The 110,836-nt window shown below is 72.3% G+C and carries 109 protein-coding genes, 1 rRNA gene, 4 pseudogenes and 2 riboswitches (1 of these 116 cut by a window edge); of the genes and pseudogenes, 51 read left to right on the top strand and 63 right to left on the bottom strand.

What is annotated here, in order from left to right; translation table 11 throughout:
* The 8 genes from ACFZDE_RS00570 to mug form a co-directional block, all read left to right on the top strand.
* On the top strand, positions 1-65 hold the end of the coding sequence (locus tag ACFZDE_RS00570; RefSeq protein ID WP_390991939.1) for an ATP-binding cassette domain-containing protein. It extends 751 nt beyond the left edge of the window; the window shows 65 of its 816 coding nt (coding positions 752-816); the start codon falls outside the window, past its left edge; the stop codon is at positions 63-65.
* A 4-nt stretch (positions 66-69) separates the two neighbouring features.
* The gene (locus tag ACFZDE_RS00565; RefSeq protein WP_391196086.1) at positions 70-2,637 is read left to right on the top strand and encodes an FtsX-like permease family protein; all 2,568 of its coding nucleotides are present in this window, start codon (positions 70-72) and stop codon (positions 2,635-2,637) included.
* Between the two features lie 55 nt (positions 2,638-2,692).
* Complete coding sequence (locus ACFZDE_RS00560; protein WP_391196085.1) at positions 2,693-3,118, top strand: GNAT family N-acetyltransferase; 426 nt, start codon at positions 2,693-2,695, stop codon at positions 3,116-3,118.
* A 175-nt stretch (positions 3,119-3,293) separates the two neighbouring features.
* Positions 3,294-4,634: a CNNM domain-containing protein gene (locus ACFZDE_RS00555; protein WP_391196083.1), complete on the top strand. Its 1,341-nt coding sequence runs from the start codon at positions 3,294-3,296 to the stop codon at positions 4,632-4,634.
* Positions 4,631-5,644, top strand: coding sequence for a CNNM domain-containing protein (locus ACFZDE_RS00550; protein ID WP_391196081.1), 1,014 nt, complete (start codon positions 4,631-4,633; stop codon positions 5,642-5,644). Before ACFZDE_RS00555 ends, ACFZDE_RS00550 begins: the two co-directional genes overlap by 4 nt.
* Positions 5,645-5,724: 80 nt before the next feature.
* The gene (locus ACFZDE_RS00545; protein ID WP_390991953.1) at positions 5,725-6,504 is read left to right on the top strand and encodes an SGNH/GDSL hydrolase family protein; all 780 of its coding nucleotides are present in this window, start codon (positions 5,725-5,727) and stop codon (positions 6,502-6,504) included.
* 91 nt (positions 6,505-6,595) lie between these two features.
* The gene (purB, locus tag ACFZDE_RS00540) at positions 6,596-8,038 is read left to right on the top strand and encodes an adenylosuccinate lyase (protein ID WP_391196079.1); all 1,443 of its coding nucleotides are present in this window, start codon (positions 6,596-6,598) and stop codon (positions 8,036-8,038) included.
* 13 nt (positions 8,039-8,051) lie between these two features.
* Positions 8,052-8,597 (top strand): G/U mismatch-specific DNA glycosylase, encoded by a 546-nt coding sequence (mug, locus tag ACFZDE_RS00535; protein WP_390991959.1) that lies wholly within the window; start codon positions 8,052-8,054, stop codon positions 8,595-8,597.
* Between the two features lie 4 nt (positions 8,598-8,601).
* Here the strand turns inward: mug and ACFZDE_RS00530 are convergent, their stop codons facing one another.
* From ACFZDE_RS00530 to ACFZDE_RS00520, 3 genes are read right to left on the bottom strand one after another with little or no spacing between them, the layout of a single operon-like run.
* Positions 8,602-9,033, bottom strand: coding sequence for a hypothetical protein (locus ACFZDE_RS00530; RefSeq protein ID WP_391196076.1), 432 nt, complete (start codon positions 9,031-9,033; stop codon positions 8,602-8,604).
* 55 nt (positions 9,034-9,088) lie between these two features.
* Entirely contained in the window at positions 9,089-9,814 is a 726-nt protein-coding gene (locus ACFZDE_RS00525; RefSeq protein WP_391196074.1) for an ABC transporter permease, read from the bottom strand.
* Positions 9,815-9,816: 2 nt separating this feature from the next.
* Positions 9,817-10,737, bottom strand: coding sequence for an ATP-binding cassette domain-containing protein (locus ACFZDE_RS00520; RefSeq protein ID WP_391196071.1), 921 nt, complete (start codon positions 10,735-10,737; stop codon positions 9,817-9,819).
* 108 nt (positions 10,738-10,845) lie between these two features.
* On the opposite strand from ACFZDE_RS00520, the gene ACFZDE_RS00515 reads away from it, so the two are divergent.
* From ACFZDE_RS00515 to ACFZDE_RS00505, 3 genes are all read left to right on the top strand, one after another.
* Positions 10,846-12,015 (top strand): histidine kinase, encoded by a 1,170-nt coding sequence (locus tag ACFZDE_RS00515; protein WP_391196069.1) that lies wholly within the window; start codon positions 10,846-10,848, stop codon positions 12,013-12,015.
* Between the two features lie 14 nt (positions 12,016-12,029).
* Entirely contained in the window at positions 12,030-12,692 is a 663-nt protein-coding gene (locus tag ACFZDE_RS00510; RefSeq protein ID WP_390991973.1) for a response regulator, read from the top strand.
* Between the two features lie 89 nt (positions 12,693-12,781).
* Positions 12,782-13,930, top strand: a complete 1,149-nt coding sequence (locus ACFZDE_RS00505; protein ID WP_390991976.1) for an ROK family protein — start codon at positions 12,782-12,784, stop codon at positions 13,928-13,930.
* 185 nt (positions 13,931-14,115) lie between these two features.
* On the opposite strand, the gene ACFZDE_RS00500 is transcribed toward ACFZDE_RS00505, so the two are convergent.
* Positions 14,116-14,871: a GntR family transcriptional regulator gene (locus ACFZDE_RS00500; protein WP_390991979.1), complete on the bottom strand. Its 756-nt coding sequence runs from the start codon at positions 14,869-14,871 to the stop codon at positions 14,116-14,118.
* 168 nt (positions 14,872-15,039) lie between these two features.
* On the bottom strand, positions 15,040-15,924 hold the full coding sequence (locus ACFZDE_RS00495) for an RNA polymerase sigma-70 factor (protein WP_390991982.1): 885 nt from the start codon (positions 15,922-15,924) through the stop codon (positions 15,040-15,042).
* 109 nt (positions 15,925-16,033) lie between these two features.
* Here ACFZDE_RS00495 and ACFZDE_RS00490 point away from each other — a divergent pair, with 109 nt between their 5' ends.
* From ACFZDE_RS00490 to ACFZDE_RS00470, 5 genes are all read left to right on the top strand, one after another.
* Complete coding sequence (locus ACFZDE_RS00490) at positions 16,034-16,687, top strand: NAD(P)-binding domain-containing protein (protein WP_391197401.1); 654 nt, start codon at positions 16,034-16,036, stop codon at positions 16,685-16,687.
* Positions 16,688-16,793: 106 nt separating this feature from the next.
* Positions 16,794-17,624, top strand: a complete 831-nt coding sequence (locus ACFZDE_RS00485) for an alpha/beta fold hydrolase (RefSeq protein WP_391196067.1) — start codon at positions 16,794-16,796, stop codon at positions 17,622-17,624.
* A 67-nt stretch (positions 17,625-17,691) separates the two neighbouring features.
* Entirely contained in the window at positions 17,692-19,131 is a 1,440-nt protein-coding gene (locus ACFZDE_RS00480; protein WP_391196065.1) for an aminotransferase class I/II-fold pyridoxal phosphate-dependent enzyme, read from the top strand.
* 127 nt (positions 19,132-19,258) lie between these two features.
* Positions 19,259-20,821, top strand: a complete 1,563-nt coding sequence (locus ACFZDE_RS00475) for an alkaline phosphatase D family protein (RefSeq protein ID WP_391196062.1) — start codon at positions 19,259-19,261, stop codon at positions 20,819-20,821.
* A 109-nt stretch (positions 20,822-20,930) separates the two neighbouring features.
* Positions 20,931-22,190: a GNAT family N-acetyltransferase gene (locus ACFZDE_RS00470; protein ID WP_391196059.1), complete on the top strand. Its 1,260-nt coding sequence runs from the start codon at positions 20,931-20,933 to the stop codon at positions 22,188-22,190.
* Positions 22,191-22,199: 9 nt separating this feature from the next.
* Here the strand turns inward: ACFZDE_RS00470 and ACFZDE_RS00465 are convergent, their stop codons facing one another.
* Positions 22,200-23,420 carry a PLP-dependent transferase gene (locus ACFZDE_RS00465; RefSeq protein ID WP_391197399.1) on the bottom strand — a complete coding sequence of 407 codons (1,221 nt, stop codon included), beginning with the start codon at positions 23,418-23,420 and terminating at the stop codon, positions 22,200-22,202.
* A 67-nt stretch (positions 23,421-23,487) separates the two neighbouring features.
* On the opposite strand from ACFZDE_RS00465, the gene ACFZDE_RS00460 reads away from it, so the two are divergent.
* Both ACFZDE_RS00460 and ACFZDE_RS00455 read left to right on the top strand, forming a co-directional pair.
* A complete protein-coding gene (locus tag ACFZDE_RS00460) occupies positions 23,488-23,979 on the top strand; it encodes an Lrp/AsnC family transcriptional regulator (RefSeq protein ID WP_030835643.1) in 492 nt (163 codons plus the stop codon).
* A gap of 31 nt (positions 23,980-24,010) precedes the next feature.
* The gene (locus ACFZDE_RS00455; RefSeq protein WP_391196057.1) at positions 24,011-25,702 is read left to right on the top strand and encodes a DUF885 family protein; all 1,692 of its coding nucleotides are present in this window, start codon (positions 24,011-24,013) and stop codon (positions 25,700-25,702) included.
* Positions 25,703-25,708: 6 nt separating this feature from the next.
* Here the strand turns inward: ACFZDE_RS00455 and ACFZDE_RS00450 are convergent, their stop codons facing one another.
* The gene (locus ACFZDE_RS00450) at positions 25,709-26,227 is read right to left on the bottom strand and encodes an Imm21 family immunity protein (protein WP_390992003.1); all 519 of its coding nucleotides are present in this window, start codon (positions 26,225-26,227) and stop codon (positions 25,709-25,711) included.
* Between the two features lie 45 nt (positions 26,228-26,272).
* Entirely contained in the window at positions 26,273-26,686 is a 414-nt protein-coding gene (locus tag ACFZDE_RS00445; RefSeq protein ID WP_391196054.1) for a rhodanese-like domain-containing protein, read from the bottom strand.
* Between ACFZDE_RS00445 and ACFZDE_RS00440 the strand changes: the two are divergent.
* Positions 26,655-27,071: pseudogene (locus tag ACFZDE_RS00440) on the top strand (Lrp/AsnC family transcriptional regulator); the annotation flags it as partial. The gene ACFZDE_RS00445 and the pseudogene ACFZDE_RS00440 overlap by 32 nt on opposite strands.
* A gap of 2 nt (positions 27,072-27,073) precedes the next feature.
* Here the strand turns inward: ACFZDE_RS00440 and ACFZDE_RS00435 are convergent.
* The 8 genes from ACFZDE_RS00435 to ACFZDE_RS00400 all read right to left on the bottom strand — a co-directional run bounded on the left by ACFZDE_RS00435 (position 27,074) and on the right by ACFZDE_RS00400 (position 36,332).
* Entirely contained in the window at positions 27,074-30,070 is a 2,997-nt protein-coding gene (locus ACFZDE_RS00435; RefSeq protein ID WP_391196052.1) for an AAA family ATPase, read from the bottom strand.
* On the bottom strand, positions 30,067-31,230 hold the full coding sequence (locus ACFZDE_RS00430) for an exonuclease SbcCD subunit D C-terminal domain-containing protein (RefSeq protein WP_391196049.1): 1,164 nt from the start codon (positions 31,228-31,230) through the stop codon (positions 30,067-30,069). The genes ACFZDE_RS00435 and ACFZDE_RS00430 overlap by 4 nt, the downstream gene beginning before the upstream one ends.
* A gap of 201 nt (positions 31,231-31,431) precedes the next feature.
* Positions 31,432-32,058 (bottom strand): YigZ family protein, encoded by a 627-nt coding sequence (locus ACFZDE_RS00425; RefSeq protein ID WP_391196047.1) that lies wholly within the window; start codon positions 32,056-32,058, stop codon positions 31,432-31,434.
* Between the two features lie 27 nt (positions 32,059-32,085).
* Positions 32,086-32,628, bottom strand: a complete 543-nt coding sequence (locus tag ACFZDE_RS00420; protein WP_391196045.1) for a histidine phosphatase family protein — start codon at positions 32,626-32,628, stop codon at positions 32,086-32,088.
* Positions 32,625-33,341: a hypothetical protein gene (locus tag ACFZDE_RS00415; RefSeq protein ID WP_391196043.1), complete on the bottom strand. Its 717-nt coding sequence runs from the start codon at positions 33,339-33,341 to the stop codon at positions 32,625-32,627. Before ACFZDE_RS00415 ends, ACFZDE_RS00420 begins: the two co-directional genes overlap by 4 nt.
* A gap of 92 nt (positions 33,342-33,433) precedes the next feature.
* Entirely contained in the window at positions 33,434-34,270 is an 837-nt protein-coding gene (locus ACFZDE_RS00410; protein WP_391196041.1) for an ATP-binding cassette domain-containing protein, read from the bottom strand.
* The gene (locus ACFZDE_RS00405; protein ID WP_391196038.1) at positions 34,267-35,292 is read right to left on the bottom strand and encodes an iron chelate uptake ABC transporter family permease subunit; all 1,026 of its coding nucleotides are present in this window, start codon (positions 35,290-35,292) and stop codon (positions 34,267-34,269) included. The genes ACFZDE_RS00410 and ACFZDE_RS00405 overlap by 4 nt, the downstream gene beginning before the upstream one ends.
* A gap of 23 nt (positions 35,293-35,315) precedes the next feature.
* Positions 35,316-36,332, bottom strand: a complete 1,017-nt coding sequence (locus ACFZDE_RS00400; RefSeq protein ID WP_391196036.1) for an ABC transporter substrate-binding protein — start codon at positions 36,330-36,332, stop codon at positions 35,316-35,318.
* A 68-nt stretch (positions 36,333-36,400) separates the two neighbouring features.
* Positions 36,401-36,591: riboswitch (cobalamin riboswitch) on the bottom strand.
* Between the two features lie 83 nt (positions 36,592-36,674).
* Between ACFZDE_RS00400 and ACFZDE_RS00395 the strand changes: the two genes are divergently transcribed.
* Together ACFZDE_RS00395 and ACFZDE_RS00390 are read left to right on the top strand one after the other, a co-directional pair.
* A complete protein-coding gene (locus ACFZDE_RS00395) occupies positions 36,675-37,103 on the top strand; it encodes a CoA-binding protein (protein WP_390992036.1) in 429 nt (142 codons plus the stop codon).
* 47 nt (positions 37,104-37,150) lie between these two features.
* Positions 37,151-38,361 (top strand): annotated as a pseudogene (locus ACFZDE_RS00390) (4-hydroxybenzoate 3-monooxygenase).
* Positions 38,362-38,373: 12 nt separating this feature from the next.
* Here ACFZDE_RS00390 and ACFZDE_RS00385 read toward each other — a convergent pair.
* Positions 38,374-38,733, bottom strand: coding sequence for a metalloregulator ArsR/SmtB family transcription factor (locus ACFZDE_RS00385; protein ID WP_390992042.1), 360 nt, complete (start codon positions 38,731-38,733; stop codon positions 38,374-38,376).
* Positions 38,734-38,796: 63 nt separating this feature from the next.
* Here ACFZDE_RS00385 and ACFZDE_RS00380 point away from each other — a divergent pair, with 63 nt between their 5' ends.
* Positions 38,797-39,936: a cation diffusion facilitator family transporter gene (locus ACFZDE_RS00380; RefSeq protein WP_391196034.1), complete on the top strand. Its 1,140-nt coding sequence runs from the start codon at positions 38,797-38,799 to the stop codon at positions 39,934-39,936.
* A 48-nt stretch (positions 39,937-39,984) separates the two neighbouring features.
* On the opposite strand, the gene ACFZDE_RS00375 is transcribed toward ACFZDE_RS00380, so the two are convergent.
* Both ACFZDE_RS00375 and ACFZDE_RS00370 read right to left on the bottom strand, forming a co-directional pair.
* A complete protein-coding gene (locus tag ACFZDE_RS00375) occupies positions 39,985-40,542 on the bottom strand; it encodes a YbaK/EbsC family protein (protein WP_391196033.1) in 558 nt (185 codons plus the stop codon).
* 42 nt (positions 40,543-40,584) lie between these two features.
* Positions 40,585-41,157 (bottom strand): XRE family transcriptional regulator, encoded by a 573-nt coding sequence (locus ACFZDE_RS00370; RefSeq protein WP_189593772.1) that lies wholly within the window; start codon positions 41,155-41,157, stop codon positions 40,585-40,587.
* 97 nt (positions 41,158-41,254) lie between these two features.
* Here ACFZDE_RS00370 and ACFZDE_RS00365 point away from each other — a divergent pair, with 97 nt between their 5' ends.
* Positions 41,255-42,112 carry an EamA family transporter gene (locus ACFZDE_RS00365; RefSeq protein ID WP_391196030.1) on the top strand — a complete coding sequence of 286 codons (858 nt, stop codon included), beginning with the start codon at positions 41,255-41,257 and terminating at the stop codon, positions 42,110-42,112.
* A 538-nt stretch (positions 42,113-42,650) separates the two neighbouring features.
* Here ACFZDE_RS00365 and ACFZDE_RS00360 read toward each other — a convergent pair.
* Entirely contained in the window at positions 42,651-43,445 is a 795-nt protein-coding gene (locus ACFZDE_RS00360) for a DapH/DapD/GlmU-related protein (protein WP_391196028.1), read from the bottom strand.
* 112 nt (positions 43,446-43,557) lie between these two features.
* Here ACFZDE_RS00360 and ACFZDE_RS00355 point away from each other — a divergent pair, with 112 nt between their 5' ends.
* Positions 43,558-44,085 carry a DapH/DapD/GlmU-related protein gene (locus tag ACFZDE_RS00355; RefSeq protein ID WP_390992355.1) on the top strand — a complete coding sequence of 176 codons (528 nt, stop codon included), beginning with the start codon at positions 43,558-43,560 and terminating at the stop codon, positions 44,083-44,085.
* 12 nt (positions 44,086-44,097) lie between these two features.
* Here ACFZDE_RS00355 and ACFZDE_RS00350 read toward each other — a convergent pair whose 3' ends face one another.
* The 3 genes from ACFZDE_RS00350 to ACFZDE_RS00340 all read right to left on the bottom strand — a co-directional run bounded on the left by ACFZDE_RS00350 (position 44,098) and on the right by ACFZDE_RS00340 (position 49,695).
* A complete protein-coding gene (locus tag ACFZDE_RS00350; protein WP_391196025.1) occupies positions 44,098-44,739 on the bottom strand; it encodes a VTT domain-containing protein in 642 nt (213 codons plus the stop codon).
* An 82-nt stretch (positions 44,740-44,821) separates the two neighbouring features.
* Positions 44,822-47,206, bottom strand: coding sequence for a phosphoketolase (locus ACFZDE_RS00345; protein ID WP_390992057.1), 2,385 nt, complete (start codon positions 47,204-47,206; stop codon positions 44,822-44,824).
* Positions 47,207-47,856: 650 nt separating this feature from the next.
* Positions 47,857-49,695: a ricin-type beta-trefoil lectin domain protein gene (locus ACFZDE_RS00340; RefSeq protein WP_391196024.1), complete on the bottom strand. Its 1,839-nt coding sequence runs from the start codon at positions 49,693-49,695 to the stop codon at positions 47,857-47,859.
* A 350-nt stretch (positions 49,696-50,045) separates the two neighbouring features.
* Here ACFZDE_RS00340 and ACFZDE_RS00335 point away from each other — a divergent pair, with 350 nt between their 5' ends.
* Entirely contained in the window at positions 50,046-50,231 is a 186-nt protein-coding gene (locus ACFZDE_RS00335) for a hypothetical protein (RefSeq protein ID WP_391196022.1), read from the top strand.
* A 1-nt stretch (position 50,232) separates the two neighbouring features.
* Positions 50,233-50,571, top strand: a pseudogene (locus tag ACFZDE_RS00330) (UTP--glucose-1-phosphate uridylyltransferase); the annotation flags it as partial.
* 25 nt (positions 50,572-50,596) lie between these two features.
* Here the strand turns inward: ACFZDE_RS00330 and ACFZDE_RS00325 are convergent.
* Positions 50,597-51,034, bottom strand: coding sequence for a DUF4442 domain-containing protein (locus tag ACFZDE_RS00325; protein ID WP_031107979.1), 438 nt, complete (start codon positions 51,032-51,034; stop codon positions 50,597-50,599).
* Positions 51,035-51,209: 175 nt separating this feature from the next.
* Between ACFZDE_RS00325 and ACFZDE_RS00320 the strand changes: the two genes are divergently transcribed.
* Positions 51,210-52,229, top strand: coding sequence for a hypothetical protein (locus tag ACFZDE_RS00320; RefSeq protein ID WP_391196021.1), 1,020 nt, complete (start codon positions 51,210-51,212; stop codon positions 52,227-52,229).
* 147 nt (positions 52,230-52,376) lie between these two features.
* Positions 52,377-52,617: pseudogene (locus ACFZDE_RS00315) on the top strand (MFS transporter); the annotation flags it as partial.
* Here ACFZDE_RS00315 and ACFZDE_RS00310 read toward each other — a convergent pair.
* Together ACFZDE_RS00310 and tuf are read right to left on the bottom strand one after the other, a co-directional pair.
* The gene (locus tag ACFZDE_RS00310; protein ID WP_391196018.1) at positions 52,579-53,424 is read right to left on the bottom strand and encodes a fused MFS/spermidine synthase; all 846 of its coding nucleotides are present in this window, start codon (positions 53,422-53,424) and stop codon (positions 52,579-52,581) included. The pseudogene ACFZDE_RS00315 and the gene ACFZDE_RS00310 sit on opposite strands and share 39 nt — an antisense overlap.
* Positions 53,425-53,503: 79 nt before the next feature.
* Positions 53,504-54,673, bottom strand: coding sequence for an elongation factor Tu (gene tuf / locus ACFZDE_RS00305; RefSeq protein WP_391196017.1), 1,170 nt, complete (start codon positions 54,671-54,673; stop codon positions 53,504-53,506).
* Between the two features lie 342 nt (positions 54,674-55,015).
* Between tuf and ACFZDE_RS00300 the strand changes: the two genes are divergently transcribed.
* Positions 55,016-55,807, top strand: a complete 792-nt coding sequence (locus tag ACFZDE_RS00300; protein WP_391196016.1) for a VTT domain-containing protein — start codon at positions 55,016-55,018, stop codon at positions 55,805-55,807.
* Positions 55,808-55,828: 21 nt separating this feature from the next.
* Here ACFZDE_RS00300 and ACFZDE_RS00295 read toward each other — a convergent pair whose 3' ends face one another.
* Complete coding sequence (locus ACFZDE_RS00295; RefSeq protein ID WP_391196014.1) at positions 55,829-56,998, bottom strand: acetyl-CoA C-acyltransferase; 1,170 nt, start codon at positions 56,996-56,998, stop codon at positions 55,829-55,831.
* 93 nt (positions 56,999-57,091) lie between these two features.
* Between ACFZDE_RS00295 and ACFZDE_RS00290 the strand changes: the two genes are divergently transcribed.
* The 3 genes from ACFZDE_RS00290 (at position 57,092) to ACFZDE_RS00280 (ending at position 58,954) form a co-directional block, all read left to right on the top strand.
* On the top strand, positions 57,092-57,562 hold the full coding sequence (locus ACFZDE_RS00290) for a winged helix-turn-helix transcriptional regulator (RefSeq protein WP_391196012.1): 471 nt from the start codon (positions 57,092-57,094) through the stop codon (positions 57,560-57,562).
* Between the two features lie 159 nt (positions 57,563-57,721).
* Positions 57,722-58,597 (top strand): undecaprenyl-diphosphate phosphatase, encoded by an 876-nt coding sequence (locus ACFZDE_RS00285; protein WP_391196010.1) that lies wholly within the window; start codon positions 57,722-57,724, stop codon positions 58,595-58,597.
* 177 nt (positions 58,598-58,774) lie between these two features.
* On the top strand, positions 58,775-58,954 hold the full coding sequence (locus ACFZDE_RS00280) for a hypothetical protein (protein WP_097215398.1): 180 nt from the start codon (positions 58,775-58,777) through the stop codon (positions 58,952-58,954).
* Between the two features lie 28 nt (positions 58,955-58,982).
* Here ACFZDE_RS00280 and ACFZDE_RS00275 read toward each other — a convergent pair whose 3' ends face one another.
* Complete coding sequence (locus ACFZDE_RS00275; RefSeq protein WP_391196008.1) at positions 58,983-59,600, bottom strand: DUF4291 family protein; 618 nt, start codon at positions 59,598-59,600, stop codon at positions 58,983-58,985.
* Positions 59,601-59,696: 96 nt separating this feature from the next.
* On the opposite strand from ACFZDE_RS00275, the gene ACFZDE_RS00270 reads away from it, so the two are divergent.
* Together ACFZDE_RS00270 and lnt are read left to right on the top strand one after the other, a co-directional pair.
* Positions 59,697-60,164, top strand: coding sequence for a nuclear transport factor 2 family protein (locus tag ACFZDE_RS00270; RefSeq protein ID WP_391196007.1), 468 nt, complete (start codon positions 59,697-59,699; stop codon positions 60,162-60,164).
* 203 nt (positions 60,165-60,367) lie between these two features.
* Positions 60,368-61,933, top strand: coding sequence for an apolipoprotein N-acyltransferase (gene lnt, locus ACFZDE_RS00265; protein WP_391196004.1), 1,566 nt, complete (start codon positions 60,368-60,370; stop codon positions 61,931-61,933).
* Here lnt and ACFZDE_RS00260 read toward each other — a convergent pair.
* A complete protein-coding gene (locus tag ACFZDE_RS00260; RefSeq protein WP_391196002.1) occupies positions 61,857-62,762 on the bottom strand; it encodes a Gfo/Idh/MocA family oxidoreductase in 906 nt (301 codons plus the stop codon). The two genes, lnt and ACFZDE_RS00260, sit on opposite strands and share 77 nt — an antisense overlap.
* Positions 62,734-63,960, bottom strand: a complete 1,227-nt coding sequence (locus tag ACFZDE_RS00255; RefSeq protein WP_391196000.1) for an FAD-dependent monooxygenase — start codon at positions 63,958-63,960, stop codon at positions 62,734-62,736. Before ACFZDE_RS00255 ends, ACFZDE_RS00260 begins: the two co-directional genes overlap by 29 nt.
* Before the next feature lie 164 nt (positions 63,961-64,124).
* On the opposite strand from ACFZDE_RS00255, the gene ACFZDE_RS00250 reads away from it, so the two are divergent.
* The 3 genes from ACFZDE_RS00250 (at position 64,125) to ACFZDE_RS00240 (ending at position 65,916) form a co-directional block, all read left to right on the top strand.
* The gene (locus ACFZDE_RS00250; RefSeq protein WP_391195997.1) at positions 64,125-64,715 is read left to right on the top strand and encodes a TetR/AcrR family transcriptional regulator; all 591 of its coding nucleotides are present in this window, start codon (positions 64,125-64,127) and stop codon (positions 64,713-64,715) included.
* A 42-nt stretch (positions 64,716-64,757) separates the two neighbouring features.
* On the top strand, positions 64,758-65,270 hold the full coding sequence (locus tag ACFZDE_RS00245; RefSeq protein ID WP_390992103.1) for a DUF664 domain-containing protein: 513 nt from the start codon (positions 64,758-64,760) through the stop codon (positions 65,268-65,270).
* 124 nt (positions 65,271-65,394) lie between these two features.
* Positions 65,395-65,916, top strand: coding sequence for a hypothetical protein (locus tag ACFZDE_RS00240; protein WP_391195995.1), 522 nt, complete (start codon positions 65,395-65,397; stop codon positions 65,914-65,916).
* Positions 65,917-65,932: 16 nt separating this feature from the next.
* Here the strand turns inward: ACFZDE_RS00240 and ACFZDE_RS00235 are convergent, their stop codons facing one another.
* From ACFZDE_RS00235 to fabG, 5 genes are all read right to left on the bottom strand, one after another.
* Positions 65,933-66,433 carry a hypothetical protein gene (locus ACFZDE_RS00235; protein ID WP_391195992.1) on the bottom strand — a complete coding sequence of 167 codons (501 nt, stop codon included), beginning with the start codon at positions 66,431-66,433 and terminating at the stop codon, positions 65,933-65,935.
* A 121-nt stretch (positions 66,434-66,554) separates the two neighbouring features.
* Complete coding sequence (gene ung, locus ACFZDE_RS00230; RefSeq protein WP_390992112.1) at positions 66,555-67,238, bottom strand: uracil-DNA glycosylase; 684 nt, start codon at positions 67,236-67,238, stop codon at positions 66,555-66,557.
* Between the two features lie 101 nt (positions 67,239-67,339).
* Entirely contained in the window at positions 67,340-68,926 is a 1,587-nt protein-coding gene (locus ACFZDE_RS00225) for an ABC transporter substrate-binding protein (RefSeq protein ID WP_391195989.1), read from the bottom strand.
* Between the two features lie 235 nt (positions 68,927-69,161).
* A complete protein-coding gene (locus ACFZDE_RS00220; RefSeq protein WP_391195987.1) occupies positions 69,162-69,920 on the bottom strand; it encodes a glucose 1-dehydrogenase in 759 nt (252 codons plus the stop codon).
* A gap of 12 nt (positions 69,921-69,932) precedes the next feature.
* A complete protein-coding gene (gene fabG, locus ACFZDE_RS00215; RefSeq protein ID WP_390992118.1) occupies positions 69,933-70,694 on the bottom strand; it encodes a 3-oxoacyl-ACP reductase FabG in 762 nt (253 codons plus the stop codon).
* Between the two features lie 232 nt (positions 70,695-70,926).
* Here fabG and ACFZDE_RS00210 point away from each other — a divergent pair, with 232 nt between their 5' ends.
* Complete coding sequence (locus ACFZDE_RS00210; protein ID WP_391195984.1) at positions 70,927-71,385, top strand: excalibur calcium-binding protein; 459 nt, start codon at positions 70,927-70,929, stop codon at positions 71,383-71,385.
* Between the two features lie 23 nt (positions 71,386-71,408).
* On the opposite strand, the gene ACFZDE_RS00205 is transcribed toward ACFZDE_RS00210, so the two are convergent.
* Positions 71,409-71,822 carry a DUF3037 domain-containing protein gene (locus ACFZDE_RS00205; RefSeq protein ID WP_391195981.1) on the bottom strand — a complete coding sequence of 138 codons (414 nt, stop codon included), beginning with the start codon at positions 71,820-71,822 and terminating at the stop codon, positions 71,409-71,411.
* The gene (locus ACFZDE_RS00200; RefSeq protein WP_391195979.1) at positions 71,819-72,574 is read right to left on the bottom strand and encodes a HipA family kinase; all 756 of its coding nucleotides are present in this window, start codon (positions 72,572-72,574) and stop codon (positions 71,819-71,821) included. Before ACFZDE_RS00200 ends, ACFZDE_RS00205 begins: the two co-directional genes overlap by 4 nt.
* A 199-nt stretch (positions 72,575-72,773) precedes the next feature.
* Here ACFZDE_RS00200 and ACFZDE_RS00195 point away from each other — a divergent pair, with 199 nt between their 5' ends.
* Positions 72,774-73,256 carry a Rieske 2Fe-2S domain-containing protein gene (locus ACFZDE_RS00195; RefSeq protein WP_391195977.1) on the top strand — a complete coding sequence of 161 codons (483 nt, stop codon included), beginning with the start codon at positions 72,774-72,776 and terminating at the stop codon, positions 73,254-73,256.
* Here ACFZDE_RS00195 and ACFZDE_RS00190 read toward each other — a convergent pair.
* Positions 73,243-73,893, bottom strand: coding sequence for an isochorismatase family protein (locus ACFZDE_RS00190; RefSeq protein WP_390992133.1), 651 nt, complete (start codon positions 73,891-73,893; stop codon positions 73,243-73,245). The two genes, ACFZDE_RS00195 and ACFZDE_RS00190, sit on opposite strands and share 14 nt — an antisense overlap.
* Positions 73,894-74,027: 134 nt before the next feature.
* Between ACFZDE_RS00190 and ACFZDE_RS00185 the strand changes: the two genes are divergently transcribed.
* Entirely contained in the window at positions 74,028-74,498 is a 471-nt protein-coding gene (locus ACFZDE_RS00185) for a pyridoxamine 5'-phosphate oxidase family protein (protein WP_358279841.1), read from the top strand.
* Positions 74,499-74,594: 96 nt separating this feature from the next.
* Here the strand turns inward: ACFZDE_RS00185 and ACFZDE_RS00180 are convergent, their stop codons facing one another.
* Complete coding sequence (locus ACFZDE_RS00180; protein WP_391195975.1) at positions 74,595-75,497, bottom strand: LysR substrate-binding domain-containing protein; 903 nt, start codon at positions 75,495-75,497, stop codon at positions 74,595-74,597.
* Positions 75,498-75,572: 75 nt separating this feature from the next.
* Between ACFZDE_RS00180 and ACFZDE_RS00175 the strand changes: the two genes are divergently transcribed.
* Positions 75,573-76,526 (top strand): EamA family transporter, encoded by a 954-nt coding sequence (locus tag ACFZDE_RS00175; RefSeq protein ID WP_391195972.1) that lies wholly within the window; start codon positions 75,573-75,575, stop codon positions 76,524-76,526.
* Between the two features lie 31 nt (positions 76,527-76,557).
* Here ACFZDE_RS00175 and ACFZDE_RS00170 read toward each other — a convergent pair whose 3' ends face one another.
* The gene (locus tag ACFZDE_RS00170) at positions 76,558-77,889 is read right to left on the bottom strand and encodes an aminotransferase class I/II-fold pyridoxal phosphate-dependent enzyme (RefSeq protein WP_391195970.1); all 1,332 of its coding nucleotides are present in this window, start codon (positions 77,887-77,889) and stop codon (positions 76,558-76,560) included.
* Between the two features lie 35 nt (positions 77,890-77,924).
* Between ACFZDE_RS00170 and ACFZDE_RS00165 the strand changes: the two genes are divergently transcribed.
* Positions 77,925-78,611 (top strand): pyridoxamine 5'-phosphate oxidase family protein, encoded by a 687-nt coding sequence (locus ACFZDE_RS00165; protein ID WP_391195968.1) that lies wholly within the window; start codon positions 77,925-77,927, stop codon positions 78,609-78,611.
* Positions 78,611-79,243: an FMN-binding negative transcriptional regulator gene (locus ACFZDE_RS00160; protein WP_391195965.1), complete on the top strand. Its 633-nt coding sequence runs from the start codon at positions 78,611-78,613 to the stop codon at positions 79,241-79,243. The genes ACFZDE_RS00165 and ACFZDE_RS00160 overlap by 1 nt, the downstream gene beginning before the upstream one ends.
* Before the next feature lie 16 nt (positions 79,244-79,259).
* Here the strand turns inward: ACFZDE_RS00160 and ACFZDE_RS00155 are convergent, their stop codons facing one another.
* The 3 genes from ACFZDE_RS00155 to ACFZDE_RS00145 form a co-directional block, all read right to left on the bottom strand.
* Positions 79,260-80,210, bottom strand: coding sequence for an EamA family transporter (locus tag ACFZDE_RS00155; protein ID WP_391195963.1), 951 nt, complete (start codon positions 80,208-80,210; stop codon positions 79,260-79,262).
* Between the two features lie 222 nt (positions 80,211-80,432).
* Positions 80,433-81,437, bottom strand: a complete 1,005-nt coding sequence (locus ACFZDE_RS00150; RefSeq protein ID WP_391195962.1) for an EamA family transporter — start codon at positions 81,435-81,437, stop codon at positions 80,433-80,435.
* 84 nt (positions 81,438-81,521) lie between these two features.
* Positions 81,522-82,070 (bottom strand): Clp protease N-terminal domain-containing protein, encoded by a 549-nt coding sequence (locus ACFZDE_RS00145; RefSeq protein WP_391195959.1) that lies wholly within the window; start codon positions 82,068-82,070, stop codon positions 81,522-81,524.
* A gap of 221 nt (positions 82,071-82,291) precedes the next feature.
* On the opposite strand from ACFZDE_RS00145, the gene ACFZDE_RS00140 reads away from it, so the two are divergent.
* The gene (locus ACFZDE_RS00140) at positions 82,292-82,720 is read left to right on the top strand and encodes an SRPBCC family protein (protein ID WP_391195957.1); all 429 of its coding nucleotides are present in this window, start codon (positions 82,292-82,294) and stop codon (positions 82,718-82,720) included.
* Positions 82,721-82,797: 77 nt separating this feature from the next.
* Here ACFZDE_RS00140 and ACFZDE_RS00135 read toward each other — a convergent pair whose 3' ends face one another.
* Positions 82,798-83,442 carry a helix-turn-helix transcriptional regulator gene (locus tag ACFZDE_RS00135; RefSeq protein WP_391195956.1) on the bottom strand — a complete coding sequence of 215 codons (645 nt, stop codon included), beginning with the start codon at positions 83,440-83,442 and terminating at the stop codon, positions 82,798-82,800.
* A 164-nt stretch (positions 83,443-83,606) separates the two neighbouring features.
* Between ACFZDE_RS00135 and ACFZDE_RS00130 the strand changes: the two genes are divergently transcribed.
* Positions 83,607-84,425 carry a PhzF family phenazine biosynthesis isomerase gene (locus ACFZDE_RS00130; protein WP_391195954.1) on the top strand — a complete coding sequence of 273 codons (819 nt, stop codon included), beginning with the start codon at positions 83,607-83,609 and terminating at the stop codon, positions 84,423-84,425.
* Positions 84,426-84,476: 51 nt separating this feature from the next.
* Here the strand turns inward: ACFZDE_RS00130 and ACFZDE_RS00125 are convergent, their stop codons facing one another.
* Complete coding sequence (locus tag ACFZDE_RS00125; protein ID WP_391197396.1) at positions 84,477-85,277, bottom strand: type II CAAX prenyl endopeptidase Rce1 family protein; 801 nt, start codon at positions 85,275-85,277, stop codon at positions 84,477-84,479.
* A gap of 68 nt (positions 85,278-85,345) precedes the next feature.
* Positions 85,346-86,863 (bottom strand): glutamate--cysteine ligase, encoded by a 1,518-nt coding sequence (locus ACFZDE_RS00120; RefSeq protein WP_390992172.1) that lies wholly within the window; start codon positions 86,861-86,863, stop codon positions 85,346-85,348.
* Between the two features lie 542 nt (positions 86,864-87,405).
* Here ACFZDE_RS00120 and ACFZDE_RS00115 point away from each other — a divergent pair.
* From ACFZDE_RS00115 to ACFZDE_RS00105, 3 genes are all read left to right on the top strand, one after another.
* Positions 87,406-87,990: a hypothetical protein gene (locus ACFZDE_RS00115; protein ID WP_390992175.1), complete on the top strand. Its 585-nt coding sequence runs from the start codon at positions 87,406-87,408 to the stop codon at positions 87,988-87,990.
* A 480-nt stretch (positions 87,991-88,470) separates the two neighbouring features.
* Positions 88,471-88,674: a DUF5999 family protein gene (locus ACFZDE_RS00110; protein ID WP_030835828.1), complete on the top strand. Its 204-nt coding sequence runs from the start codon at positions 88,471-88,473 to the stop codon at positions 88,672-88,674.
* A 211-nt stretch (positions 88,675-88,885) separates the two neighbouring features.
* Positions 88,886-89,911, top strand: a complete 1,026-nt coding sequence (locus tag ACFZDE_RS00105; RefSeq protein ID WP_390992180.1) for a substrate-binding domain-containing protein — start codon at positions 88,886-88,888, stop codon at positions 89,909-89,911.
* A gap of 74 nt (positions 89,912-89,985) precedes the next feature.
* Here the strand turns inward: ACFZDE_RS00105 and ACFZDE_RS00100 are convergent, their stop codons facing one another.
* The 5 genes from ACFZDE_RS00100 to ACFZDE_RS00080 all read right to left on the bottom strand — a co-directional run bounded on the left by ACFZDE_RS00100 (position 89,986) and on the right by ACFZDE_RS00080 (position 95,470).
* Positions 89,986-91,035: an endo-1,4-beta-xylanase gene (locus ACFZDE_RS00100; RefSeq protein ID WP_391195952.1), complete on the bottom strand. Its 1,050-nt coding sequence runs from the start codon at positions 91,033-91,035 to the stop codon at positions 89,986-89,988.
* Between the two features lie 54 nt (positions 91,036-91,089).
* Positions 91,090-91,932, bottom strand: a complete 843-nt coding sequence (locus ACFZDE_RS00095; RefSeq protein WP_390992185.1) for an ABC transporter permease subunit — start codon at positions 91,930-91,932, stop codon at positions 91,090-91,092.
* A complete protein-coding gene (locus tag ACFZDE_RS00090) occupies positions 91,929-92,927 on the bottom strand; it encodes an ABC transporter permease subunit (protein ID WP_391195950.1) in 999 nt (332 codons plus the stop codon). Before ACFZDE_RS00090 ends, ACFZDE_RS00095 begins: the two co-directional genes overlap by 4 nt.
* 6 nt (positions 92,928-92,933) lie before the next feature.
* Positions 92,934-94,226: an extracellular solute-binding protein gene (locus ACFZDE_RS00085; protein ID WP_391195947.1), complete on the bottom strand. Its 1,293-nt coding sequence runs from the start codon at positions 94,224-94,226 to the stop codon at positions 92,934-92,936.
* A 647-nt stretch (positions 94,227-94,873) separates the two neighbouring features.
* Entirely contained in the window at positions 94,874-95,470 is a 597-nt protein-coding gene (locus ACFZDE_RS00080) for a DUF1707 domain-containing protein (protein ID WP_391195945.1), read from the bottom strand.
* Between the two features lie 127 nt (positions 95,471-95,597).
* Here ACFZDE_RS00080 and ACFZDE_RS00075 point away from each other — a divergent pair, with 127 nt between their 5' ends.
* Positions 95,598-95,993 carry a TOBE domain-containing protein gene (locus tag ACFZDE_RS00075; protein ID WP_391195943.1) on the top strand — a complete coding sequence of 132 codons (396 nt, stop codon included), beginning with the start codon at positions 95,598-95,600 and terminating at the stop codon, positions 95,991-95,993.
* Between the two features lie 96 nt (positions 95,994-96,089).
* Positions 96,090-96,509 (top strand): TOBE domain-containing protein, encoded by a 420-nt coding sequence (locus ACFZDE_RS00070; RefSeq protein ID WP_391195940.1) that lies wholly within the window; start codon positions 96,090-96,092, stop codon positions 96,507-96,509.
* 62 nt (positions 96,510-96,571) lie between these two features.
* Here the strand turns inward: ACFZDE_RS00070 and gcvP are convergent, their stop codons facing one another.
* Complete coding sequence (gcvP, locus tag ACFZDE_RS00065) at positions 96,572-99,457, bottom strand: aminomethyl-transferring glycine dehydrogenase (RefSeq protein ID WP_391195938.1); 2,886 nt, start codon at positions 99,455-99,457, stop codon at positions 96,572-96,574.
* 175 nt (positions 99,458-99,632) lie between these two features.
* Positions 99,633-99,728, bottom strand: a riboswitch (glycine riboswitch).
* A gap of 113 nt (positions 99,729-99,841) precedes the next feature.
* Here gcvP and ACFZDE_RS00060 point away from each other — a divergent pair.
* A complete protein-coding gene (locus tag ACFZDE_RS00060) occupies positions 99,842-100,216 on the top strand; it encodes a PRC-barrel domain-containing protein (RefSeq protein WP_031104789.1) in 375 nt (124 codons plus the stop codon).
* Here the strand turns inward: ACFZDE_RS00060 and ACFZDE_RS00055 are convergent.
* From ACFZDE_RS00055 to rrf, 11 genes are all read right to left on the bottom strand, one after another.
* Complete coding sequence (locus ACFZDE_RS00055; protein WP_391195935.1) at positions 100,135-101,589, bottom strand: DNA polymerase IV; 1,455 nt, start codon at positions 101,587-101,589, stop codon at positions 100,135-100,137. The genes ACFZDE_RS00060 and ACFZDE_RS00055 overlap by 82 nt on opposite strands.
* A 200-nt stretch (positions 101,590-101,789) precedes the next feature.
* A complete protein-coding gene (locus ACFZDE_RS00050; RefSeq protein ID WP_390992209.1) occupies positions 101,790-102,473 on the bottom strand; it encodes a MerR family transcriptional regulator in 684 nt (227 codons plus the stop codon).
* A gap of 290 nt (positions 102,474-102,763) precedes the next feature.
* Complete coding sequence (locus tag ACFZDE_RS00045; RefSeq protein ID WP_026253112.1) at positions 102,764-103,237, bottom strand: bifunctional nuclease family protein; 474 nt, start codon at positions 103,235-103,237, stop codon at positions 102,764-102,766.
* An 82-nt stretch (positions 103,238-103,319) separates the two neighbouring features.
* Complete coding sequence (locus ACFZDE_RS00040) at positions 103,320-104,057, bottom strand: MerR family transcriptional regulator (protein ID WP_391195931.1); 738 nt, start codon at positions 104,055-104,057, stop codon at positions 103,320-103,322.
* Between the two features lie 53 nt (positions 104,058-104,110).
* A complete protein-coding gene (locus ACFZDE_RS00035) occupies positions 104,111-105,064 on the bottom strand; it encodes an FHA domain-containing protein (RefSeq protein ID WP_390992215.1) in 954 nt (317 codons plus the stop codon).
* A 61-nt stretch (positions 105,065-105,125) separates the two neighbouring features.
* Positions 105,126-106,064, bottom strand: coding sequence for a DUF881 domain-containing protein (locus ACFZDE_RS00030; protein ID WP_391195930.1), 939 nt, complete (start codon positions 106,062-106,064; stop codon positions 105,126-105,128).
* A gap of 5 nt (positions 106,065-106,069) precedes the next feature.
* The gene (locus ACFZDE_RS00025; protein ID WP_003988855.1) at positions 106,070-106,402 is read right to left on the bottom strand and encodes a small basic family protein; all 333 of its coding nucleotides are present in this window, start codon (positions 106,400-106,402) and stop codon (positions 106,070-106,072) included.
* Positions 106,399-107,313: a DUF881 domain-containing protein gene (locus ACFZDE_RS00020; protein WP_390992220.1), complete on the bottom strand. Its 915-nt coding sequence runs from the start codon at positions 107,311-107,313 to the stop codon at positions 106,399-106,401. The genes ACFZDE_RS00025 and ACFZDE_RS00020 overlap by 4 nt, the downstream gene beginning before the upstream one ends.
* Before the next feature lie 98 nt (positions 107,314-107,411).
* Positions 107,412-109,907 (bottom strand): sugar phosphate nucleotidyltransferase, encoded by a 2,496-nt coding sequence (locus ACFZDE_RS00015; protein WP_391195928.1) that lies wholly within the window; start codon positions 109,905-109,907, stop codon positions 107,412-107,414.
* A 114-nt stretch (positions 109,908-110,021) separates the two neighbouring features.
* Complete coding sequence (locus tag ACFZDE_RS00010; protein ID WP_185015092.1) at positions 110,022-110,630, bottom strand: CDP-alcohol phosphatidyltransferase family protein; 609 nt, start codon at positions 110,628-110,630, stop codon at positions 110,022-110,024.
* Between the two features lie 109 nt (positions 110,631-110,739).
* Positions 110,740-110,836, bottom strand: a 5S ribosomal RNA gene (rrf, locus tag ACFZDE_RS00005); the annotation flags it as partial.

The raw sequence follows: 110,836 nt of genomic DNA, 5'->3' as shown, positions 1-110,836 counted from the left end.
TGAAGCGGTTCGACGTGATCCGCACCCGGTTCGAGGACGCCCCCGCGTCGTCCGAGGAGAACTGAGCCCGTGCTCAAGGCGACCCTGCGGAGCTTCCTGGCGCACAAGGGCCGGCTGCTGCTCTCCGCGCTCGCCGTCCTGCTGTCCGTCGCGTTCGTCACGGGAAGTCTGATCTTCTCGGACACCGTCAGCCACACCTTCGACCGGCTGTTCGCCTCCACCGCGGCCGATGTCACGGTCAGCCCGAAGGAGGATCTCGACGAGGCGGTGCCGTCCGGCCGGACGGAGACCCTGCCGGCCGCGCTCGCCGAGCGGATCCGGCGGGTCGACGGGGTCGCGGCGGCCCGCGCCGACGTCAAGGTGAACGGACTCACGGTCGTCGACGAGGAGAACCGGCCGGTGGGCCCGACCACCGGGGCACCCACGCTCGGCTACGCCTGGAACCCCGACGAGCGCAGCCCGGTCGAGCTGACCTCGGGTCACGCCCCGCGCGGTCCCGCCCAGGTCCTGCTCGACTCCGAGACCGCCGACCGCAAGAACGTGCGCATCGGCGACCCCCTCACCGTCATCGCGCCCCCCGGGTCGTTCCCGGTGCGGGTCGTCGGCATCGTCACCTTCACGACCACCAACCCGGGTTCCGCGCTGCTCTACTTCGACCCGCCCACGGCGCAGACGAAGCTGCTGGGCCAACCGGGGGCGGCGACCGCCATCTCGGTCGACGCGGCTCCGGGCGTCGCTGACGAGCAGCTCAAGCGGCGCGTGGCCGCCGCACTCGGCCCGCACACCTACGACGTCAGAACGGCCGGTGAACAGGCCGAGTCCGACGTCCAGCAACTGGGCGGGTTCCTCGACGTCATCAAGTACGTGATGCTCGGCTTCGCGGGTGTGGCGGTGCTGGTCGGCGTGTTCCTGATCGTCAACACCTTCTCCATGCTCATCGCCCAGCGCACCCGCGAACTGGGGCTGCTGCGCGCGCTCGGCGCCGACCGGCGCCAGGTCCGCGGCTCGGTGCTCACCGAGGCCCTGCTGCTCGGCCTGGTCGGCTCCACACTGGGACTGGCCGCGGGCATCGGACTCGCGGCCGGGCTGATCGGGCTGATGGGCCTGCTCGGCATGAACATCGACGCCGGCGAGATGGAGATCGGCTGGGTGACCCCGGTGGCGGCGTACGTCGTCGGGCTCGGCGTCACCTTCGTCGCCGCGTTCCTCCCGGCGCGGCGGGCCGCGGGCGTCTCGCCGATGGCCGCGCTCTCGGACGCCGAGGTCGCCGGGGTGGGGCGGCCGCTGCGGGTGCGCGCGGTGGCGGGCGGGATCGTCGGAGCGGCCGGGGCGGCGGCGCTCGCGGGCTGCGCGGTGTCGCGGCAGACCTCGTCGGCGGCGTCCCTGCTGGGCCTCGGCGTGGTGCTCACCCTGATCGCGACCGTGATCGCCGGGCCCCTGCTGGTGCGTCCGGTGATCCGGGTGCTGGGCGCGGCCTTCCCCGCGCTGTTCGGGACGATCGGGCTGATGAGCCGGCGCAACGCCCTGCGCAATCCCCGGCGTACCGGGGCTACGGCGGCGGCCCTGATGGTGGGGATCGCCCTGGTGGGCGGGATGTCGGTGGCGAGCGAGTCGATGACCGCGTCGTTCGACCGGCAGATCGACAAGACCCTCGGCGCCGACTTCGTGATCCAGGACGGCAACTTCCAGCCGTTCCCGCAGGAGGTCACCGCCAAGGTGCGCGACACCGACGGGGTGGGGCTGGTCGTGCGGGGGCGGTTCACCCCGGTCGCGGTACGGCTCCCGGACGGCGACCGTGTGGAGACCACCGCCGCGGGCTACGATCCGCGGCTCGACGAGGTCGCCAACATCACCTACGCGCAAGGGGACTCCGCGTCCGCGCTCGGGCCCGGGCGGCTCGCCATGGACCGGGACTTCGCCCGCGACCACGGCGTACGGGTGGGCAGCACCCTGCCGGTGGAGTTCCCGGGCGGGCGCTCGGCCGAGCTGACGGTCGGCGCGCTCACCGACCAGGACGCCGCGGAGGGATTCGGCACCCAGGGCGGGCTGTTCTTCGGGCTGGGCACCCTGGAGCGGTACGCGCCGGGCGGACGGGACTCCGCGCTGTACGTCAACGCCGCCACCGGCACGGGCGACGACGAGCTGCGCGCGAACCTGGAGGAGACGCTGGAGCCGTACCCGCAGGTGCAGGTGCGGGACCTGGCCGACTACAAGCGGCTGGTCCACGACCAGATCGCCGTCCTGCTGTACCTCGTGTACGCGCTGCTCGGGCTGGCGATCATCATCGCGGTGCTGGGCGTGGTCAACACCCTGGCGCTGTCGGTGATCGAACGCACCCGGGAGATCGGGCTGTTGCGGGCGATCGGGCTGGCCCGGCGGCAGCTGCGGCGGATGATCCGGCTGGAGTCGGTGGTGATCGCGGTGTTCGGCGCGGTCCTGGGTCTGGTGCTGGGGCTGGTGTGGGGGGTGTGTATGCAGCGGGTGCTGGCTCTCCAGGGCATGACGGCGCTGGCGATCCCTTGGGTCACCATCGTGCTGGTCGTGGCCGGCTCGGCGGTCGTCGGGGTGGTGGCGGCGCTGCTGCCGGCGTTGCGCGCCTCCCGGATGAACGTCCTGGCGGCCATCGCGCACGAGTGACGTCCGCATGGTGAAACACACTGACGCGGGCCGGTGCGGGTGATGTGATCTTGGGATGACCGACTTGCAGATCCGGGCCGCGACGCCCGAGGACCTCGACAGCGTGCTGGCCTTCTGGAAGGTGGCCGCCGAGGGCACGAGCATCAGCGACGACCGCGGGGGCGTGGAGCGGCTGGTCGCGCGGGACCCCGAGGCGCTGATCCTCGTGGAACGCGGCGGGGAGCTGGTGGGCACGGTGATCGCCGGGTTCGACGGCTGGCGTTGCCATCTGTACCGGCTCGCCGTGCACCCGGACCACCGCCGCCAGGGCATCGCGTCCGCGCTGCTCGCCGCCGCGGAGGAGCGCTTCGTACGGCTCGGCGGGCGCCGCGCGGACGCGATGGTGCTCACCCGCAACGAGATCGCGCACCGGGCGTGGGGTGCGGCCGGTTACGGGGCAGAGGATCAGTGGCGACGGTGGGTGAAGCCCCTCACCGAGTAGGCGCGGGCACGGAGGTGTGCGCGCCCGGGGAGCGGACTTTGCCCATCCTTTACTCTTGAATGGCCACTCGGTCCTGCATGAAAGGTTGTGAGCGTCCGCCCATGGGCGAGCCTCCCCGCGCGCGACACCGCGCGTTCCACCCCGTCCTGGAGAACCATGGAACGGGGGTGACCCGATGACCGAAGTGCTCCTGCTGCTGGCGGCGATCCTGCTCTCGCTCGCCTGCGGTGCCTTCGTGGCCGCCGAGTTCTCCCTCACCACGGTCGAGCGCGCCGAGCTGGAGCAGGCCGCGGAGCGCGGCGAGCGGGGTGCGCAGGGCGCACTGAAGGCCGTACGGAATCTGACGTTCCAGCTCTCCGGCGCGCAGCTCGGCATCACCGTCACGAACCTGGTGGTCGGCATGCTCGCCGAGCCGTCGATCGCCGCGATGATCGCCGGGCCGCTGGAGGACCTCGGCGTGTCGGCCGCGGCGTCGCACAGCGTCGCCCTGGTGCTCGGGACGGCCGCCTCGACGGTGTTCCTGATGGTCGTCGGCGAGCTGGTGCCGAAGAACTGGGCGATCTCCTCGCCGCTGACCGTCGCCAAGACCGTGGGCAACGCGCAGCGCTGGTTCAGCGCCGCGTTCCGGCCCTTCATCACGCACCTCAACAACACGGCGAACCGGGTGGTGCGACGCATCGGTGTGGAGCCCGCGGAGGAGCTCGCCTCGGCGCGCGGGCCGCAGGAGCTTGCGGCCCTGGCCCGGCACTCCGCGAAGGAGGGCGTCCTGGAGGCCGACACCGCCGAGTTGTTCGTGCGGACCCTGAACCTCGCCGACCTGACCGCGGAGAACGTGATGACGCCCCGGGTGCAGGTCGTGGCGCTGGAGGTGCAGGCGACCCTGGAGGACGTCGCGAACGTGACCCGGGCGACCGGCCTGTCCCGCTTCCCCGTCTACCGCGGCACCCTGGACTCGGTCGTCGGCACGGCCCACGTCAAGGACGTGCTGGCGGTGCCCGCCGAGCGCCGCACCCGGATCTACGTCTCCGAGCTGATGCGCGAGCCGCTGCTGGTCCCGGAGACGCTCACCGTGGACCGGCTCCTGGACCGGCTCTCCGGCAAGCGCACGATGGCCGTCGTGATCGACGAGTACGGCGGCACGGCGGGCGTGGCCACGCTGGAGGACATCGTCGAGGAGGTCGTCGGCGAGGTCCGTGACGAGCACGACCCGCACGAGACCCCGGACCTGGCCCCGGCCGGTACGGACGAGTCCGGGCACGCGCTGTACTCGGCCGACGGCTCCGCCCGCGTGGACCACCTGGAACGCGTCGGGCTGCGCGCCCCCGAGGGGCCCTACGAGACGCTCGCCGGGCTGGTGGCCACGGTGCTCGGCCGGATACCGGCGGTCGGGGACACCCTGGAGCTCGCCGGCTGGCACCTTGAGGTCCTGGACGCGACGGGGCGCAGGGCCGCCCGCGTCCGGCTGCGCGCCCCCCTCGACGACCACGAGCTCGACGAGAAGGGGGTGGAGCTGTGACCGCCGTCCAGCTGCTGATCGGACTGGCGACGCTGGTCGTCAACGCCTTCTTCGTCGGCGCCGAGTTCGCGCTGATCTCGGTGCGCCGAAGCCAGATCGAGCCGTACGCCGACCAGGGCGACCGGCGTGCGAAGAGTGTGCTGTGGGGCCTGGAGCACGTGTCCGCGCTGATGGCCGCCGCGCAGCTCGGCATCACGCTGTGCACGCTGGTGCTGGGCGTGGTGGCCGAGCCGGCGATCGCGCACCTGCTGGAGCCGGTGTTCCACGCGGTGGGCGTGCCCGAGGGCGCGGGGCACGCGGTGTCCTTCGTGATCGCGCTGTCCGCCGCGACCTATCTGCACATGCTGCTCGGCGAGATGGTGCCGAAGAACATCGCGCTCGCCGAGCCGGTACGCAGCGCGCTGGCGCTCGGTCCGCCCCTGGTGGCGCTGTCCCGGGCGCTGCGGCCGGTGATCTTCACGGTGAACGCGTTCGCCAACGCCCTGCTGAGGCTGTTGCGGGTCGAGGCCCGGGAGGAGGTCTCCGCCTCCTACTCGGACGCCGAGATAGCGCAGATCGTGAAGGACTCCAGCGAGGCCGGCCTGATCGACGACCGGGCCCAGGAGCGGCTGCGCGACGCACTGGAGCTGGGCCGCCGTCCGGTGCGGGACGTGGTGATGCCGCTGGAGGACGTGGTGTACGCGAGCGTCGGCATCACGCCGGAGGAGCTGGAGCGGCTGTCGGCGGAGTCCGGGTTCTCCCGTTTCCCGGTGGTGGACGAGGGGCGGCGGATCGTGGGCTACCTCCATGTGAAGGACGCCCTGGAGGCCACCGGCCGCGCCACACCGTTCCGCCTGCGCGACATGCGCCCCATCGCCCGCGTACGCGAGCACACGCCCTTGGACGACGTCCTCACGGCCATGCGCGGCAGCCGCACCCACCTGGCGGCCGTCCTCGGCTCGGACGGCCGCCTGGCCGGTCTGGTGACGATGGAGGACGTGCTCAGGGAGCTGTTCGGGCAGCGGGCGTGAGGGTGCGGGCCAGGGGGGCGGTGTGGGGCGGCAGGGGGACCGACTGCTGGGTATGTGCACGGAGTACTATTTCCGTCGCCATGCAGACGAACCCCACCTACAGCAGCCTGGTCGCCGTCGGCGACTCCTTCACCGAGGGCATGTCGGACCTGATGCCCGACGGCACCTACCGGGGCTGGGCCGACCTGCTCGCCGCGCGGATGGCTGCCCGGACGCCCGGATTCCGGTACGCCAACCTGGCCGTGCGCGGCAAGCTGATCCAGCAGATCGTGGACGAGCAGGTCGACGTCGCCGCGGCCATGGGCGCCGATGTGATCACCCTGGTCGGCGGGCTCAACGACACGCTGCGGCCCAAGTGCGACATGGGCCGGGTCCGCGGACTCCTGGAGGAGGCCGTGGAGAAGCTGGCCCCCGCCTGCCGCCGGCTCGTGCTGATGCGCAGCCCGGGCCGGCAGGGCCCCGTCCTGGAGCGGTTCCGGCCCCGCATGGAGGAGCTGTTCGCCTGCGTCGACGAGCTGGCCGCCCGGCACGGCGCGATCGTCGTCGACCTGTACGGCGCGCCGTCCCTGAGCGACCCGCGGATGTGGGACGTGGACCGGCTGCACCTGACGGCCGAGGGCCACCGCCGCGTCGCCGAGGCCGTGTGGCAGACGCTGGGCCACGACCCCGAGGACGCCGAGTGGCACACGCCGATGCCGGCGACGCTGCCGCCCGGCTGGGTCATGCGGCGCGTGGCGGACGCGCGGTTCGCCCGGCAGCACCTGCTGCCGTGGATAGGCCGCCGCCTGACGGGCCGCTCCTCAGGTGACGGACTGCCCCCGAAGCGGCCCGAGCTGCTGCCGTACGAGGGCCCGGCGTGACCCCGGTGGAGAGGGTTGCGCCGCTCTTGTAGGTTCCGACAAGGACACCCGCGGCGCTGGCCTGCACGAATCGCCAGTAGAATCCGTGCACGTGACTTCCGCTCCCGCCAAGCCCCGCATCCCCAACGTCCTCGCCGGACGCTACGCCTCCGCCGAGCTCGCCACGCTCTGGTCGCCCGAGCAGAAGGTGAAGCTGGAGCGGCAGCTCTGGCTCGCCGTGCTGCGGGCCCAGAAGGACCTCGGGATCGAGGTGCCGGACGCGGCGCTCGCCGACTACGAGCGGGTCCTCGACACCGTCGACCTGGCCTCGATCGCCGAGCGCGAGAAGGTCACCCGGCACGACGTGAAGGCGCGGATCGAGGAGTTCAACGACCTCGCCGGGCACGAGCACGTGCACAAGGGCATGACCTCCCGCGACCTCACCGAGAACGTCGAGCAGCTCCAGATCCGCCTCTCCCTGGAGCTGGTGCGCGACCGCACGGTCGCCGTCCTGGCCCGGCTCGGCAAGCTGTCCGGCGAGTACGGCGAGCTGGTCATGGCCGGCCGCTCGCACAACGTCGCCGCCCAGGCCACCACCCTCGGCAAGCGCTTCGCCACCGCCACCGACGAACTGCTCGTCGCGTACGGCCGGGTCGAGGAGCTGCTGGGCCGCTATCCGCTGCGCGGCATCAAGGGCCCGGTCGGCACCGCGCAGGACATGCTGGACCTGCTCGGCGGGGACGCCGCAAAGCTCGCGGACCTGGAGCAGCGGATCGCCACGCACCTGGGCTTCTCGCAGGCGTTCACCTCGGTCGGCCAGGTCTACCCGCGCTCGCTGGACTACGAGGTCGTCACCGCGCTGGTGCAGCTGGCCGCGGCTCCGTCGTCGCTGGCCAAGACGATCCGGCTGATGGCCGGGCACGAGCTGGTCACCGAGGGCTTCAAGCCCGGCCAGGTCGGTTCCTCGGCGATGCCGCACAAGATGAACACCCGCTCCTGCGAGCGTGTCAACGGCCTGATGGTGATCCTGCGCGGCTACGCCTCGATGACCGGCGAGCTGGCCGGCGACCAGTGGAACGAGGGCGACGTGTCCTGCTCGGTGGTGCGCCGGGTCGCGCTGCCGGACGCGTTCTTCGCGCTGGACGGCCTGCTGGAGACGTTCCTGACGGTGCTCGACGAGTTCGGGGCGTTCCCGGCGGTCGTCGCCCGCGAGCTGGACCGCTACCTGCCGTTCCTCGCGACCACCAAGGTGCTGATGGGCGCGGTGCGCGCCGGTGTCGGCCGGGAGCTCGCGCACGAGGCGATCAAGGAGAACGCCGTCGCCTCCGCGCTCGCCATGCGCGAGCAGGGCGCCGAGCGCAACGAGCTGCTCGACAAGCTGGCCGCCGACGCGCGTATCCCCCTGGACCGGGAGCAGCTGGACGCGCTGATGTCCGACAAGCTGTCCTTCACCGGTGCCGCGGGCGACCAGGTCGCCGCCGTCGTCGCCCAGGTCGAGGAAATCGTCAAGCAGCACCCCCAGGCCGCGGGCTACACGCCCGGCGCGATCCTCTGACGCGCCTGACCTGATGGCGCGTTTCACGCCCGAGGAGCTTCAGGCCGCCCGCGACCGCGTCGTGCCCGACGTGGTCGCGGAGGGGCTGCGCGTCCTGTTCTGCGGCATCAACCCCGGGCTGATGACGGCCGCGACGGGCCATCACTTCGCCCGCCCGGGCAACCGCTTCTGGCCGGTGCTGCACCGGTCCGGTTTCACGCCGCGGCTGCTGAAGCCGTCCGAGCAGCGGGAATTGCTGTCGTACGGGCTCGGCATCACCAATGTCGTGGCGCGGGCCTCCGCGCGGGCCGACGAGCTGAGCGCCGAGGAGTACCGGGAAGGCGGGCGGCTGCTCGCGGCGAAGGTGGAGGAACTGCGGCCGCGCTGGCTGGCGGTGGTCGGGGTGACCGCGTATCGCGCCGCGTTCGACGACCGCAAGGCGCGGGTGGGGCCGCAGTCGCGGACGATCGGCGACACGCGCGTGTGGGTGCTGCCCAACCCGAGCGGGCTGAACGCGCACTGGACGGTCGAGACGATGGCGGAGGAGTTCGGGCGGCTGCGGGAGGCCGCCGCCGGCTGATCCGCTACGGCGGGTCCGTCTCCGTGACCAGGGCCAGCAGCTGGACCTCCCGGGAGGGGTCCCGGTCCGCGACCGCCACGGCGACCCAGCGGCCCGTGCCCTCCACCTCCCACAGGTGGGCGACGCCCGCCCGGGCGCTCAACTCCGCCCACGGCCCGGGTATCTCCTCCCGCTCGGTGCGCAGCAGCACGGTCCGCAGGTTGTACGGAGCGGTGTCGCCCCAGCGGGAGGCGAGCAGTTCGTAGACGGCGTCGCGATCCTTCTCGAACTGGTCGATCGTCACCCCCCTGGTCGCCGGGTCGTCGTCGGGCGCCGCCGCTAACACCGCCACGTGGTGACCGGGTCCCGAGACGCCGACGTCCGACGGGCCGTGCTCCGCCGGAAAGGGGCGGTAGCACAGCTCGTCGATGAGGGCGATGTGCTGTGCGATGTTCATGACTCCAGTAAACCCGCCGCCACTGACACTTGGCGGGGCATCAACCGGCTCGCCCTCAGGCGTCCCTGCGGCGCACGCTCCAGGCTCCCGCCAGCAGTGCGGCGACCGTCCACAGCGCTGTCACCGCGAGCCCCGACCACGGCCCGAGCGTCCCGTCGTACGTCTGCCTCAGAACCAGCTGCCCGGCCTTGTCGGGCAGGAAGTCGGCGACGGTACCGGTGGCGTCGCCGATCACGAAGGACACCACGAGGATGAACGGCACCAGCAGGGAGAGGGTGGCCACGCCGCTGCGCAGCAGGGCCGCGACACCCGCGGCGAACAGGGCCATCAGCATCAGGTACACCCCGCAGCCCACGACACCGCGCAGCTGCTCGCCGGTGCTGAGCGCGTCGGCCGCCGGGCCGAGCCCCGCCCGGCCCGCCAGGAGGGCGGCGAGGGCGGTCACCAGCCCCGTGAGGAGCGCCGGTACGGCGATGACGGCCGCCTTGGCCGCGAACCACCGGCCGCGCCGCGGCACCGCGGCCAGCGAGAGCCGCAGCGCACCCTGGTGGAACTCCGACGACACGGCCATGGCCCCGAACGAGAGGGCCGCGATCTGGCCCGGGAGGACGCCGGACAGGGAGGTGAACAGCGGATCGAAACCGGGGTCCGAGGCATCGGAGACTCCGGCGAGCGCGGAGAACGCCGTGGTCGCCGCGAACAGCGCCAGCAGCGCCCCCGGCAGCGAGCGCAGGGTGCGGATCTTCAGCCACTCGGAGCGCAGTACGGGCGTGATGTCCATGGTCAGGCCTCCTGGTGCGGTGCGGTGAACTCGGTCTCGCCGCCGGTGAGGTCGAAGTAGGCCTGCTCCAACGTGCCCTCCTCGGCGGCCAGTTCCAGGACGGGCACACCCGCGGCCGAGGCGATGCGGCCGATGTCGTCCACGCGTGCGTCCCGCACGGTCCAGTGCCCGTCCGCGTGCTCCTGAGCTTCGTGGCCGTGCCGGGCGAGGGCCGACGTGAGGGCCGCGGGGTCGGTCGTGCGTACGCGCACGCGGGGCTGCACGCGCGCGTGGATGAAGTCCCGCATGGGGGTGTCGGCGAGGAGCCGGCCCCGGCCGAGGACGACGAGGTGGTCGGCGAAGGACGCGGTCTCGTTCATCAGATGGCTGGAGACCAGGACCGTGCGGCCCTCCCGCGCGAGGCGGCGCAGCAACCGCCTGATCCACACGATGCCTTCGGGATCGAGTCCGTTGGACGGCTCGTCCAGCATGATCACCTCGGGGTCGCCCAGCAGGGCGGCGGCGATGCCGAGCCGCTGGCGCATGCCCAGGGAGTACGTCCGCACCCGGCGCCGGGCCACCGACGCCAGACCCGTCTCCTCCAGCACTTCGTCGACCCGCCGGTGCGGAACGCGGTTGCTCGCCGCCAGGACGCGGAGGTGGTCACGGGCGGTGCGGGAGCCGTGCGCGGCCTGCGCGTCGAGCAGGGCTCCGACGTGACGCAGGGGTTCGTGGAGCGTCGCGTAGGGCCGGCCGCCGATCGTGGCGGAACCGGCGGTCGGCCGGTCGAGGCCGAGCACCAGCCGCATGGTGGTGGACTTCCCGGCGCCGTTCGGGCCGAGGAAGCCGGTGACGCGGCCGGGCAGCACCCGGAAGGTGACGCCGTCCACGGCTCGTGCGCCGCCGTACTCCTTGGTGAGGTCCTGGACTTCGATGCTGGTCATGGCAGCAGCCTGGTCTCGCGCCCGGGGTGCCGGCCTCCCCCGGCGGTGGAGATCCTCTCCCCCGTGTGGGGGAGGCTCACTGTCAGTGGCGCCTGCCACGATGAGGTCATGGTCCGCATGCTGCGCCCCTTCACCCGGGCGGTGACGTACACGCGGTGGCTGCATCTCTCCATGGCCATCGTGTGGCCCGCCCTGTGGCTCTTCATCGACGAGGCATGGTGGACCGTGGGCACGGCGACCGTGCTGCTCGCACTCGCGGGCCTGGTCCCCGCCATGCGCGTCGTGGAGGGGTTGCAGGCCAGGCTGCTGCTGACCGGCCATCAGGACGGCGGCCAGGGCGCGGAGATCGTCGTCGCGCCCTCGGCCACCTGGGGCGACCGGGGGCGGCTGGTGGTGTGGCTCCAGACGCGGCTGGTCCTCGGCGCCCTGGCGTCGCATCTCGCCGTCCAGCTCCTCCTGCTCACGGTGGATCTGGTGTCGACGGCGCTCAGCGGTGAGCGCGCCGGCGGTGCCTGGCTCGTCGTCACGGGCCACCACGGGTGGCACGCCCTGCTCGCGCCCCTTCCGCTGGCCCTGGCGGCCGCGGTCGTGGTCGGTTCGGGGCACCTCATCACGGCGATCGCCCTGCGCCTGCTCGGCCCGTCCCCAGCCGAGCGGCTCGCCGCCCTGGAGGAGCGCACCGAACAGCTCCTGGAACGCACGCGGATCGCCCGCGAGTTGCACGACTCCATCGGGCACGCGCTCACGGTGGCCGTCGTGCAGGCGGGGGCCGCCCGGGCGGCGGGCGACCCCGCCTTCACCGACCGGGCCCTGGGTGCCATCGAGGAGACCGGCCGGGCCGCGCTGGAGGACCTGGAGCGGGTGCTGGGTGTGCTGCGCGAGTCCGCGAAGCCGGTGAGCGGCAGACCGACCCTCGCGGACGCCGACCGGCTGCTGGACTCCGCCCGGGCCTCCGGGGCGAAGGTCGACGCCGAGGTGACCGGCCCGGTGGGGACGGTGCCCGGGCCGGTGTCCCGGGAGGGCTACCGCATCCTCCAGGAGTCGCTGACCAACGTGCTGCGGCACGCGGGTGCGGTTCCGGTGCGCGTCCGGGTGCGGGTCGCCGACGGCACCCTCGTCCTCGCCCTGCGCAACCCGCTGCCCGCCGGGGGCACCGGCTGCGGGCGTGGCAGCGGTCTGCGCGGGATACGGGAGCGGGCGGCGCTGCTCGGCGGCCGGGCCAGCACCGGACCCGTCGACGGCGACTGGCAGGTCCATGTCGAGCTGCCGCTGGGTTGATCTACGCTGGTCCGATGCCGGTCACCGTTCTCCTCGTCGACGACGAACCCCTCGTGCGCGCGGGTCTGCGGGCCGTCCTGGAGGCGCAGCCCGACATCGAGGTCGTCGGGGAGGCAGCGGACGGGGCGGCGGTCATCCCGCTGGTACGGCGGCTGCGGCCGGACGTGGTCGCCATGGACGTACGGATGCCGCTGCTGGACGGCATCGAGGCCACCCGGGCGCTGCTGCGGACCGTCGACGCTCCGCCGCGGATCCTGGTGGTGACGACCTTCGAGAACGACGAGTACGTGTATGAGGCGTTGCGGGCGGGCGCCGACGGGTTCCTGCTGAAGCGGGCCCGGCCCGCCGAGATCGTGCACGCGGTGCGGCTGATCGCGGAGGGCGAGTCGCTGCTGTTCCCCGCCTCGGTGCGGCAGCTGGCCGCCGAGTACGGCGACACCGGCGGGAACCGTGCGGCGCGGGACGTGCTGGAGCGGGCCCAGCTGACCGAGCGTGAGGCCGAGGTGCTGCGGCTGATGGCGCGGGGCCTGTCGAACGCGGAGATCGCCGCCGGGCTGATCGTCGGGACCGAGACGGTGAAGTCGCATGTCAGCTCGGTGCTGGCGAAGCTGGGGGCGCGGGACCGCACCCAGGCGGTGATCGCGGCCTACGAGTCGGGCTTCGTGGCGCCGGGCTGATCACCGAGGTCGGGTGCCCGCCCCTCGCCGGGGCGCGCCCTGCCGAAGTACGATCCGGCCAACACGCGCACGACCTGGGAGGACGGACGGTGGGGCGGCTGACCGGCGGGGATCCCTCGCTGCTGCGAAGGATCAACTCCGCGGTGGTGCTGCACGCGCTGCGCGCCACGGACTGCGCGACGCTGACCGAGATCACCCGGGTGACGGGGCTGTCCCGGCCGACGGTGGAGGGCGTCGTCGAAGGGCTCATCGAGGCCGGGCTGGTCGTCGAGAAGGCCGCCGAGGAGGGCGCTGCCCGGCGGCAGGGGCGTCCGGCGCGGCGGTTCCGGTTCCGGGCGGAGGCCGGGCATCTGCTCGGGCTGGAGATCGGGGCGCACCGGGTGGCCGCGCTGCTGTCCGACCTGGACGGCCGGGTGATCGGCGCCCAGTCCAAGGAGGTGCCCGAGACGGCGGAGGCCGACGAGCGGCTGGAGCGGCTGCGCGGGGCCGTCGCCGAGCTGCTGCGGCGGGCCGGGGTCGCACGCGGCTCACTGCGGGCCGTGGGCGTGGCGACGCCCGGGATCGTGGAGGCCGACGGCACGGTCCGGCTGGGCACGGCGCTGCCGGGGTGGACGGGGCTGCGGCTGGGCGAGCGGCTGGGCCGGTCGTTCAGGTGCCCGGTTCTGGTGGAGAACGACGCCAACGCCGCGGCCGTCGCCGAGCACTGGAAGGGCGCGGCCACCGAGTCGGACGACGTGGTGTTCGTGCTGGCGGGGCTCAGCCCGGGGGCCGGTTCGCTGATCGGGGGCCGGCTGCACCGGGGCTTCGGCGGGGCGGCCGGCGAGATCGGCGCGCTGCATCTGCTGGGCCGGGGGGTGACGCCCGAGATGCTCCTGTCCACCACGGACGAACCGCTCCACCCTCTCGACGAGCAGGCCGTCGCCGAGGTCTTCGCGCAGGCCCGTGAGGGCGACCAGCGGGCCCGTGCGGCCGTGGACCGGTTCATCCAGCGCCTGGTCCACGACGTGGCGGCCCTGGTCCTCGCCCTGGATCCCGAGCTGGTCGTCGTCGGTGGCTGGGCCGCGGGCCTGGACGGCGTCCTGGCCCCCCTGCGCGAGGAACTCGCCCGCTACTGCCTGCGCCCCCCGGCGGTGACCCTCTCCGCCCTGGGAGACGCGGCAGTGGCCACCGGCGCCCTCCGCCTGGCCCTGGACCACGTCGAGGACCAACTGTTCGCGGTGGACCAACGCCCCCTCTAGGCGCGAGGCACAGCCCCAATAGCGCGGGGGCCTGCGCGGCCGACCACACCACACGGGCAGCCCCTCACGGCCGACCGGATCCCGGGAGACCCAGGGGCGCGGGGAACTGCGCGACCAGCCACAACGCACCCGCAGCCGCAGCCGCACCGGCAGCCCCCTCCCACACCACCCCCACGGCGCAAGGCTCAGGACGCCCGAAGCCCTTCGTGGATCTCCACACCCCCCGAGTCACCGAAGGTCAACCGGCACGTGTCAGCGCGATACGTCGCGACCGACAGCGCGGCCGTACGCCCCAGTGCGATGAACCGGGTGGTGACGACAAGGACCGGCGCCCCCGGCAGCCGGTCCAGCTCCTTCGCCTCCTCGGCCCCCGCGGAGCCGAGCTCCACCGCGTTCTCCTGCCGCTCCAGCTCCAGCCGCTGGAGCTCCCGCAGCACGGCACGCGCGCGTGCCGCTCCGGACGGCGCGTCGATGCCGGACAGCTCGGGCACCGAGGGCTGCGGGATGTAGAGCAGTTCCGCGGCGACCGGACGGCCGTGCGAGACGCGGGAACGCCGCACGATGTGCACGGACTCCTCGCGGCCGGTCTGCAACGCGTCGGCGACGGCGGCCGGCGGCGCGGCCGTGGTGCAGTCGGCGGGCTGCCAGGCGTCTTCGGGACCGCCCGGCCAGGTGTGCGGGCCGGTGCCGAGGGAGACGCCCATGCGGGGGGGCGCGACGGTCGTACCGACCCCGCGGCGGCGCTGGAGCCTGCCTTCGAGTTCGAGCTGCTCCAGTGCCTGGCGCAGCGTGGCGCGGGCGACGCCGAAGCGGGCCGCGAGGTCGCGCTCGTTGGGCAGGATCTCCCCCACCGCGAACTCCGAGTCGAGCGCCGCACTGAGCACCGTCTTGAGATGCCAGTACTTCGGTTCCTGCACCGATTCCAGCTGCGTGGTCCCCACCCTGTCCTCCGCAATCGCCGTGGTCGGCGGCGTTTTAGCGCCCTTGTTTATTAAAGGTTGTTTCACTTCTCTGCGACCATAGGGCGGCCCTGATCCTTGGTCAAGACCAATGGCCGGGAACGTTCACGGGATGGAAACAGGGGTTCGTCGGGCGTCCCGGCGGGGTGTCTAGGCGGCGGCCAGCGACCGCAGCTTGTCGGGGTTGCGGACGATGTAGACCGACTGCACGCGGCCGTCGGCCACGTCGAGTTGGAGCACGGAGTCGGGCTTGTCGCCGGACAGGATCAGCACCGCCGGGCCGCCGTTGAGCTCCAGGAACCGCATGGACAGGCCGGGGAGGCTCTTGTGCGCGGCACCGACGAGGAAGCGGCCCACCTTGTCGGCGCTGCGCAGGACCCGCAGCGGCGACCGCGACTTGCCGCCGCTGTCACCGATGAGCCGGACCTCCGGGGCGAGCAGCGCCATCAGGCCGTCGAGGTCGCCGTCGGCCGCCGCGGCGAGGAACCGCTCGGTGACATCGCGGCGCCGGGCGGGGTCGACCTCGTAGCGGGGGCGCCGCTCCTCGACGTGCTTGCGGGCCCGCCCGGCCAGCTGCCGCACCGCCGGTTCGCCGCGGTCGAGCATGGCGGCGATGTCGGCGTAGGGGAAGGCGAAGGCCTCGCGCAGCACGAACACGGCCCGCTCCAGTGGTGACAGCGACTCCAGCACGACGAGGACGGCGACGGAGACGGAGTCGGCGAGCACGGCCCGCTCGGCGGTGTCGGGCACGGTGTCACCGAAGTCGGTGACGTACGGCTCGGGCAGCCAGGGGCCGACGTACGTCTCGCCGCGTGCCTTGATCTGGCGCAGGCGGTCGATGGCGAGCCGGGTGGTGATCCGCACGAGGTAGCCGCGCGGTTCGCGCACGTCCTCGCGGGGTGCGCCGGACCAGCGCAGCCAGGCCTCCTGGACCACGTCCTCGGCGTCGGCGACGCGGCCCAGCATGCGGTAGGCGACGCCCAGCAGAACGGGACGGTGGGCTTCGAAGACGTCGGTCGCGGTCTCGGTGGTCACGGCTCCATCCCAGCCCACCGACGGTGCGCTGTCCAGGCGGAACCGTCCCTTCCCGGACAGAATGGCCGACAGGACGCCGGTGAGCGGCGGCACGGCTGCGGAGGTGGCGATGCGGTACGCGGTGCTGGGCACGGGGCAGGTCGGGCGCACGCTCGGCGGACGGCTGGTGGAGCTGGGCCACGAGGTGCGGCTCGGCTCGCGCACCCGGGACAACACGGCCGCCGTGCAGTGGGCCGCCGCGGCCGGGCCGACGGCGGGTGCGGGGACGTTCGCCGAGGCGGCGGAGTTCGGTGAGGTCGTGGTGAACGCGGTCGGCGGGCGGGTGGCGCTCGCCGCGCTCGAGGCGGCCGGGGCGGCGAACGTGGACGGGAAGGTCCTCGTGGACGTGTCGAATCCGCTGGCCTTCGAGGAGGGCGAGATGCGGTTGTCGCCGGTCGGCTCGGACAGTGTGGGTGAGCAGATCCAGCGGGCGTTTCCGCACGCGCGCGTGGTGAAGTCGCTCAACACGGTCAACTGCCGGGTGATGGTGGATCCGGCCGGGGTGCCGGGCGAGCACAACGTCTTCGTCTGCGGGGACGACCCGGGCGCCAAGGAGCAGGTGACGGCGCTGCTCGGCGAGTTCGGCTGGCCCGCTGAGCGTGTTCTCGACCTGGGCGGCATCGAGGCGGCCCGCGCCGTGGAGATGTGGCTGCCCCTGTGGGTCGATCTGTTCCGTAAGTTCGGGCACGGGGAGTTCAACCTGGAGGTGCGGCGGGCCCGTTGAGTGGTCCGGCGCCGTGAAGGTGGCACCCCATGGGGCTACCCGTGGGTAGCAATTGCTGACAAGCTGTCTACAGCGTCCGTCAGCGAGTACAGCCGAGGAGCACCCCATGTCCGCCACCGTCTCCTTCAAAGTCGCCTCCGCGCAGGGCGAGCAGAGCGTGACCCTGTCCTACACACGCCGGGGCAGCGGCGAACCGCTGCTCCTGCTGCACGGCATCGGCCACCACCGGCAGGCGTGGGAACCGGTGATCCCCGCACTCGCCGCCGAACGCGACGTGATCGCCGTGGACCTGCCCGGCTGCGGCGACTCACCGGCGCTCCCCGACGGCATGGCGCACGACCTGCCCACGATGAGCGCGGTCCTGAGGGCGCTCTTCGAGGCGCTGGAGATCGAACGGCCGCACGTGGCGGGCAACTCGCTGGGTGGCCTGCTGGCGCTGGACCTGGCCCGGGCGCAGCTCGTCCGCTCGGTCACCGCCCTGTCCCCCGCCGGGTTCTGGAGCGAGGCCGAACGCCGCTACGCCTTCACCGTGCTGTCGACGATGCGGCGGATCGCCCGCCGCCTGCCGCCGCCGGTGGTCGAGCGGCTGGCCCGCCCGGCCCTCGGCCGCACCCTGCTGACCAGCACCATCTACGCCCGCCCGGGCCGCCGTTCACCCGAGGCCGTGGTCGCCGAGACGCTCGCGCTGGCGAAGGCGCAGGGCTTCTACGAGACCCTGCACTCCGGGCGGACCGTGCGCTTCACCGACGACATCGTGGGCACACCGGTCACGGTGGCGTGGGGCAGCCGGGACCGGCTGCTCATCCCCCGCCAGGGCGTGCGCGCCAAGGGCGTCATCCCGCGGGCCCGGCTGGTGCGGCTGCCCGGGTGCGGCCACGTCCCGATGAACGACGACCCGGCGCTGGTGGCCAGGGTGGTCCTCGACGGCAGCCGCTGACCCACCCCGGGGACGGCGAACCTCCCGAGGTCCCCGCGCTGGTGAGGACCCTCTAAGGTCTCCCCTCATGAGACGAGTGCGGCGGGACCCGGGCGACGGTACGGCGTCCGCCGCCTGGGAGTTGCTGCTCCCCGCCGCCTCGGCCCCGGCACGCGCGCGTGGCCGTTCCCTCCAGGCGGCGCTGCGCGAGGCGGTGCGCTCGGGCCGGCTCACGCCGGGTACCCGGCTGCCGTCGAGCCGGGACCTCGCGGCGGACCTGGGGGTCTCGCGCGGGCTGGTCACGGAGGCGTACGAGCAGCTCACGGCGGAGGGCTATCTGCGCAGCGGCCGGGGCTCCGGGACCTGGGTGGGCGAAGCCGTGCGGGCCGCGCGGCCACGGGCGCACGACCTGGCCCCGCGCGTCCCCGGCGCCCGCGCGGACTTCGTGCCCGGGACGCCGGACCTTGCCCTGTTCCCGCGCGCGGCATGGGCCGCCGCGCAGCGGGGCGTACTGGCGGAACTGCCGCACCAGGAGCTGGGATATCCCGATCCGCGCGGGCTGCCGAGGCTGCGTACCGCGCTGGCCGAACTGCTCGCCCGGCGGCGGGGCGTGGTGGCCGACCCGGAGCGGATCGTGGTGGTCTCAGGGGTGGCCCAGGCGACGGCGCTGCTCGGTTTCGCGCTGCACGCGCGCGGGGTGCGCGAAGTCGGCGTGGAGGACCCGGGCAGTCCGCAGCACGACGCGCTGTACGCCTCGGCCGGTGTCACCGCCGTGGCGCTGCCGCTGGACGACGAGGGAGTCGCGCTGGAGCCGCTGCGGTCCTCGGGCGTGCGGGCGGTGGTGACGACTCCGGCTCACCAGTTCCCCACCGGCCTCGCCTACTCGGCCCGGCGGCGCGCGGAACTGCTGGACTGGGCCCGGTCGGTGGACGGCATCGTCCTGGAGGACGACTACGACGGCGACTTCCGTTACGACCGCGCTCCCGTCGGCGCGCTCCAGGGGCTGGACCCGGACCATGTGGCCTACACGGGTTCGGTCAGCAAGTCCCTCGCGCCGGGTCTGCGGCTGGGCTGGCTGCTGGTGCCGGAGTCCTGGACGGAGGAGATCGTCGAACGCAAGCGCACGATGGATCTCGGCCACCCGACCCTCGACCAGGCCCTGTTCGCCCGGTTCCTGGAGCGCGGCGACTACGACCGTCAGTTGCGTCGCTGCCAGCGCGCCTACCGCGAGCGGCGCGACGCGCTGGTCGCCGCCCTGGACGCGCACTTCCCCGGGTCGCGGGTGTCCGGGATCGCCGCGGGCCTGCATGTGATCGCCGCGCTGCCGCAGCGGTACGGGCCCGAGGAGCGGTTCCTCGCGCAGGTGACGCGGGCGGGGGTGGCGGTGCGCCCGCTCTCGGCGTACACCCGTGCGCCGGCCGGGTCCGAGCGGGGCGAGGAGGTCCGGCTGGTCCTGGGCTACGCCCATGTGCCGCCCGCCCGGATCGCCGAGGGCGTTCGGCTGATGGCCGCCGCGGCGTCCGGGTGAGGCGGCCGGTTCGCGCGTTCCCTCACCCCGCGGCCGGTTGTTCACTTGGGGTTCGTGTGTGCGCTGCGGCGTGCCAGTAGTGATGGCTCTGCACACGCGGCCGGTTCCCGTCCCTGGAGGCGCATCCATGTCCCACCGTCCGTTGCCCGGGCGCCGTAGCGTCCTGCGTGGCTCCCTGGCCGCGTCGGCGGCCCTGTCCCTGCCCGCCGCGCTCGGCGCGGCGCCCGCCTTCGCCCGTTCCGGGCGCCCGACGGCGCGGTGGGGTGTGCAGGCGGGAGACGTGAGCCGCGACTCCGGTCTGGTGTGGGTGCGCTCCGACCGGCCGGCCCGGATGATCGTCGAGACGTCGGCGACCGAGTCGTTCCGCAACCCCGGCAGATGGCACGGGCCGCTGCTGGGCCCCGGCACCGACTTCACCGGCACGACCCGGCTGCACGGCCTGCCGCCCGGCGAACAGATCCACTACCGGGTGCTGCTCGCCGACCCGGACGATCCGCGCCGCTCCGGGGAGCCGGTCACGGGCACGTTCCGTACGGCGTCCGCCCAGCGCCGTGACGGCGTGCGGTTCGTCTGGTCCGGCGACCTGGCCGGGCAGGGCTGGGGCATCAACCCGGAGTTCGGCGGCTACCGCATCTACGACGCGATGGGCGCCCTCGACCCCGACTTCTTCCTCTGCAGCGGCGACAGCATCTACGCCGACGGCCCGATCACCGGCACCGTGGCCCTGCCCGACGGCCGGATCTGGCGGAACGTCACCACCGAGGAGAAGGCGAAGGTCGCCGAGACGCTCGCGGAGTTCCGCGGCAACTTCCGCTACAACTTCCTGGACGAGAACCTGCGGGCCTTCAACGCCCGGGTGCCGTCCATCGTGCAGTGGGACGACCATGAGGTCCTCAACAACTGGTACCCGGGCGAGATCCTCACCGATGCCCGGTACACCGAGAAGAACGTGGACGTGCTCGCCGCCCGCGCCCGCAGGGCGTTCTCCGAGTACGTCCCGATCTCCACGCTGCGCCGCCCCGACGGCCGGGTCTACCGCGTGCGGCACCACGGCCCGTTGCTGGACGTGTTCGTCCTGGACATGCGCACCTACCGCAACGCCAACTCTCCGGGCGACCGGCCTGCCGACCCGCAGTCCATCCTCGGCCGGGAACAGCTGGAGTGGCTCAAGCGCGAGCTGTCCCGCTCCCGGGCGGTGTGGAAGGTGATCGCCGCCGACATGCCGATCGGCCTCGTCGTCCCGGACGGGGCGAACATCGACGCCGTCGCGCAGGGCGACCCCGGCCGGCCGCTCGGCCGCGAGCTGCAGATCGCCGAACTGCTGCGGTTCGTCAAGCACCGGCGGATCACGGGCACGCTGTGGCTGACCGCCGATGTGCACCACACCTCGGCGCAGCACTACCAGCCGTCCAGGGCGGCCTTCACCGACTTCGAGCCGTTCTGGGAGTTCGTCTCGGGCCCGCTCAATGCCGGCGCCTTCCCCGCGACCGCGCTGGACGGCACCTTCGGCCCGGACCGCGTGTTCGTGAAGGCGCCGACGACCGCCAACGTCTCCCCCGCCGGCGGCTACCAGTTCTTCGGCGAGGTCGACATCGACGGCCACAGCGGGGAGCTGACGGTGCGTCTGCGGGAGCAGGACGGCGCCGTGCTGTTCACCCGGACCCTCCAGCCGGGCCGGGTCGGGCAGTAGGTACGGAGCGCAACGTTTGAAGCGTTGACAAAGTGGGCAAACCAGCTCCTTTACCCGCCGGTCACAAAGCGTTCGCGATCACGCAACACCGTTCCGTCACAGTGGGTGCATGACGCGAGACACGACTCAAGTGACGCACCCCGACGACAACTGCCGCCCCACCACCGCGTGGCGGCGGGCCACGGCGGCGTTCCACACCTGGCGGACACGGCGCCAGGAACACGCACCGCCGACGAGTGATACCGGGTCCCCGGCACCGCGGCCGGTGCCGGGGGCGCACTCCCTGTGGCGGATGCGGACCACGGTTCAGGACGAACCGGGGTCACTGGCCGCGCTGTGCGGTGCCCTGGCCGGGCAGCGTGTCGACATCCTGAGCCTGCAGACGCACCCGCTGGCGACGGGCACGGTCGACGAGTTCCTGCTGCGTGGCCCGGCCGACCTGCCCGCGTCCGAGGTCACCACGGCCGTCGAGTCGGCCGGCGGCACCGACACCTGGATCGAGCGGGCCGACGCCCACGACCTGGTCGACGCGCCGACCCGGGTCCTCGGGCTCGCCGCCCGCACCGCCCTGGACGCCGCGGAACTGCCACTGGCCCTGCGCCAGTTGCTCGGCCGGTGCACGATCCGGTCCCGTCCCGCTCCGGCCGACGGCGGTGACCGGAGCGCGGGAGGCGTTCCCGTCGAGGGCGCCCTGGACGACACCGTGATGCGGCTGCGCGGCCCGGAAGGCGGTGTGATCACCGTCGAGCGGCCGTATCTGCCCTTCACGCCCACCGAGTTCGCCCGCGCCAGGGCGTTGGTGGAGCTCGACGCCCGGCTCGGACCGCGCCTGCCGCACGGACGGGACGTGCTCACGCTCGCCGAGGGCAGCGACATCACCGTGCGGCGGGCCGACACCCGTGACCTGGAAGCGGCCCGGGCGATGCACGGGCGTTGCTCGGCGGGCACGCTGAGGCTGCGCTACCACGGGCCCGTCCGGGACGCCGACCGCTACCTCAACCACCTGCTCAGTCCGCGGTACGGCCGCACCCTCGCCGTGCAGACGGCCTCCGGGCGGGTCGTCGGGCTCGGTCACCTGCTGTGGGACGGCGACGAGACGGAGGTCGCGCTGCTCGTCGAGGACACGTGGCAGCGGCGGGGTGTCGGATCGGAGTTGCTGCGCGGGCTGGTGGGGATGGCGGTCGATGCCGGGTGCTCGAGTGTGTACGCCGTGACGCAAGCGTCCAACACGGGGATGGTCGCGGCCATGCGCGGGCTGGGGCTGCCTCTCGACTACCAGGTCGAGGAGGGCACGCTGGTCATCACTGCGCGGCTGGGTGAGGCGGTCGTGACGCGTGCGGAGGAGCTGGGGAGCGCCTCCGCACCCTAGGGGTGTACGTCAGTTGGCGAGTGCGGGTGCTTCGTGGTTGTTCGCGCAGTTCCCCGCGCCCCTTTCGGGGCGTTCTCCCAGCGCCGCGTCCAGATCCGACCAGAGGTCGTCCACGTCCTCCAGGCCCACCGACATGCGCAGCAGCCGGTCGCTCACGCCGGCTCCCCTGCGGTCGTCCTCGTCGACGATGCGGTGGCTGATGGAGGCCGGGTGCTGGATGAGGGTGTCCACGCTGCCGAGGCTCACCGCCGGGGTGATCAGGCGGACCGCGCCGATCACCTCGTGCGGGTCGCCGTGCACCTCGAAGGCGACCATCGCGCCGCCGATGCGCGGGTAGTGGACGCGGGCGACGCGCGGGTCGGCGGCGAGGCGGCGGACGAGTTCGGCCGCCGTGGCGGAGGCCGCCCGGACCCGGACGGGGAGGGTGGACAGACCGCGCAGCAGCAGGTAGCCGGCCAGCGGGTGCAGCACACCGCCCGTGGCGAAGCGCACCTGCCGCAGCCGGCCCGCGAACTCCTCGTCGCAGGCGACCACGCCCGCGAGGACGTCGCCGTGCCCACCGAGGTACTTGGTGGCGCTGTGCAGGACCAGCCGGGCCCCGTGCTCGGCGGGGCGCTGGAGGACCGGCGTGGCGAAGGTGTTGTCGACGAGCAGCGGCACCGAGCCGCAGGCGTGTGCGACGGCCCGCAGGTCGACCTCGGCGAGCGTGGGGTTGGCCGGGGACTCGACCAGGACCAGTCCGGTGTCCGGGCGCAGGGCCTCGGCGACGCCGGCCGGGTCGGTCCAGGTCACCTCGGAGCCCAGCAGCCCGGCGGTGAGCAGGTGGTCGCTGCACCCGTACAGGGGGCGTACGGCGACGACGTGCCGCAGGCCCATGGAGCCCCGGGCGAGGAGGACGGCGCTGAGGGCGGCCATGCCGCTGGCGAAGGCCACCGCCGCCTCCGTGCCCTCCAGGCGGGCCAGGGCGGTCTCGAAGCGGGCGACGGTCGGATTGCCGAGCCGCCCGTAGACGGGCGGGCCGTCCGGCTCGGCGCCGGTGGTGGCGAAGGCGTCGATCCGGGCCGCCTCGCCGCGGCTGTCGTACGACGGGTAGGTGGTGGACAGGTCGATGGGCGGGGCGTGCAGGCCCTGCCGGGCGAGGTCGTCCCGTCCGGCGTGCACGGCCTCGGTGGCGAGGGCTCGCGGTGCGGTGCGTACGGCGTCGTGGACGCGCGTGCTCGTTGTGTCCATGTCCATGGTGGGCAAGGGTGAACATCGGGCGGGGTTCTGGGGGCACATCCCGTGCTACGTTCGGCCCATGGCTGAATCTGTCGTACTCGATCCGGTGGATCTCCATCTGCTGCGGCTGTTGCAGAACGACGCCCGGGCGACCTACCGGGATCTGGCCGCGCAGGTCGGGGTGGCGCCGTCGACGTGTCTGGACCGGGTCACGCGGCTGCGCCGGTCGGGCGTGATCCTCGGGCACCGGCTGGAACTGGATCCGGCCAAGCTCGGACGGGGACTGGAAGCCCTGCTGTCGGTGCAGGTCAGGCCGCACCGGCGGGAGCTGGTGGGGCCGTTCGTGGAGCGGATCCGGGTCCTGCCGGAGTCACGGACGGTGTTCCACCTGACCGGTCCCGACGACTATCTGGTCCATGTCGCGGTCGCCGACATGGCCGACCTCCAGCGGCTGGTGCTGGACGAGTTCACGTCACAGCGGGAGGTGGCGCGGGTGGAGACCCGGCTGATCTTCCAGCAGTGGGAGTGCGGTCCGCTGCTGCCGCCTTCGCCCTCGGCTCAATCCGCGTGACGTGTGCGGTCCGCCGTACGAGGATGGCCGCATGTCTGAGATCAAGAGCCCGCTGCCCCGAGAGGTCGCCGACGCCTACGTCGACGAGCTCGTCGCCCTCGACCCGATCACCGGCACGTTCCTCGGCGACAAGGAGAGTTCGAGCAGGCTGCCCGACACCTCGCCCGCGGGGCAGGAGGCGCTCGCGGAGCTGGCGCGGCGGACCCTGGCCCGGCTGGACGAGGCCGAGCGGCTGCCCGGCGCGGACAGTGACATCGAGCGCCGGTGCGCGCGACTGCTGCGCGAGCGGCTGGGCGCCGAACTGGCGGTCCACGAGGCCGACGAGAGCCTGCGTTCCGTCAGCAATCTCAGCTCCATCGCGCACGCCGTGCGGCAGGTGTTCACCTTGACGCCCGCGCAGACGGAGCAGGACTGGGCGGCGATCGCCGAGCGGCTGCGGGGCGTCCCGGCCGCGCTGGAGGGCTACCGGGAGTCCCTGGCGCTCGGCCTGGAGCGGAAGCTGTACGCCGGGCCCCGTGCCACCGCCACCTTCGTGACGCAGCTCGGCGAGTGGGCCGACGCGGACGGCGCGGGCCACGGCTGGTTCGAGCAGTACGCGGCGGCCGGCCCCGAGGCCCTGCGCTCCGAGCTGGACACGGCCGCCCGCTCGGCCACCGAGGCGGTCGTGCGGCTGCGCGACTGGATGCGGGACGTGTACGCGCCGACGATCGAAGGCGCCCCGGACGTGGTCGGCCGGGAGCGGTACGCCCGCTGGGTGCGCTACTTCAACGGCACGGACCTCGACCTGGACGAGGCGTACGCCTACGGCTGGTCCGAGTACCACCGGCTGCTCGGCGAGATGAAGACCGAGGCCGAGAAGATCCTGCCGGGCGCCGGCACGCCGTGGGAGGCGCTGGCCCACCTGGACGCGCAGGGCACGCACATCGAGGGCGTCGACGAGGTCCGCGACTGGCTGCAGAGCCTCATGGACGAGGCGATGGACGCCCTCGACGGCACCCACTTCGACCTGGCCGAGCGGGTGCGCCGGGTGGAGTCGCGGATCGCCCCTCCGGGCAGCGCCGCGGCCCCCTACTACACGCCGCCGTCGGACGATTTCTCCCGTCCGGGCTGCACCTGGCTGCCCACCATGGGCGAGACGCGGTTCCCCGTCTACGATCTGGTGTCGACCTGGTACCACGAGGGCGTGCCCGGCCACCACCTCCAGCTGGCTCAGTGGAAGCACGTGGCGCGGAACCTCTCCCGTTACCAGGCGAGCGTCGGCATGGTGAGCGCCAACGCCGAGGGCTGGGCGCTGTACGCGGAGCGGCTGATGGACGAACTGGGCTTCCTGACCGACCCGGAGCGCCGGCTCGGCTACCTGGACGCCCAGATGATGCGGGCGGTGCGCGTCATCATCGACATCGGCATGCACCTGGAGCTGACGATCCCGGACGACTCTCCCTTCCACCCGGGCGAGCGCTGGACGGCGGAGTTGGCGCAGGAGTTCTTCGGCTCGCACAGCAGCCGCCCGGCGGACTTCGTGGAGAGCGAGCTGACCCGCTACCTGTCCATGCCGGGCCAGGCCATCGGCTACAAGCTCGGCGAGCGGGCCTGGCTGCTGGGCCGTGAGAACGCCCGCGCCCGTCACGGCGACGCCTTCGACCCGAAGGCGTGGCACATGGCCGCACTGTCCCAGGGGTCCCTCGGGCTGGACGACCTGGTGGACGAACTGTCCCAGCTGTAGGGGCCGCTACCGGGGTGCCAGGAGGCGCAGCTCGATCAGGTCCAGCCAGGTCTCCGGGCCCGGCTGGACGCGGGCCGCGCGAACCGCGTACCGGCCCGGTTCCAGGGCCACCCGGACCTGGTCGGTGTCCGCGAGGCCCGTCCCGGGCCAGGCCGCGTCGAAGAGCCGGACCGGCCCGGGCACCCGCCAGGTCGTCTCCGGCCCCCACTGCGCCGTGGCTGCCGCGGGCGGGACGCTCGCCAGCAGTTCGTGCTCGGAGTCGGCGGCGCACCAGCGGACGAACATGCCCCGTTCGGGCAGGTAGGCGGTCGAGGCGGGCTCGTCGCCCAGGACCAGGGCGGTGCAGTCGCCGACCGGCAGGAGGCCGACCTGGCCGTCCACCTCGCAGGCCCGGTCGTAGTCCGAGGCCGTCTCCTCGCCGTCGGCACCCGCCCAGAACGGCAGGACGGTCTCCGGCACCGCTATCAGCGGTCCGCCTCCCGACTCCACCCACTCCACTGCGCCCGGTTCCGCGTATCGCACCATGGCGCAAGAACCTACAGGGTCAACTCCCGGCAGGGGATCGGGGGTTCAGCAGCCGCAGGCACCGGCGTCCACGGGCGCCGTCAGGGGGTCCGGGGCCCGTTGCTCACGTCCCTGCCAGGTCTCGAACGCCAGCCCCTCGCGCACCCAGTACTCGAAGCCGCCGAGCATCTCCTTGACCTGGTAGCCCAGTTCGGCGAGGGCCAGGGCGGCACGGGCCGCGCCGTTGCAGCCGGGGCCCCAGCAGTACGTGACGACGGGCACCGACCGGTCCAGGAGCTGCCCGGCCCGCTCGGGGACGAGCGCGGTCGGCAGGTGGAGCGCGCCGGGGATGCGGCCCTGGTCCCACGCCTCGGTGGAGCGGGAGTCGACGAGGACGAAGCCGGGGTCGCCGCCGGCGCCGAGTGCGGCGGCGACGTCGGAGACGCCCAGTTTCGCCGAGCTGGCCCGTGCCGTCTCCATGTCCGCGAGCGCGGTCACCGACCGGGTGCGCCGTATGGAGGAGGCCGGGGTCATCCGGGGCTACGCGGCGGTGGTGGACCCGATGGGGGTACCCCCTGCTCGAGCGTAGCCGAGAGCTCGGGGGAGGCTGGGGTTGCCGATCCTGGCGTTCGTGCGCCTGAGGTATCCGAACGGCAACTACAAGCCCTTTCACGACCTGGTCGCCGTCACGCCCGAGATCCTGGAGGCGCACCACGTGACGGGGGACGACTGTTTCGTCATCAAGGTCACGGCCCGCTCGATGCGTCACCTGGAGGAGGTGTCGGGGAGGATCGGGGCGCTGGGTTCGGTGACGACGAGCGTGGTGTACTCCTCGCCGCTGCCCCGGCGGCCCCTGGGGCGCTGACGTCAGCCGGTGCCGCGTCGGCGCAGTGTCGAGCCGGACCGGCCCTTGACGACCTCAAGCTGGGCGTGGATCCGCCGCCGCAGGTCGGCGACATGGCTGACGATGCCGACGCTGCGGTCGCGTTCGCGCAGCGAGTCGAGCACGTCGAGGACCTCGTCGAGGGTCTGGTCGTCGAGGCTGCCGAAGCCCTCGTCGATGAAGAGGGTGTCCAGCCGGACCCCGCCCGCCTCGTCCGTGACGACGTCCGCCAGGCCGAGGGCGAGGGACAGCGAGGCGAAGAACGTCTCGCCGCCGGACAGGGTGGCGGTGTCGCGTTCGCGGCCGGTCCAGGCGTCGACGACATGCAGTCCGAGTCCGCTGCGGCCGCGCCCGGTGCGGTCGTCGGAGTGGACGAGGGTGTAGCGGCCGGAGGACATGCGGCGCAGCCGGACGGTCGCGGCGGCGGCGACCTGTTCCAGCCGGGCGGCCAGGACGTAGGACTCCAGGCGCATACGGCGTTCGTTGTCGGCCGAGGTGCCCGCGGCGAGGCCGGCCATCCGGGCCACCCGGTCGTACTCCTCGCGCAGCGGCGCCAGTCGGCGCACCGAGGCGGTCGCCCGGGCGGAGAGCCGGTCGAGTTCGGCGCAGCGCCGGCCGGCGGCGTCGTGGGCGGAGGCGGCCTCGCGCAGCCGCCGGGCGGCCTCGTCGGCGGCGCGCTGGGCCGCTTCCAGACCGGCCTGCGGCTCGCGGGCCGCCGCGGCCGTGTCGGCTTCGGCGAGGACGGCCCGTACGGCGGCGTCCTCGTGCTGCCAGGCGTCCAGACGGCGTTGCAGCTCGCGGTGGGCGGCCGGGTCGAGGAGGGCGGCGGCCGCGGCCTGCGGGGTTTCGAAACCGGCGCGGAAGGCGGCGTCGGCGAGCCGGGCGTCGGCGTCCTTGAGCCGCCGGGCGGTGTCCTCGGCGGCACGGGCGGTGTCGGCGGCGTCCGTCAGCAGCGCGGTGCGCCGTTCCAGCTGTGCGGCCCGCGCGGCGACGCTCTCCTGGGAGCCGCGCGCCCGGTCCAGCTCCTGCTCCAGCGCGGCCCGTTCGCGGTCCAGCCGCTCGCGGTGGCCGACCCGGGAAGCGGCCCGGACGGCGGTCTCCTGCCGGGCGGCGAGGCGCCGTTCGTGCTCCTGGCCCGCCTGCCGCAGCCGTTCCCGCGCGGTGTGCAGCTCGGCGGCGGCGCTGCGGGCCTGCACGAACCGTTCCTCCACCTCCGCCGCCTCGCCGGCGAGTTGTTCGGTGGAGCTGTCACCGGCCTCCGCGGCGGCCGCGGCGAGGGCCTCCCGTACGACGGACAGACGCCGTTCGTCCTCGGCGCGCTGCTCGTCGGCACGCTGGTAGGCGGCGAGGGCCCGCTCCTCCGCCGCGCGGTCGACGTGCCCGGCGACCTTGCGGGCGGGGTCGGGGTGTTCGGTGGCGCCGCAGACGGCGCAGGGCGTGCCGTCGGTGAGGTGCTCGGCCAGTTCGGCGGCGATGCCGTTCAGGCGCTGCTCCTTGAGGTCGAGCCAGTGCTGCTTGGCCCGCAGCGCCTCGTCCCGCGCGGTGCGCACCCGCTCGACCGCCCGGTCCGTGTCCTGGGCGAGCTGGTCGCGCAGACGGGCCGCCCTGAGCCGCTGCTGTGCGGGCTCGCGCCGCTCGGCGAGCTGCTCGGCGAGTGCGGCGGCCTGCTGCGCGGTGTCGACCCGGGCCTGGAGTGCGGTGTGCGTCTCCTCCCAGCCGTCGAGCCAGGCCTGCGCCTCGTGCAGGAGATCCGCGTCGGCGCGCTCCTGGCGGTCCAGGCCGGCGCGCTCGTCGAGGAGTTCGGTCAGGCGCCGCTCGGCCCGGCGGGCCGCGTCGAGTCCGCCCAGTTCCTCGGCGGCCCGGCGGGCGGCGGCGGCCAGTCCGGCCGCGCCCGCGTCGGCGAAGGTCTCCGGGAGCTGGGCACGCGCGCGTGCCTCGGCGGCTGCCGCCCGGCGGTGCTCGGCTTCGGAGGCCTCCCGCAGGTCCAGGGCGGGCGTGACCGCCTCGGCCTTGCGGGACCGCTCCATGAGCGCCTGCGCCTCCTGGTAGGCCTCGGCGCCCTGCTCCAGGCGCGCCGCCCGCTCCCGTGCCTGCGCGAACCTCTGCTGGAGCCGGGCGAGTTCGCGTACGTCGTCCAGGGCGCGGCCGGCGGCGGCCTGCGCGGACTCGGCGGCGCTGAGCGTGCAGGCGGCGACGGTGAGCTGCTCGCGAGCGGTGCTGCGGGCGACGGCGGCGGCGCTCAGTACGGCCTCGGCGAGACCCGGTTCGCCCGGGGCGAGGTCGGGCAGTTCCATGGCGTCGCCCGCGGCCTGCTGCATGCGGTGGGCGTCGGCCAGCAGTTCCGCGTCCCCGTCGCGCACCCGGGTCTCGGTGGCGCGGCGCCGCTCGGCGAGGCGCTTCTCGACGTCGGCGAAGCGGCGGGTGTCGAACAGGCGGCCCAGCAGTTTGCCGCGGGCCTCGGCGTCGGCGCGCAGGAACCGGGCGAAGTCGCCCTGCGGCAACAGCACGACCTGGCAGAACTGCTCCCGGCTCATGCCGAGCAGCTGGGTGATCTCCTCGCCGACCTCCTGGTGGGAGCGGCTGAGGTCCTTCCAGGTCCCGGCCGTCGCGTCGTACTCGCGCAGCCAGGTCTGGGCCTTGTCCAGGGTGGTGCCGGTGCCGCGCTTCTTGGGGCGCTCCCAGGGCGGCTGCCGGGTGACCTCCAGGCGGCGTCCGGCGACGGTGAGGTCGAGCGTGACCTCCGTGCGGGTGGCGGGTGCGGCGTGGTCGCTGCGCAGGGCCGTGCCCTGTCCGGCGCCCTGCCGGGCGCCCGGCACCGAGCCGTAGAGGGCGTAGGCGACGGCGTCGAGGACGGAGGTCTTGCCGGCGCCGGTGGGGCCGTGCAGCAGGAACAGCCCGGCGGCCGACAGGTCGTCGAAGTCGACGGTCTGGGTGCCGCCGAAGGGGCCGAAGGCGGTGAGGGTGAGCCGGTGGAGCCTCACCGGGCCACCTCCCGTACGGTCTCGTCGGCGCGGACCGCGTCGAACGCGTCCCGCAGCACGCCCTGTTCGTGCGGGTCGGGTCCGGCGCCGCGCACATGGGCGACGAAGTCCTCGGCGATCTGCTGGTCGCTGCGTCCGGCGAGGCGCCGGGCGTAGGACACCTCGGACTCGTCCTCGTCGCGGTCGGGGTCGAAGACGAGGCTGAGGGTGTGCGGGAAGCGCGCGGTGAGCCGGGCCATCGGGTCGGCGGGGCGGACGGGGTCGGTCAGGGTCGCCTCGATCCAGGCCTCCTCGTGCCGTGCCAGGTCCGGGTCGGCGAGCAGGTCCTCCAGGGTGCCCCGGATCCGGGCCAGGGGGCGGGGCACCGGGCAGTCGACGCGCTCGGCGTCGAGGGAGCCGTCAGCGGCGAGGTCGACCAGCCACATGCTCTTGCGGTGGGCGGCCTCGGAGAAGGAGTAGGGCAGCGGGGAGCCGGAGTAGCGGACGCGGTCGGTGAGGGTCTGGCAGCCGTGCAGGTGCCCGAGCGCCACGTAGTCGACGCCGTCGAACACCCCGGCCGGCACCGCGGCGACGCCGCCGACGGTGATGTCCCGCTCGCTGTCACTGGGTTCGCCGCCGGTGACGAAGGCGTGGGCGAGGACGACGGAGCGGGTGCCGGGCGCGCGGGCGGCGAGGTCGGCGCGGACCCGGTCCATGGCGGCGACGAGCACGGCCTCGTGCCCGGTCTTCTCCACTCCGAACTCGTCCTTCACCAGGGCCGGTTCGAGATAGGGCAGCCCGTAGAAGGCGATGTCGCCGTGGGCGTCGGACAGCACCACCGGGGTGCCGGCCGCCGCGGGCTCGGTCCGCAGGTGGATCCCGGCCCGCCCGATCAGCCCGGCGCCGACGCCGAGCCGGCGGGCCGAGTCGTGGTTGCCGGAGATCATCACGGTCGGCACGCCGAGGTCGGCGAGGCGGTGCAGGGCGTCGTCGAACAGCTCGACGGCGGCCAGCGGCGGCACGGCACGGTCGTAGACGTCTCCCGACACGACCACCGCGTCCACGGCGCGCTCGCGCACGGTGGTGACGAGGTGTCCGATGAACTCGGCCTGGGCGCCGAGCATGTTCACCCGGTGGAAGGCCCGGCCCAGATGCCAGTCGGAGGTGTGCAGCAGCCTCAAGACGCCGCTCCGACCCGCATGTCTCCCCCTGCTTTCCGCATCACCCGCGCGAGCCGGTACGGCTCGCTGTCAGCACCCACCACGCTAACGCGTACGGGCCTCCGCTCCCTCACGAACCCCGGCATATCACGCACATCCAGGGGTGATTGCACGGACATGTCCCTATGTGTACCGCGCGCACGTGTGCAGTGAGAGCCGTCGTCACGCGTCCCCGTACGCCTCCCCGCCCAGCTCGAAACCGGCCGTGCCGGCGGTGGCGTCGGCGAGCCAGGAGCGGAAGGCGGGCACATCGGCGTCCGGGAGGGCGATCTCGAGGGTGACGGCCTCGCCGTAGCGCACGTCCCGGACGTCGCGCCCGCCGGTGCGCAGGTCGTTCTCCAGCTTGCCGGCCCGCTGGTGGTCGACGGTGACCGTGGCCAGCCGGTACCTGCGGCGGGTACGGGTGCCGAGGGCGTCCAGGGCCTCGCCCACCGCTCCGCCGTAGGCCCGGATGAGTCCCCCGGCACCGAGTTTGACCCCGCCGAAGTAGCGGGTGACGACGGCGACGACGTACCGCATGTCGCGGCGCAGCAGCATCTGGAGCATGGGGACTCCGGCGGTGCCGCCGGGTTCGCCGTCGTCGCTCGCCTTCTGCACGGAGGCGTCGGCGCCGATGACGTAGGCCCAGCAGTTGTGGGAGGCGTCGGCGTGCCGCTTGCGGACCGCGGCGATGAAGTCCTGGGCCTCCTGCTCGGTGGCCGCGGGGGCGAGGGCGCACAGGAAGCGTGAGCGGTTGACCTCGGTCTCGTGCACGCCGGCGCCGGCGACCGTGCGGTATTCGTCGGGCATCGGACCAGCCTATGCGCGGACCCGGGCCTACTTCCTGGCGCCCCGGGGGACGGTCACGGAGGTGAGCAGCGCGGTACGGGGGGCGAGCGACCGCCAGGCCGTGCCGTGCCAGGACAGGACGGCGATCGCCGAGGTGGGGAACTTCGTGCGGACCTGCTCCAGGGTGTCGTCGAGGCCGTCGGCCGCGAGGGCCAGGACCAGTTCCTCCAGGCCCGGGTTGTGCCCGACGAGCAGCAGCGTCTCCACCTCGGCGGGCACCTCGTGCACCACGGCCAGCAGGCCTGAGGGCCCGGCCGCGTACAGCCGCCGGTCGTGCCGGACGGGCGGCGGCGTGCCCCACTCGGCGGCGGCGAGGTCCCAGGTCCGGCGGGCGCGCAGGGCGGTGGAGCACAGCGCCAGGTCGGGCAGGAGGTCGGCGGCGGCCAGGGCCCGTCCGGCCGCGGGTGCGTCGCGGCGGCCGCGCGGGGCGAGCGGGCGTTCGTGGTCGGCGACGTCCAGGGGCCAGGCGGCCTTGGCGTGGCGCAGCAGGACCAAGCGGCGCAGCGGGCCCGCTCCGGAGCGTTGGATCATGACGGGGTTCCCAGGTCGCGGGTGAGGTCGAGGCCGAGCAGGCGATCGGCGTAGGCGTAGGTCTCGAAGCGGGCGCCGTCCGCCAGGTCCGGCTCGGTCTCGACCTGGCGCAGGACGTCCAGGACGCGTGGCACGTCGAGGTCGTCGTCCCAGGCGTCGCGCAGCCGTCCCCGCACGTCGTCGGGGACCGGCCGCGAGGGCCGGCGCGCCCAGCGGGCGACCGCGGCGCGCCAGCGGGCGAGGGTGGCGTGGGCGTCGTCGAGTCCGGCCGCTTCCAGCCGGACGGGGGAGCCGTGGTGGCGGCTGATCAGGGCGAGGCGCAGGACGGCGGGGTCGCGGGGGTGCGGCGGGCCCGGCTCCGCGGGGGCGACGGCGATCCGCACCCCTGCGGGGGCCGCCCCGTCCTCGGCGGTGACGTGGACGACCTGGGACTCACCGAGACCGGCTCCGACGCCGGGGCTGTCCTCGAAGGGGCGGATGCCGAGCGTCGCGGCGTCCGCGCGCAGTTCCGCCTGCCGGTGGCCGCCGGTCAGCAGCGCCCACACCGGTGTGCCGCCGAGTTCCAGGGTCCGCACGAGCAGGTCCCCGACGAGCAGCACCCGCAGGTTCGTCGTGTCGGAGCCGGGTGCGTGCACCTCGACACGGGTCAGGCCCCGGCGGGCCGGGGCGGCGTCGACCGGCTCACGGGTTCGGGCGTCGATGATGCGCAGCACGAGGCGAGCGTAGGCGGGTGGGCGGCCGCTCGCGGGCAGGTTCGGCGTTTCGCGACCGCCGTGGCGCGAAACGCCCCGCCTGGTCCTCCCGCTCAGGTCAGTGTGCCCAGGAACCGCACATGGGGCCGTCCCTCGGGCCCTTCACGGCTGACGGCGGCCCGCACCCCGTACACGTCGGCGATGAGCCGCTCCGTGAGGACGTCGCCGGGCGTGCCCGCGGCCACGAGCCGCCCGGCGGACAGCACGACGACCCGGTCGCAGTACATCGCCGCGAGGTTGAGGTCGTGCAGGGCGACGACGGTGGTGACGGGCAGGCCCGTCACCAGGGTGAGGAGGTCGAGCTGGTGGTGGATGTCGAGGTGGTTGGTGGGCTCGTCGAGGAGGAGTTCGCGGGGTTCCTGGGCGAGCGCGCGGGCGATCTGCACCCGCTGGCGTTCGCCGCCGGAGAGGGTGTGCCAGGGCTGCCGGGCCCGGCCGTCGAGGCCGGTGCGCTCCAGGGCGGCGCGCACGGCCCGTTCGTCGTCGGGACGGGCGGGGGTCCAGGCGCGCCGGTGCGGGACTCGGCCGAGCCGTACGACGTCCTCGACCGTCAACTCGACCTGGGTGTCGGACTGTTGCTCGACCACGGCGAGGCGGCGTGCGACCGTGCGGCGGGGCAGGTCGCCCAGCGGTGTGCCGTCGAGTGTGACCACTCCGGAGGTCGGTGTGAGCAGCCCGGCCAGCAGCCGCAGCAGTGTGGACTTGCCGGAGCCGTTGGGTCCGAGGACGCCGACCGTGGAGCCGGTCTCCGGCGCGAGGGCGACGCCGTCCAGGACGAGACGCCCGTCGACACGGCGGCTCACCCGCTCGGCCCGCAGCCCCGCCGATGCCGGAATTCCTGTGCCGTTCACCGCGCCCGCCTCCGCCGGTGCCCCCGCCGCGCCGCTCATCGCGCTCTCCTCGTCCGGTACAGCACCGCCACGAACGCGGGCACCCCGATCAGTGAGGTCACGACCCCCACCGGGACCTCCTGTGGATCGAGGACGGTCCGGGCCAGGGTGTCCACCCACACCAGGAACACCGCTCCCGCCAGGGCGGTGACCGGCAGCAGCCGCGTGTGCCCGGGACCGGTCAGGGCCCGGGCGGCGTGCGGCAGGACCAGTCCGACGAAGCCGATCGCCCCGGCCGAGCTGACCAGCGCGGCCGTGAGCAGGGCCGTCACGCACAGCAGCACCAGGCGGGTCCGGGCGAGGGACACCCCGAGCGCGGCCGCGGCGTCCTGCCCGAAGGCGAAGGCGTCGAGGGTACGGGCGTAGGACAGGCAGACCACCAGGGCCACGGCCAGCACGGCCAGGCACAGCCATACGTCCGCCCAGCCGGCGCCGCCGAGCGAGCCGAGGAGCCAGAACAGCACGCCCCGGGTGGTCTCGGCGTCGGCGGAGGTCATCACGACGAAGGAGGTGAGGGCGGAGAAGAACTGCATGGCGGCGACGCCCGCGAGGACGACCCGGTCGGTGGTACCGCCGAGGGTGTGGCTGAGCAGCAGTACCAGCGCGAACGACAGCAGGGCGCCGAGGAACGCGCCCGTGGAGACCGACAGGGCGCCGCCGCCCGCGCCGAGCACGACCACGAGGACGGCTCCGGTGGAGGCGCCCGAGGACACCCCGAGCACGAAGGGGTCGGCCAGCGGGTTGCGCAGCAGCGACTGCATCACCGCTCCGCACACGGCGAGTCCGGCCCCGCACACGGCCGCGAGCAGGGTGCGCGGCAGCCGCAGCTGCCAGACGATCCCGTCCCTGATCGGCGTCAGCTCCGAGCTGCCGATGCCGAGGTGGGCGGACACGACGGACCACACGTCGCCGACGCCGATGTCGGCGGGGCCGATGGTGATGGCCACGGCGAGGGAGGCGACGAGCGCGACGGTCCCGGCCGCGCCCAGCGCGAGTCCGGCCGGCCGCCGGGGCCTGCTCACGGCGTCCGGCAACTCCTGGGCGGTCACTTCACCAGCCCGAACCGGCGCAGCCCGGCGGCCACCTGCTCCACACCCTCGACGGTGCGGATGGTCGGGTTCATGGCCTGCCCGCTGAGCAGTACGTACCGCTTGTGCCGGACGGCGTCCATGTTCCTGGTGACGGGGTTGGACTCCAGGAAGGCGATCTTCTTCGCGGCGGACTCGGCGGTCTGGGACTTGCGGGTCAGGTCGCCGATGACGAGGACGTCGGGGTCGCGGTCGGCGACGATCTCCCAGTTGACCTGCGGCCACTCCTCGTGCGTGTCGTCGAAGACGTTCTTGGCGCCGAGGGCCCGGGTGATGATGCCGGGCGCCCCGCAACAGCCCGCCAGATAGGGCGACTCGGAGTTCGCGAACCAGTACAGGAGGGTGACGTCGGAGGCGTCGATCCCGGCCGTGGCCTTCTTCATGCGCTGCTGGAGTGAGCCCACGAGGGCGTCGCCGCGCTTCTTCACCCCGAACACGGTCGCGAGGTCCCGGACTTCGCCGTAGACCGTGTCGATGTCCAGGGCCTTGGCGCGGGCGCCGTCGCCTCCGCCCGCGTTGTCCTTGCCGGCGCAGTCGGAGGGGGAGACGTAGGTGGGGACGCCGAGCTTCTCGAACTGCTCGCGGGTGGCGACGCCGCCCTTGCCGAGGGTGGAGACGAAGGACGCGGCGACGAAGTCGGGCTCGGTGTCCAGGACGCGTTCGAAGGACGGGTTGTTGTCGGCGAGGCGCGGCACCTTCGCGTCGGCCTTCTCCAGCCCCTTCATCACGGGGTCGGTCCAGGTGGCGGTGCCCGCGAGGCGGTCGGCGAGGCCCAGGGAGAGCAGGATCTCGGTGGTGCCCTGGTTGAGGGAGACCGCCTGCCGGGGTGGGTCGGGGACGCGGACCTCGCGCCCGCAGTTGGTGAGGGTGACGGCGGCCTCGGCGCCGCCGGCCGCGGTGCCGCCGCAGCCGGTCAGGAGCAGGGAGCCGGCCGCGAGCAGGGCGGCGGCACGGGCGGGTGGGGCGAGGGGCACGGGAACCAGTCCTCAGGCGTCGAGGGCTCATGCGCGGAGCCCGGTCGTACGGAGCTCCCCCGCCGCACGCGGCCGCGGGGGCCGCCAGCAGGTCTTCGGACTCGGGTTCGTCCGGATCGGGGCGCCTTCCCGGACGTCCCTGAGGGAGTCCAGTGGCCGAGGCCCCGCCCGTCCCCCTCACCGCTGCGCGTCAGTTCCGGATTCGCACCGGATTCCCTGACCCACGTACATGGGTTCGACTGGCTTCGGCAAGCTATCACGGAGGCCGCCCGGGGAATCACCGCGCGTGCCGCGCCGTTGCACCAAGGAGCAGTCCGTCCACGACGCAACAGGAGGCCGCCGGTGTACGGCGACGAGGCAACGGTCCGCAGGATCCTCACCGAGCTCGGCGACACCTGGGCCGTGGTGGGCCTGTCGTCGAACCAGCGGCGCGCGGCGTACGGCGTCGCCGCAGTGCTCCAGCGCTTCGGCAAGCGCGTGGTGCCGGTGCACCCGAAGGCGGAGACGGTGCACGGGGAGAAGGGGTACGCGAGTCTGGCGGACATCCCCTTCGACGTGGACGTCGTCGACGTGTTCGTCAACAGCGACCTCGCCGGAGCGGTCGCGGACGAGGCGGTCGCCAAGGGCGCGAAGGGCGTCTGGTTCCAGCTCGACGTCATCGACGAGGCGGCGTACGAGCGGACCCGCGCGGCGGGCCTGGAGATGGTGATGGACCGCTGCCCGGCGATCGAGATCCCGCGGCTTCCTGATCAGGGCGTACAGAAGCCCTGACGCGTTCGCCGGGACACAATGCCGAGACCGGCCTCCATAATGTACGCATGACCCACCCCAACTCCGGTGCCCAGCAACGCTTTCCGGTCGTCGTCGTGGGCGCCGGTCCCGCGGGGCTGACCGTCGGCAACATCCTGCGGGCCGCGTCCGTGGACTGCCTGGTGCTGGAGACCGAGACCCGGGAGTTCATCGAACGGCGGCCCCGGGCCGGGGTCATCGAGGAATGGGCCGTACGGGGCCTGGAGAAGCGGGGCCTGGCCCGCAACCTGCGGTCCGCGCGGAGCTGCACACCGCGTGCGAGTTCCGCTTCGACGGGGAGCGGTACCGCTTCCCCTACAGTGAGCTGACAGGCAGTCATCACTTCGTCTACCCACAGCCGTTGCTGGTCACGGACCTGGTCCGGGAGTACGCCGATGTCCGGGGCGGCGCGATCCGGTTCGGGGTCCGGGACGTACGCGTCCACGACGTCGACGGCGACCGACCGTCGGTGTCGTACACCTGCCCCGAGTCCGGCGAACGGCAGGTCGTGCACTGCGACTTCGTCGCGGGCTGTGACGGGGCGCGCGGGGTGAGCCGGGCCGCGCTCCCGTCCGGGCGGGTCCGGATCGCGCGGCACGACTACGGCATCGGCTGGCTGGCCCTGCTCGCCGAGGCGCCGCCGTCCACCGACTGCGTGCTGTTCGGCTGCCACGAGCGCGGCTTCGCGGGCCAGATGCCCCGCAGCCCGGAGGTGACCCGCTACTACCTCCAGTGCCCGGCGGGCGACGACGTGGACAACTGGCCGCACGAGCGCGTCTGGTCGGAGCTGCGCGAACGGCTGGGGGCGGCCGGTGGGCCGCCGCTGACCGAGGGCCCGCTGATCGAGAAGCGGGTGCTGGACATGCACGACTACGTGGTCGAGCCGATGGCGCACGGCCGGCTCTTCCTCGCCGGGGACGCGGCCCATCTGGTGGCCCCGATCGCCGCCAAGGGCATGAACCTCGCCCTGCACGACGCGTTTCTGCTCGGCGACGCCCTGGTCGCGCGGTTCACGGCCGGTGACGACAGCGGCCTCGACGGCTACGCGCGGGCGTGCCTGCGGCGGGTGTGGGACTACCAGGAGTTCTCGCAGTGGCTGTCCGAGGTGTACCACGGCACGGCGGCGGGCGACCCGTTCCGCGCGGGCACCGCGCTCGCCCGGCTGCGCCGGCTGTTCACCTCGCCCGTCGCGGCCGCCGCCTTCGCCGAGCAGTACCTCGGGACGGCGGCGCGCTACTGACCCGAGCCGTGCTCAGTCGTGCGGGGGCCGGTCGCTGAGCCGGTGGTCGGCCACGTTCAGCGCCTCGTCGACGAGTCTGCGCAGATGACCGTCGCGCAGTGAGTAGATCACCCGTCGGCCCTCCTTGCGTGTGTCCACCAGACCCGCGAGGCGCAGTCGCGCCAGGTGCTGGCTGACGGCAGGCCGGGCCGCCCCGCACGCCTCGGTGAGCGTCGTGACGTCGGCCTCTCCCCCGGCCAGCGCGTGCAGCAGGGCGAGCCGGGTCCGGTCCCCGAGCAGGGACAGCAGTTCGGCGGCGAGCGCGAACTGCTCCTCGCCGGGACTGCGCGGATGCGCATCATGCGCAGATGACAGGTGCATGCGTGCGCTCATACGCACATAATGGCGCCACGACACGGGTACGTCCACTCTCGTGCGCACCGGAAGGGGATCCACGTGAGCGACCGGCACGAGCACTCCCACCCTCATGAGCACACCCCCGGGCCCACCCGCGGGCACGATCACGGCCCCGACCACGGACATGCACGGGACCAGGAGCACGGGCACGGGCAGCACGGGCACGGGAACCCGCCTGGCCACGGCCGGCGGTGGGGCCTGCGGCATCGGATGGCCCACCTGCTCACCCCGCACTCCCACGACTCGGCCGACAAGGTCGACTCGGCCCTGGAGTCCTCCGCCCGCGGGATGTGGGCCCTGTGGGTCTCGCTCGTCGTCCTCGGCGTGACGGCGCTGGCCCAGGCAGTCGTGGTGGTGCTCTCCGGTTCGGTGGCGCTGCTCGGCGACACGGTGCACAACACCGCGGACGCGCTGACCGCCGTCCCGCTCGGGATCGCCTTCGTGCTGGGCCGGCGCGCGGCCACCCGCCGCTTCACCTACGGCTACGGGCGGGCCGAGGACCTGGCCGGTCTCGTGATCGTGCTGACGATCGCCGCGTCCGCGGCCTTCGCGGGCTGGTCGGCCGTGGACCGGCTGCTGGATCCGCGACCGGTCCATCATGTCCCGGCGGTCGCCGTGGCCGCCCTCGTCGGCTTCGCCGGCAACGAGTGGGTGGCGCGCTACCGCATCCGCGTCGGCCGTTCGATCGGCTCGGCCGCGCTGGTCGCCGACGGGCTGCACGCCCGCACCGACGGCTTCACCTCGCTGGCCGTGCTGCTGGGCGCCGGGGGCTCGGCCCTGGGCTGGCACCTGGCCGACCCCGTCGTCGGGCTGGTGATCACCGCGGCGATCGCGCTGGTGCTGCGGGACGCGGCCCGGGAGGTGTTCCGCCGGGTGCTGGACGCCGTCGACCCGGCCCTGGTGGACCGTGCCGAGCGGGCCCTGACCGAGGTGCCCGGGGTGCGCGGGGTGGGTGAGCTGCGGCTGCGCTGGATCGGGCACCGGCTGCGCGCCGAGGTGGCGGTCGTGGTGGACGGCGACGTGACGGTACGGGAGGCCCATCGCATCGCCGTGGACGCCGAGCACGCGCTGCTGCACGCGGTACCGCGGCTGACCGCGGCCCTGGTGCACGCCGATCCGGAGCCGGCACCGGGCGAGAGCGACCCCCATCTGCCACTGGCCCACCACGTCGCGGCGTAGGCCGGCCGACGCCGGAGCCCTCGCGGGGCGGCTCGGCGCGGCGTCGGGTCAGGAGACCCCGAGCCCCTCCAGCACCTCGGCGTGCGGCAGTTCGGCGAAGGCCTTGCCCGGGATCAGCAGCTTGCCGCGCCGCCGCCCGCTGCCGACCAGCACATAAGGCAGGTCGACGACGGCCGCGTCCACCAGGAGGGGCCAGCCGTCCGGCAGCCCGAGCGGGGTGATGCCGCCGTACTCCATGCCGGTCTCGCCGGTCGCCGTGTCCATCGAGGCGAAGGAGGCCTTGCGGGCACCGAGCCGGCGGCGCACGGCCCCGTTCACGTCGACCCGGGTGGTGGACAGCACCACGCAAGCCGCCAGCGTGGACTCGCCGCCCCGCTTGCCCGAGACCACCACGCAGTTCGCCGACCGCTCCAGCAGGTCCCGCCCGTAGTGCTCCACGAAAGTGGCGGTGTCGGCCCACTCCGGCTCGGTGTCGACGTAGACGATCTGCTCGGCGGGGACACTGCCCCGCCAGTGGCGTACGGCGTCGGCGACCGGGCCGGTGAGTTCGTCGAGGCAGGCGGGGGCCGGGCGGGCGTCGTCGAAGTGTCCGATGGGTGCGCGCATGGCCGCACGCTAGCAACAGCGGCCCGGTGGCGGCCCGGCGTCTCAGGTCACGGGCGGCACGGATACGGCCATGACCATCTCCATGGGCGCGTCGCCGGTGTTGCCGTAGGTGTGCGGGACGTTGGCCTCGAAGTGGACGCTGGCGCCCGCGGGCACACGGTGCTCGACTCCGTCGACGGTGAGGGTCAGTTCGCCCGCCGTGACGTGGAGCAGCTCGGTCGTGCCGGCGGGGTGCGGGTCCGACGGGCTGGACTCGCCGGGCATGAGCCGCCAGTCCCACATCTCCAGCGGGCCGGGCGCCTCGGTGCCGGCGAGGAGCCGGTTGTAGCTGCCGGCGTCGGTGTGCCAGAGCCGGACGGCCTGGTCGGCCGGGATGACGCGCACGTTGGGGCCCTGCTCGTAGTCGAGCAGGGTGGTGATGCTGACGCCGAGCGCGTCGCCGATCTTGACGACGGTGCCGAGGCTGGGGTTGGTGCGGGCCTGCTCGATCTGGATGAGCATGCCCCGGCTGACGCCCGCCCGGGCGGCGAGCACGTCCAGGGTGAAGCCGCGTACCGCGCGCCAGTGCTTGACGCTCCGCGCCAGGGACTGGGTCAGCAGGTCGAGGTCCGACACATTCCGTCCAATATTCTGTATGACACAGTGCAATTCGCTGCACTACGGTGTGGTTCACCTGATCGTTCATTGCACTGTACTGCGAGGTATCCGTCCCATGACAGCGCTCTTCGCCCTGGCCACCAGCCTGTTGTGGGGACTGGCCGACTTCGGCGGCGGTCTGCTGACCCGGCGCACGCCCGCGCTCACGGTGGTGGTCGTCTCGCAGTCGATCGCGGTCGCGGTGCTGGGCGCGGTCGTGGTGGCGACCGGCGGCTGGAGCGAGGCGGGGCCGCAACTGTGGTTCGCCGTCGCGGCCGGTCTTGTCGGTCCGGTGGCGATGCTCGCCTTCTACAAGGCGCTCGCCCTGGGCCCGATGGGCGTGGTCTCGCCGCTGGGGTCGATCGGTGTGGCGGTGCCGGTCGGGGTGGGCCTGATGCTGGGCGAGCGTCCCGGGCTGTTGCAGTTCACCGGCATTCTGGTGGCCGTCGCGGGGGTGTGCCTCGCGGGCGGTCCCCAATTCCGCGGTGCTCCCGTCCAGCGGCAGGCCATCGCCCTGACGCTGCTCGCGGCGTTCGGCTTCGGCGCGGTGATGGCCCTGATCGCCGAGGCCTCCACGACGCTGACCGGCCTGTTCCTCGCGCTGTTCGTGCAGCGGGTGACGAATGTCGCCGCGGGTGGGCTGGCGCTGTTCGTGTCAGTGCGGCGCGGGACGCCCGCCCTCCCGGCGGACGGCTTCCCCTGGCGCACGCTGCCCGCCCTCGCCTTCGTCGGCCTCGCGGACGTCGCCGCCAACGGCACGTACTCGATCGCCGCACAGCACGGCCCGGTGACGGTCGCGGCCGTCCTGGCCTCCCTGTACCCGGTGGTGACGGCCGCTGCGGCGCGGGGCATTCTGCGCGAACGGCTGCGCGCGATCCAGGCCGCGGGCGCGGGCCTGGCCCTGGCGGGAACGGTCCTGCTGGCATCGGGCTGAACCCCCCACGAGCCCGAGGTCACGCCCGACTGCCCCGAACGCCAGGGTCTCGCCCGATGCCCCGAACACGGAGGTATCGCCAACCGGCCCGGCCACCGGGATTCCGCCCGGTGGCCAGCACTCCCCTCCGGGGACTCGCCCGGCGCCCCAGACACCAGGCCCCACCAACCGGCCCGGACTTCGGGGGTCCCGCCCGACGATCCGGACTCCGGGGTCCCGCCGACGACCCGGACACCCAGGCAGCGCCCTACGGCCCAGACTCCGGATCTCACCAACCGGCCCGGACACCGGGCCCCGCCCGACGACTCAGACTCTGGGCTGTCACCCGACGCCCCGGGCTCCGGGGTCTTGGCAACTGGCCCGGGCCCGGGCTCTCGTGCACGGGCCCGTGGCCGACGCGTCGTGGCGCCGGGCAGGACCCCGCCGCGGCTTCGAAACTCCCGGCCAGAGCCGACTTGGTGCCGGCTCCGGGGCCCCTGACGCCGAGCCGATCCGTCCTGACTCCGACGTCTCGTGGCCCTGCGCCGAAGCCGGCGTGTCAGGCCCCCGGTTCCAGCTCCGCGAGTCCCGCCGCCTCCTCGTCCAGCTCCGCCAGCCGGGCCGCCGTCTCCTCGTCCAGGCCCGACAGGGCACGGAGCTGCTCGGGGGTGACGCCCTCCGCTATCGGTACCGGTGCCGGGGTGCGCAGCGGCGGTTGCCAGCCGTCGGCGGCGGTCCAGCGCCGTACGACGCGCGCGGGCGCGCCCGCCACCACGGCGTGGTCGGGCACCGTGCCCCGTACGACCGCGCCCGCGGCCACCACCACGTTCCGCCCGATCCGGGCCCCGGGCAGGATCACCGCGCCCGTGCCGATCCAGCAGCCGGGCCCGATCTCCACGGGCTCCATCCGCGGCCACTGCTTGCCGATCGGCTCGTGCGGATCGTCGTAGGAGTGGTTCGTGGACGTGACGTAGACATACGGACCGAAGTAGCAGTCGCTGCCGATCGTGACCGTCGTGTCGGCGATGACGTGGCTGCCGCGGCCCAGGACGACGCCGTCGCCGAGGCGCAGGATCGGGTCCGGGCCGAGGTCGAGGTCGGGCATCAGGCCCGCGGTGAGGGTGACCTGCTCACCGATGATGCAGTGGGAGCCGAGATGGATCCACGGCTCACCGAAGACCGTGCCGAGCGGGAAGGCGAGTCTGGTACCTGTTCCCATCGCGCCGAAGCGGTACCGGCCGGGGTGCTCGGCGGTGACGGAGGCCGTCCGCTGCAACCAGGCCCAGCCCGCGTGGACGGCGCGCTGCGTGAGGCTCCGCCGCCAGGATGAGAACGTGTTCTTGCGCTTCGGCACGAGCTCACGGTACTCAGCGGTAGCTCCGCCCGCGGCGTCGGCGGCCTGTGATCTTCACCCCACCGGGTGACGTACGGTGTGCGCGTTGTCTACGACGTTTCAGGAGGCGGACATGGCGCAGCGCGCGATGATCACGGGAATCGGCGGCAGAGAGCCGGAGATCGACGCGACGGCGTTCGTGGCGCCGACGGCGTCGGTGATCGGGGGCGTGACGCTCGGGGAGGGCGCGAGCCTCTGGTACGGAGCCGTGGCGCGCGGCGACGTCGAGACGATCTCCGTCGGGGCGAGCAGCAACGTGCAGGACAACTGCACGCTCCACGCCGACCCCGGGTTTCCCGTGACGGTCGGTGAGCGCGTGTCCATCGGGCACAACGCCGTGGTGCATGGCGCGACGGTCGAGGACGACTGTCTGATCGGCATGGGCGCGACCGTGCTGAACGGGGCGGTGATCGGGGCGGGCTCGCTCGTCGCCGCGCAGGCGCTGGTCCCGCAGGGCATGGTCGTGCCGCCCGGGTCACTGGTGGCCGGGGTTCCCGCGAAGGTGCGGCGGGAGCTGACGGAGGAGGAGCGGCAGGGGGTCACCCTCAACGGCACGATGTACGCCGAGTTGGCCAAGGCGCATCGGGAGGTGCACGCGTAGCGGGAGGACGCCCTACTCCGCGGCGGCCACGGGCTGGGCCTGCTGGGTCTCTTGCGCCTTCTTCGCCTTGCGCTTGATCACCAGCATGGATGTGAGGCCCACCAGGACCGCCGCGACCAGGCCCAGCCACGAGAAGCGCTTCAGCCAGGACTCCGCGACGATGCCGACGTAGTAGATGACCGCGGTCGTACCGCCCGCCCAGACGATGCCGCCGAGGACGTTGGCGATGAGGAACTTCCAGTACGGCATGCGCAGCACACCGGCGAGCGGGCCCGCGAAGATCCGGAGCAGGGCGACGAACCGGCCGAAGAAGACGGCCCACATGCCCCACTTCTCGAAGGAGCGCTCGGCGGTGGCGATGTGGCCCTCGCTGAAGTGCTTGGGGAACTTGTTGCCCAGCCAGGCCAGCAGGGGCCGTCCGCCCTTGCGGCCGATGGCGTAGCCGATCGAGTCGCCGATGATCGCGCCGGCCGTGGCGCTGGCGCCGAGGACGACGGGGTCGATCTCGCCGTGCTGGGACGCCAGCAGGGCGGAGGAGACGAGGATGATCTCGCCCGGCAGCGGGATGCCCAGGCTCTCCAGGCCGATGACCACTCCCACCAGTGCGTATACGGCCACCGCGGGTACGGTTTCGAGCCACTCCTGGACGTGCAACGCCGGTTCCTTTCCCTGGGCTTCCTGCGAGCTTCCCTGCGTGCACGGGAAGCCTACCGGCTCCTAGGACGTCCCCTGCGGCTCAGGCGTTCCAGCTCCACTCGGCGACCTCGGGCAGGTCGGTGCCGTGTTCACGGATCCAGGAGTGGTGGCGGGTGCGGGCGTCGGCCATGTGCTGGCGTACGGCCGTGGCGCGGACCGCGAGGCCGGGGACGCGGTCGATGACGTCCATGACCAGGCGGTAGCGGTCGAGGTCGTTGCGGACGACCATGTCGAACGGCGTGGTCGTGGTGCCTGCCTCCTTGTAGCCGCGCACGTGCAGGTGCTGGTGGCCGGTGCGGCGGTAGGCGAGACGGTGGATCAGCCAGGGGTAGCCGTGGTAGGCGAAGATCACCGGCTTGGTCGTGGTGAACAGGCCGTCGTACTCGAAGTCGCTCATGCCGTGCGGGTGCTCCCCCTGGGGCAGCAGCCGGGCGAGGTCGACGACGTTCACGACCCGGACGGACAGCTCGGGCAGATGGCGGCGGAGCAGGTGCGCGGCGGCCAGGGTCTCCTGGGTCGGGACGTCACCGGCGCAGGCCAGCACGACGTCGGGCTCGGTGCCGTCCTCGGTGCCCGCCCAGTCCCAGATTCCGGCGCCGCGGGCGCAGTGGACCCGGGCCTCGTCCATGGACAGCCAGTCGAAGCAGGGCTGCTTCCCGGCGACGATCACGTTCACGTAGTCGCGGCTGCGCAGGGCGTGGTCCGCGACGGACAGCAGGGTGTTGGCGTCCGGCGGGAGGTAGACCCGGACGACCTCGGGGCTCTTGTTGAGGACGTGGTCGACGAAGCCGGGGTCCTGGTGGGAGAAGCCGTTGTGGTCCTGCCGCCACACATGGGAGGTCAGCAGGTAGTTGAGCGAGGCGATGGGGGCGCGCCAGGGCAGCCCGCGGGAGGTGCGCAGCCACTTGATGTGCTGGTTGACCATGGAGTCGACGATGTGCACGAACGCCTCGTAGCAGGAGAAGAGTCCGTGCCGCCCGGTGAGGAGGTAGCCCTCCAGCCAGCCCTGGCAGAGGTGTTCGGAGAGGATCTCCATGACCCGGCCGTGCCGGTCGAGGTGCTCGTCCACGGGCAGCGTCCCCGCCTGCCAGGCCTTGCCGCTGGCGGCGTAGACGGCCTGGAGGCGGTTGGAGGCGGTCTCGTCCGGGCCGACCAGGCGGAAGTCACGGCGGTCGGCGGTGTCGCGCATCACCCGGGCGAGCAGGTTGCCGAGCACCCGGGTCGGCTCATGCAGCGTCGTGCCGGGTTTGTCGACGGGGACGGCGAAGTCGTCCAGGGGCGGGGAGGGCAGGTCGCGGAGGAGCAGTCCGCCGTTGGCGTACGGGGTGGCGCCGAGCCTCCTGGTGCCCTCGGGGACGCAGGCGAGGACGTCCGCGACCGGGCGGCCCCCCGCGTCGAACAGCTCCTCGGGCCGGTACGAACGCAGCCAGGATTCCAGCTGGCGCAGGTGGTCGGGGTTGTCGCGGACGCCGGGCAGCGGCACCTGGTGGGCGCGCCAGGTGCCCTCGACCGGTTCGCCGTCGACCTCGGCCGGGCCGGTCCAGCCCTTAGGGGTGCGCAGCACGATCACCGGCCAGTGCGGACGCTCGGTCGCGCCGTCCTCGCGGGCGGCGCGCTGCGCGGCGGCGATGCGGTCGAGCGCGGTGTCCATGGCCTCGGCCATGGCGCGGTGCACGGTCGCCGGATCGTCGCCGCCGACGTGGATCGGCTCGTGGCCGTAGCCGCGCAGGAGCGCGCCGAGCTCGTCCTCGGGGAGGCGGGACAGCACGGTCGGGTTGGCGATCTTGTAGCCGTTGAGGTGCAGGATCGGCAGGACGGCACCGTCGTGGACGGGGTCGAGGAACTTGTTGGCGTGCCAGGACCCGGCCAGCGGGCCGGTCTCCGCCTCGCCGTCGCCGATCACGCAGGCCACCAGCAGGCCGGGGTTGTCGAGGGCGGCGCCGTAGGCGTGGGCGAGGGAGTAGCCGAGTTCGCCGCCCTCGTGGATCGAGCCGGGCACCTCCGGGGCGACGTGGCTGGGCACGCCGCCGGGGAAGGAGAACTGCCGCATCAGCAGCTCCATGCCCTGCGCGTCCCGGGAGGCGTCCGGGTACTTCTCGCTGTAACTGCCCTCCAGCCAGGAGTTGGCGAGGACCGACGGCCCGCCGTGGCCCGGGCCCCAGATGCACAGGGCGTCGAGCTCACGCGCCTTGATCACCCGGTTGAGGTGGGTGTGGACGAGGTTCAGCCCCGGGGAGGTACCCCAGTGGCCCAGCAGCCGCGGCTTGATGTGCTCGGGCCGCAAGGGCTCGGTGAGCAGAGGGTTCGCCAGCAGATAGATCTGGCCGGCCGCCAAGTAGTTGGCGGCCCGCCAGTGGGCGTCCAGGGTGCGCAGCTCCTCGTCGGTCGGCGCGGTCCGGCTGTCCTGGAGCGGGGCGTCGGGCATGGTGACTCCCTGGATTCTGCGGGCGGACTCAGGAGGAGTACCAGTCTGTTCCGGTTCAATGCCAGGCGCCTCCCGGCCATACGCCACGACCCCGCTCGGCAGCCACGCCACCGCACGATCCCGACCGCCCGCGACGCCTCGGGCGGCCCGGGCATCGCGTACGCGATCCCGGCGGGCGGCCCCCGGCGCCGCGATTCCGGCGCCGCGGTCGGCCCGGCGTCACGGTCGGCCCGGCGCCGCGGTCGGTCCGGCTTCACGGCTGGCCCGCCGCCGGTGCCGACTTCCTCGCCGCGCACCGCCGCCCGTGCGTCCCGGCCGCGCCGCCCTCGCGTGCGATCCCGCCACCGCGTACGCGATCCCCGCGTCGTCTGCGCGGTCCTGGCGTCGAGTACGGCCACCCCCTCCCCGGTGCCGTCCCGGACGCCCGCTGCCCGACGGTCGCGCACGGCCCCGGCGTCGTGCGCGGCCACCCCGCCGCCAGGGCCGCCCCAGCCACCCGGACCCCATGCGATCCCAGCCCAACCGCCTCGCCTCAGCGTGCGGTCCCGGCGACCGCGCCGCCCTCGCGTGCGGTTTCGCGGGCCGTTCCGGCCGGCCTCCCCGTGCCAGTGGGGTCGGTCGGGCGTGCGACCGGCGACCCCGTGCCCGTTCTACGGCAGTGCGACCGTGTGCGCCGCCGTCACGGCGTCGGGCACGGCGTCGGGCACGGGCACGGGCGCAGTCGGCGTCGCTGTCGGCGTCGGCGGTGCGGGGAGGTCGGTGCCCGGCCCCGTGGTCGCCTCGTCCGGGGCGGCCTCGGTGTCCGTGCAGCAGCCGACCTGCGCGAACCTCGTTTCGTAACGCTCCTGCGGTGTGTCCCGCGGGGCGGCGTCGGGGGGTCGCCGGGTGCGCTGTCCACCGCTGTCCGTTGGAGCCTCCTCCGCCCGCTTCGCCCGGGACTCCCCCGGGCCCCCGGGCGCGGTGGCCGGTTCCAGGGCCCAGCGTTGCGCGGCGGATCCGTCGCGGTCGGTGACGATCACGTCCCGGCCCTTGCCTGGGGCGACGGCGAGCCCTTTGCCGCCGCGGGGCAGGACTTCGCCGCGCACGGTCAGGTCGTAGCGGACGACCCCGGCGTGCACGAGGCAGTCGGCCAGGGCCACCGAGCCCTCGGCCGTGTCCGAGTCCAGGCAGAGGGTGGGGTCGGCGGCGCTGCGCAGCGCCCCGTCGTCCTGGTACGACCACAGAAGGGACCCGCCCGGGGAGCAGGCGGCCAGCACGACGCGGGCGTCCGCCCGGATCCGACCACCCGGGACGTCGAGGCACCGGCTGTCGTCGAGGTTGCGCAGCCACCCCCGGGCCACTTCGGCGGGGCTGCCGACGGAGGCGGCGGAGGGGAGACCGGCGGACGAGGGCCGGGTGGATTCCGGTTCAGCGGAGGAGGGGCCCGTCCCGCCGGTGTCGACGGAGTGGCCGCTGACCGCGCCCCAGGTGGCCTGCGCGTCGCCGGTGTCGCTCTCCTCCGACCAGCCCCGGGCGGCGAGCAGCGTCGCGAGCAGCACGAGGGAGGTCACCCCGATCGCGGCGGCCAGCGCCTTGGCGTGCCTCCTGGGCGACCCGGGCCTGCCGGTCGCCGCCAGGGCACGGGGCCGGAGGCGGTGACGTCCCCCCACGGGCAGGGCGAGCCGGCCCTCGTCTCGGCCGGGCCGTGATTCCAGGTAGCGGCGGGCGCCCCAGCCGAGCACCGTCTCGGCGAGCAGGTCCTCGAGACCGCCCTCGAAGTGACTGAGTTGCTCGGCGGCGTGCCGGCAGTAGCGGCAGGCCATGAGATGACGCTGCACATCCGGCAGCAACGCCCCGCCGCGACGCATGGGAACGTCCAGCAAGCGGTTGTAATAACGGCATTCACGCGTCGGTGCGAGTTCCCGGTGCGCGCGTACGCACCCGGTCCGGAATTGCTCACGTGCCTGCTCCAGGGCGGCCGACGCGGTGGCCGTGTCCACCCCCAGCAGACCGGCCGGTACGGATATGGTCTCGGCCTCGACCTCCGTGTGCCAGAGCAGGCATTGGGAAGCGCCCGGAAGCCCACGGAAAGCGCGCTCCGCGAGGCGTCTCCTTTCGGCCGTGCCCGGCCGGGCGGCACGCAGACCCCGGGCTCCGACGGTTTTGCGGAGTTCCGGCAGCACCGTGGAAATGCCGTCGTCGGCGGCCCACTCCCCGATCGTCTCCCGGACGGCGGTGAGCAGCCGCGGGCGCAGGGCGCCGCCGCCCGGCCGGGCCAGTTCCGTACGGAAGGCGGCGGCGGCCGCCATGGACGCGGAGTCCTCCGAGGCCGCGAGGCAGATCACGGCGTACTCATAGACCGCGCGCCAGTGCCGCGCCAGCAACAGCGCTACGGCGCGCGGCCCTTCGGCGGGTTCGCCGACCCGGGCGAGAAGATTGCGATCGGACTCCGCGGGCCCCGCTCCGGGTCGTGGCGGGTACGGCGGGCGTGGGGGGTTGGGGGATTGCACGGAACCATTTCCTTCCAGCCGCAGAACGGCATGCGAATTGCGCGTCCGTCGGAAAGCAGGGGGTGATTGGTGCATACCTTCGCCGCGTCAGCTGCGGACACGACTGTGAGGCGGCTCACTTTCGCACATGCGACTGACAGGTAACAAGGAGTTCGGATGCCCCGGATTCAAAACGAGGGGAATTCAGTAATGTTACCGGCGGTATCCGTACCGGCTTTCGAGAACATGCTCGCCGGGGGCGTCAAGTTGTGTACAAATAGAGGCGGTTGGTCCACGAAATCTCCAACCGCACAGCGCACTCCCATGCGACTCCCGGCCCGCTCCCAGCTCCGCGCGTCAGCATGAGCCGCATGATCGCCCCCCCCCACCCCTCCACCCAGCCCGCCCCGGCCTCCCCCACCCGCGGCGCCCGCGATGGCCACGGCATCCGCAAGGCGGTCATCCCGGCCGCCAGTCTCGGCACCCGCTTCCTGCCCGCCACGAAGGCGACGCCCAAGGAGATGCTGCCGGTCGTCGACAAGTCCGCCATCCAGTAGGAAGCCGGACCGGAAGCACGCGCCGAGCCGCCACGCCGTGATCGGCCGCTACGCCCTCGACCCGGCCGTCTTTCCCGTCCTGGAGCGCACCCCGCCGGGCCGGGGCGGCGAGATCCAGCTGACGGACGCCCTCCAGGAACTGGCCGCGGGCGGCACGGTGCACGGGGTCGTCTTCAAGGGCCTGCGCCACGACACCGGCGACAAGGCGGACTATCTGCGCACCGTGGTCACACCGGCGGGCGAACGGCCCGACCTGGGGCCGGAGTTGATCGCATGGCTCCGGAGGTTCCTCGGCGAACTGGACGACTCACGCCCCGGGCACCAGGACAGGGCGGCCTGACAGATGCGAAACCCCGCCCGCCCGATCAGCCGTTCGGCCGCAGGGTCCACACCACTGTCATTTCGCCGGTCACTGCGCCGTCGGCGCGCTGGATGGCGATGGTCACCGGGAACTCGGGGCGCTCACCGGCGTCCAGCTGCGCGACGACCTCGGTGGCCGGACGGCCCAGCGTGGCCGTGGCGGTGACGGCGCCCATCGCCAGCTTCTTGTAGGAGATCTCGGCGCTGACGGCGAGCGGCACGGCGCGCGAGAGCTGGTCCCCGAACGCGGCGAGCACGATCGCCCCGCTGGCGGACTCGCCGAGCGTGAACATCGCACCGGCGTGCGGGCCGCCCACGTGGTTGTGGTACTCGCCCTGGTCGGGCAGCGACACCACGGCCCGCTCCGGCGAGGTCTCGAGGAACTCGAGGTTCAGCGTGCGGGCCATGGGCACCGTGGCGGCGAGCATCTCGCCGATGGACATCTGGTCTGCGCTCATGGCCGCATGTTACTCACGAGTAGAGCCGACTGGCCAGGTCGGTGTGACGACCGACGCACCTGTCCTCACGACATCCACACGGCCCTGTCTCCGGGTTGCTACGTCTCCGTCCACGGGCAGTGACCGAAACGTGTCCGGAGCGCGGCTAGGGTGGCTGCCCATGTGGCCAGGACAGCAGCCGCCCGGGGGCGAGCAGAACCCGCAAGCGAACAACCCGTACCAGCAGCCGGGGTACCAGCAGCCGAATCCGTATCAGCAGCCGGGGTACCAGCAGCAGCAACCCAATCCCTATGGGCAGCAGCCGCAGTGGGGCACCCCCGCGCCGGCCGGCGCACCGCAGCCCCCGCAGGGCGGCGGTGGCGGCGGCCGGACGAAGCTGGTCGCGATCATCGCCGCCACCGCGGTGGTCGTGGCGGCCGGTGTCACCGGCTTCCTGGTGCTGGGTGGCGACAAGGACGACACGGCCGAAGGCGGCAAGAAGGGCAAGGGCGGCACGACGTCGTCGAGCCCGTCGGCCGAGGAGCCTAGTGCCCCCGCGACGGGCGACGACAACCCGCGCGGCGGCGAGGACGCCAAGCCCACGGTCAAGGGCTGGAAGGTCGTCATCAACCCCAAGTGGGGCACGGCCTTCGACGTCCCGCCCGACTGGGAGGTCGCGTCCCCGACGTCGTCCGTGTTCTTCGAGGACGAGAAGTCCGACGACGGCAAGCCGCTGATCACCATGTCGGCACCGGCGTTCTACAAGTCCAAGTGGTGCACGAGCGACGAGAACAAGGACGGCAGGACCGAGACGGAGTCCCTGGCCGGGGCGGGCACCAAGGGCGCCGACGGCGCCAAGGACACGGACGAGGTCGCGGTCAACCAGGTGGCCTGGTGGGTGTACGGCGGCTACACCCAGCCGGACAAGAAGAGCGTCAAGACCGACGACAAGGCCAAGCCCTACACCACCGCCTCGGGCATCAAGGGCAGCGTCGCCTGGGCACACTCGGAGAACACGCCCGACAAGGGCAAGTGCGCGAGCGACGGCAAGGCCATCACATTCGGCTTCAAGAACTCCGCCGGTGACTTCGTCGCGTGGAGCTTCTACGGCGCCAAGGGCGTCAAGGGCGAGGTGCCCGAGAAGACCGTCCTGAAGATCCTCAGCACGGTCCGGCTGCACGGCGAGCCGACCGGCGGCTGACCCGGAAACCGGAACGGGCCCGCCCCTGCGACAGGAGGCGGGCCCGGCTCACCAAACCACCGGAGCACCAAACCACCGGAGCACCAAATCACCGGAGCACCAAATCACCGGAGCACCAAATCACCGGAGCACCGGAGCACCGGAGCGGCCGCGTCCGGCCCGGCGGAGGTGGCCTTCGGCCACACAGCGGCCCAGTGGGGCTGCGCGGGGCTGGTCGTGCTGGTCACTGCGGCCGTGCTGTGCGTAACCGGACGTCCGCGATCTGCGCCGCCGGACCACACCGCCGGACCACACCGGTGGTCCGGGCCGGTGGTCCGGGCCGGTGGCCCGGGGCGGCAGCGAGCGCGCGTCAGCCGATGCCGAACGCCCCGTCGGGGGGCTCGGGTGACGGCACGGCGTCCTCGTCCCGCACCGCCCGCGCGCTCCCGATGAACTCCCTCAGCCCGGTGCCGTGTTCGACCCGGGCCGGGAAGACATCGGCGGCGGTGAGCCGGGCCAGGGCGGCGACGTCGACCGGCTGGTGCCCGGCGACGAGCACGGCGTTCCCGAACCGCCGCCCCCGCAGCACCCCCGGCTCGGCGATCAGCGCCAGTTCCTCGAAGGCGGTGGCCAGCGTGGCGAGTTGTGAGCGCAGGAAGGCGAACGGCGCGGCGTCGGGGAGGTTCGCGAGGTACACCCCGCTCCCCCGCAGCACCCGCGCGGCCTCGCGGACGTAGGTGACGGAGGTGAGGTGCGCCGGGACCCGCGACCCGCTGAAGACGTCCGCGAGGAGAACGTCCGCCGAGGCCGCGGGAGCCTGCTCCAGCCAGGCCCGGGCGTCCGCCGCGTGCAGGGCGATGTCGGCGCCCTCCGGCGGTGGCAGATGCTCGGACACCAGCTCCAGCAGCCCCCCGTCGGCCTCGACGACGTGCTGCCGCGAGCCCGGCCGGGTCACGGCCACGTACCGGGGCAGGGTGAGTGCCCCTCCCCCGAGATGCACCACGTCCAGCGCCCGCCCCGGCTCGGCCACGACGTCCAGCACGTGCCCGAGGCGCCGCGTGTACTCGAACTCCAGATGCCCGGGTTCGTCGAGATCCACGTAGGACTGCGGCGCCCCGTCCACGGTCAGCAGCCAGGCCCGTTCCCGGTCGATGTCGGGCATGAGCTTGGCGGTGCCGAAGTCGACGACACGGGAGACAGGGAGCAACTCGTTCACTGCCCCATTGTGTCGCGCCCCGTAGGGGCACGGGGAACTGCGCGACCAGCCCCACACGGCCCGCAGCCCCCCTGCGACCTCAACCCACCACGGTCACGGTCCCCGCCCCCACGGTCCGGCCACCCTCACGGATCGCAAACCCGAGGCCCGCCTCCAACGGCACCTCCCGCCCCAGCTCCACGGTCATGGCAACGGTGTCGCCGGGCCGGGCCACCGCCGCCTCACCGAGGTCGACCACCCCCACCACGTCCGCGGTCCGGATGTAGAACTGCGGCCGGTACCCACTGGAGACGGCCGTCGTGCGCCCACCCTCACGCGCGGACAGCACATACACCTGAGCCGTGAACCGCCGACTCGGCACCACACTTCCCGGCGCCGCGACCACCTGCCCGCGCCGGACGGCGTCCCGTGGAACTCCCCGCAGCAGCAACGCCACGTTGTCCCCGGCCTGTGCCTCCTCCATCGGCTTCCCGAAGGTCTCCAGCCCTGTGACCACCGTCTCGACGAGGGCCCCGAGCACCTCGACCCGGTCACCGACGCGCACCACACCCCGCTCGACCGCCCCGGTCACCACGGTCCCCCGCCCGGTGATGGTCAGCACGTTCTCCACCGGCAGCAGGAACGGCGCGTCCAGATACCGCTCCGGCATGGGCACATACGTGTCCACCGCGTCGAGCAGCGCCTCGATCGACGCCGTCCACCGCGGGTCCCCCTCCAGCGCCTTCAGCCCCGAGACGCGTACGACGGGCACGGCGTCACCGCCGTAGCCGTGTGCGGTGAGCAGGTCGCGGACCTCCAGCTCGACCAGGTCGGTCAGCTCCTCGTCGCCCGCGTCGGCCTTGTTGAGGGCGACGACGACGTGGTCGACACCCACCTGCCGGGCGAGCAGGACGTGTTCGGCGGTCTGCGGCATGATCCCGTCGAGCGCGGAGACGACGAGAATCGCCCCGTCGAGCTGGGCGGCGCCGGTGACCATGTTCTTGACGTAGTCGGCGTGGCCCGGCATGTCGACGTGCGCGTAGTGCCGGGTGTCGGTCTCGTACTCCACGTGCGCGATGTTGATGGTGATGCCGCGCGCCGCTTCCTCGGGCGCGCGGTCGATCCGGTCGAACGGCACGAACGCGCCGCTGCCGCGGTCGGCCAGGACCTTGGTGATGGCGGCGGTCAACGTGGTCTTGCCGTGGTCCACATGACCCATTGTGCCGATGTTGAGATGCGGTTTCGTACGGACATAAGCCGTTTTGGGCATTGCTGTACCTCGAAGCGTCTGCTCGGCGAAGAAGAGAAGGGGACCCCGAGGAACTGCCCGACCCTCCCCTTGCGGGGTCCGCCGGACGAACCGGAGAGGGTCAGCTTCGGGCGCCGTCCATGACGGCCGTGAGATCGACGACGGCAGCCTTCGGGGCATCCGTGACCACGGATGCGGTGAGGGCGAAGGCGTGCCGGAACATGTCGTCGATCATCGCCGACGCTTTACCGCACGTCGAATGGTTTTCGTCCGCCCTGCGCACAGCCGCGCGGGCGGGGGGCTGTGACGCTCGTGAGACGAACCATACGGCGATCACACACATTTGTCGGTTAGTGTCACCGGATGCTCGATGCCACCACCCGCTCTGGGGGCACCGCCACGGCCTCTCCCCGGGCCACCGCCGCGGACCTCGCCGTCGCCGTTCCGCCGGCAACGAACGTCCCGCCCGCCGCACCGACTTCTTTCGCCGCTCGCTGCACGAGAGTTCTGCTCTCCCCGTGGTCGCGGCTGTCCCTGCTCGTCGCGCTGCTCGCCGCCGGTGCCTGCGGGGTGCTGCTGTTCGAGCCGCAGCGGCTGCTCACGGAGGGCTGGCCGCCCCAGCTCAGCGGCGCCGCGGCGGCGGCGGTGTTCACGGTGGCGTACGGCGTGTGCACCGTGGCGTTCGTGCCGAGGCCGCTGCTTAACCTCGCGGCCGGCGCCCTGTTCGGTGCGCAGCTCGGCCTCGGCGTCGCCCTGTCGGGCACGGTGCTGGGCGCCGGGATCGCCTTCTGCCTGGGTCGGGCGCTGGGCCAGGACGCCCTGCGGCCGCTGCTGCGGGGGCGCTGGTTGCAGGCCGCGGACGGCCAGCTCAGCCGGCACGGCTTCCGTTCGATGCTGATGGTGCGCCTGTTCCCGGGGGTGCCGTTCTGGGCCGCGAACTACTGCGCCTCCGTCTCCCGGATGGGCCTGCTGCCGTTCCTGCTGGCCACGGGCCTCGGCTCGATCCCGAACACGGCCGCCTACGCCGTCGCGGGCGCCCGTGCCTCCACCCCGACCTCTCCGGTGTTCCTGATCGCGATGGCGTGCATCGCCCTGCCCGCGCTGGGGGGCGTGCTGCTGGCGTGGCGCAAGCGGCACCAGCTGCGCCGCCTCTGACGGGCTGTCACGCAGCCCCGGTCAGACCCGTTCCAGGACCATGGCGTTGGCGAGTCCGCCCGCCTCGCACATGGTCTGGAGCGCGTACCGGGCGCCCCGTTCCCGCATGGCGTGCACGAGTGTCGTCGTGAGCCGGGTGCCGCTCGCGCCGAGGGGATGCCCGAGCGCGATGGCCCCGCCGTGCACATTGACCCGGGCGAGATCGGCGCCGGTCTCCTGCTGCCACGCCAGTACAACGCTGGAGAACGCCTCGTTGACCTCGAACAGGTCGATGTCGTCGAGGGTCAGTGAGGCCCTGCGGAGCACCTTCTCGGTCGCCGGGATCACGCCGGTGAGCATCAGCAGCGGGTCGGAGCCGGTGACGGCGAAGCTGTGCAGCCGGGCGAGCGGGCGCAGTCCGAGCCGGGCCGCGGTCTCACTGGACGTGATGAGCACCGCCGAGGCCCCGTCGTTGATCGGGCTGGCGTTGCCCGCGGTGACGTTCCACTCGATCTGCGGGAAGCGCGCGGCGAAGCCGGAGTCGTAGTAGGCGGGCTTGAGACCGGCGAGGATCTCGGGCGTGCTGCCCGGGCGGACGCACTCGTCGCGGGTGACGCCCTTCAGCGGCGCGACCTCGGCGTCGAAGAGCCCGCTCTCCCAGGCCGCGGCGGCCTTGTGGTGGGAGGAGACGGCGAAGGCGTCCAGCTGCTCGCGGGCGAGGGACCACTTGGCGGTGATCAGCTCGGCGCTCACCCCCTGCGGGACAAGTCCCTCCGGGTAGCGCTCGGCGACCCCGGGCCCGAAGGGGTCGGTGCCCGCCGGCACGTTCGACCACATCGGCACCCGGCTCATCGACTCGACCCCGCAGGCGACGACCAGGTCGTAGGCGCCCGAGAGCACCCCCTGCGCCGCGAAGTGCACGGCCTGCTGGGACGAGCCGCACTGGCGGTCCACGGTGGTCGCCGGCACGGACTCCGGGAAGCCTGCGGACAGCACGGCGTAGCGGGTGGTGTTCATGGCCTGCTCGCCGACCTGGTCCACGGTGCCGCCGATGACGTCGTCGATGAGCGCCGGGTCGATCCCGGAGCGCTCGACGAGGGTGCGCAGGGTGTGGGCGAGCAGTTCCACGGGGTGGACGTGTGCGAGGGCGCCGTTCGGCTTGCCCTTGCCGATCGGGGTGCGTACGGCTTCGACGATGACTGCGTCACGCATGTGCGGGCCTCCACGACCACCGGTGAGTAGGAAATCCGAACTCACCGTAGCTCCGAGGGTTGGAAATTCCAACCCTTCTCTAGACTGGACCTCATGCCCGCCCGCAAAGACCCGCGCCCCTGCTCCATCGCCGACACCCTCACGCTTGTCGGCGAGAAGTACTCCCTGCTCGTGCTGCGGGAGGTGTGCCTGGGCAACGGCCGGTTCGACCAGCTGGTGCGCAACATCGGCGCCCCGCGCGACATCCTGGCCACCCGGCTGCGCCGGCTCGTGGACGCCGGGATCCTGGCCAAGCATCTCTACAGCGAACGTCCGCAGCGCTACGAGTACCGGCCGACCCCGGCGGGGCTGGAACTGGAGCCGGTGCTGCTGACCCTCATGGCGTGGGGCGACCGGCATCTGCGTGAGGACGGCGACCGGCCGATGGTCCTGGAGCACTCCTGCGGACGGCCCCTCGCACCGGCCGTCACCTGCCGGGCCTGCGGCGACGAGGTGCGCCACGACGACCTCACGGCCCACCCCCAGGCCCCCGGCTGGACGGTCCGCGGACCCGGCGCCGCCTGACCGCCCTGGTCAGCGGCGGCTTCGAAACCCCTGTGTCCTGGCGGCCTTCCGGGGGCGCTACGCTTCCCCCTCGGCACACATGATCCCCCGTTCCCCGCGACGGCGGCCCGGTGCGCCCGTCGTCCGTTCCCGCGATCGGCACTTGGACTCCGCTACCTCATGTCTTGGTTCGAATCACTCATCCTCGGACTCGTCCAGGGGCTGACCGAGTTCCTCCCCGTCTCCTCCAGCGCCCACCTGCGGCTGACAGCGGCCTTCTCGGGCTGGGAGGACCCGGGCGCGGCCTTCACGGCGATCACGCAGATCGGTACCGAGGCAGCCGTGCTGATCTACTTCCGCAAGGACATCGGGCGGATCATCTCGGCGTGGACGCGCTCACTCACGAACAAGGCGCTGCGCAGCGACCCCGATGCCCGGATGGGCTGGCTGGTCATCGTCGGCTCGATCCCGATCGGTGTGCTCGGCGTGACCCTGAAGGACCAGATCGAGGGCCCGTTCCGGGATCTGCGGATCACCGCGACGATGCTGATCGGCATGGGCATCGTCCTGGGCGTCGCCGACCGGCTCGCGGCGCGTGACGAGAGCGGCGGCAAGCACCGCGCGCCCAAGCAGCGCAAGGACCTGGAGGACCTGGGCGTCCGGGACGGCCTGATCTACGGCGTCTGCCAGGCCATGGCGCTCATCCCGGGCGTCTCCCGCTCCGGCGCCACCATCAGCGGTGGCCTGTTCATGGGCTACAAGCGCGAGGCCGCGGCCCGCTACTCCTTCCTGCTCGCCATCCCCGCGGTGCTCGCCTCGGGCGTGTTCGAGCTGAAGGACGCCACGGAGGGCGGCCATGTGTCATGGGGTCCGACGATCTTCGCGACGATCATCGCCTTCGGTGTCGGATATGCCGTGATCGCGTGGTTTATGAAGTTCATCTCGACCAAGAGCTTCATGCCGTTCGTCTACTACCGGATCGCGCTCGGCATCGTCATCATCGCCCTGGTCAGCACGGGTGCGCTGAGCCCGCACGCGGCCGAGTCGGCGGGCTGAACCGGGGCGGTTCGGGACGGGTTTCCGGGGCGGTTCGGACGGGTTTTCCGGGGTGGTTCGGGAGCGGTTTCGGAGGCTGTTCGAGGGCCGTGTGACCCCGCTCTCGTGACCAACCGCATAGGGATCGGGTAGCCGTCCGGTAGCGGGCTGTCAGTGGCTGCCCCTAGGCTTGTCCGCATGTCCCCCGATTTCGTGACCCCTGGTTCCGTGCGGTCCGCTGCCGAGGTCAACGACGAGATCCGTGCGCTGTGGCAGCGCACGGGCGGCACCCTGTCGGCCGAGGAGCGCGCGGAGTACGAGCTGCTCGTCGTCGAGTGGGCGGCCGCGATCCGAGGCAGCGTCGTCAAGGCGGCCTGACCGGCCGTCCCGCCCCCTCGGGCCCTCCCTAGGCGCGCAGGCGCGCCAGCACCTCGTCGTCGAGCTCCACCGGCGACTCCTCAGGCAACAGCCCCGCCGCCGACTCCAGTTGACCGGCCCGCACCCGTGCGTGGACCTCCGTGGCCAGCGGCGTGACGTCCTCGATCCCCACGATCCACTCGTCCGCGTAGCGCGCGGCGGCCTCCCCCGCGAGGCCCAGCTGGAGCGACCGGTGCGGCAGCGGGTTGAGTTGCAGGTCCCGTTCCGGATCCCACTGCACCCGTGCGGGCGCCTGCCTCAACTGCCGCTTCCAGGACGCCTGGTCGCCGTGCAGGGCGGGTACGTGATGGGACAGACAGGCGTGCCGCAGCGCCCAGTCGAAGCCCTCGCGCTCGATCTCGACCGCCAGGACCGCCTCCTGGCCCTCCTTGGAGCCCCAGCCGCAGCGGTACATCATCCACAGAAACGACGGCTTGATCCAGGTCATGCGCTCCCGCTTCCAGGCGGCCGGGAAGCGGCCGTGGCGGGCGGCGGGGCCGCCGATCTCCGGGCGGTAGGCCTGGTAGACGGTGACCGTGGACCCGGTGTGGCGGGCGCGCACCTGGAACTTCGGTATCGGGAGCTTCGGTTCGTGTCGTTCGTTCACGACGGACAGGCTGGCCCCCGCCGCCCCTCGGCGGCCACCGAATATCACTCACGCACGGCTCTTGGCCATGCCGTCGCCATGCCCAACACTGATCCGATGACGCAGCGCGTGGAGCTCGCCACCGTGAAAGACCAGCTGGCCGTGGACGGACTGATCACCGACTACGCGGTGGCGGTCGACGACGGCGACTGGGAGGCGTACCGGGGGCTGTTCGCCCCGCGCGGCCGGGCGGACTACCGCTCGGCCGGCGGCATCGAAGGAGAAGCCCCGGCGGTCGCCGCATGGCTCGCGGAGAGCCTGCGGCTGTTCCCGATGCGGCAGCACCTGATCGTCAACCGGCGGGTGCGCTTCGGGATCCGGGAGCACGACACCGGCGACACCGCCGAGGTCCAGGCCGACTACGTCAATCCCATGGCCACGTCCGGACCCGCCCCGGACTTCGTGTGCGGCGGCCGCTACGCCTTCGCCGCCCTGCGTACGGACGACGGCTGGCGGCTGAGCGAGGTGGTCGTCCGGGAGAAGTGGCGCCGCCTGCCCGAGCCGACAACCGTCCGCCCCGCCTGAAGCAGCGGCGCCCGCCCGACCCGGAGAGCACACCCGCCCGAAGCAGCGGCGCCCACCCGACCCGGAGAGCACACAGCGACCCGCAAGGAGCAGCGGCGCCTTCCCGGGCTGGGCAACACCCCTGTGGTCAACTGGCCCGGCGTCCTGTGTCCTAGATCGTCCGCAGGGCGCACACTGGAGGCACCCGCGGGTAGGAGGCGCCTATGAAGACGCTCGGCCACTGGCTCGCCTCCCCCTGGCGCCGCTCGGCAGCGGCGGCCGTCGCGGGCGCCCTCCCCGTCCTCGCTTTCCCGGCGCCGGCGCTGTGGTGGTGCGCCTACGTCGCTCTGGTCCCGTGGATCCTGCTGCTGCGCACCGCTCCGACCGGGAAGCGGGCCGCCCTCGACGGCTGGTGCGGCGGCCTCGGCTTCATGCTGGCCATGCACCACTGGCTGCTGCCGAGCCTGCACGTGTTCACGTTCCTCCTCGCCGCCCTCCTCGGCGCCCTGTGGGCCCCGTGGGGCTGGCTGGTGCGCCGTCTCCTCGGCGGCCTCGCCTCCCCCGGCCGGGTCGCGGTGGCGCTCCTGGTGCTGCCGTCGGGCTGGCTGGCCGTCGAGCTGGTCCGCTCCTGGCAGGGACTCGGCGGCCCCTGGGGCATGCTCGGCAGCAGCCAGTGGCAGACGGAGCCCGCGTTGCGGCTCGCCTCGGTCGGCGGGGTGTGGCTGCTCAGCTACCTGCTCGTGGCCGTCAACGTCGCGGTCGCCGTGCTCGTCGCGGTCCGCCGGGCCCGGGTACCGGCCGTGGCCGGTCTGGTCGCCACGGCCGCCGCCACCTCGGCCGCCTGGGCGTACTCGCCCCGCCCCGCCGTCGACGGCCAGGTCAGGATCGCCGTCGTACAGCCCGGTGTCATCGCAGGTCCGGACGCCCGGTTCGCCCGCGAGGAGCAGCTCACCCGCCGCCTCGCCGGCCAGGACCTCGACCTGATCGTCTGGGGCGAGAGCAGTGTCGGCTTCGACCTCGGGGACCGGCCCGAAGTCGCCCGGCGACTGGCGGAGCTGTCCCGCGCGACGGGCGCCGACATCCTGGTCAACGTGGACGCCCGGCGCTCCGACAAGCCCGGCATCTACAAGAGCTCGGTCCTGGTCGGGCCCGAGGGGCTGACCGGCGAGCGCTACGACAAGATGCGGCTCGTGCCGTTCGGCGAGTACATCCCGGCCCGGTCGATGCTCGGCTGGGCCACCTCCGTCGGCAAGGCCGCGGGCGAGGACCGCAGGCGCGGTTCGCAGCCCATCGTGATGAACGTCGGGGACGACCTGCGCGTGGGTCCGCTGGTGTGCTTCGAGACCGCCTTCCCCGACATGACCCGCCACCTCACGCGGGAGGGCGCCGATGTGCTGATCGGCCAGTCGTCGACCTCCACGTTCCAGCACAGCTGGGCACCCGGGCAGCACGCCTCGCTGGCCGCGCTGCGCGCCGCCGAGACCGGCCGCCCGATGGTGCACGCGACCCTGACGGGCGTCTCCGCCGTCTACGGCCCGGACGGCCGGCGCGTCGGTTCATGGCTCGGCACGGACGCCTCGGCCGCGCGGGTCTACGACGTTCCCCTCGCCCACGGCACCACGTTCTACGTCCGCCACGGCGACTGGACGGTGCACGCGGCGATGGTGATCCTCGCCCTGTGGGCGGCCGGGGAGGGCGCCCGGAGCCTGCGGCTCAGGCGGACCGCTCCTGAACCGCGCGTACCACCCGCTCGCACAGTTCGTGGGTCTCCAGCGCGTCCCGGGCGCTGAGCACCTTGCCGGCCCGGACCGCGTCGAGGAAGGCGAGCACCACCTGCTCGATCCCGCGCTGGCGGGCCACCGGCACCCAGTCGCCGCGCCGCCGCACGCTCGGCTGCCCCTTGTGGTCGATCACTTCGGCGAGATTGACCACCTGCCGCTTGGTGTCCTGCCCGGACACCTCGAGGATCTCCTCGGCGGAACCGCTGAGCCGGTTCATCACACCGAGCGCGGTGAAACCGTCCCCGGCGAGCTGGAGCACCAGGTGGTGCAGCATCCCGTCCCGGACCCGGGCTCGCACGGTCACGTCGTCGATCTCGCCGGGCACCAGGAACCGCAGGGTGTCGACGACGTGAATGAAGTCGTCGAGGATCATCGCGCGGGGTTCCTCCGGCAGCCCGATGCGGTTCTTCTGCATCAGGATCAGCTCGCGCGGATGGTCCGCGCACTGCGTGTAGCCGGGGGCGAAGCGCCGGTTGAAGCCGACGGCGAGGCTCACGCCCCGCTCCTCGGCGAGCGCCACCAGCCGCGCGGAGTCGTCGAGTTCGTAGGCGAGCGGCTTGTCGACGTAGGTCGGTACACCCGCCTCCAGCAGCCGCGTCACGATCTCCGGGTGCACGAGCGTGGGCGCGTGCACGAAGGCCGCGTCGAGGTCCGCCGCGAGCAGGGAGTCGAGGGTGGTGTGCCGCCGCTCCCGCGGGAGGTGCAGCCCCTCCGCGACCCGGTCGAGCGTGGCCGGCGTACGGGTCTGCAGGTGCAGTTCGACGCCGGGCTGGAGGGCGAGGACCGGGAGGTAGGCCTTCTGTGCGATGTCACCGAGTCCGATGCAGCCGACCTTCACGGGACGCTCTCCTCCAACGGTTGCCTGCCGGGGTCTGCCCGGAAGCATACGGCCGTTGCGGGGGCGCCCAGTCGGCGATGCCGTCGAAGCCGCGCAGGAACAGGGCGGGCCCGGCCTTCGACAGTGCGGCGACGGCCGTGTCGCGTACGGCGATGCCGGACCGGCTGCTCATGAGGCTGAGCCGGGCCGCCTTCTCGGCCTGGCGGGCGATCGCGGTCGTGCGCGGCAGTCGGGCGGCGGTGTAGGCGGCGAGGTCGTCGCAGTGGTGGGCGAGCACGACGGCGTCCTCGATCGCCTGGTTGCCGCCCTGGCCGAGGCTCGGGGGCATGGCGTGTGCGGCGTCGCCGAGCAGGACGGTCCGGCCTTGGTGGTAGGCGGGCAGGGGCTGGGCGATGTGGTGGACGTCGTGCCGCAGGACGTCCTCGGGCCGGGCGGCGGCGAGCACGGCGGGGATCGGGTCGTGCCAGTCGCCGAAACGGCGCAGCAGCTCGGACTTCTCGTCGTCGGGCGCCCGGCCGCCGGCCGGGGTCAGGGCGGCGCCGTAGGCGTAGACGCGGCCGTCCTTCAGCGGGTGGGTGCCCCAGAGGCGGCCCCGGCCCCAGGTCTCGTGCGAGGCGAAACGGGCGCCGGGCACGGGGATCATGACCCGCCAGGTGGTGAAGCCGGAGTAGGCGGGCCCCGGGTGGCCGGGGAAGAGCGTCCCGCGTACGGCGGACCGGACGCCGTCCGCGCCGACCACCAGGTCCGCTTCGAGGTCGCCGTCGCCGGTCGAGACGCGGGCCGCCCGGCCGGGTCCGCCGCTGTCTTCCAGTACCGCGGCGGTGTCCGTGCGGACGGCGTCCGCCGGGAGCAGGGCGGCGAGACGCTCGATCAGGGTGGCGCGGGGCAGCAGCACGAGGGGTCCGCCGAAGCGCTCGGCGGCGGCCTCGGCGGAGGAGCGGGAGACCCACCGTCCGCTCGGCGTGCGCAGGCCTCCGTCCCCCGACCAGGCGGCGAGGCCGCGGATCTCGTCGCCGAGGCCGATGACGTCCAGGGCGCGAAGGGAGTTGGGCGCGAGGGAGATCGCCGCACCGACCGGCTCCAGCGAACGGGCCCGTTCCAGCACGGTGACCCGCACGCCGCGCCGGTGCAGGGCGACCGCCGCGGTCAGGCCTCCGATACCGCCGCCGATCACGACGGCGTGCCGGGGTTGCTCCATGGCTCCTCCTCGTATGACTGCGCCTGGGTGATCACACCTGCGCGACCGCGTATACGTGACCGCGCCTGCGTGACCGCGTCTACGTGACCGCGTCTGCGTGACTACACCCGTAGTGACACGCTCGACGGTACTACAGGTGTAGTCGGACGGGTAGCGTGCACCCCATGCCCGTAAGCAACGCCGGTTCCAGCCGCTCCGACCTCGTCGCCGACACCGCCCTCGCCCTGCTCGCCGAGCGCGGGATGCGCGGCCTCACCCACAGGGCGGTGGACGAGGCGGCCGAACTTCCCCAGGGCTCCACGTCGAATCTCGCCCGGACCCGTCAGGCCCTGCTCGAACTGGCGGTGCGGCGGCTGGCCGACCGCGAGGCGCGGGTACTGGCCCTGCACGAGATGCCGGACCCGGCGGCCGGGACCGGCTCGCTGGTGGACGCGCTGGCCCTGGCGGCCCACCGGGCCCTGACGGACCACCGCGCGCTCACCCTCGCCCGCTACGAACTGGCCCTGGAGGCGACGCGCCGCCCCGAGCTGCGAGCCTTCTTCGACGCCACGGGCGCCCGCTTCCGGGACCAGCTGACCGCCCTGGTCACCGGCATGGGCTCGACCGACCCGGCCCGGCACACCCTGTCGCTGATCGCCTGGGCGGACGGGCTGATGTTCAGCTGCGTGGCGGGGTCGTTCGGCGCGGACACCCCGAGCCTGGACGAGGTCCGGACCGGACTGCGGGAACTGCTGGAGGGCATGCTCGGGCACTGAAATCCTGTGGTGCGGCGGAGGCGGGTCGGAAAGGATGTGTCCATGACTAACGAACGCCGAGAGCCCGCCACCACCGCCGACGAACGCACGATGCTGGAGGGCTGGCTGGACTACCACCGCCGGACCCTCGCCTGGAAGTGCGAGGGCCTGACCGACGCACAGTTGCGCACCGCCGCCGTGGAACCCTCCGAGCTGAGCCTGATGGGCCTGGTGCGGCACATGGCGGAGGTCGAGCGGGGGTGGTTCCGCAAGGTGCTCGTGAACGAGGACCCCGGCCCGATCTACTTCTCCGAGGAGGACCCGGACGGTGAGTTCCATCTGTCCGAGTCCGACACCTGGGAGGAGGCGTACGCCACCTGGCAGTCGGAGATCGAGACCGCCCGGCGCAACGCGGCCCGCTTCGGCCTGGACGACCTCAGCGAGGGCAAGCACCGCCGCACCGGCGAGCGGTACAACCTGCGGTGGCTCTACACGCACATGATCGAGGAGTACGCGCGGCACAACGGTCACGCCGACCTGCTCCGCGAGCGCGCCGACGGCGCGACCGGCGAGTGACGCCGCCCCTGCCGTCACCCCTGTCACACCGGCGCCCTCCGTACGGGGTGCGAGATCACCCGTGCGGGGCATCCTCCGCCTGTCCGCCGCCCCACGGGGTGCCGGACACACCAGAGTTGCGCGGGTGCATCGAACGACGACCACAGCGACGCTCCTGGTGACCGTGGCGGTCTCGGCCCTCTCCGGCTGTACGACGGTCCCGCACCCCTCCGCGCCGACGCCTCCGGCGGCCCCGTCCCGGCCGTCGGCGCCCGAGCCGGAGGGCGAGGCGGAGACCCAGATCGTGCAGGCCCCGGCCCGTGAGGCCCTGCAGCTCATCGAGGAGGCGTCCCGTCGGCCAAAACCGGCCGCGTCGGCGTCCCGCCCCGCCACCACCCCGGCGGCCGTCCCGCCGGAGCACGGCACGTCCCGGCCCGGCCACCCCGACGCCCGCCCGGCCCCCGCCCGTCCGCCGCGCCCGGAACCCGAGCCGCGCAGCCCCCAGCGGTCGCACCCCCGCCCCACGGACATGTCGGAGGCGGTACGGCAGGACGTCCACAGGAGCGTCCCGGACAGCTCGGACGTGTGCGCGCTGGGCCGGCGCTACGGGGGCTGGCGGGCGGACAGCCCGGAGGCGACGATCTGCCGCGACACCTACGGGCGTTGATCCGCCGCGGCTGTCGTCAGGGACGCTGCCGCGGCGGTGTCCACATCCCCGGTCCGTCCTCACCCAGCCGGGACTCCAGCCGGGCGATGGCCGCCCACACGCCCTCGCCGTAGCCGTCATCGGCGAGGGCCAGGGCGGCCTCCCGGGCCCGCCACAGGTGCGTGCGGGCGGCGTCGCGACGTTCGAGCCTGAGGTAGTCGTCGGCCAGGTTCAGATGCAGGGAGGGGTAGAGCGCGACCACTGCCGTCACCGCGAGCGCCTGCTGCCCGGCCTCCTCGGCCGCCGTCAACGCGCGCAGGTCCCAGGCCAGTTCGTCCGCGGGATCGTCCTGGGTGTCGGCCAGGTAGTGGGCGAGGGTGCAGCGGTGCAACGGGTCTCCGTGCTCGCCGAGCTCCGCCCAGAGGCCGAGGAGGCGGCGGCGGGCCTCCTCCCGGTCCCCGGCGTGGTGCAGCATGACGACCTGCCCGATCCGGGTCAGCAGGGCGTCCGGCGCCGTCTGCTCCTGCCGCTCCGCCACGACGTCCTCCGCGCACTCGCCCGCTGTTGCCGCCGACGCTAACCGCAGGCGGGGGCGATCCGGCTCAGGCGGCTCCGGACAGCGCCGGGCCCGTCACGGCACGGCCGTCCGGCCGCGGGTCTCAGCCCAGGTTCGGGATCGTCCAGTCGATCGGTGTGTGCCCCTGCGCCGCCACCGCCGCGTCGATCTGCGTGAAGGGGCGTGAGCCGAAGAACTTCTTCGCCGACAGGGGCGAGGGATGGGCGCCCTTGACCACGACGTGCCGGGACTCGTCGATCAGGGGCAGCTTCTTCTGCGCGTAGTTGCCCCACAGCACGAAGACCGCCGGGTCGGGGCGCTCGGCCACGGCCCGGATCACCGCGTCGGTGAACTTCTCCCAGCCGCGGCCCTTGTGCGAGTTGGCCTCGCCCGCGCGGACCGTGAGCACCGCGTTGAGCAGCAGCACGCCCTGCTGGGCCCACGGCATCAGATAGCCGTTGTCCGGGATCGGCGTGCCCAGCTCCGCGTGCATCTCCTTGTAGATGTTGCGCAGGGACGGCGGGACCCGCACGCCCGGCCGGACCGAGAAGCACAGCCCGTGCCCCTGCCCCTCGCCGTGGTAAGGGTCCTGACCGAGGATCAGGACCTTGACCGCGTCGTACGGCGTGGCGTCCAGCGCCGCGAAGACCTCCTCGCGCGGCGGATAGACGGGGCCCTTCGCCCGCTCCTCCTCGACGAACTCCGTCAGCTCCTTGAACCAGGGCTGCTGCAGCTCGTCGCCCAGAACCCCGCGCCAGGACTCGGGCAGCATGGCGATGTCGGTCACGTCAACGTCCTCACGATGTGCGGTCACTTCCAGCCACAGAACCTACCGGCGACCACTGACAACGCGCCCCGTGCAGCCCGGTGATGCCCGGGACCGACCGCCTACCAGGCGGTCTTGCGGTGCAGCTCCCACATCATCATGATCGTCGACGGGTCCATGGCCCGCTCCGCGCCCGAGACGTCCCGGCTGGCCGCCACGTACTGCCGGCCCTGCCACAGCGGCAGCAGCCGCGCGTCGTCCACGAGGACCTGCTGGGCCTCCTCGAACTCCTTCACCACGTTCGCGCGGTCGCTCTCGCGGCGCGAACGGGGCAGCAGATCGCCGGTGATCTCGGGGGCCGAGTAGGGCGTGCCGAGGGCGTTCTGGTCGCCGACGAACGGCGCGATGAAGTTCTCCGCGTCCGGGAAGTCGGGGAACCAGCCGCGGCCGAACACCGGGTACTCGCCCTTCTGGTAGCCCTCGACGTACGTCTTCCAGGGGCGGCTCTTCAGCTTGATCGAGAACAGGCCGGACGCCTCGAGCTGACGCTTGAGCTCCTTGAACTCCCCGGCGGTCTCGGAGCCGTAGCGGTCGCTCGTGTACCAGAAGGTGAGCGGGACGCGCTGGTTGATGCCCGCCTCGGTGAGGATCTTGCGGGCCTTGGCGACATCGGGGTCGCCGTAGTCGTCGAAGAAGCCCGTGGTGTGGCCGGTGAGGCCCTTGGGGACCATGGAGTACAGCGGGTCGACGGTGTCCTTGTAGACCTTGTGGGCGATCGCCGCCCGGTCGACGACCTGCGCGATGGCCTGGCGCACGGCCTTCTTGTTCGCCCAGGGGTCCTTCGGGTTGAACACCAGGTAGTTGATGTCGGTGCCGGTGCCCTCGACGAGCTGGATCTCCTCGTCCTTGGAGGACTTGCTCTGGAGCTCGACGACGTCGCCCGCGGCCAGACCGCGGTAGGTCACGTCGATCTTCTCGTCCCGCAGGGCCTTCACCATGGTGGCGGAGTCCTGGTAGTAGCGGACGGTCACGGCGTCGTTCCGGCGCTCCGCGTAGCCCTTGTAGGAGTCGTTGCGGACGAGGACGGCTTCCTTGCCGTCGGCGTACGAGTCGAGGGTGTACGGCCCGGACCCGACCACGTCACTGCCCTTGCGGAGGCTGTCCTCCGGGTAGGCCTCCGGGGACACGATCGACATGGCGGGGGTGGCGAGCACGAACGGGAAGGTGGCGTCCGGCTTGTTGAGGTGGAAGATCACCTCGCGGTCGTTCGGCGCCTGGACCCGCTCCAGGCTGCCCAGCAGACCGGCGGGGCCGCCGTTGACGTTGATCTCGCGGATCCGGTCGAAGGAGTACTTCACCGCCTGGGCGTCGAGCGCGTCACCGTTGGAGAACTTCAGGCCCTCGCGCAGTTCACAGCGGTAGACCTGGTTCGACGCGTCGCTGAAGCCGCACTTCTCGGCGGCGTCCGGCTGGGGCGTGCTCGTACCCGTCGGGTAGCTCAGGAGCGTTTGGTAAATGTTGCGGAACAGCTCCCAGGAGCTGTCCCACGACGCGGCGGGGTCGAGCGTGCTGGGCGCACTGGTGGTGCCCACGACGATCGGTCCTTCGTCCTCCGGGGTATCGGACGACAGCACGCCACATCCCGCGAGCAGGGCCGATATGGACGCGATGGCCGCCACCTGCCACAGGCACCGGTTCCGCTTGAACACGCGCACGCTCCTCGATCTGCCATACCAAGGGTCGGCAGACCATACCGCAGTGACGGGCCCGCTGACCCTCCCCGGTACCTGACCTCTTGATCGATAAACCTTTGACGACGTTGTCATCCCACTTGGGGTGTTTTTTACGTCGGCACGGGCGCCGTTCGTGTCAACGGCGCCCGTGCCGGTCCGGATGCGCGGCCGCGTCAGGCGGTCCCGGCGTGGCAGGCGGGTTCCGGCGTCGTCAGCCGGTTCCGGCGTTGAGGAAGATGCCGCCGTCCACCACGAGCGTCTGGCCGGTGACCCAGTCGGACTGCTCGGAGGTGAGGAACGCGGCGGCGCCGCCGATGTCGGAGGGCACGCCGAGCCGCCCGAGCGGGTAGGCCGCCGCGGCCTCCTCCTCCCGGCCCTCGTACAGGGCCTGGGCGAACTTGGTCTTCACGACCGCCGGGGCGATCGCGTTGACCCGCACCCTGGGCGCGAACTCGTGCGCCAGCTGCACGGTCAGGTTGATCATCGCGGCCTTGCTGACGCCGTACGCGCCGATGAACGGCGAGGGCGACAGACCGGCGACGGAGGCGATGTTGACGATCGCGCCGCCGTTGTCCTTCTGCCAGGCGTGCCAGGTCCGCTGGGCGAAGCCGAGCGCCGAGACGACGTTGGTCTCGAAGACCTTGCGGGCCACGTTCAGGTCGAGGTCGGCGATCGGCCCGAACACGGGGTTCGTGCCCGCGTTGTTGACCAGGTAGTCGACGCGGCCGAAGGCCTCCATCGTGCGCTCGACGGCGACGGCCTGGTGGGCCTCGTCGTGCGCCTTGCCCGCCACGTAGACCGCGCGGTCGGCGCCGAGCCGCTCGACGGCCTCCTTGAGGGCGTCCTCGTTGCGGCCGGTGATGCACACCCGGTCGCCGCGCGCGACCAGGGCCTCGGCGACGCCGTAACCGATGCCGCGGCTCGCGCCCGTGACGAGGGCGACCTTGCCGGAGAGTTCCACGGAAGTCATGTCTGTCGTCCTCTAGTCGAGCGGTCCGCCGGCCACGTACAGCACCTGGCCGGAGACGAATCCGGCCGCCTCGCCCGTGAAGAAGGCGATGGCGTTGGCGATGTCCTCCGGCTCGCCGACCCGGGCCACCGGGATCTGGGTGGCGGCGGCGGCCTTGAAGTCCTCGAAGCCCATGCCGACGCGGTCGGCGGTGGCCTTGGTCATCTCGGTCGCGATGAAGCCGGGGGCGACGGAGTTGGCGGTGACGCCGAACTTGCCGAGCTCCTTGGCGAGGGTCTTGGTGAAGCCCTGCAGACCCGCCTTGGCGGCCGAGTAGTTCACCTGGCCGCGGTTGCCGAGCGCGGACGACGACGACAGGTTGACGATCCGGCCGAAGCCCGCGTCCACCATGTGCTTCTGGCAGGCCTTGGACATCAGGAAGGCGCCGCGCAGGTGCACGTTCATGACGGTGTCCCAGTCGGAGACGCTCATCTTGAACAGCAGGTTGTCGCGCAGCACGCCGGCGTTGTTGACCAGGATGGTCGGCGCGCCGAGCTCCTCGGCGATGCGCGCGACGGCCGCCTCGACCTGCGCCTCGTCCGAGACGTCGCACCCGACCGCGAGGGCCTTGCCGCCGGCGGCGGTGATCTTCTCGACGGTGTCCTTGCAGGCCGCCTCGTCGAGGTCGAGCACGGCGACCGCGCGGCCCTCGGCGGCCAGTCGTACGGCGGTGGCGGCACCGATACCGCGCGCGGCACCGGTCACGACGGCAACCCGCTGGTCAGTGGTGGACATGACTGCTACTCCTCAGGTGAGCGACCGCTTAGTACCTTCAGTGGGTGTGACGCTAGAAGCCCTGGCACGCGGTGTCAACGGCCCAGGGCGGCATGTGATCCATCACCCCGGCCGCACGCTGCCCGGCAGCGTCCTCGGGGGACACCCGATCGGCCCACGGCCGCGCGCCCCCGCACCGCCGCGCGCCTAGCGTCGAAGCGCGAGCCACCCGTGGCCGGAAGGGAGGCGCTCCATGCGCCGTCGTACCGGTGCCACCGGCATGCTGTTCGCGATCGCCGCGATCGTGCCGCTGGCCGACCCCGCTCACGCCCGGCAGGACCTGGACTGCCGCGACTTCGCCTTCCAGGAGGACGCCCAGGCCGCCTTCGACGCGGACCCGAGTGATCCCCACAGGCTGGACGAGGACCAGGGCCCCGACGACGGTGTCGCGTGCGAGGCGCTGGCCCGCCGCGGGATCATCGACCCCACGACGTCGCCCACCATGTCGGCCCGTCCTTCGGCGAGTCCCTCCGCCGGCCCGTCCGCTCCGGCCACGCTCACGCCCACCGCCTCCGCGACCGGAGGGGTTCGGGGCGGGCTCGGGGGCGGGGTGACCTCGGGGCCGAGCGACTGGGAGATCGGGATCGGCCTGACCTTCGCTGCGGGTGCCGCCGTCGCCGCCGGATACGCGGTGCGGCGCCGCCGGCACTGACGGCGGCGTCCCGGGGGTGCCCCTCACCTCACCAGCAGGTCCAGCAACCGCCCGGTCTCCGCCGCCGGGTCCGTGGTCAGGCCGGTGTGCACCGGGCCGGGCTGGACGATCGTGGAGCGGGGGGCGACGAGCCAGCGGAAGCGGCGGCCCGGGTCGTCGGCAGCCGCCTGACCGGCCGCCGTACCGCCCGCGCACAGGCCCTCCACGGCCCGCAGTGCGGCACGCACCCCGGCCACGTCGGCGCGGGGGTCGAGGGCGAGCAGGCGGGTCTCGTCGAGGTGGGTGCGGGCACCGACGTAGGCCTCGGCGCGGCAGTAGACGAGGACGCCGGCGTTGATGCACTCGCCGCGTTCGACGCGCGGGACGACGCGCAGCACGGCGTACTCGTAGACGTGGCGGTCCCGGGGGCCGCCCCTGATGATGTGCCGGTCGTTCACTTCAGCCCCTGGATGCGGTCGTGGATGTCGGCGGCCCGGGTCAGCAGGGGGCGCGCGTAGGCCCGTCGGAGGTCGTCCGGCGTGGCGAAGCCGGGTTCGTCCCGCAGCCAGGTGTCCGGGATCTGCGCGGTGACGTCGGCGAGGAGTTCCTCCGTGACCAGGGGCGCCAACTCGGCCGCCGCGGCGGCGACATCGGGTGCGAAGGACGCCAGCGCGTGGTCGGAGGCGTCGTAGGGGCGGGCGGCCGAGGCCTGGACGGCGGGCCAGTTGTGGTGCCAGATCATCGTCGCGCCGTGGTCGACGAGCCACAACTCGCCCTGCACGCGGAGCAGGTTGGGGTTGCGCCAGGACCGGTCGACGTTGTTGATCAGGGCGTCGAACCAGACGACCCGGCCGGCCTCCTCGGGGCTCACCGGGAACGCGAGCGGGTCGAAGCCCAGCGCGCCGGAGAGGAAGTCCATGCCGAGGTTGGTGCCGCCGCTGGACCTGAGCAGGCTCTGCACCTGCTCGTCCGGTTCGCCGAGCCCCAGCTCCGCGTCGAGTTCGACGGTGACCAGGCGCGGAATGCGCAGCCCCAGCCGGCGGGCCAGTTCGCCACAGACCACCTCGGCGACGAGTGTCTTGCGGCCCTGTCCGGCGCCGGTGAACTTCAGGACGTAGGTGCCGAGGTCGTCGGCCTCGATCAGGCCGGGCAGCGAACCGCCCTCGCGCAGGGGCGCGATGAATCGGGTCGCGATCACTTCCTTGAGCATCGCCCCAGGTTACTGACGGACCCGGCGGCCGCGGCGACGGCCTCGCGGCGGGGCGGGCCAGAACCCGACAGCGAACCGACAGCTCGGCTTTACCCGTGTCCCGGCGAGATCGGGTCAGGATTTCGACAGGGTCTGAACAGCCGGTCCGCAAGGGCCGTACCTCTCCGCAGATCACGAATTCCCCGGAAGGAACGTCAGCATGACCAGCGAATCAGTTCAGCCGATGTCGGGACCGAGCCGCCGCACCGTCGTGGCGGCGGTCGGCGCGGCGGGGCTCACCGTGGCGCTGACGGCGTGCGGGTCGGAGGACACGGCGTCCGACTCGTCCACCGAACAGGGCGCCGCCGGCGGCGGCGCGACGAACGACGGAGCCGGTTCGTCCGGCGGGGCGGGTGGCGCCGCGCTCGCCAAGACCGCCGACATCCCCGAGGGCAGCGGCAAGATCTTCAAGGACGAGAAGGTGGTGGTCTCGCAGCCGGCCGCGGGCGACTACAAGGCGTTCTCGACGATCTGCACCCACCAGAAGTGCCCGATGGTGGACCTCAAGGACGACATCATCTCCTGTGCCTGCCACGGCAGTCAGTTCTCCGTCCTCGACGGCAGCGTGAAGAAGGGCCCGGCGGTCCAGCCGCTGGAGGCGAAGCAGATCAGCGTGAACGGCGACTCCATCACACTGGCCTGACCCCGCCCGGCCGCTCCAGGCACGCCAGCACCTCGTCCGTGGTCGCGACCGTGGCGACCAACGCGAGGGTGTGGCGGATCATCGCGGCGGTGTACTCGGGCGGCACTCCCGCGACGGCGTCCGCCGGGACGACGACGGTGTAGCCGCGGTTCACGGCGTCGAACACGGCGTTGGGGACGGCCACGTTGGCCGACACCCCGGTGACGATCAGCGTGCGGCAGCCGAGGTTGCGCAGCAGCGGGTCGACGTCGGTGCCCTGCACGGGTGACAGCCCGTGCAGGCGCCGTACGACGAGGTCCCGCTCGGTGACCTCGATCGGGGCGGCCACCCGCACCGCCGGTGTGCCGGCCAGTTGCTGGACGGGCAGCCGGGCGGCGGCGCGGAAGAGGCGGGCGTTGCGGCTGGCGCCGAGGCCGTCGGGCCGGCGTTCGGCGACGGCGTGGATGACCTGGGCGCCGCCGGCGTGCGCGGCCGCCACCAGACGGGCGACGTTGGCGAGGACCCCGCCGTCGCGTGCCTGTGCGGCGAGTTCGGGCAGGGCGCTGTCCTGCCCGACGACTCCCTCCTGGCACTCGACGGTGAGCAGCACGGTGCTGCGTGGGTCGAGGAGCTCGCTGAGCGCTTCGTACGAGGGCACGGGCTCCCCCTGTCACCGGCGGCCGGGGCGGGCGAGCGTAACCACCATTGCGCACGGACGGAAGAGCACTCATCCTTTTCTGACGTGATGTCAGAGGATCTCCTCTGGCACGACGTGGGAGAAAGAGGGGGCGCATGACCGTCACGCAGCAGCGCAGAGGCCGGAAGATCATGATGACGCCGGGTGAGCTGGACGACTTCCTGACCACTCAGCGCACCTGCCGGGTCGCCACGGTGTCGGCCGGCGGGGCGCCGCACGTGAGCACGCTGTGGTTCGCCTGGGACGGCGCCTCGATGTGGCTGTACTCGGTGGTCCGCAGCAAGCGGTGGACCGACCTGCGGCGCGACCCGCGGGTGGCGATCGTGGTCGACACGGGCGAGGACTACGACGAGCTGCGCGGCGCCGAGCTGTCGGGCACCGTCGAGTTCGTGGGCGAGATTCCGCGCACGGGTGAGCTGCGCGCCGAACTCGACGTCCCGGAGACGCTGTTCGCCCGCAAGAACTTCGGCCTGGAGGAGATGCCCCACGACGGCCGGCACGCCTGGATCCGCCTGACCCCGGAGAAGATCGTCTCCTGGGACTTCCGCAAACTGGCAGGGCAGTAGCCCGGCGCCGGCCGGTCCCCCAGGGAACGGCCCTCCTGTCCCGGGCGGCGGCCGCCCCCCGAGCCACGGCCGCCCGGCCCGAGGCCGAACCCGGGTTCAGCCGACGCTCTCCCCCGCCGCCCGCAGGGCCTTCACCGCCGCCCGGATCGACGGGCGGCGGTCCGCGTCCGCGCGCCAGACGACGTACACGTGCCGCCGGACCCGCTGCCGGAGGGGGACGGTCACGACCCCGGCGGGCACGGGGTGGCGGCCGAGCCGCGGGGCGATGCAGACGCCGAGGCCCGCGGCGACCAGCGCGAGCTGGGTGTGGTTCTCGGCGGCGCGGTGGCCGACGATCGGCTCGACGCCCTTGGAGCGCAGCGTGAACATCAGCCACTCGTGACAGAACTCGCCCTCACCCCAGGTGATCCACTCGTCGTCGGCGAACTCGGCGAGATCCACCTCCGGGCGCTCCGCGAGCCGGTGGCCCACCGGCATGGCGACCTCGGCCGGATCGTCCAGGATCGACGCCTTGACCAGCCCGTCGGGCAGCGCCATCGGCTTGTTGTACCAGTCGAGCACGACGGCGAGGTCGAGGTCGCCGCGCACCACCCCGGCGATGCCCTGCTCCGGTTCGAGTTCGCAGGAGCGCAGCCGGAGCGCGGGGTGCCGTTCGCGCAGCGCGGCCAGCGCGTGCGGGAACAGCCCCCGCGCGGCCGTCGGGAAGGCCGACAGCCTGAGCTCGCCGACGACCTGTCCGCGCTGCGCCTCCAGATCGGACTGCGCCAGCTCCACCTGGGAGAGGATGCGCCCGGCGTGCTCGGCGAGCAGCCGGCCCGCGTCGGTGAGCCGCACCCCGCGGCCGTTCTTGGCGAGGAGCTGCTGGCCGACCTCCCGTTCGAGCTTGGACAGCTGCTGCGAGACGGCGGACGTCGTGATGTGCAGCCCCTCGGCCGCGCCGCTCACCGATCCGTGCCGGGCGAGGGCGTCGAGGGTGCGCAGGCGCTCCAGGTTCAACATGTAAGCAATGCTACGCGGTACCGGGTGTGAAATCTCGATTGTGCTACGAGGTCCCGCTGCCGCATCGTGGCTGGCATGAGCACCGTCACCACCCCGGCCGACCGGATCACCAGCGACCCGTCCGCACCGCCCCGCCCCCGCCTCGACTGGCGCCTCCGGTTCGCCGCCCTGTCCCTGATCTGGGGTTTCAGCTTCCTGCTCATCAAGGTGGGCACCGAGGGGTACGCGCCGTTCCAGGTGACGCTCGGCCGGCTGGTGTTCGGCACGGCGGTGCTGGCCGCCGCGATGGCGGTGCGGCGCGAGCGGCTGCCGCGCGGGGCACGCACCTGGGGGCATCTGGCGGTCGCCGCGTTCCTGCTCAACGCCCTGCCGTTCTCGCTGTTCGCCTACGCCGAGCTGACCATCCCGTCCACGCTGGCCGGCATCTGCAACGCGACCTCGCCGCTGTGGGGCATGGCGCTGTCGCTGGTCGCCCTGTCGGAGGACCGGCCGACCCGGGTGCGCGTGGCGGGGCTCGGGCTCGGCTTCCTCGGCGTGCTCACGGTGCTGGGCGCCTGGCAGGGCTTCCACGGCCTGGACGCCACAGGGACGGCACTCGCCCTGCTCGCCTCCCTCAGCTACCCGATCGGCTGGATCTACGTCCGCCGCACCCTGGCCGGCACCGGCCACTCGCACCTGTCGATGACGGGCGCCCAGTTGCTGCTCGCCACGGTCCAGCTGGCCGTCGTCACCCCGCTGTTCACGACCCTGCCCACCCGGGTGTCCTTCGTGCCGCTGCTGGCGATCGCCGCCCTGGGCGCACTGGGCACGGGCCTCACGGCCCTCCTCCAGTACGGCCTGGTCGCGGAGGTCGGTCCGACGACCGCGCAGATGGTCACGTACTTCATCCCGGTGATCGCCACGGCCGCGGGCGTCGCCCTCCTCGGCGAGGCGCTCGCCTGGTCGACGCCGGTCGGTGCGGTGATCGTACTGATCGGGGCGGCACTCACCCAGGTACGGCCGAAGCCCCGGCAGGCGCCTCAGCGGTAGGCCTCAGGAGCCCGAGGCGACCGGCGCCTCCTCAGTCGTAGCTCCGGGCCGGCGCCGGGCCCAGCGCCGTCGCGATCGCGTCGGCCAGCGCCTCGATGTCCTGCCCCGCGAGCGTGGAGACGGTGACCCGGATGCCGGGCGGCGCGCTCAGCCGGAAGCGGGCGCCGGGCGCCACGGCCCACCCGGCGTGCAGCAGCCGGGCGACCACACCGGTCTCGTCCGGCACCGGCACCCACACGTTCATGCCGCTGCGCCCGTACGACGCCACACCGCGCCGTTCGAGCGCGCCGATCAACGCGTCCCGCCGCCGCCCGTACGACGCCGCCACCTCGGCCGTGTCCACCGCGCCGTCGGTCCACAGCCGCACCAGTGCCCGCTGCATCAGCCGGCTGACCCAGCCGGGCCCGAGCCGGTGCCGCCCGCGGACCCGGTCGACGGTGACGGCGTCCCCGGTGAGCACGGCGAGGCGCAGATCGGGGCCGTAGGCCTTGGCGGCGGAGCGTACGAACGCCCAGTGCCGGGTGACTCCGGCCAGCGGGTGCAGGGGCACGTCGACGATGCCGTGCCCGTGGTCGTCCTCGATCAGCAGCACCTCGGGGTACTCCCGGAGCACGGCACGCAGGGCACGCGCGCGTGCGGCGCTCACCGCGGCGCCGGTCGGGTTCTGCGCCCGGTCGGTGACGATCAGGGCCCGTGCCCCGGCCTCCAGCGCGCCCCGCACGTCCTGCGCACGGGGCCCCTCGTCGTCGACGCCGACGGGGACCGTCCGCAGTCCGAGGGCGGGCACGAGATCGAGGGTGCGGCCCCAGCCGGGATCCTCGACGGCGACGGTGTCACCGGGCTTCAGGTGGGCCGCCAGTACCCGTTCGACGCCGTCGAGGGCCCCGGAGACCACCGCGAGCGGCCCGTCCGGCACGCCGTCGGCGTCGAGTCCGGCCCGCGCGATCCTGGCCAGCTCCGGCTCCAGGGGGGTGTCCCCGTAGAGCACGGGCGCCCGGTCGCCCTCCTCCGCCGCCGCGGCGAACGCGCCCGCGAGGGGCGGCAGCAGCGCGGGGTCCGGATTGCCCTGCGCGACGTCCCGCACGCCCTCGGGGACCTCCACCCGGAAGTGCTCCCGCCCGGTCGTCGCCGGGGCGGGGCGCACCCGGCTGCCGCGCCGGCCCGCGGTCTCGATGACCCCGCGCTCGCGCAGGGTGCGGTACGCGGCCGCGACCGTGTTGGGATTCACCCCAAGGCGCTCCGCCAACTCCCGCATGGGAGGCAGCAGTTGCCCGGGCCGCAGCTCGCCGGCCCCCACCGCTCGCTCGATGCTCGCGGAAATGTCCGCTGCGCGACGCCCACTGATCGGATACTCTCCTAGCACAAAGCCAATTATGCACTAGTGCAATGGAGAGCGCCATGCAGGGGACCACGCAGACGCCGTCGCAGCCCGGCACCGCCTACAGCCCGTCCGACCGCACCGTCCCCACCCGCTCCCCGGACCGGGCCTCGTACGACAGGGACCTGGTACACGCGATACTCGATGAGGCCTACGTCTGCCATCTCGGCTTCGTCCGCGACGGGGCGCCGGTCGTGCTGCCGACGCTGTTCACCCGTGTCGGCGAGCGGCTGTACGTGCACGGCTCGACGGGCTCGCGTCCGCTGCGGGCGGCCGGTCAGGCCGACCCGGGTCTTTCGGTCTGCCTGACGGTCACCCACGTCGACGGTCTGGTCCTGGCCCGCTCGGCCTTCCACCACTCGATCAACTACCGCTCGGTCGTGGTGCACGGCGTCGCCCACGACGTGACGGACCCCGAGGAGAAGCGGCAGGCCCTGGACGCGCTGGTCGACCACGTCGTGCCCGGCCGCTCCGCGGACTCGCGCCCCGCCAGCAAGAAGGAGCTGGCCGCCACCGCCGTGATCCGCCTGGACCTGGACGAGGTCTCCGCGAAGCTGCGCACCGGCGGCGTGAACGACGAACCGGAGGACCTCGCCCTCCCGCACTGGGCCGGCGTCGTCCCGGTACACCACACCTACGGTGCCCCGGCCGCCGACCCCGCCCTGGCTCCCGGCACCGAACTGCCCGGCTACCTCGCGGCCCTGTGATGCTGATCCACCCCTGGGACGCACCCCGCGACGACACCGAGTGGCAACGCTGGCTGTGTGAGCACGACTTCGGCCAGCTCGTCGTCAACGGCCTGCCGGGCGACCCGCCCCATGTCCAGCCCCTGCACTTCGCCTACGACGCGGAGCGCGGCGAGGTCGTCACCCATCTCGCCCGGCCGAACCCGCTCTGGCCCGCGTTGGAGGCCGACCCGGACGTCGTGCTGAGCGTGGTCGACGACTACGTGTTCGTGCCCGGCCCCTGGCAGGCGGCCCCGGACGTCCCACCCGAGCACGGCACCCCGACGAGCTTCTACACAGCCGTACAGCTGCGCTGCCGCGCCCATGTCGTGGACGACCCGGCGGAGAAGGCCGCGCTGCTCAACCGCCAGGTCGACCACTTCCAGCCGGGGGGCGGCTCCGCACGCGCGGCGGTGGGCGAGGTGCCGTACGGCAGGATGCTGGCCGGCATCCGCGGTCTGCGCCTCGAAGTGACGCACGTGCGCGCCAAGTTCAAGTACGCGAACCACCGGCCCGCCGAGGTCCGGGACCGGATCGCCGCGAGGCTCGCGACCCGCGGCGCTCCGGGGGACTCCCGGGCCCGCGACCACCTCCTGCGCAGACAGGAGACCTAGAGCCCCGGGCGGCACCTCACACGGCCGTCACCGGATCACCGGCCGGCCGCGCGCCCCGAGCCTCCTGCGCCGCGAGAGCCGTTACCGAGCCCAGCATCAGCAGGGTTCCGGCCAGCGTCGCCGCGGTGAGGTGCTCACCGAGCAGGACGACGGCGAGGACCGACGCGCTCACCGGTTCCAGCAGCATGACCACCGAGACGGTGGCGGACCGTACGACGGCAGCGCCCGCGAAGTAGAGGCCGTAGGCCAGGGCGGTGGGGACGGCGGCGATATAGAGCAGCAGGAGAAGCAGCCGGGCGGGCTGCTCGGTGTGCGGCAGCAGTCCCTCCGCCAGGGCGAACGGCAGCAGGCACAGGCTCGTGACGGCGAAGGCACCTGCGGTCGTCCGCGTGGCGTCGCCGTCGCCGTCGCGGCCCCACCGGCGGGTGAGCAGCGTCATCGCGCAGTACCCGACCGCGGACAGCAGCGCGAGGAGCACCCCCGCGGGGCGTACGGTCGCATCCCCGCCCCCGAGGACGAGCACCACGAGCCCGGCGAGGGCACCCGCCACGGCGACGGCACCGCCCCGCCCCAGGCGCTCGGCCAGGGTGAGCCGGGCTCCCAGGGCGATCAGGACGGGGCCCGCGCCCAGGGTGACGACGGTGGCCACGGCGAGGCCGGTGGCGGAGACGGCCGCGAAGTACGCGGTCTGGAAGACGGCGAGGCCGAGGCCGGTGACCCCGGTCCGCAGGACCCGGCGTCCGAGCGGTTCACGGACCGGGGCCGCGGCGCCCGGGCGCACCAGCCGGACGGCGAGCAGCAGCGCGAGCCCCGCCGCGCAGCGCCAGAAGGACAGGGCGACGGGCCCCATGTCGCCGGTCCGGTGGACCAGCGAGGCGGCCGCGCCCGCGGTGCCCCAGGCGACACCGGCGACGATCAGACAGAGCAGGCCTCGCCCGATGGGCAGGCCGGAGGCAGTGTTCGACACGTGTTCTCTCCGCAGACGCGCACGACGCGCCGCACGCGACAAGCGGCGGCGGGTGCGCGGAAGTTCGGGAAGGGCCCCGGATCAGTGGGGATCAGGGGCCACGGACTTCGTCTGCGGGCAGCACCGTTCTGCGCGTCGGCGTATCGCCGGGCGCGGTGTCCGGAGGGCCCGCCTCAGGCGGCCGGAGGCGGAAGAACGCGTGCGGAAGGCATGATCGGCACCTTAGGCGCTGGTCCCGCGCCGGGACAATTCTCTTTCCGGGCCGCCGCTCGCCACCGGCTGATCGGATCCCTTCGAGGGCGTCGAGGACTGCGCGATGAAGGCGCCCACCAGCACGATGGCCCCTCCGGCGATCTGCGGCGCCGAGAGGTGCTCGCCGAGCAGGACCCAGGCCAGGACGGTGGCGATGACCGCCTCCAGGCAGGCGACGACCCCCGCGACCTGCGGGGAGAGCCGCCGCACCGAGACCACTCCGGTGACATAGGCGACGACCGTGGCGACGAGGACGATCCAGGCCAGCAGCACGACGGCGGCGACGGGCGTGCCGTCCATGCTCGCGGTGCCCCCGAGCACCGACCAGTCCATGGTCCAGGGCCGGGCGACGACCGTCAGCACGGCCGCGCCGACGAGCAGTCCGTAAGCGATGACGCCGAGCGGGTCGGGCGCTTCGTCCCCCGCGTCGCTGCCCTGGTCGGACAGGACGAAGTAGCCGACCTGGCAGCAGGCCGCGCCGAGCGCGAGCAGCAGTCCGAGGGCGTCGAAGCCGAGGCCCGACCAGACCTCGACGACACAGGCCAGTCCGCCGACCGCGAGGACGACACCGACGGCCGCGGCCCGAGTCACCGGCCGCTTCTGCGCGAACCGCACCCAGCCCAGCACGAGCGCGGGCGCCAGGTACTCGATGAGCAGCGCGACCCCGACGGGGATGCGGGAGAGCGCGGCGAAGTAGAAGGCCTGGACACCGGCGACGGCCAGCAGCCCGAAGCCGGCGAGCAGCCCGGGGCGACGGCGCAGCAGCGCGCGATGGCGCACGGCGAGCGGCAGCATGACCAGGGCCGCCCCGACCACCCTCAGCCACACCACGTGCAGCGGGTCCAGGCCGGCTTCGATCAGCGGCTTGGCCGCGACACCGGATCCGCCGAAGGCCACCGCGGACAGGAGCGCGAGGCCCAGCCCCACACCCCTGCTGGGTCCGCTCACGCTGCTGTCAGAGGTACGCACCGGCACATGATGACAGGACGCGACAGGAGCGTCATCCCTTATGGCACCTGTCTCACAGCCTGGATGGGTGAACTGCCCCGCGTGTGCCGCTCAGCAGGTGGCTTCGCCCCACTCCTCGGCGAGGCCGGACCAGCCGTCGAGCCGGTCGAACACCTCGCGCGGGTCGACACCGGCCCGTCGGAGCACCTCGACCGCGCGCGCCTGCGGGTCGACGACGATCGCCGCGAGCAGGTCGGTGCCGAGTGCCGGCCCGCCGCGCCCGGCGGCGCGCTCACAGGCGTACTCCATGCACGCGGCGGCGAGCGGGGAGAAGCCCGCCGTCTCCGTCACCACGGGTACGGCGCCGGAGTCCTCGACACCGCTCTGCCAGCGCAGGCCGTAGCCGATGCTGCGCTGGACGAGGTAGCCGAGCAGCCGCGCGATCTGCGGCCCCTCGCCGAAGACGGCACGCGCCTCGGGGTCGGATTCCAGCAGCGAGTGGAGCAGATGGGCGGTGTCGATCTGCCGGTCCCCGTCCCGGACCGCCCGGCGCCGGGCACCGCCGACCACCGACGCCAGCTCGTCACTGAGCCTGGCATCGTTGTCCACGCGCTGAATGCCGTGCTCATGGGCCGACTGCCGGGGGAAACGGGGGTGCACATCCTCTACCCCATCAGTCCCGCGGGCCCGGGTCATCCCCGGCGGGAAGCATCTTCGCGTCCCACAGGAAGTGGACTCCGGCGAGCGGAATTTCCTCCTTACGGAGGAGATCAGGCAGATCGGTTGCAGACGCCGCACGACTGACGGTTCGTCAGTATTGAACATTGCGGCCGCCACGGCTACGTTCCGCGACACCCAGCCCGACACGAAGAGGTGGTCGCATGGCCGAAGTCAGCGCGGAGGCACGCATCGGGGCACCGGCCGAGAAGGTGTGGGCGAGGCTCACGGACTGGTCCGCGTACGGCGAGTGGAACGCGAGCCACACGAGTTTCCCCGCGGGCGGGCCGGAGCCCCTGGAGGTGGGCGCGACCTTCCAGGAGAACATGCGGCTGATGAACTTCCCGGCCGAGGTGGCGTGGACCGTCGAGGAGCTGGAACCCGCCCGGGTGCTGGCCATCCGCGGCAAGGGCCCGATGGCGGTGACCGTCGCGACGCGCTACACCCTCACGCCCGACGGCGACGCCACGACGGTCCGCATCGACGGCGCGTTCACCGGCGCGACGGTGTCGCTGATGGCGGGCAAGCTCAGGGACTCGGCCACGGCGGCCCTGCACGAGTCGCTGCGCAAGCTGGACGGCCTCGTGACCTGACCCCGGCCGGCCGAAACACCACTGGCACGCCGAAACGCCCCCGGACACCTCCGGGGGCGCTTCGCCCTGCGCGCGGTTCAGTCCTCGTCGGCGAGGATCAGATACAGCTTCTTGCGGGCCTCGTTGATGACGCCGACCGCCTTCTCCCGCTGCTCCTTGCTGCCGGTCTTCCAGACCTGGCCGAAGGCCTCCATCAGGCCGAAGCCGGCCTGACGGATTTCACCGAGGGCTTCCCAGTCGACCCCGCGGGAAGCCTCTTCCCAGGGCGCCTCGGGCCCCTCCGCCGCGGCCTCGCGGCCCGCATCGGTGAGCGAGAACAGCTTCTTGCCGCCCTCGGACGCGCTGGCGATCAGCCCCTCGTCCTCCAGCAACTGGAGGGTGGGGTACACCGAGCCGGGGCTGGGCTTCCACGCCCCGCCGCTGCGCTCGGCGATCTCCTGGATCATCTCGTAACCGTGCATCGGCCGGTCCTTCAACAGGGCCAGGATCGAGGCGCGTACGTCACCGCGCCGCGCCCTCCCCCGTGGCCCCCCGCGCCCTCGTCCACCCCAGGGTCCCGGGCCGAAGCCCGGCCCACCGGGCCCGCCCCAGCCGGGGCCACCGGGACCACCCGGCCCTCCCGGCCCGAACGGACCGAAGGCCGCGCGCAGCCCTTCGAAACCACCCCGGCCGTGGTGCGGGCCGCCGCGTCCATGTCCACGCTCGAATCCGTGGGTACGCATCGCCACCACTCTCCATTCCATCGTTGATCTGTCGCGATGCGTCAACGATATATCGGTAAAGTTCGGCTGGCAAGACCCTGCCTTGCGGCCCGGGCGCGAGAATCGGGCCGCCACTGACGAATTGGCCTTGGCCTGCGGCTTCGTGCGCGCCCTAGCGTCGGGGCATGAGGATCCGAATCGTCGACGCCTTCACCGACCGCCCCTTCTCCGGCAACCCGGCCGGGGTCCTGCTCCTGCCCGACGCGGACGCCTTCCCGGACGACACCTGGCTGCAGAACGTCGCCCTGGAGGTCAACCACGCCGAGACCGCCTTCGCCCACCCGCTCCCCGCGGACGCCGAGGCGGACTGGGCGCTGCGCTGGTTCACCCCGGCCACCGAGGTCGCGATGTGCGGTCACGCGACCCTCGCCACCGCCCACGTCCTGCACACGACCGGCGCGCACCCGGGCCCGGTGCGGTTCGCCACCCGCAGCGGCGTCCTCGTCGCCACGCCCGCCGCGGACGGCTCCGTCACGCTGGACTTCCCGACGGCCCCGCTCACCCGGACCGACCCACCCCGCGGCCTCGCCGAGGCCCTGGGCACCGAGCCGCTCACGGTCCTCGACACCGGTGCGAACATCGGCGACCTGCTCGTCGAGGTCGCCGACGAGCAGACGGTGCACGGGCTGCGCCCCGACCTGAAAGCCCTCACGGCCCACTCCGAGCGCGGCGTCATCGCCACCGCCCGCGCCGAGGACCCGTCCCGGGGCTACGACTTCGTCTCGCGCTGCTTCTTCCCGAACGTCGGCATCGACGAGGATCCGGTGACGGGCAGCGCCCACACCGCACTCGCCCCGTTCTGGTCCGAGCGTCTGGGCCGCCCGAGCCTCACCGGCCTCCAGGCCTCACCCCGCTCCGGCCGCGTCCGCACACAGCTGCGCGGCGACCGCACCCTGCTGACCGGCACGGCGGTCACCGTGATCGAGGGCGACCTGCTGGCCTGAGACGAACGAAAGGGGCGTACGACACCGCCGTACGCCCCTTCCCGCGTCACGTCACGCCGTCGGCAGCCAGCCCACCTTGCCCGCCAGCAGCCCGTATCCGACGAACGCGCCGATGTCGAGCAGCGAGTGGGCGACCACGAGCGGGCCGACCCGCCCCCAGCGGCGGTAGAGGTAGACGAAGACGACACCCATCACCATGTTGCCGACGAAACCGCCGATGCCCTGGTACAGGTGGTACGAGCCGCGCAGCACGGAGCTGCCGACCAGGGCCGCCGTCGGGGTCCACCCCAGCTGGCCCATGCGGCGCAGCAGGTAGCCCACGACGATCACTTCCTCCAGCACGGCGTTCTGGATCGCCGCGAGGATCAGCACCGGGTACTTCCACCACACCTCGGGCAACGCCTCGGGCACCACGGTGAGGTTGAAGCCGAGACCGCGGGCCGCGAGGTAGAAGGCGATGCCGGTACTGCCGATGACCGCCGCGATCGCCGCCCCGCGTCCCAGATCGGGCCAGGGGCGGGTGCGGTCGAAGCCGATCGTGCGCAGGCTCGCGCCCTCCCGCAGCAGGAAGTGCGCGACCAGCGCGACGGGCACGAGCGCCGTGGTGATCCCGAAGAGCTGCCAGGCCAGATCGAGCCAGGGCCGCCCGGGCGCCGCCGAGGCGTTCATCGTGGCCGCCTGGTCCTTGAGGCCGCCCGGCTTGGTGACCGACCCGATGAAGCTGATCAGCGCTGACACACCGCTCGCGCCCAGTGACAGCGCGAGGACCAGCAGCGTCTCCGTGCGGAGCATCCGCCGTGAGAGCCCCTGCCGGGGAATGGAATCGCCCACCGGGCCCGCCTCCGCCTGCACCCCTGCCTCCACTTCACCGACCTGTCGGATCAGTATGGCGGCAGCGCAATCCGGCCCCGGCGGCGGAGTCAGCCCAGCGACACCGGCTCGGGCAGCCCCACCGGCCAGGTGTGCACGGGGTCGCCCTTGTGCATCAGCTCGCGGTAGCGCCGGGTCGTGGCGGCCAGCGCGTCGTCCCGGGAGAGGCCGGCGTCCAGCGCCGTGTGGAACGTGGCGGCCTGCCAGCTCGCCCCGTTCACCCGGCGCCGGCACCGCTCCTCGATCACGCCCAGGTACAGATCGCGGTCGGCCGGCTCGACCCCCCAGGCGTCCAGTCCGGCCTCGGCGAGCGGTAGCAGCTCGTCGCGGATCAGGTTCACCGCGTCGACCTCGGCCATGCCGCTGTAGCGGCCACGGCGGGGCCAGGTGAAGCGGGCGTCGATGCCGTCCTTGCACGCGGCGTCGAAGTTGGCGGCGGCCGCCTCGAACGGCAGCCGGGTCCACACCGGCCGGGACTCCTCGGCCAGGGCTCGCACGACCCCGTAGAAGAAGGCCGCGTTCGCGATGACGTCGATGACCGTGGGTCCGGCCGGCAGCACGCGGTTCTCCACGCGCAGGTGCGGAACGCCGTCGGCGATGCCGTAGACCGGGCGGTTCCAGCGGTAGATCGTGCCGTTGTGCAGGACGAGCTCGGCGAGCGACGGCGTGTCGCCCCGGTCGAGGACCTCGAGCGGGTCCTCGTCGTCGCAGATCGGCAGCAGGGCCGGGTAGTAGCGCAGGTTCTCCTCGAACAGGTCGTACGCCGAGGTGACCCAGCGCTCTCCGAACCAGGTGCGCGGCCGGACGCCCTGCGCCTGGAGCTCGGGCGGGCGGGTGTCGGTGGACTGCTGGAACAGCGGGGGCCGCGACTCGCGCCACAGCTCACGGCCGAAGAGGAAGGGCGAGTTGGCCCCGACGGCGATCTGCGCGGCGGTGACCGCCTGGGCCGCGTTCCACACGTCGGCGAAGCGGGCCGGGGTGACCTGGAGGTGCAGCTGCACCGAGGTGCAGGCGGCCTCCGGCGCGATGGACTTCGAGGTGCAGCTCAGATGCTCCACGCCGTCGATGTCGAGGGTGAACTCCTCGCCGCGGGCCGCCACGATCTGGTCGTTGAGGAGCGTGTACCGGTCGACGTCGGAGAGGTTCGACGACACCAGGTCGTCACGGTCGAGAGTCGGCAGAATACCGATCATCACAATTCCCGCGTCGACCTCGCCGGCTTTTCGGTCGGCATATGCCAGTGACGTGCGGAGTTCCTCCGCGAGACGGTCGAAAACCCGGCCCCCCAGACGGTGTGGGGGGATGTTGACTTCCAGGTTGAACATGGCGAGTTCTGTTTGGAAGTCGCGACTCGCGATGCGTTCGAGGACTTGCCCGTTCAACATTTTCGGCATGCCGTCGGCACCCGCGAGATTCAATTCGATCTCGAGCCCCATGAGGTTCTTGGGCCGATCGAACCGCTGCTCCGCCAGGAGTCGCTCCAAGCCCGTCAGACACTGACGCAGCTTGTCGCGGTAGCGCTGGCGATCGGACAGGTCGAACCGGCCTGCCGCGACCTTCTCCCCCATCGAAGCGTCCCTTCTCGGTGATGCGGGCCGGGATCCGGCTGCCTGGGTCCCGGTCAGGTGGAGGATGCCCAGAGAAAGCGATCGATAACGTCCCGGGCAGACCCGTCGGCCGCTACGCTGGTCGCGTGTGACCGGTGGCACATTCACTCGGCAAGTCACACAGGACGGGTAACGGGCCCCGGGAACTCGTGAAAAACGCCGACGAGAATGGGCCGACCGGTTCGCGGACATGTGCCGAGGTCATCGCAGTGCACCCCCGCCTGGAATCGGGATAATTCTCGCGTAACGCCGACCGAATGTACCCTTGTTCTACTCACCGGAAACGGCTAGCCGAAACACAGTGTGAAGCCGTCTCGTATAAACTCCGCGAACAAGGCAGAAGGTTGGCGCCCACGGTCGATGGGTCCTGCCGTCGAGGCGACGCGGACCCCACCCCCCTCTCGTTCTCATGACCCGGCCCCTGCCTCTGACCCTCGTGAGCTGACAGCGCCGTCCGCCCCCGCCCTCGCGCCACCGTGCCTTTGAATGAGAGGCGACCCACCATGCCGCTGCATGTCCCTCCGGCTCCCGCGCCCGCACTCCGTTCCGTCCTCACTGCGCTCTCCTCACCCACCGCGGTCCGCGAAGCCCGAACGCCCTCCCTGCTCGGCACCCAGGGGCCCGCCACACCCGAGAACCCCCTGCCCGTGCACGTCCTCGACCACGTCACCGCCGAGGGCGTGTCCGCGACCCGCCTGGCCGGCTGGCGCTTCCTGATCCGGTGCGGCGATCACGTCGTGGCCGCGGCGGAGACCAGGCTGACCCCCGACGGCTGGGCCTTCTCGCACTTCTTCGAGGGCCCGTACATCACCTCCACCGAGCGCGCCCTGCGCCAGGCCGAGACGATGCCGCAGCCGTACCAGCCCCGCCTGCTGTCGGTGCCCGGCCTGTACATGCTGACGCTCTGGCTGCACGAGGACTGCGCCGCGGACGGCGCCACCGGCCACCCCGTCGCCACCGACCTGCTCGTCCCGCTGGCGCCCGCGCCTCCCGGCATCGCGGCCCACCGCCCGCACCGCGTCGCCGAACTCCTCCCGGTGCTGACCCACCGGGCGGCTCCGACCAGACTGCTCGGCTCGCCCGCCTGAGGCACCGCGCGATTCTCCGCACCCCGTCGCCGAATTCCCGGCGGCGGGGTCGTTCATGTGTCGCCCTGTGGGCTATCGCGCGTTCGATCACCGTGTGATCGACCACCGCGCATTCGACCGTGAACCGCTCGCACGATCGCTTTATCGCTCACCCGATCGCTCGGACGAGCACGCTATGGCTCGTACGAGCCGTAAAGGCGGTCGACCCGAGCGGACTAGCCCTATCCGGCCAGTGCGAACCACCCGAAGGGACAGTGCAGTTGGGATGAACCGTCCGCGCGGGTGACGCGTCCTGAACCTGTAAGAAGCGGTGCCGCGAAATCCCTGCGGATTGACGCCCGTGGGGCAACACTGGGTTCCGACGACTTATCACAACGGGGGGCGGCCATGAACGACACTTCTAGCCGCGGAACAGACACGACATCCGACTCAGCCGACGCCATTCCATCGTCCATCTCGACCCAGCGAAAGATCCCACCCATGTGCCAGCACCAGACCCAGTGCCCCTCAGCCGACTCCGCCGACCGGGAATCCGCCCGTCTCGTGGCGCACCACCCGGAACAGGGATGGAGCCTGCTGTGCAACGGCGTGGTGCTCTTCGAGGACACCGGTGAGCTGCTGCCGGACGGCCGGGCCATCGCCCCGCACCGCCCGCTGGCCGGCCAGGTGATGACGGCCGCCTGAGGCCGTTCGGCGGGGTGACGCCCCCGTCGGCAGACATGAGGGGCCGGCAGCAGGACACCCTGCGCACCGGCCCCGACGCATGTCCACGGATCGTCACTTTCCGTCACCCGGCGCCACGGCCCGTTCCCACCTCGCACGCCTTCCCACGGATGCCCGTTTTCCGGAAGACTCCTGGAAGTTTCGCGGTTACCCGTCGACGGAGGTGGGGCAAGTGGGAGCACGTGAGGCCGGCGCCGAGGGCAAGGTCACCATCACGGAGATCGCCCGGCAGGCCGGAGTGTCGGTGCCGACCGTCTCCCGGGTCGTCAACGGCCGTTCCGATGTGTCGCCGCAGACCCGGGCCCGGGTCGAGGACCTGCTGCGCACCCACGGCTACCGCAAACGCCCCGCGGCCCCGGGCACCCGTGCCGCCCTGCTCGACCTGGTCTTCAACGACCTCGACAGCCCGTGGGCCGTGGAGATCATCCGCGGCGTCGAGGAGGTCGCGCACGCCGCCGGCGTCGGCACGGTTGTCTCGGCCATCCACGGGCGTTCCGGCGACGCCCGCGAATGGATGCGCAACCTGCGGGCCCGCGCCTCCGACGGCGTCATCCTCGTGACGTCCGCCCTGGACCCGACCCTGCACGAAGAGCTGCGCATTCTCGGCGTGCCCTTGGTCGTCGTCGACCCGGCGGGCGCCCCAGCCCTGGACGCCCCCACCATCGGCGCCGCGAACTGGTCGGGTGGCATGGCGGCCACCGAGCACCTGTTGTCCCTCGGCCACCGCCGGATCGGCCTGATCGCCGGCCCGCCCCGGCTGCTGTGCTCCCGGGCCCGTCTGGACGGCTACCGCGCGGCTCTGGAGGGCGCCGGCATCACGATGGACCCCTCCCTGGTCGTCCCCGGTGACTTCCGCCCCGAGTCCGGGTTCACCGCCTGCACGACCCTGCTCGACCTTCCCGAGCCGCCGACCGCGCTGTTCGCGGCGAGCGACCAGATGGCACTCGGCGCCATCGAGGCACTGCGCCGGCGGGGGCTGCGGGTGCCGCAGGACATGAGCGTGGTCGGCTTCGACGACCTTCCGGAAGTGCGCTGGTCGGCCCCGCCCCTGACGACGATCCGCCAGCCGCTGGCCGACATGGGCAAACTCGCCGTGCGCACGGTGCTGCGCCTGACCCGCGACGAGCGGCCGGACTCACCCCGCGTGGAACTGGGCACCGACCTGGTGATCCGGTCGAGCACGGCGCCCCCGGCCTGACCCCCACCCGACCCTCGCAAACGAGGTACGGCGCCCCGCCACCCCCTGTCCGGCAGGGCGCCGCCCCACCCCCGCTACCTCCCCCCGAGCGCCTCGCGCAGCGCGAAGTACGCGGGCTTGCGCCGCAGCTCCTCGTCCCACGGCAGGGCCGCGCCCTCACCCGGGAAGACCGCCGGGATCCACGAGTACTTGTCGGTGTAGTCCCAGATCGTGACACCGACGCACCGCCGAACCGCCAGGCACGCCTCGGTCACACCGGCGTACCACTCGGCCTGCTGTGCCAGCTTCTCCTCGGTCGCGGGCAACTGCATCCGGATGTCGACCTCGGTGAGCGCGGTGTCGAGGCCGAGCCGCGAGAAGCGGCGGAGGTTGTCCTCGATGGTGGACGGATAGCCGTACTGCAGGGCCAGATGGGCCTGGAGACCGATGCCATGCAGCGGGACGCCCGCGGCCTTCAGCTCCTTGGCCAGGCGGTAGTAGGCGTCGCTCTTCGGGCCGATCGCATCGATGTTGTAGTCGTTGAGGTAGAGCTTGACGCGTGGATCGGCCTGGTGCGCCCAGCGCAGGGCGTCGGCGATGTAGCCGGGCCCGAGCGTCTTGTAGAAGACCGACTCCCGGTAGGTACCGTCCTCGTTGAACGCCTCGTTGACGACGTCCCAGGCGAACACCTTGCCCCGGTAGTGCCGTACCTCGGTCTGGATGTGCTTCTTCAGTACGGCCCGCAGTTCCGGGGCCGTCCATTCCCTGCTGGTGAGCCACCCGGGGAGCTGACTGTGCCAGACCAGGGTGTGGCCACGCACCTTCTGCCGGTTGGCCCGGGCGAGGTTCACGATCTCGTCGCCCGCGGAGAAGTCGAACACGCCCTGCTGGGGCTCGGTGGCGTACCACTTCATGCCGTTGCCGGGCGTGATCTGGTCGAACTCCCTTCCGAGCAGGGCCTTGTACGGCCCGTCCACGAGCTCGGGGTTGTCGGTGGCGCTGCCGAAGTAGCGGCCGTGCCGCTGGGCGAGGTCGGCGAGGGTGGGCTGCTGGTGCCCCGCCTGGGCGGGCGTGGCGGCGCCGATTCCGGCGGTGACCAGGAGCGCGGCGACGGCGCCGGCGAGTCTGAGACGGGTGGTGCGCATGGTGCGACTCCTCACGACGGGTGGGTGGGTAGAGCCGTACGTTCGTGGCGCGGGTCAGCCCTTGGTGGCGCCGGCGGTGAGGCCTCCGACGAGCTGGCGCTCGGCGACCGAGTAGAAAGCGAGGGCGGGAACCATGGCCAGCACCAGATAGGCGAAGACCCTGGCGTAGTCCGCGGAGTACTGACCCTGGAACTGCTGGACGCCGATCGGCAGCGTCCACCACTGGGCGTCGGTGAACACCAGCAGCGGCAGGAAGAAGTTGTTCCAGCTGGTGACGACGGCCAGTACGGAGACGGTGCCGAGCGCGGGCCGGGCCATGGGCAGCAGCACCCGCCAGAAGAAGCCGAAGGAGCTGCACCCGTCGAGCGTGGCGGCCTCCTCCAGCTCGCCGGGGATCTGCCGGAAGAAGCCCCGCAGGATGATGATCGTCATGGGCAGTCCGAAGGCGGCCTGCGGGAGGATCACGCCGAGGGGGTTGTCCAGCAGGTCCAGGGAGCGCAGCAGCAGGAACAGCGGCAGGGCGGCCACCGCGAACGGGAACATCAGCCCCATGGTGAACAGTGTGAACAGCACCTCGCGGCCCCGGAAGGCGAACCGTGCGAACGAGAAGGCCGACAGGGCGGAGACCGCCACGACCAGGACGGTCGTGCCGATCGCGATCAGCGTGCTGTTTCCGATCAGCCGCCAGAAGTCTCCCGATCCGAGGATCTGGGTGTAGTTGGAGGCCACCCACGACTCGGGCAGACCGACCGGGTTGCGGGAGAGTTCGTCGGTGGACTTGAAGCCGGAGAGCGTGGCGTAGAGCAGGGGGACGGCCATGACCGCGCCGACGACGATCAGGACGAGGTGCAGGCTCCAGGTCCCGCCGCGTGCACGCGTCTTCTGACCAGCTGTCATTTTCCGTCACCCCGCATGGTCGTGGTGGCCCCTTCCAGGTCGCGCCGGAGAACGAACCGCTGGTAGGCGAGGGCGAAGACGAGACTGATGCCGAACATGACCACGCTGATCGCGCTGGCGTAGCCGACCTGGTAGCGCTTGAAGCCGTACTGGAACATGGTCACGGCCATGGTCTCGGAGTGGTGGTCGGGGCCGCCCGCGGTGGTCACCCACACCAGGTCGAAGAGCTGGATCGACCCGATGACCGCCAGGAACACGCTGATGCGCAGCGTGGGCGCGAGCAGCGGCAGCGTGACGTTGCGGAACCGCTGCCAGGCACTCGCCCCGTCGATGAGCGCGGCCTCGGTCAGTTCCCGGGGGACGGCCTGGAGCCCGGCCAGGTACAGCATCATGTGGAAGCCGAAGTACTTCCACGTCATGACCAGGAAAACGGTGGCCATCACGGTGGACGGATCCGCGAACCACTCCCCGCCTAGCCCCTCCAGACCGACCTTGCCGAGGACCTGGTCGGCGAAGCCGTCGTCCGGGGCGAAGATCATGCCGAACAGGATTCCGGTGATGGCCTCGGACAGGACGTACGGGGCGAAGAACAGCATCCGGTACACCGCCCGGCCGCGCATCCGCTGGTTGAGCAGGACGGCCATGGCGAGGGCGAACGGCAGTTGGAGGGCGAGCGACAGCACCACCAGCAGGAGGCAGCGCCACAGGTCGCCGAGGAAGACGTCGTCCTGGAAGAGCCGGGTGAAGTTCTCGCCGCCGATGTAGTCGGAGGGCATGCCGAAGCCGCCCCAGCGGAAGAACGCGGCGTACAGGGCGAACAGCATCGGCAGCAGCACGAGGCCCAGGAACAGCACCAGGGCCGGGAGTTGGAAGCCGGTCGCGGTGAGCCAGTGCAGGGTGCGGCGCCGGGCCCGCCCGGTGGGCCGGTCCGGGGCCGGGGGCGGGGAACCGGCGTTGGGGCCGGTCCGTTTGTCCGGCAGGAACGTGGAGGTCATCGCCGGCTACTGCTCTTCCTTCGCGGTCTTCGTGATCGACTGGGCGACCTGCCCGGGCGACTTGGAGCCGGCGATGAGCGCGGCCACGCTGTCGTTGACCTCCTGGCCGACGGCGGGCGCGTACGCCTGGTCGAGGTAGAGCTGGAAGCCGGTGGCCGCCTTCAACTGCTCCTGTACGGCCTTGATGTTGGGGTCGGTGATGGCCTTCTCGGCCGCCGGGACCACCGGCAGCACTCCGGTCTTCTTGACCAGCTCCAGGTCGGTGGCCTCGGACGCGAAGAACTCGAGGAAGTCGACGGCCTCCTGCGGGGCGCCCCGGCGCAGGGCGTGCCCGCCGCCTCCGCCGAACACCTCGGTGAGCGCGCCCTTGCCGCCCTCGACCGCGGGGAAGGGGAAGAAGCCGAGGTCCTTGCCGAGGCCCTTGCCCGCGTCGGCCTGGACGGTGGGCGCCCACTGACCCATGAGCTCCATCGCCGCCTTGCCGTTGCCGACGGTGGCAGCCTGGCCGGTGGGGGTGGAGTAGGCGGCGCCGAGGAAGCCCTTCTGGAACGGCCGGAGACCGACGAGTTCCTTCAGGTGGTCGCCCGCCTGGACGAAGGGAGCGCCGGTGAAGTCCTTCTCCTCGTACGCCTTCTGGACCGCCTCGGCGCCGGCGGTGCGCATCGCGAGGTAGGCCCAGTAGTACATGCCGGGCCACTTCTCCTTGCCGGCCAGGGCCAGCGGCGTGACGTCGGCGGACTTCAGCTTGCGTACGGCGTCGAGGAAGCCGCTCCAGGTGGTGGGAGGTTCGGCGATGCCGGCCTTCTTGAAGAGCGCCTTGTTGTACCAGAAGCCGATCATGCCGATGTCGAACGGGATGCCGTAGGCCTGGTCGTCGAGCAGGTACGGCTCACGTGCGACCGGCAGCAGGGCCTCACCCCACGGCTTGGTCCGGTCCGTGAGGTTCTCGACCAGCCCTGCGTCGACCTGCTGCTTCAGCACGCCGCCGCCCCAGGTGTGGAAGATGTCGGGCAGCTTCCCGGAGGCGGTCAGGGCCGTCATCTTCGACTTGTAGGCGTCGTTCTCCATCTGGACGATCTTTATCTTGACCTTGGGGTTCTGCGTCTCGTACTTCCGGGCGAGGGCGGCCCAGACGCCCTTGGCCGGCTCGGTGGTGGAGATGTTCCACCATTCGATCGTGGTCGTCCCCGACGAGCCTCCGTCCGAGTCTCCACCGCAGCCGGTCAGTGCCGTCATCCCCACACCGGCTGCGGCGGAGGCCGCCAGGAAGCCGCGGCGGGACAGTGCCGGGTCGCCCATCATGCGCTCCTCGAAAGTTTCGATCGAGATCCAGAAAGGTTCGTTGCTGCCGCACCCTAGAGACAGCAGCCAAAGCGTGGCAACCCCTTGTGCACGGTCAATCTCTCTGCGAAGGAGTCACTGGACAGGTGGGGCGAAACATTCGGATCACCAGGCGAACGTTTTGAAGTCCATCCGCCCGCGATCACACAGGGTGTCCGCACGGGAGAGCGCGGGTCGACAGCGCTCATCCCAAGGACGGAGGCGCTCCACGCGCTCTCATCACGCGCTTTCATGCCTGGAGTCCGCCCGGCCGACCAGCCATGACGGAAGATTGACGCGCTCAACCCCCACAGTCGCGGGCCACTGCGTCACACTCTGCTTACGCTCATCGGCCCGTCCCTGGATGGCCGGAAATCACGCTGGGCCGCACATCGGAAGTACGTCGACGGGCACCACCTCGGCGTCGCCCTGCCCGTCTTCCCGGAACCGGCGCTCGTTTCCGGCCGGCGCGTGCACGGCACGAAGAAGCCGCTCACCTCGGCTGCGCTGATCATCACGCGCTGGCCGCGCTGCTGCCGCACGTCCATGACGCGACCGGCCGCAGTACGTTCCGTGCGAGGCGGATCCGGACCGCGAGCGGCGACCGAGGGTGCAGGTGCGCCGAGTCAGGCCGTCGCGCCCTTCCTGCCGAACCCCCGTCGCGGCGGCCGCACCACGACCTGCCCGTACTGGACCTCGCCCGTGATCCGTATGCGCAGCAGGACGGGAGCGTCGGCGGGTCGGCGGGCCTTGACCTCGGAGTAGTTCAGCGCCAGTCCGCCGGTGTCGACGACGACGCCCGGCCGGGTCAGCAGCCTCAGGGCGCCTGCCCGTAGATCCAGATCGACGTCCAGGGTGTCGTGGGTGATCACCGCGTCGGTGAAGTCGAGAGTCACCTCGCCCCACGCCGAACGGATCTCCAGCCGCCGCGGCACCACCCAGCCGTCCCCCCGGCGGGTCGAGGCCCCCTCCTGCCGGATCCGGACGACGTCCTCGGCTTCGGCTGACCCCTGACCGGCGACCGCGGGCAGATCCGCCGTCAGCACGGCCAGCTCCCCCACCGTGCGGGCGGACAGCGCCGCCTCCAGACGCTCTTCCAGTTCCTCCAGGGTGAGCCGCCCCTCACCCGCGGCGACGCGCAGCACGTCCACGACCCGGTCCCGGTCCGCGTACGACGCCCTCACCTCGGGCGATCCTCCGGTCCGCGCGATCTCGGCCACCATCACTCCACCCCGATCCCCCGGACCCACCGCCCGGCCCGCCCACTCGACCACTAACGCTATATCGCGTCATACCCAACGGCCAACCCCGCATCCGGTGTTCCCCCGCCCCGCCCCTATCGTGACCGGCATGCAGTCCTACACGATCGGCCAGGCAGCACGGCTGCTCGGCGTGAGCCCGGACACCGCCCGCCGCTGGGCGGACGCGGGCCGCATCACGACCCACCGCGACGAGGCCGGGCGACGGCTCGTCGACGGGCGTGACCTGGCCGCCTTCTCGGTCGAACTCGCACGGTCCGGCACCGTCGAGGAGGACACCCCGTACACGTCGGCCCGCAACGCCTTCCCCGGCATCGTCACCGCGATCAAACTCGGCGACGTCGCCGCCCAGGTCGAGATCCAGGCGGGCCCGCACCGGCTCGTCTCGCTGCTCACCCGCGAGGCGGTGGAGGAACTGGGCCTGGAGGTCGGCATGGAGGCGACGGCCCGAGTGAAGTCGACAAACGTCCATATCGACCGCATCTGAAGTCCCTCGTGGGACAGCGGGAGCGTGGCCCCATCACAGGGCGACGCGGACACGCACCTACCCGGCACCGCGTCCCCGCCGGTCTACCGTGCAGCCATGAGCCTGAGCATCCGCAACCAGCTCCCGGGCACCGTCAGCGCCGTCACGCCGGGCGAGGCCATGGCGACGGTCAGGGTCCGCCTCACCGGCGGCCAGGACCTCACCGCGGCGATCACCCACGAGGCCGTGCAAGAACTCCGTCTCGCCCCGGGCGCCCCCGTGCGGGCCTTGATGAAGTCGACGGAGGTCTCCCTGGCCACGGCGCCGATCGAGGGCCTGTCGATCCGCAACCAGCTCCCCGGCACGGTCACCGACATCGCGGCCGGCGACGCGATGGCGTCGGTCCGCGTCGCGGTCGCGGGTGGCGAACTGACCGCCGCGATCACCAGGGACGCGGCGGACGACCTGGCCCTGTCACCCGGGATCCCCGTCGTGGCCCTGATCAAGGCGACCGAGGTGTCACTCGCCACCGCGTGACGCGCCGGAAACAGCGAGAGGGGCCCCGCACCGCGGAGCCCCTCCCTGTGACCGGCCGGCCGTCAGTCCTCGTACGCGTCCAGCGGCGGGCAGGAGCAGACGAGGTTCCGGTCGCCGAAGGCCTGGTCGATGCGGCGCACCGGAGGCCAGTACTTGTCCGCGGTCGACACTCCGGCCGGGAAGACGGCCTCCTCACGGCTGTAGGCGTGCTCCCACTCCCCGGCGAGCGCGCCGGCGGTGTGCGGGGCGCCGTGCAGCGGGTTGTCGTCCGCGGGCCACTCGCCGGAGCCGACCTTCTCGATCTCCGCGCGGATGGCGATCATCGCCTCGCAGAAGCGGTCCAGCTCCGCCAGGTCCTCCGACTCGGTCGGCTCGATCATCAGCGTCCCGGCGACCGGGAACGACATGGTCGGCGCGTGGAAGCCGTAGTCGATCAGCCGCTTGGCGACGTCGTCGACGCTCACACCGGTCGCCTTGGTCAGCGGCCGCAGGTCGATGATGCACTCGTGCGCGACGAGCCCGCCGGGGCCGGTGTAGAGCACCGGGTAGTGCGGCTCCAGCCGCTTGGCGATGTAATTGGCGCTCAGCACGGCCACCTGCGTGGCCCGCTTCAGCCCCTCGCCGCCCATGAGCCGGACGTACGACCACGAGATGGGCAGGATGCCGGCGGAGCCCCAGGGGGCCGCCGAGATGGGGCCGACGCCCGTCTTCGGGCCGGCCTCGGGCTGCAGCGGGTGGTTCGGCAGGTAGGGGGCGAGGTGCTCGCGCACCGCGACCGGGCCGACGCCGGGACCGCCGCCGCCGTGCGGGATGCAGAAGGTCTTGTGCAGGTTCAGGTGCGAGACGTCGCCGCCGAAGTGCCCCGGCTTGGCGAGCCCGACGAGCGCGTTGAGGTTGGCCCCGTCGACGTAGACCTGCCCGCCCGCCTCGTGCACCTGCGCGCAGATGTCGGCGACGTGCTCCTCGAACACTCCGTGCGTGGACGGGTACGTGATCATGAGCACGGCCAGCTGGTCGCGGTACTGCTCGATCTTGGCCCGCAGGTCCTCGACGTCGATCTCGCCGTCCTCGGCGGTCTTCACGACGACGACCTTCATGCCGGCCATCACCGCGCTGGCGGCGTTGGTGCCGTGCGCGGACGACGGGATCAGGCAGACGGTGCGCTGCTCGTCCCCGTTGGCCCGGTGGTACCCGCGGACGGCGAGCAGACCGGCCAGCTCGCCCTGCGACCCCGCGTTCGGCTGGAGGGAGACCTTGTCGTAGCCGGTCACCTCGGCGAGCCGGTCCTCCAGCTCGTGGATGAGGGTGAGGTAGCCGGCGGCCTGCTCGGCGGGCGCGAAGGGGTGCAGCTGCCCGAACTCGGGCCAGGTGACCGGCTCCATCTCGGTGGTCGCGTTGAGCTTCATGGTGCAGGAGCCCAGCGGGATCATGCCCCGGTCGAGCGCGTAGTCGCGGTCGGCCAGCTTGCGCAGGTAGCGCAGCATGGCGGTCTCGGAGCGGTGCTGGTGGAAGACGGGGTGCGTCAGGTAGTCGTCGGTCCGCAGCAGCGCGGCCGGAAGCCCGTCCTCGGTCGCCGCGTCCAGTGCCTCGACGACACCTTCGACACCGAAGGCGGCCCATACGGCGCGCAGCTGGGCGCGCGTGGTGGTCTCGTCGCAGGCGATGGAGACGTGATCGGCGTCGATGTGCCGCAGGTTGACCCCGTTCTCGCGGGCGGCGGCCACGACCTCGGCGGCCCGGCCCTCGACCCGCGCGGTCAGGGTGTCGAAGTACGCCCCGTGCACGACCTCGACGCCGCCGGCCGTGAGCCCGGCGGCCAGCACCGTGGCGTAGCGGTGGGTGCGCCGCGCGATGCCCTTCAGGCCCTCCGGGCCGTGGTAGACGGCGTACATGCCGGCCATCACGGCGAGCAGCACCTGCGCGGTGCAGATGTTGCTGGTGGCCTTCTCACGGCGGATGTGCTGCTCGCGTGTCTGCAGCGCCAGCCGGTAGGCCTTGTTGCCGTCGGCGTCCACGGACACGCCGACCAGCCGCCCGGGCAGGCTGCGCGCCATCTTGTCCTGGACCGCCATGTAGCCGGCGTGCGGTCCGCCGAAGCCCATGGGGACGCCGAAGCGCTGCGTCGTGCCGACGGCGATGTCCGCGCCGAGCTCACCGGGCGACTTCAGCAGCGTCAGCGCGAGCAGGTCGGCGGCGACGGTGACGAGCGCCCCGAGTTCGTGCGCCCGGTCGATGACCGGCTTGATGTCCCGTACGGCACCGGAGGCGCCCGGGTACTGGAGCAGCACGCCGTTGATCTCGCGCTCGGCGATCTCGGCGGGGATGCCCTCGCTGAGGTCGGCGACGACGACCTCGACACCGGTCGGCTCGGCGCGGGTCTGGATCACGGCGATGGTCTGCGGCAGCGTGTCCGCGTCGACCAGGAACAGGCCCTTCTTGTTCTTGCCCAGGCGCCGTGACAGCGCCATGGCCTCGGCGGCCGCGGTGCCCTCGTCGAGCAGGGAGGCGCCCGAGGTCGGCAGTCCGGTCAGGTCGGCGACCATGGTCTGGAAGTTCAGCAGCGCCTCCAGCCGGCCCTGCGAGATCTCCGGCTGGTACGGCGTGTAGGCCGTGTACCAGGACGGGTTCTCCATGACGTTGCGCATGATGACCGGCGGCGTGAAGGTTCCGTAGTAGCCGAGGCCGATCATGGAGCCGAGGACCTGGTTGCGGTCGGCGAGGGAGCGGAGCTCTGCGATCACCTCGGCCTCGCTGCGGGCGCCCGGGAGATCCAGTGCCTCGGCGCTCTTGATCACGGCCGGGACCGCGCGGGCCGTGAGCTCGTCGAGCGAGCCGTAGCCGACGTGGGCGAGCATCTTGGCGCAGGCCTCGTGGTCGGGGCCGATGTGGCGCTGCTCGAAGGGGACTGCCTCTTCGAGCTCGGAGAGCGGCATGCGGTGGGCGGTCATTACGGAGGCCTCCTGGTCGTCACGACCTTCGAGGGGCACCACGGCACGGGTACCCGGACGGCCTCCCCCTCTGTCATCTCAACCTGAGAGCTTCACCGGATCGCCCGAAGGCCTCCGGCTTTCACCGTCGGTGAGAGCGGAAGCCGTCGACACCCGCCCTGCTTTCCAGAGTGACCTCGTCCGCGCGGTACGTGAGCCTGAGAGATTCCGGGGAGGATTTGCTCCTTCGGCGCCTCCGATGACGTCTGGAGGACTCTCCCGCGCGGGGTCAACAGCCGCTGCCAGCGTACCAGCGAGGTCAACGCACGAACCTTCGAGTGGCCGCATCCCCGCTTGTACCGTTTTGTAGTGTTTACGGATGAGGTGCGACCATGTGGAGGGCCCGTGCGAACCGATATCGATCCGCGCAACCTGATCGGCCGCAAGGCGTTCGACCGCAACGGGACCAGGATCGGCACGATCGACGAGGTCTACCTGGACGACGCCACCGGCGAACCGGAGTGGGCGGCCATACGGACCGGCCTGTTCAGCAGGGACGCCTTCGTCCCCCTGGAGCCCAGCGAACTGATCGAGGGCGCCCTCCACGTCCCCTTCGAGCGCGCCCTGATCAAGGACGCCCCCGACTTCGGCGTCGGCCGCCACCTCTCCCCCGAGCAGGAACTGCAGCTCTACCACCACTACGGTCTCGACGTCGCCGCCCCGCCTCCGCTGCCGGACCATGATTTCGGCAAGCTCGCGGGCACCGACGAGACGGCCTGAGACACCGCCCCGGGCCCACCGTCTCCCCCGTCCGGCCCCCGTAACACCAATGGCAACGGATCCGCCGCCTCCAGGTCCGGATCGTCCACCCGGAACGTCCGCACCCGCCCGGGCTCGGAGTCGGGTGTCTCGAACCGTACGGTGACCCGCCCCAGGCCACTGCCCTGCACCCACCCGTGGCCGAACTCCGCGTGCCGCACGTCATGCCCGGCGGGCCACCGCCGCTCGGCGAGCGACGGCTGCTCCTCGGGCGCCGCCACGGTGCGCTCCTCGACCGGCACCTCAGCGACCTCCCGCTCCCCCGCCGCCTGGGCGAAGAGGTCCTCCTGGGTGTAGTCGGCGAGGCCGCTGACCCCCACCCCCAGGAGCCGCACCCCACCGGTCGTGTCGACCGAGTCCAGCAGTCTGGCCGCCGCCTCGCGGATCACCGCGGGATCGTCCGTGGGCCCGCGCAGCGTCTCGGACCGGGTCAGCGTCGAGAAGTCGTAACGCCGCACCTTCAAGATGATCGTCCGCCCCGACAGCCCGGCACCGCGCAGCCTGCGCACACACCGCTCGGCGAGCCGCTGCACCTCCAGCCCGACCCGTGTCCGGTCATGGATGTCGACGTCGTAGGTGTCCTCGACCGACACCGATTTCGTCTCGCGCTCCGCCACCACCGGCCGGTCGTCGCGCGCCAGCGCCATGGCGTACAGACCGTGCCCGTGCGCCTTCCCCAGCAGCCGGACCAGCTCGTCCTCACCCGCCTCGACGATCTCCTCGACCGTGGTGATCCCGGCCCGTCTCAGATGGTCCCCCGTCGCCGGCCCCACCCCGGGCAGGGTCCGCACCGGCATCGGCCCGAGCATCGCCCGCTCGGTGCCCGGCTCGATGACCACCAGCCCGTCGGGCTTGGCCTCCTCCGAGGCGATCTTCGCGAGCATCTTGGAGGCGGCGAGCCCCACCGACCCCGTGAGCCCCGTGACGGCCCGTATGTCCGCGCGCAGCTTGACCCCGGCCAGCCGCGCCGACGGCTCGTCCCAGGCCACTCCCCCGGCCTCCAGGTCCACGAACGCCTCATCCAGACTCAGCGGCTCCACCAGCGGCGACAGCGCACGCAGCAGCTCCATCACCCGCTCGCTGATCTGCTTGTAGAGCGTGAAGCGCGGCACGAGATACGCCGCGTTGGGCGCGAGCCGCCGGGCCTGTCCCATGGGCATCGCCGAATGCACCCCGAACACCCGCGCCTCGTACGACGCGGTCGCCACCACACCGCGCGGCCCGAGCCCGCCCACGACCACGGCCTTCCCGCGCAGACTCGGCTTGGACGCCTGCTCCACCGAAGCGTAGAAGGCATCCATGTCGAGATGGAGGATCGTGGGCGCGGTTCTCACAACTCCGATGCTGCCCTACGCCACTGACAACGCCCCGCGCGGCAGCCCCGAAGGCCCCGTCTGGAGGCTCTGGAGCATCTCTAGGCGCCCCACCGGCATCCGCTGCGGAGTCCCGTAGCGCCCCAGGGGAAACCGCTTGCACCCGGGCGCGGAAACGTCCCTTCTCCTGCGTCCGCACCCATCCCCGCCGCCCGAACGGCTCAGACGGCCCGGTTCCGCCGACGGGCCAGCTCGTCCGCCGGGTTGGGCCCCACCAGCGTCTCGCCGGTGTCGATGCGCTCACCGTGCAGCTGGGACAGGGCACTCTCGACATCGCGCCACACCACGCCCACGGCGATCCCGAACACCCCCTGGCCGCCCTGGAGCAGGGCATGGACCTCATCGGGCGAGGTGCACTCGTACACCGTCGCGCCGTCGCTCATCAGCGTCATGCGCTCCAGATCACTGAAACCGCGTTCCCTGAGGTGCTGGACGGCCGTGCGGATGTTCTGCAGCGACACCCCGGTGTCGAGGAACCGCTTGACGATCTTCAGGACGACGACGTCCCGGAAGCTGTACAGCCGCTGCGTCCCCGACCCGTAGGCGGGGCGCACGCTCGGCTCGACGAGCCCCGTGCGGGCCCAGTAGTCCAACTGCCGGTAGGTGATACCGGCGGCGGCGCAGGCCGTGGGGCCGCGATAACCGATCTGCTCGGACGCCATGGACGTCGTCCCCCCGCTGCTCGGCACCGCTGTCGGTCGCTGCGGAGCATGATCGGCCGCACCACCGGGCTGGGGGCGTCCCCCGCCCGCGAAGGGCCGTGAGCTGGGGGGAGGGTACGGACCGCTCGCCCTGAGACTGCGCTCGGGCCCGCCCCCAGCCGTACCGTCGCCGCTGCTTCTCACGCCGACCTCCGTCCTTGACCTGCCTTCTCGACGGTAGGCAGTCACCAGGGGTGCGTCAACGATCGCCACACTCGCCACGCCGAGTGATAATCACCCTGAGAGTGGTTTCCCGTGCCCCACCGCGGGGAAAGGCTAGCCGAATGTGTCCGGCACGAGCCGGTACGACGCTCTCATACGCCACCGGCACATGCGGGCATTTCGTCCCTCACACACAGTCGGGCGGCCCCGACACGGACCACATCGTCCGCCGGGCCGCCCACACGACTGTTCCGACCGCTCCCCCGGGGAGCTCACTGACTGCTGGTGCCGAAGTCCTCCGGAGAGATCTGGTCGAGGAACTCGCGGAACTTCTCCACCTCGTCCTCCTGCTCGTCCGGGATCGCGATTCCGGCGTCGTCGAGCACCGTGTCACTGCCGTAGATGGGCGTCCCGGTGCGCAGCGCGAGCGCTATGGCGTCGGACGGGCGGGCGCTCACCTCGACGCCGCTGGCGAAGACCAGCTCCGCGTAGAAGACGCCCTCACGCAGGTCCGTGATGCGCACTTCCGTGAGCTCCTGGCCGACGGCTTCCAGCACGTCCTTGAACAGGTCGTGTGTCAGCGGCCGCGCGGGAGCCATCCCCTGCTGGGCGAAGGCGATCGCCGTCGCCTCCCCCGGTCCGATCCAGATGGGGAGGTAGCGGTCGCCTCCCACTTCACGCAGCAGCACGATCGGTTGGTTGGAGGGCATTTCGACCCGGACACCTACGACATCGAGCTCGTTCACACAGCAACCCTAGGCCGTGCTCGGGACGTTTGGGTAGTCGGGCCGGGATCAGGCGCCCGATCCGGCCCCGGCGGCCTGCCCCTCAGGGCAGCCGTACCCCGAGCGCCGTCTGCACCAGCGCGGCGTGCAGCTTCACCGTGAGCCCCGCCAGCTCCTTGGTGCGCGCCTCGGCATGAGCCCTGGTCTGCGGGTTGCGGTGCCGCCTGAGCGGGGCCACCACCTGGTCCACGAGACCGGCCTCCCGCTCCGCGGCGGCCTTCATGGCCCGCAGGTGGCGCGGCTCGATGCCGAACCGGCCGAGTTCCACGACGAGCAGGGCGACGGTCACCGCCTCGGCGTCGTACGCCCCGTCCTCCAGTGGAGTGAGGAGGCCGTAGGACTCCCACTCCTTGAGCTCCTGCTCGTCGACGCCGACGGCGGCGAGCAGCTCGTCGCGCCCGATCCTGGCCGCCGTGGGTCCCTCGGGCAGCTCCGAAACCGACGCGCCGTCCCGTTGCCGCCCCACGACCGGCAGCTGCACGGCCTCACCGCGCTCCATAGCCTCCAGCTGCTCCCGGATCACCTTCAGGGGCAGATAGTGGTCCCGCTGCATCCTCAGGACATGGCCCAGGCGCTCTACGTCATGGGCACTGAACTTGCGATACCCCGACGGGGTCCGCTGCGGCTCGATGAGCCCTTCCGACTCCAGGAAACGGATCTTGGAGATGGTCACTTCGGGAAACTCGTCGCGCAGCACGTTCAGCACCGTGCCGATGCTCATCAGCCCACTGTCCGTGGCGGCGGTGCCGTGACCGGCACCGCCGCTCGGTGTTTGAAGCATGGACCTTCCCTGACGGATGGACCTTTGCCGAGGCCTGTCCGGACCGAGCCCGGTCAGTAGCCGCGCTGGCTGGCGTAGAAGACCAGCCGGTACTTGCCGATCTGCACCTCGTCGCCGTTGTTCAGGGCGACCTGGTCGATCCGCTCCCGGTTCACATAGGTGCCGTTCAGGCTGCCCACGTCGGCCACGGTGAACGAACCGTCCTGACCACGACGGAACTCCACGTGCCGCCGGGACACCGTCACGTCGTCCAGGAAGATGTCGCTCTGCGGATGCCGGCCGGCCGTGGTCAGATCGCCGTCCAGCAGGAAGCGGCTGCCCGAGTTCGGCCCGCGGCGCACGACCAGGAGCGCGGAGCCCAGCGGCAGCGCGTCGACGGCGGCCTGCGCCTCGGGCGACAGCGTCGGCATCTGCGTCTGGCCGGTGGTCTCGCTGTCGTAGGCCTCGAGACCGGAGATGGAGATCGTGGAGGTCGTCTCGGACGGACGCTCCGGCGTCGCCCCCGCCCTCAGCGGCGCGCCGCAGTTGGAGCAGAAGCGGCTGTTCTCCGCATTGCGGTTACCGCACCTCGTACACACCAGGGCCGACATCGGATCCTCCTGCCGCGGCTGCCCACCGGGGGCGTTGGACGCATACGGGTCGGAAAACCCACCACCCGCACCTGAGGTTGACGGTTGCCCGAAACCTATGCCGCCGGGCTGCGCAGGGTCAACCGACGGCGCGCCCTGACCACCGGAAACATCGCCGCCCGGGCCGCCGACCTGGTCCCGGAACAGCGGCCGCTGGCCCTCCGCGTCAGGCTGTGCGCGATGGCGAGCGGTCGCATTGTCGCTGCCTTCTCGCGCGCTCTTGCCGAACAACTTCGCAAACAACTTCACGGGCGATTCCCCTTGACCGAAACAGACCCGCCCGTGGGGCAGGACGAACCCTGACTGAACACTCTGGCCGACCCGGACATCCTGACAACGTCCGTCTGCACCAGACAGTTTCCACCACGCACCGCCCATTCGGTGCGCCGACCCCCCGCAACCTCATGCCCTCGCCGAACGCCGCCCATGCACCCCCGGTTCACTGCGAGGACGACCGAGCGTAGTCAGGCCGCTTCGCTGCTCGCAAGGCGTCCACGACGATGTCGGTGGACCGCTCGATCGTGACGGTGGCCTGTTCCTTCTCGAGAGTCTGCACCACACCTCCGGGGATGTTGAGCGCCGGCTCGAGGTCCTGCGACTTGCCGATGACCTTGAAACGATAGGGAGCGTTGATCTTGTTCCCGTCGACGCCCACGCCCTTGCCCGAGTCCGTGAGATACGTGCTCGCGACCACCCGCACGCCGTTGACCTGGATCGCCTCCGCACCCGCCGCGCGCAGCTCCTGGATCGCGTCGAGCAGCATGTCCGCCTCAACCGTCCCCTTCGTGTCCTGGATCGTCATGGTGATGCCGGGCCCCTGCGCGGCCACCGTGCCCGCGAGGATGCCGAGTTGCCTCTCCTTCTCGATCGTCTGCTTCCGGGCCTCCTCGGCCTGGTCAGAGCTGTTCTCCAGCTCGTCGCGCTGCTTCTCGAGACCCTGCTTCTCGTCCTCAAGACGTTGAGTACGGTCATCCAGTTCATCGAGGATGCGAACAAGATCTTCCTGACGTGCGCCACGCAGCTCGCTGTCGGTGTCACTGTTCGAGGCCACCTGCACGGCCAGGCCGAATCCGAGGCCGAACAGCAGCACCGCGACGATGAGTTGTGCCCGGGTGACCCGCGGCGGCCACACGCCCTGCACCAGCCGCTGCCGCCCGGTCAGCCGCGGCTCGGGCTCCGCCTTCGGTTCCGCCGCCTGCCGCGGTTCCGCCCTCTGCCTGCGCTCCGGCTCCCCGGGAGTCTCCTCGGCGGCGTGCGCCTGCGCGGGGACCTCCTGAGGCAGTTCCTTGCGCAGTCCGTTCCCGGCCCCGGCGCTGTCGTCGCGGGCGGCGCCCCGCTCCTCGGCGGGCTTGTCCGGCTTCTCGTCGTGGTCGCTCATCGGCCTCACGCCCGGAACACGTGGCGGCGGATCGCCGCGGCGTTGGAGAAGATCCGGATGCCGAGGACGACCACCACACCGGTGGACAGCTGGGCGCCCACTCCCAGCTTGTCGCCGAGGAACACGATCAACGCGGCCACGACCACGTTGGACAGGAACGACACCACGAAGACCTTGTCGTCGAAGATGCCGTCGAGCATGGCCCGCAGACCGCCGAACACGGCGTCGAGCGCCGCCACGACGGCGATCGGCAGATAAGGCTCGACCACCGCCGGAACCTCAGGCCGGACCAACAGGCCGGCCACGACTCCCACGACGAGGCCCAGTACGGCGATCACGATGTGCCCTTCTCGCTCTTCTCAGTGCTCGGCTGTGCTGTACGTACGGTCACACTCGGTGCGGCAGGCAGCCGGAGGTCGTCCTCCACGGAGATGCCTGTCCTGATGCCGTAGCTCTCCTGCAGCGCGTTCAGATACAACCCGTCCGCGCTGTTCTGGAACCGCGTGCTCAGCCGCTGCCCGTCCCCCACCGCCAGCACCGTGTACGGCGGCACCAGCGGCTTGTTGTCGACCAGTATGGCGTCCCCCGCCGCCCTGATCGCGGACAGTGCCGTCAGCCGCTGCCCGTTGATCGAGACGGCCTCGGCGCCCGACTCCCACAACCCGTTGACCACGCGCTGCATGTCCCGGTCACGCACCCGGCCGGTATCGGAGAAGCCGGAGGTCTCACGCGGGTCGGCGTCGCCGCCCGAGGCCGCTTCCTTGGCGTCGTTCACCACGAGCTTCACACCGGGGCCGTGCACCGCGACCGCCCCGGACAGGAGGCCCACAAGATCGGACTCCGTGCTGCCACCGCTGTGCTTCAGTGCCTCGCGCTGCCGCGCGCTCACGTCCTCGCGCAGCTCGTCGACGGAGTCCTCCAGCTTGTCCGCCGCCTCGGTCTCCCGGTCGATGCGGTCGACCAGCTCTTCCCGTTCCTTGGCCACGACCGGGGCGGCAACCCGCGCCTGCGCAGCTCCGACGGTCACGACCAGGGCCGCGAGCACCAGTCCGGCGGCGAGCCCCAGCTTCGCCCTGAGCGTCTTCGGCATGCCGCTGTCACCCGCGGCCTTCTTGCGCTCGGCGGCCTCGGCGTATCCGTCGTCGAGGCTGTGGTCCATGACGTTGGTGAGCAACGACATGGACGCATCCGGACGCCGGGGCCGCGTGGGTGTGCTCCGAATGGGGGGTTGCTGCGGCATGCCGCACATCGTCGCACGTCGCGAGCGCTACCTCCGAACGGCCCCACCGGCGTGCCGGACAGGCCCCGTTGGGGACACTTGTCCGGCACGCACGCGTGCAGCCCGTTCTACCGGCCGGCGCTGTCCACGACCGCCGACCACTCGTCCAGCAGGGCCTGCGCCGAGGCGTCGTCCGGCCCCTCGGCCCACAGATGGGTGACGGCCTCGGCCGGGTCGGGCAGCACCATCACCCAGCGGCCGTCGGTCTCCACCACCCGCACACCGTCCGTGGTGTCCACGAAGCGATCTCCGGCCGCTTCGACGACCCGCCGCATCACCAGGCCCTTCACGGCCCACGGGGTCGCCAGATCGCGCTTCAGGACGTGCGCCCGCGGAATGCGCGCGTCGATCTGGCTGAGCGTGAGCTGCGTCCGCGCCACCAGCCCGATGAGCCGGACGAAGGCCGCGGTGGCGTCGTACACGCTGCTGAACTCGGGGACGATGAAACCGCCCTTGCCGTCACCGCCGAAGATCGTCCCTTCCTCACCACCGACACGCGTGAGGTCGTCGGGCGAGGTGGTCGTCCACTCGACCTGCGTCCCGTGGTACGCCGCCACCTGCTCGGCGATCCGGGTCGTGGTCACCGGCAGCGCGACCCGGCCACTGCGCCGCTCGGCGGCGACGAGGTCCAACATCACGAGCAGCGCCCGGTCGTCCTCGATGATCCGCCCCTTCTCGTCGACGAGCGACAACCGCTCACCGACAGGGTCGAACCGCACACCGAACGCGGCTCCCGAGGACGCCACGATCTCCCCGAGCCGCACCATCCCTGACCGCCGCATGTCGGCCGTCTCGGTCGGCCTGGACTCGTCGAGACCGGGGTTGATCGTCAGCGAGTCGACGCCGAGCTTGCCGAGCAGGCTCGGCAGCACCAGTCCCGCGCTTCCGTTGGACGCGTCCACGACGACCTTCAGCCCCGAGTCCGCGATCCCGGTCGTGTCGACGTTGCGCAGCAGCGACCCGGTGTACGAGTCGAAGACACTGGCCGGGAAGTGCAGGTCGCCGATCTCGCCGGGGAAGGCACGGCGGTACTCCTGGCGCGCGAACACCCGGTCCAGCTTTCGCTGGCTGCCCTGCGAGAGGTCGGCACCCTGCCCGTCGAAGAACATGATGTCGACGGAGTCCGGCACCCCGGGTGTGGTACGGATCATGATGCCGCCCGCGCTGCCCCGCGCGGTCTGCTGCCGGGCCACGGGCAGCGGCACGTTCTCCAGGTCCCGCACGTCGATCGCGCTGGCCTGCAGCGCGGAGATCACCGCCCGCTTCAGCGCACGGGCACCACGCGAGTGGTCCCGGGCCGTGGTGACGGTCGAGCCCTTCTTCAGCGTCGTGGCGTACGCGCCCGCGAGACGCACCGCGAGTTCGGGAGTGATCTCCACGTTCAGGATGCCTGAGACACCACGGGCACCAAAGAGGTGCGCCTGTCCCCTGGATTCCCAGATCACCGAGGTATTGACGAAGGCACCGGCCTCGATGGTCTTGAACGGGTAGACCCGCACATTGCCCTGGACGATCGATTCTTCACCGATCAGGCACTCATCACCGATGACGGCCCCGTCCTCGATCCGCGCCGCACGCATGATGTCGGTGTTCTTGCCGACCACGCAGCCACGCAGATTGCTGTGCGGCCCCACGTAGACGTTGTCGTGGACGACGGCCTTGTGCAGAAACGCGCCGCTCTTGACGACCACGTTGGAGCCCACGACGGTGTGCTCGCGAATTTCGGAGCCGGCCTCTACCTTGGCGTAGTCACCGATATAGACGGGTCCTCGGAGAACGGCGTCGGGATGGACCTCCGCTCCTTCGGCGACCCACACACCCGGGGAGATCTCGAACCCGTCGATGTCGACGTCGACCTTGCCCTCCAGGACGTCGGCCTGCGCCTTCACATAGCTTTCGTGCGTGCCGACGTCCTCCCAGTAGCCCTCGGCAATGTAGCCGTAGATGGGCTTGCCTTCCTTCATCAGCTGCGGGAAGACGTCACCGGACCAGTCGACGGGCACATCGGCCTCGACGTAGTCGAAGACCTCGGGCTCCATCACGTAGATGCCGGTGTTCACGGTGTCGGAGAAGACCTGGCCCCAGGTGGGCTTCTCGAGGAAGCGCTCCACCTTGCCTTCCTCGTCGACAATCGTGATACCGAATTCCAGCGGATTGGGCACACGCGTCAGACAGACCGTGACCAGCGCGCCCTTCTCCTTGTGGAAATCGATGAGCTCGGTGAGGTCGAAATCCGTCAGCGCATCGCCGGAGATGACGAGGAAGGCATCGTCCTTCAGCGCTTCCTCGGCGTTCTTGACGCTTCCGGCGGTACCGAGTGGCTTCTCCTCATTGGCATAGGTGAGCTCCATACCGAGCTCTTCGCCGTCACCGAAGTAGTTCTTGACGAGCGAAGCCAGGAACTGGACAGTCACGACTGTTTCGTTGAGCCCATGCCTTTTGAGCAGCCGAAGAACGTGCTCCATGATCGGCCGGTTGGCCACCGGCAGGAGCGGCTTGGGCATGCTTGAGGTCATGGGGCGAAGACGTGTGCCTTCGCCTCCGGCCATCACGACGGCCTTCATGTCGGAAGCGTCCTCCTCAAAGAGACGGTCTAGCCGACTTCCCCCGCCAGGATTGTCCCTCACTTATCCAGCACGGGCCATCGCTCCGCTACGGCAGCAGGACCATCCGAGAGTTCAATCGGCCATGGCGTCCGCACGGACCAGGCGGCGGACTTGTACCACGTAGAGGACTCCTGCCCACCAGTACAGGGTTGTACCCCACCCGGCGAACGCCCATCCGAAAATGGCAGCCAGTGACGAGATCCAACCGCTTCCGTCACTGAGCAGAAGCAGGGGGAAGGCGTACATCAGGTTGAAGGTGGCGGCCTTACCGAGGAAGTTCACCTGGGGCGGCGGATAGCCGTGCCGGCGGAGGATGCCCACCATCACCAGCAGGACCAGCTCCCGCGCCAGAAGTACAGCGGTCAACCAGAGGGGCAGAATCTCCCGCCAGGTGAGGCCGACCAGGGTCGAGAGAATGTAGAGCCGGTCGGCCGCGGGGTCGAGGAGCCGGCCGAGACTGCTGATCTGGTTCCAGCGCCGTGCGAGCTTGCCGTCCAGATAGTCACTGACGCCACTGAGAGCCAGTACCAGCAGTGCCCATCCGTCGCTCTTGGGCCCACCGAACTCAGGACGCAGGATCAGCCACAGGAAGACGGGCACGCCGACGAGGCGGGCCATGCTGAGGATGTTCGGGATGGTGAGCACACGGTCCGTCTGGACGCGAGTCTCCTGAACCTCCACCCGGGGGCCTCCTGTGGGAAACGAGCCAACGATGCTCCCTGACCTTACCTCAACGCAAAAAAGCTCCGGCTCTTGGGCTATGTGCCCAAGAGCCGGAGCTATAAAAGGAGTTCGGCGGCGTCCTACTCTCCCACAGGGTCCCCCCTGCAGTACCATCGGCGCTGTAAGGCTTAGCTTCCGGGTTCGGAATGTAACCGGGCGTTTCC

It is taken from the genome of Streptomyces sp. NPDC007929 (assembly GCF_042959065.1).
Lineage (GTDB): Bacteria > Actinomycetota > Actinomycetes > Streptomycetales > Streptomycetaceae > Streptomyces.
The sequence above is the reverse complement of the archived record's forward strand: the minus strand, read 5'-3'. Positions and strand labels throughout refer to the sequence as shown.

What these genes read in the sequence shown, in the direction of transcription:
- ACFZDE_RS00085 (WP_391195947.1), bottom strand. Translation starts at nt 94,226, where the DNA reads ATGGGCGACCCGGCACTGTCCCGCCGCGGCTTCCTGGCGGCCTCCGCC.
- ACFZDE_RS00425 (WP_391196047.1), bottom strand. Translation starts at nt 32,058, where the DNA reads ATGCCCGACGAATACCGCACGGTCGCCGGCGCCGGCGTGCACGAGACC.
- ACFZDE_RS00410 (WP_391196041.1), bottom strand. Translation starts at nt 34,270, where the DNA reads ATGAGCGGCGCGGCGGGGGCACCGGCGGAGGCGGGCGCGGTGAACGGC.
- ACFZDE_RS00485 (WP_391196067.1), top strand. Translation starts at nt 16,794, where the DNA reads ATGTCCGCCACCGTCTCCTTCAAAGTCGCCTCCGCGCAGGGCGAGCAG.
- ACFZDE_RS00335 (WP_391196022.1), top strand. Translation starts at nt 50,046, where the DNA reads ATGATCGCCCCCCCCCACCCCTCCACCCAGCCCGCCCCGGCCTCCCCC.
- ACFZDE_RS00115 (WP_390992175.1), top strand. Translation starts at nt 87,406, where the DNA reads ATGCCGCTGCATGTCCCTCCGGCTCCCGCGCCCGCACTCCGTTCCGTC.
- fabG (WP_390992118.1), bottom strand. Translation starts at nt 70,694, where the DNA reads ATGTCCACCACTGACCAGCGGGTTGCCGTCGTGACCGGTGCCGCGCGC.
- ACFZDE_RS00015 (WP_391195928.1), bottom strand. Translation starts at nt 109,907, where the DNA reads ATGAAGGCCGTCGTGATGGCCGGAGGCGAAGGCACACGTCTTCGCCCC.
- ACFZDE_RS00355 (WP_390992355.1), top strand. Translation starts at nt 43,558, where the DNA reads ATGGCGCAGCGCGCGATGATCACGGGAATCGGCGGCAGAGAGCCGGAG.
- ACFZDE_RS00070 (WP_391195940.1), top strand. Translation starts at nt 96,090, where the DNA reads ATGAGCCTGAGCATCCGCAACCAGCTCCCGGGCACCGTCAGCGCCGTC.
- ACFZDE_RS00475 (WP_391196062.1), top strand. Translation starts at nt 19,259, where the DNA reads ATGTCCCACCGTCCGTTGCCCGGGCGCCGTAGCGTCCTGCGTGGCTCC.
- ACFZDE_RS00020 (WP_390992220.1), bottom strand. Translation starts at nt 107,313, where the DNA reads ATGTGCGGCATGCCGCAGCAACCCCCCATTCGGAGCACACCCACGCGG.
- ACFZDE_RS00175 (WP_391195972.1), top strand. Translation starts at nt 75,573, where the DNA reads ATGAGCACCGTCACCACCCCGGCCGACCGGATCACCAGCGACCCGTCC.
- ACFZDE_RS00385 (WP_390992042.1), bottom strand. Translation starts at nt 38,733, where the DNA reads ATGAGCGCACGCATGCACCTGTCATCTGCGCATGATGCGCATCCGCGC.
- lnt (WP_391196004.1), top strand. Translation starts at nt 60,368, where the DNA reads ATGAAGACGCTCGGCCACTGGCTCGCCTCCCCCTGGCGCCGCTCGGCA.
- ACFZDE_RS00030 (WP_391195930.1), bottom strand. Translation starts at nt 106,064, where the DNA reads ATGAGCGACCACGACGAGAAGCCGGACAAGCCCGCCGAGGAGCGGGGC.
- ACFZDE_RS00345 (WP_390992057.1), bottom strand. Translation starts at nt 47,206, where the DNA reads ATGCCCGACGCCCCGCTCCAGGACAGCCGGACCGCGCCGACCGACGAG.
- ACFZDE_RS00515 (WP_391196069.1), top strand. Translation starts at nt 10,846, where the DNA reads ATGGTCCGCATGCTGCGCCCCTTCACCCGGGCGGTGACGTACACGCGG.
- ACFZDE_RS00455 (WP_391196057.1), top strand. Translation starts at nt 24,011, where the DNA reads ATGTCTGAGATCAAGAGCCCGCTGCCCCGAGAGGTCGCCGACGCCTAC.
- ACFZDE_RS00035 (WP_390992215.1), bottom strand. Translation starts at nt 105,064, where the DNA reads ATGGGCGGTGCGTGGTGGAAACTGTCTGGTGCAGACGGACGTTGTCAG.
- ACFZDE_RS00525 (WP_391196074.1), bottom strand. Translation starts at nt 9,814, where the DNA reads ATGGACATCACGCCCGTACTGCGCTCCGAGTGGCTGAAGATCCGCACC.
- ACFZDE_RS00470 (WP_391196059.1), top strand. Translation starts at nt 20,931, where the DNA reads ATGACGCGAGACACGACTCAAGTGACGCACCCCGACGACAACTGCCGC.
- ACFZDE_RS00255 (WP_391196000.1), bottom strand. Translation starts at nt 63,960, where the DNA reads ATGGAGCAACCCCGGCACGCCGTCGTGATCGGCGGCGGTATCGGAGGC.
- ACFZDE_RS00490 (WP_391197401.1), top strand. Translation starts at nt 16,034, where the DNA reads ATGCGGTACGCGGTGCTGGGCACGGGGCAGGTCGGGCGCACGCTCGGC.
- ACFZDE_RS00560 (WP_391196085.1), top strand. Translation starts at nt 2,693, where the DNA reads ATGACCGACTTGCAGATCCGGGCCGCGACGCCCGAGGACCTCGACAGC.
- ACFZDE_RS00365 (WP_391196030.1), top strand. Translation starts at nt 41,255, where the DNA reads ATGACAGCGCTCTTCGCCCTGGCCACCAGCCTGTTGTGGGGACTGGCC.
- ACFZDE_RS00250 (WP_391195997.1), top strand. Translation starts at nt 64,125, where the DNA reads ATGCCCGTAAGCAACGCCGGTTCCAGCCGCTCCGACCTCGTCGCCGAC.
- ACFZDE_RS00135 (WP_391195956.1), bottom strand. Translation starts at nt 83,442, where the DNA reads ATGCGTACCCACGGATTCGAGCGTGGACATGGACGCGGCGGCCCGCAC.
- ACFZDE_RS00510 (WP_390991973.1), top strand. Translation starts at nt 12,030, where the DNA reads ATGCCGGTCACCGTTCTCCTCGTCGACGACGAACCCCTCGTGCGCGCG.
- ACFZDE_RS00130 (WP_391195954.1), top strand. Translation starts at nt 83,607, where the DNA reads ATGAGGATCCGAATCGTCGACGCCTTCACCGACCGCCCCTTCTCCGGC.
- ACFZDE_RS00100 (WP_391195952.1), bottom strand. Translation starts at nt 91,035, where the DNA reads ATGCGCACCACCCGTCTCAGACTCGCCGGCGCCGTCGCCGCGCTCCTG.
- ACFZDE_RS00200 (WP_391195979.1), bottom strand. Translation starts at nt 72,574, where the DNA reads ATGCTCAAGGAAGTGATCGCGACCCGATTCATCGCGCCCCTGCGCGAG.
- ACFZDE_RS00555 (WP_391196083.1), top strand. Translation starts at nt 3,294, where the DNA reads ATGACCGAAGTGCTCCTGCTGCTGGCGGCGATCCTGCTCTCGCTCGCC.
- ACFZDE_RS00220 (WP_391195987.1), bottom strand. Translation starts at nt 69,920, where the DNA reads ATGACTTCCGTGGAACTCTCCGGCAAGGTCGCCCTCGTCACGGGCGCG.
- ACFZDE_RS00480 (WP_391196065.1), top strand. Translation starts at nt 17,692, where the DNA reads ATGAGACGAGTGCGGCGGGACCCGGGCGACGGTACGGCGTCCGCCGCC.
- ACFZDE_RS00445 (WP_391196054.1), bottom strand. Translation starts at nt 26,686, where the DNA reads ATGGAGACGGCACGGGCCAGCTCGGCGAAACTGGGCGTCTCCGACGTC.
- ACFZDE_RS00290 (WP_391196012.1), top strand. Translation starts at nt 57,092, where the DNA reads ATGCCCGCCCGCAAAGACCCGCGCCCCTGCTCCATCGCCGACACCCTC.
- ACFZDE_RS00140 (WP_391195957.1), top strand. Translation starts at nt 82,292, where the DNA reads ATGGCCGAAGTCAGCGCGGAGGCACGCATCGGGGCACCGGCCGAGAAG.
- ACFZDE_RS00520 (WP_391196071.1), bottom strand. Translation starts at nt 10,737, where the DNA reads ATGACCAGCATCGAAGTCCAGGACCTCACCAAGGAGTACGGCGGCGCA.
- gcvP (WP_391195938.1), bottom strand. Translation starts at nt 99,457, where the DNA reads ATGACCGCCCACCGCATGCCGCTCTCCGAGCTCGAAGAGGCAGTCCCC.
- ACFZDE_RS00285 (WP_391196010.1), top strand. Translation starts at nt 57,722, where the DNA reads ATGTCTTGGTTCGAATCACTCATCCTCGGACTCGTCCAGGGGCTGACC.
- mug (WP_390991959.1), top strand. Translation starts at nt 8,052, where the DNA reads ATGGCGCGTTTCACGCCCGAGGAGCTTCAGGCCGCCCGCGACCGCGTC.
- ACFZDE_RS00300 (WP_391196016.1), top strand. Translation starts at nt 55,016, where the DNA reads ATGCTCGATGCCACCACCCGCTCTGGGGGCACCGCCACGGCCTCTCCC.
- ACFZDE_RS00080 (WP_391195945.1), bottom strand. Translation starts at nt 95,470, where the DNA reads ATGGTGGCCGAGATCGCGCGGACCGGAGGATCGCCCGAGGTGAGGGCG.
- ACFZDE_RS00320 (WP_391196021.1), top strand. Translation starts at nt 51,210, where the DNA reads ATGTGGCCAGGACAGCAGCCGCCCGGGGGCGAGCAGAACCCGCAAGCG.
- ACFZDE_RS00095 (WP_390992185.1), bottom strand. Translation starts at nt 91,932, where the DNA reads ATGACAGCTGGTCAGAAGACGCGTGCACGCGGCGGGACCTGGAGCCTG.
- ACFZDE_RS00280 (WP_097215398.1), top strand. Translation starts at nt 58,775, where the DNA reads ATGTCCCCCGATTTCGTGACCCCTGGTTCCGTGCGGTCCGCTGCCGAG.
- ACFZDE_RS00210 (WP_391195984.1), top strand. Translation starts at nt 70,927, where the DNA reads ATGCGCCGTCGTACCGGTGCCACCGGCATGCTGTTCGCGATCGCCGCG.
- ACFZDE_RS00530 (WP_391196076.1), bottom strand. Translation starts at nt 9,033, where the DNA reads ATGAACATCGCACAGCACATCGCCCTCATCGACGAGCTGTGCTACCGC.
- ACFZDE_RS00325 (WP_031107979.1), bottom strand. Translation starts at nt 51,034, where the DNA reads ATGTCCATCGGCGAGATGCTCGCCGCCACGGTGCCCATGGCCCGCACG.
- ACFZDE_RS00040 (WP_391195931.1), bottom strand. Translation starts at nt 104,057, where the DNA reads ATGCTTCAAACACCGAGCGGCGGTGCCGGTCACGGCACCGCCGCCACG.
- ACFZDE_RS00245 (WP_390992103.1), top strand. Translation starts at nt 64,758, where the DNA reads ATGACTAACGAACGCCGAGAGCCCGCCACCACCGCCGACGAACGCACG.
- ACFZDE_RS00120 (WP_390992172.1), bottom strand. Translation starts at nt 86,863, where the DNA reads ATGGGGGAGAAGGTCGCGGCAGGCCGGTTCGACCTGTCCGATCGCCAG.
- ACFZDE_RS00160 (WP_391195965.1), top strand. Translation starts at nt 78,611, where the DNA reads ATGCTGATCCACCCCTGGGACGCACCCCGCGACGACACCGAGTGGCAA.
- ACFZDE_RS00295 (WP_391196014.1), bottom strand. Translation starts at nt 56,998, where the DNA reads ATGCGTGACGCAGTCATCGTCGAAGCCGTACGCACCCCGATCGGCAAG.
- ACFZDE_RS00165 (WP_391195968.1), top strand. Translation starts at nt 77,925, where the DNA reads ATGCAGGGGACCACGCAGACGCCGTCGCAGCCCGGCACCGCCTACAGC.
- ACFZDE_RS00420 (WP_391196045.1), bottom strand. Translation starts at nt 32,628, where the DNA reads ATGATCCAACGCTCCGGAGCGGGCCCGCTGCGCCGCTTGGTCCTGCTG.
- ACFZDE_RS00075 (WP_391195943.1), top strand. Translation starts at nt 95,598, where the DNA reads ATGCAGTCCTACACGATCGGCCAGGCAGCACGGCTGCTCGGCGTGAGC.
- ACFZDE_RS00185 (WP_358279841.1), top strand. Translation starts at nt 74,028, where the DNA reads ATGACCGTCACGCAGCAGCGCAGAGGCCGGAAGATCATGATGACGCCG.
- ACFZDE_RS00545 (WP_390991953.1), top strand. Translation starts at nt 5,725, where the DNA reads ATGCAGACGAACCCCACCTACAGCAGCCTGGTCGCCGTCGGCGACTCC.
- ACFZDE_RS00450 (WP_390992003.1), bottom strand. Translation starts at nt 26,227, where the DNA reads ATGGTGCGATACGCGGAACCGGGCGCAGTGGAGTGGGTGGAGTCGGGA.
- ACFZDE_RS00270 (WP_391196007.1), top strand. Translation starts at nt 59,697, where the DNA reads ATGACGCAGCGCGTGGAGCTCGCCACCGTGAAAGACCAGCTGGCCGTG.
- ACFZDE_RS00375 (WP_391196033.1), bottom strand. Translation starts at nt 40,542, where the DNA reads ATGCGCGCACCCATCGGACACTTCGACGACGCCCGCCCGGCCCCCGCC.
- ACFZDE_RS00460 (WP_030835643.1), top strand. Translation starts at nt 23,488, where the DNA reads ATGGCTGAATCTGTCGTACTCGATCCGGTGGATCTCCATCTGCTGCGG.
- tuf (WP_391196017.1), bottom strand. Translation starts at nt 54,673, where the DNA reads ATGCCCAAAACGGCTTATGTCCGTACGAAACCGCATCTCAACATCGGC.
- ACFZDE_RS00090 (WP_391195950.1), bottom strand. Translation starts at nt 92,927, where the DNA reads ATGACCTCCACGTTCCTGCCGGACAAACGGACCGGCCCCAACGCCGGT.
- ACFZDE_RS00465 (WP_391197399.1), bottom strand. Translation starts at nt 23,420, where the DNA reads ATGGACACAACGAGCACGCGCGTCCACGACGCCGTACGCACCGCACCG.
- ACFZDE_RS00180 (WP_391195975.1), bottom strand. Translation starts at nt 75,497, where the DNA reads ATGTTGAACCTGGAGCGCCTGCGCACCCTCGACGCCCTCGCCCGGCAC.
- ACFZDE_RS00110 (WP_030835828.1), top strand. Translation starts at nt 88,471, where the DNA reads ATGTGCCAGCACCAGACCCAGTGCCCCTCAGCCGACTCCGCCGACCGG.
- ACFZDE_RS00195 (WP_391195977.1), top strand. Translation starts at nt 72,774, where the DNA reads ATGACCAGCGAATCAGTTCAGCCGATGTCGGGACCGAGCCGCCGCACC.